97 protein-coding genes and 2 tRNA genes (1 of these 99 running past the window's edge) are annotated in these 113,613 nt (G+C 61.2%); 43 read left to right on the top strand and 56 right to left on the bottom strand.

Going from position 1 to position 113,613, the window contains the following annotated elements; genetic code table 11:
* The first annotated feature begins 29 nt into the window (after positions 1 to 29).
* From ACSSVC_RS24925 to ACSSVC_RS24890, 8 genes are all read left to right on the top strand, one after another.
* Positions 30 to 105: transfer RNA gene (locus tag ACSSVC_RS24925), tRNA-His, on the top strand.
* A gap of 57 nt (positions 106 to 162) precedes the next feature.
* Positions 163 to 247, top strand: a tRNA-Leu gene (locus ACSSVC_RS24920).
* A 417-nt stretch (positions 248 to 664) separates the two neighbouring features.
* Positions 665 to 1,975, top strand: coding sequence for a trigger factor (gene tig / locus ACSSVC_RS24915; protein ID WP_492611598.1), 1,311 nt, complete (start codon positions 665 to 667; stop codon positions 1,973 to 1,975).
* Between the two features lie 92 nt (positions 1,976 to 2,067).
* Entirely contained in the window at positions 2,068 to 2,703 is a 636-nt protein-coding gene (clpP, locus tag ACSSVC_RS24910) for an ATP-dependent Clp endopeptidase proteolytic subunit ClpP (protein WP_011062274.1), read from the top strand.
* Positions 2,704 to 2,815: 112 nt separating this feature from the next.
* Positions 2,816 to 4,099 (top strand): ATP-dependent Clp protease ATP-binding subunit ClpX, encoded by a 1,284-nt coding sequence (gene clpX / locus ACSSVC_RS24905; RefSeq protein ID WP_102864651.1) that lies wholly within the window; start codon positions 2,816 to 2,818, stop codon positions 4,097 to 4,099.
* 162 nt (positions 4,100 to 4,261) lie between these two features.
* Positions 4,262 to 6,658, top strand: coding sequence for an endopeptidase La (gene lon / locus ACSSVC_RS24900; protein WP_102864652.1), 2,397 nt, complete (start codon positions 4,262 to 4,264; stop codon positions 6,656 to 6,658).
* 148 nt (positions 6,659 to 6,806) lie between these two features.
* Positions 6,807 to 7,079, top strand: a complete 273-nt coding sequence (locus ACSSVC_RS24895) for an HU family DNA-binding protein (RefSeq protein WP_011062271.1) — start codon at positions 6,807 to 6,809, stop codon at positions 7,077 to 7,079.
* Positions 7,080 to 7,305: 226 nt separating this feature from the next.
* Positions 7,306 to 9,177 carry a SurA N-terminal domain-containing protein gene (locus ACSSVC_RS24890; protein WP_346635146.1) on the top strand — a complete coding sequence of 624 codons (1,872 nt, stop codon included), beginning with the start codon at positions 7,306 to 7,308 and terminating at the stop codon, positions 9,175 to 9,177.
* Positions 9,178 to 9,291: 114 nt separating this feature from the next.
* Here the strand turns inward: ACSSVC_RS24890 and ACSSVC_RS24885 are convergent, their stop codons facing one another.
* A complete protein-coding gene (locus tag ACSSVC_RS24885; RefSeq protein ID WP_492611597.1) occupies positions 9,292 to 10,497 on the bottom strand; it encodes an MFS transporter in 1,206 nt (401 codons plus the stop codon).
* Between the two features lie 124 nt (positions 10,498 to 10,621).
* Between ACSSVC_RS24885 and ACSSVC_RS24880 the strand changes: the two genes are divergently transcribed.
* Both ACSSVC_RS24880 and ACSSVC_RS24875 read left to right on the top strand, forming a co-directional pair.
* Positions 10,622 to 11,521 carry a LysR family transcriptional regulator gene (locus ACSSVC_RS24880; protein WP_346635144.1) on the top strand — a complete coding sequence of 300 codons (900 nt, stop codon included), beginning with the start codon at positions 10,622 to 10,624 and terminating at the stop codon, positions 11,519 to 11,521.
* 92 nt (positions 11,522 to 11,613) lie between these two features.
* The gene (locus tag ACSSVC_RS24875; protein WP_346635143.1) at positions 11,614 to 12,465 is read left to right on the top strand and encodes a DUF2242 domain-containing protein; all 852 of its coding nucleotides are present in this window, start codon (positions 11,614 to 11,616) and stop codon (positions 12,463 to 12,465) included.
* 347 nt (positions 12,466 to 12,812) lie between these two features.
* Here the strand turns inward: ACSSVC_RS24875 and ACSSVC_RS24870 are convergent, their stop codons facing one another.
* Both ACSSVC_RS24870 and ACSSVC_RS24865 read right to left on the bottom strand, forming a co-directional pair.
* Positions 12,813 to 13,853, bottom strand: a complete 1,041-nt coding sequence (locus ACSSVC_RS24870) for an AraC family transcriptional regulator (protein ID WP_404937331.1) — start codon at positions 13,851 to 13,853, stop codon at positions 12,813 to 12,815.
* A gap of 3 nt (positions 13,854 to 13,856) precedes the next feature.
* A complete protein-coding gene (locus ACSSVC_RS24865; RefSeq protein ID WP_492611596.1) occupies positions 13,857 to 14,987 on the bottom strand; it encodes a nitrilase-related carbon-nitrogen hydrolase in 1,131 nt (376 codons plus the stop codon).
* A gap of 209 nt (positions 14,988 to 15,196) precedes the next feature.
* Between ACSSVC_RS24865 and ACSSVC_RS24860 the strand changes: the two genes are divergently transcribed.
* Both ACSSVC_RS24860 and ACSSVC_RS24855 read left to right on the top strand, forming a co-directional pair.
* Entirely contained in the window at positions 15,197 to 17,236 is a 2,040-nt protein-coding gene (locus ACSSVC_RS24860; protein ID WP_446439756.1) for an oxidoreductase, read from the top strand.
* Between the two features lie 75 nt (positions 17,237 to 17,311).
* Positions 17,312 to 18,241, top strand: a complete 930-nt coding sequence (locus ACSSVC_RS24855) for a 1-aminocyclopropane-1-carboxylate deaminase/D-cysteine desulfhydrase (protein ID WP_346635139.1) — start codon at positions 17,312 to 17,314, stop codon at positions 18,239 to 18,241.
* On the opposite strand, the gene ACSSVC_RS24850 is transcribed toward ACSSVC_RS24855, so the two are convergent.
* From ACSSVC_RS24850 to ACSSVC_RS24840, 3 genes are all read right to left on the bottom strand, one after another.
* Positions 18,232 to 18,786, bottom strand: coding sequence for a cytochrome b (locus tag ACSSVC_RS24850; RefSeq protein WP_346635138.1), 555 nt, complete (start codon positions 18,784 to 18,786; stop codon positions 18,232 to 18,234). The genes ACSSVC_RS24855 and ACSSVC_RS24850 overlap by 10 nt on opposite strands.
* A gap of 197 nt (positions 18,787 to 18,983) precedes the next feature.
* Entirely contained in the window at positions 18,984 to 19,811 is an 828-nt protein-coding gene (gene phnX, locus ACSSVC_RS24845) for a phosphonoacetaldehyde hydrolase (RefSeq protein WP_492611595.1), read from the bottom strand.
* A gap of 103 nt (positions 19,812 to 19,914) precedes the next feature.
* Positions 19,915 to 21,024, bottom strand: coding sequence for a 2-aminoethylphosphonate--pyruvate transaminase (locus ACSSVC_RS24840; protein WP_346635136.1), 1,110 nt, complete (start codon positions 21,022 to 21,024; stop codon positions 19,915 to 19,917).
* Between the two features lie 110 nt (positions 21,025 to 21,134).
* Between ACSSVC_RS24840 and ACSSVC_RS24835 the strand changes: the two genes are divergently transcribed.
* Positions 21,135 to 21,992, top strand: coding sequence for a LysR substrate-binding domain-containing protein (locus tag ACSSVC_RS24835; protein ID WP_446439753.1), 858 nt, complete (start codon positions 21,135 to 21,137; stop codon positions 21,990 to 21,992).
* Positions 21,993 to 22,105: 113 nt separating this feature from the next.
* Here the strand turns inward: ACSSVC_RS24835 and ACSSVC_RS24830 are convergent, their stop codons facing one another.
* On the bottom strand, positions 22,106 to 22,993 hold the full coding sequence (locus ACSSVC_RS24830) for a LysR substrate-binding domain-containing protein (RefSeq protein WP_492611594.1): 888 nt from the start codon (positions 22,991 to 22,993) through the stop codon (positions 22,106 to 22,108).
* A 182-nt stretch (positions 22,994 to 23,175) separates the two neighbouring features.
* Here ACSSVC_RS24830 and ACSSVC_RS24825 point away from each other — a divergent pair, with 182 nt between their 5' ends.
* From ACSSVC_RS24825 to ACSSVC_RS24815, 3 genes are all read left to right on the top strand, one after another.
* Positions 23,176 to 24,600: an MFS transporter gene (locus tag ACSSVC_RS24825; protein WP_492611593.1), complete on the top strand. Its 1,425-nt coding sequence runs from the start codon at positions 23,176 to 23,178 to the stop codon at positions 24,598 to 24,600.
* 99 nt (positions 24,601 to 24,699) lie between these two features.
* Positions 24,700 to 26,091, top strand: coding sequence for an FAD-dependent oxidoreductase (locus ACSSVC_RS24820; RefSeq protein ID WP_492611592.1), 1,392 nt, complete (start codon positions 24,700 to 24,702; stop codon positions 26,089 to 26,091).
* A 118-nt stretch (positions 26,092 to 26,209) separates the two neighbouring features.
* Positions 26,210 to 26,914 carry a YebC/PmpR family DNA-binding transcriptional regulator gene (locus ACSSVC_RS24815; RefSeq protein ID WP_011062247.1) on the top strand — a complete coding sequence of 235 codons (705 nt, stop codon included), beginning with the start codon at positions 26,210 to 26,212 and terminating at the stop codon, positions 26,912 to 26,914.
* Positions 26,915 to 26,980: 66 nt separating this feature from the next.
* Here ACSSVC_RS24815 and ACSSVC_RS24810 read toward each other — a convergent pair whose 3' ends face one another.
* The 4 genes from ACSSVC_RS24810 to zapE form a co-directional block, all read right to left on the bottom strand.
* The gene (locus ACSSVC_RS24810; protein ID WP_404937324.1) at positions 26,981 to 28,294 is read right to left on the bottom strand and encodes a leucine-rich repeat-containing protein kinase family protein; all 1,314 of its coding nucleotides are present in this window, start codon (positions 28,292 to 28,294) and stop codon (positions 26,981 to 26,983) included.
* An 89-nt stretch (positions 28,295 to 28,383) separates the two neighbouring features.
* Complete coding sequence (locus ACSSVC_RS24805; RefSeq protein ID WP_207166242.1) at positions 28,384 to 28,752, bottom strand: hypothetical protein; 369 nt, start codon at positions 28,750 to 28,752, stop codon at positions 28,384 to 28,386.
* Positions 28,739 to 29,353 carry a hypothetical protein gene (locus ACSSVC_RS24800; RefSeq protein WP_346635130.1) on the bottom strand — a complete coding sequence of 205 codons (615 nt, stop codon included), beginning with the start codon at positions 29,351 to 29,353 and terminating at the stop codon, positions 28,739 to 28,741. The genes ACSSVC_RS24805 and ACSSVC_RS24800 overlap by 14 nt, the downstream gene beginning before the upstream one ends.
* The gene (gene zapE / locus ACSSVC_RS24795; protein WP_404937322.1) at positions 29,350 to 30,480 is read right to left on the bottom strand and encodes a cell division protein ZapE; all 1,131 of its coding nucleotides are present in this window, start codon (positions 30,478 to 30,480) and stop codon (positions 29,350 to 29,352) included. The genes ACSSVC_RS24800 and zapE overlap by 4 nt, the downstream gene beginning before the upstream one ends.
* 240 nt (positions 30,481 to 30,720) lie before the next feature.
* On the opposite strand from zapE, the gene ACSSVC_RS24790 reads away from it, so the two are divergent.
* The 7 genes from ACSSVC_RS24790 to ACSSVC_RS24760 all read left to right on the top strand — a co-directional run bounded on the left by ACSSVC_RS24790 (position 30,721) and on the right by ACSSVC_RS24760 (position 37,264).
* On the top strand, positions 30,721 to 31,221 hold the full coding sequence (locus ACSSVC_RS24790) for a Csu type fimbrial protein (RefSeq protein ID WP_346635128.1): 501 nt from the start codon (positions 30,721 to 30,723) through the stop codon (positions 31,219 to 31,221).
* Positions 31,222 to 31,325: 104 nt separating this feature from the next.
* Positions 31,326 to 31,865: a Csu type fimbrial protein gene (locus tag ACSSVC_RS24785; protein ID WP_346635127.1), complete on the top strand. Its 540-nt coding sequence runs from the start codon at positions 31,326 to 31,328 to the stop codon at positions 31,863 to 31,865.
* A gap of 20 nt (positions 31,866 to 31,885) precedes the next feature.
* Positions 31,886 to 32,422 carry a Csu type fimbrial protein gene (locus ACSSVC_RS24780; protein WP_346635126.1) on the top strand — a complete coding sequence of 179 codons (537 nt, stop codon included), beginning with the start codon at positions 31,886 to 31,888 and terminating at the stop codon, positions 32,420 to 32,422.
* Between the two features lie 4 nt (positions 32,423 to 32,426).
* Positions 32,427 to 32,927, top strand: coding sequence for a Csu type fimbrial protein (locus ACSSVC_RS24775; protein WP_346635125.1), 501 nt, complete (start codon positions 32,427 to 32,429; stop codon positions 32,925 to 32,927).
* 67 nt (positions 32,928 to 32,994) lie between these two features.
* Positions 32,995 to 33,765 carry a fimbrial biogenesis chaperone gene (locus ACSSVC_RS24770; RefSeq protein ID WP_404940062.1) on the top strand — a complete coding sequence of 257 codons (771 nt, stop codon included), beginning with the start codon at positions 32,995 to 32,997 and terminating at the stop codon, positions 33,763 to 33,765.
* Positions 33,766 to 33,884: 119 nt separating this feature from the next.
* The gene (locus tag ACSSVC_RS24765; RefSeq protein WP_492611591.1) at positions 33,885 to 36,242 is read left to right on the top strand and encodes a fimbria/pilus outer membrane usher protein; all 2,358 of its coding nucleotides are present in this window, start codon (positions 33,885 to 33,887) and stop codon (positions 36,240 to 36,242) included.
* 32 nt (positions 36,243 to 36,274) lie between these two features.
* Entirely contained in the window at positions 36,275 to 37,264 is a 990-nt protein-coding gene (locus tag ACSSVC_RS24760; protein WP_404937320.1) for a Csu type fimbrial protein, read from the top strand.
* Between the two features lie 4 nt (positions 37,265 to 37,268).
* Here the strand turns inward: ACSSVC_RS24760 and ACSSVC_RS24755 are convergent, their stop codons facing one another.
* Together ACSSVC_RS24755 and ACSSVC_RS24750 are read right to left on the bottom strand one after the other, a co-directional pair.
* The gene (locus ACSSVC_RS24755; RefSeq protein WP_446439748.1) at positions 37,269 to 37,994 is read right to left on the bottom strand and encodes an anti-sigma factor family protein; all 726 of its coding nucleotides are present in this window, start codon (positions 37,992 to 37,994) and stop codon (positions 37,269 to 37,271) included.
* Positions 37,991 to 38,497 carry an RNA polymerase sigma factor gene (locus tag ACSSVC_RS24750; RefSeq protein WP_404937319.1) on the bottom strand — a complete coding sequence of 169 codons (507 nt, stop codon included), beginning with the start codon at positions 38,495 to 38,497 and terminating at the stop codon, positions 37,991 to 37,993. Before ACSSVC_RS24750 ends, ACSSVC_RS24755 begins: the two co-directional genes overlap by 4 nt.
* Positions 38,498 to 38,664: 167 nt before the next feature.
* Here ACSSVC_RS24750 and ACSSVC_RS24745 point away from each other — a divergent pair, with 167 nt between their 5' ends.
* Together ACSSVC_RS24745 and ACSSVC_RS24740 are read left to right on the top strand one after the other, a co-directional pair.
* Positions 38,665 to 39,750: a catalase family peroxidase gene (locus tag ACSSVC_RS24745; protein WP_492611590.1), complete on the top strand. Its 1,086-nt coding sequence runs from the start codon at positions 38,665 to 38,667 to the stop codon at positions 39,748 to 39,750.
* A complete protein-coding gene (locus ACSSVC_RS24740) occupies positions 39,747 to 40,286 on the top strand; it encodes a cytochrome b (RefSeq protein WP_102881811.1) in 540 nt (179 codons plus the stop codon). The genes ACSSVC_RS24745 and ACSSVC_RS24740 overlap by 4 nt, the downstream gene beginning before the upstream one ends.
* Before the next feature lie 29 nt (positions 40,287 to 40,315).
* On the opposite strand, the gene ACSSVC_RS24735 is transcribed toward ACSSVC_RS24740, so the two are convergent.
* On the bottom strand, positions 40,316 to 41,536 hold the full coding sequence (locus ACSSVC_RS24735) for an MFS transporter (RefSeq protein ID WP_404937317.1): 1,221 nt from the start codon (positions 41,534 to 41,536) through the stop codon (positions 40,316 to 40,318).
* Positions 41,537 to 41,639: 103 nt separating this feature from the next.
* Between ACSSVC_RS24735 and ACSSVC_RS24730 the strand changes: the two genes are divergently transcribed.
* Positions 41,640 to 42,086, top strand: coding sequence for a winged helix-turn-helix transcriptional regulator (locus ACSSVC_RS24730; protein WP_446439746.1), 447 nt, complete (start codon positions 41,640 to 41,642; stop codon positions 42,084 to 42,086).
* Positions 42,087 to 42,132: 46 nt separating this feature from the next.
* Here the strand turns inward: ACSSVC_RS24730 and ACSSVC_RS24725 are convergent, their stop codons facing one another.
* Together ACSSVC_RS24725 and ACSSVC_RS24720 are read right to left on the bottom strand one after the other, a co-directional pair.
* Positions 42,133 to 43,287 carry a M14 family metallopeptidase gene (locus tag ACSSVC_RS24725; RefSeq protein ID WP_446439745.1) on the bottom strand — a complete coding sequence of 385 codons (1,155 nt, stop codon included), beginning with the start codon at positions 43,285 to 43,287 and terminating at the stop codon, positions 42,133 to 42,135.
* Between the two features lie 474 nt (positions 43,288 to 43,761).
* Positions 43,762 to 44,109: a DUF6124 family protein gene (locus tag ACSSVC_RS24720; protein WP_346635114.1), complete on the bottom strand. Its 348-nt coding sequence runs from the start codon at positions 44,107 to 44,109 to the stop codon at positions 43,762 to 43,764.
* 133 nt (positions 44,110 to 44,242) lie between these two features.
* On the opposite strand from ACSSVC_RS24720, the gene ACSSVC_RS24715 reads away from it, so the two are divergent.
* On the top strand, positions 44,243 to 44,908 hold the full coding sequence (locus ACSSVC_RS24715) for a LexA family protein (RefSeq protein ID WP_346635113.1): 666 nt from the start codon (positions 44,243 to 44,245) through the stop codon (positions 44,906 to 44,908).
* A 54-nt stretch (positions 44,909 to 44,962) separates the two neighbouring features.
* Here ACSSVC_RS24715 and ACSSVC_RS24710 read toward each other — a convergent pair whose 3' ends face one another.
* From ACSSVC_RS24710 to ACSSVC_RS24695, 4 genes are all read right to left on the bottom strand, one after another.
* Positions 44,963 to 46,909 (bottom strand): acetyl/propionyl/methylcrotonyl-CoA carboxylase subunit alpha, encoded by a 1,947-nt coding sequence (locus tag ACSSVC_RS24710; RefSeq protein WP_346635112.1) that lies wholly within the window; start codon positions 46,907 to 46,909, stop codon positions 44,963 to 44,965.
* On the bottom strand, positions 46,909 to 47,724 hold the full coding sequence (locus ACSSVC_RS24705) for a gamma-carboxygeranoyl-CoA hydratase (RefSeq protein WP_346635111.1): 816 nt from the start codon (positions 47,722 to 47,724) through the stop codon (positions 46,909 to 46,911). Before ACSSVC_RS24705 ends, ACSSVC_RS24710 begins: the two co-directional genes overlap by 1 nt.
* A gap of 17 nt (positions 47,725 to 47,741) precedes the next feature.
* The gene (locus ACSSVC_RS24700) at positions 47,742 to 49,346 is read right to left on the bottom strand and encodes a carboxyl transferase domain-containing protein (RefSeq protein WP_492611589.1); all 1,605 of its coding nucleotides are present in this window, start codon (positions 49,344 to 49,346) and stop codon (positions 47,742 to 47,744) included.
* A 106-nt stretch (positions 49,347 to 49,452) separates the two neighbouring features.
* Positions 49,453 to 50,616 (bottom strand): isovaleryl-CoA dehydrogenase, encoded by a 1,164-nt coding sequence (locus ACSSVC_RS24695; RefSeq protein WP_346635109.1) that lies wholly within the window; start codon positions 50,614 to 50,616, stop codon positions 49,453 to 49,455.
* A gap of 227 nt (positions 50,617 to 50,843) precedes the next feature.
* Here ACSSVC_RS24695 and ACSSVC_RS24690 point away from each other — a divergent pair, with 227 nt between their 5' ends.
* On the top strand, positions 50,844 to 52,547 hold the full coding sequence (locus ACSSVC_RS24690) for an AMP-binding protein (RefSeq protein WP_346635108.1): 1,704 nt from the start codon (positions 50,844 to 50,846) through the stop codon (positions 52,545 to 52,547).
* A 621-nt stretch (positions 52,548 to 53,168) separates the two neighbouring features.
* On the opposite strand, the gene ACSSVC_RS24685 is transcribed toward ACSSVC_RS24690, so the two are convergent.
* From ACSSVC_RS24685 to ACSSVC_RS24675, 3 genes are all read right to left on the bottom strand, one after another.
* A complete protein-coding gene (locus ACSSVC_RS24685) occupies positions 53,169 to 54,068 on the bottom strand; it encodes a hydroxymethylglutaryl-CoA lyase (RefSeq protein WP_346635107.1) in 900 nt (299 codons plus the stop codon).
* 62 nt (positions 54,069 to 54,130) lie between these two features.
* Positions 54,131 to 54,535: a MerR family transcriptional regulator gene (locus tag ACSSVC_RS24680; protein ID WP_102864696.1), complete on the bottom strand. Its 405-nt coding sequence runs from the start codon at positions 54,533 to 54,535 to the stop codon at positions 54,131 to 54,133.
* Between the two features lie 124 nt (positions 54,536 to 54,659).
* On the bottom strand, positions 54,660 to 55,595 hold the full coding sequence (locus tag ACSSVC_RS24675; protein ID WP_221811545.1) for a LysR family transcriptional regulator: 936 nt from the start codon (positions 55,593 to 55,595) through the stop codon (positions 54,660 to 54,662).
* Positions 55,596 to 55,775: 180 nt separating this feature from the next.
* Between ACSSVC_RS24675 and ACSSVC_RS24670 the strand changes: the two genes are divergently transcribed.
* A complete protein-coding gene (locus ACSSVC_RS24670; RefSeq protein ID WP_346635106.1) occupies positions 55,776 to 57,005 on the top strand; it encodes an acyl-CoA dehydrogenase in 1,230 nt (409 codons plus the stop codon).
* A gap of 55 nt (positions 57,006 to 57,060) precedes the next feature.
* Here the strand turns inward: ACSSVC_RS24670 and ACSSVC_RS24665 are convergent, their stop codons facing one another.
* Complete coding sequence (locus ACSSVC_RS24665; RefSeq protein WP_492611588.1) at positions 57,061 to 58,443, bottom strand: substrate-binding domain-containing protein; 1,383 nt, start codon at positions 58,441 to 58,443, stop codon at positions 57,061 to 57,063.
* A gap of 292 nt (positions 58,444 to 58,735) precedes the next feature.
* On the opposite strand from ACSSVC_RS24665, the gene ACSSVC_RS24660 reads away from it, so the two are divergent.
* A complete protein-coding gene (locus ACSSVC_RS24660; protein WP_404937313.1) occupies positions 58,736 to 59,068 on the top strand; it encodes a YegP family protein in 333 nt (110 codons plus the stop codon).
* Positions 59,069 to 59,116: 48 nt separating this feature from the next.
* Here the strand turns inward: ACSSVC_RS24660 and xthA are convergent, their stop codons facing one another.
* Positions 59,117 to 59,929 carry an exodeoxyribonuclease III gene (gene xthA / locus ACSSVC_RS24655; RefSeq protein ID WP_346635104.1) on the bottom strand — a complete coding sequence of 271 codons (813 nt, stop codon included), beginning with the start codon at positions 59,927 to 59,929 and terminating at the stop codon, positions 59,117 to 59,119.
* Between the two features lie 175 nt (positions 59,930 to 60,104).
* Between xthA and ACSSVC_RS24650 the strand changes: the two genes are divergently transcribed.
* The 7 genes from ACSSVC_RS24650 (at position 60,105) to ACSSVC_RS24620 (ending at position 71,181) form a co-directional block, all read left to right on the top strand.
* Entirely contained in the window at positions 60,105 to 60,755 is a 651-nt protein-coding gene (locus ACSSVC_RS24650) for a GNAT family N-acetyltransferase (protein WP_346635103.1), read from the top strand.
* Between the two features lie 65 nt (positions 60,756 to 60,820).
* On the top strand, positions 60,821 to 62,548 hold the full coding sequence (locus tag ACSSVC_RS24645) for an autotransporter assembly complex protein TamA (RefSeq protein WP_492611587.1): 1,728 nt from the start codon (positions 60,821 to 60,823) through the stop codon (positions 62,546 to 62,548).
* Positions 62,545 to 66,222: a translocation/assembly module TamB domain-containing protein gene (locus ACSSVC_RS24640; RefSeq protein ID WP_492611586.1), complete on the top strand. Its 3,678-nt coding sequence runs from the start codon at positions 62,545 to 62,547 to the stop codon at positions 66,220 to 66,222. The genes ACSSVC_RS24645 and ACSSVC_RS24640 overlap by 4 nt, the downstream gene beginning before the upstream one ends.
* A gap of 206 nt (positions 66,223 to 66,428) precedes the next feature.
* A complete protein-coding gene (locus ACSSVC_RS24635) occupies positions 66,429 to 66,902 on the top strand; it encodes a MarR family winged helix-turn-helix transcriptional regulator (RefSeq protein WP_346635100.1) in 474 nt (157 codons plus the stop codon).
* Positions 66,899 to 68,368, top strand: coding sequence for an efflux transporter outer membrane subunit (locus tag ACSSVC_RS24630; RefSeq protein WP_492611585.1), 1,470 nt, complete (start codon positions 66,899 to 66,901; stop codon positions 68,366 to 68,368). Before ACSSVC_RS24635 ends, ACSSVC_RS24630 begins: the two co-directional genes overlap by 4 nt.
* Positions 68,369 to 68,383: 15 nt before the next feature.
* Positions 68,384 to 69,583 (top strand): HlyD family secretion protein, encoded by a 1,200-nt coding sequence (locus ACSSVC_RS24625; RefSeq protein WP_492611584.1) that lies wholly within the window; start codon positions 68,384 to 68,386, stop codon positions 69,581 to 69,583.
* A 68-nt stretch (positions 69,584 to 69,651) separates the two neighbouring features.
* The gene (locus ACSSVC_RS24620; protein WP_346635097.1) at positions 69,652 to 71,181 is read left to right on the top strand and encodes a DHA2 family efflux MFS transporter permease subunit; all 1,530 of its coding nucleotides are present in this window, start codon (positions 69,652 to 69,654) and stop codon (positions 71,179 to 71,181) included.
* A 145-nt stretch (positions 71,182 to 71,326) separates the two neighbouring features.
* Here the strand turns inward: ACSSVC_RS24620 and lpxH are convergent, their stop codons facing one another.
* Both lpxH and ACSSVC_RS24610 read right to left on the bottom strand, forming a co-directional pair.
* Positions 71,327 to 72,079 carry a UDP-2,3-diacylglucosamine diphosphatase gene (gene lpxH / locus ACSSVC_RS24615; RefSeq protein ID WP_404937309.1) on the bottom strand — a complete coding sequence of 251 codons (753 nt, stop codon included), beginning with the start codon at positions 72,077 to 72,079 and terminating at the stop codon, positions 71,327 to 71,329.
* Positions 72,076 to 72,579: a peptidylprolyl isomerase gene (locus ACSSVC_RS24610; RefSeq protein ID WP_346635095.1), complete on the bottom strand. Its 504-nt coding sequence runs from the start codon at positions 72,577 to 72,579 to the stop codon at positions 72,076 to 72,078. The genes lpxH and ACSSVC_RS24610 overlap by 4 nt, the downstream gene beginning before the upstream one ends.
* A 270-nt stretch (positions 72,580 to 72,849) precedes the next feature.
* On the opposite strand from ACSSVC_RS24610, the gene ACSSVC_RS24605 reads away from it, so the two are divergent.
* Positions 72,850 to 74,550: a glutamine--tRNA ligase/YqeY domain fusion protein gene (locus ACSSVC_RS24605; RefSeq protein WP_346635094.1), complete on the top strand. Its 1,701-nt coding sequence runs from the start codon at positions 72,850 to 72,852 to the stop codon at positions 74,548 to 74,550.
* Positions 74,551 to 74,568: 18 nt separating this feature from the next.
* Positions 74,569 to 75,951 carry a cysteine--tRNA ligase gene (gene cysS / locus ACSSVC_RS24600; protein WP_492611583.1) on the top strand — a complete coding sequence of 461 codons (1,383 nt, stop codon included), beginning with the start codon at positions 74,569 to 74,571 and terminating at the stop codon, positions 75,949 to 75,951.
* Positions 75,952 to 76,023: 72 nt separating this feature from the next.
* Here the strand turns inward: cysS and ACSSVC_RS24595 are convergent, their stop codons facing one another.
* The 24 genes from ACSSVC_RS24595 to ACSSVC_RS24480 all read right to left on the bottom strand — a co-directional run bounded on the left by ACSSVC_RS24595 (position 76,024) and on the right by ACSSVC_RS24480 (position 103,058).
* Entirely contained in the window at positions 76,024 to 76,341 is a 318-nt protein-coding gene (locus tag ACSSVC_RS24595) for a helix-turn-helix domain-containing protein (protein WP_346635093.1), read from the bottom strand.
* Entirely contained in the window at positions 76,328 to 76,678 is a 351-nt protein-coding gene (locus ACSSVC_RS24590) for a toxin (protein WP_492611582.1), read from the bottom strand. The genes ACSSVC_RS24595 and ACSSVC_RS24590 overlap by 14 nt, the downstream gene beginning before the upstream one ends.
* 237 nt (positions 76,679 to 76,915) lie before the next feature.
* Positions 76,916 to 78,379: an NADH-quinone oxidoreductase subunit NuoN gene (nuoN, locus tag ACSSVC_RS24585; protein WP_015636299.1), complete on the bottom strand. Its 1,464-nt coding sequence runs from the start codon at positions 78,377 to 78,379 to the stop codon at positions 76,916 to 76,918.
* Positions 78,380 to 78,386: 7 nt separating this feature from the next.
* Positions 78,387 to 79,919, bottom strand: coding sequence for an NADH-quinone oxidoreductase subunit M (gene nuoM / locus ACSSVC_RS24580; protein ID WP_011062195.1), 1,533 nt, complete (start codon positions 79,917 to 79,919; stop codon positions 78,387 to 78,389).
* 39 nt (positions 79,920 to 79,958) lie between these two features.
* A complete protein-coding gene (nuoL, locus tag ACSSVC_RS24575; RefSeq protein WP_110652833.1) occupies positions 79,959 to 81,812 on the bottom strand; it encodes an NADH-quinone oxidoreductase subunit L in 1,854 nt (617 codons plus the stop codon).
* Positions 81,809 to 82,117 carry an NADH-quinone oxidoreductase subunit NuoK gene (nuoK, locus tag ACSSVC_RS24570; protein WP_077934490.1) on the bottom strand — a complete coding sequence of 103 codons (309 nt, stop codon included), beginning with the start codon at positions 82,115 to 82,117 and terminating at the stop codon, positions 81,809 to 81,811. The genes nuoL and nuoK overlap by 4 nt, the downstream gene beginning before the upstream one ends.
* A 4-nt stretch (positions 82,118 to 82,121) precedes the next feature.
* On the bottom strand, positions 82,122 to 82,622 hold the full coding sequence (gene nuoJ / locus ACSSVC_RS24565) for an NADH-quinone oxidoreductase subunit J (protein ID WP_011062192.1): 501 nt from the start codon (positions 82,620 to 82,622) through the stop codon (positions 82,122 to 82,124).
* A gap of 9 nt (positions 82,623 to 82,631) precedes the next feature.
* Entirely contained in the window at positions 82,632 to 83,180 is a 549-nt protein-coding gene (gene nuoI, locus ACSSVC_RS24560; protein ID WP_003223795.1) for an NADH-quinone oxidoreductase subunit NuoI, read from the bottom strand.
* 11 nt (positions 83,181 to 83,191) lie between these two features.
* Complete coding sequence (nuoH, locus tag ACSSVC_RS24555; protein ID WP_346635091.1) at positions 83,192 to 84,199, bottom strand: NADH-quinone oxidoreductase subunit NuoH; 1,008 nt, start codon at positions 84,197 to 84,199, stop codon at positions 83,192 to 83,194.
* Positions 84,196 to 86,910 (bottom strand): NADH-quinone oxidoreductase subunit NuoG, encoded by a 2,715-nt coding sequence (gene nuoG, locus ACSSVC_RS24550; protein ID WP_446439737.1) that lies wholly within the window; start codon positions 86,908 to 86,910, stop codon positions 84,196 to 84,198. The genes nuoH and nuoG overlap by 4 nt, the downstream gene beginning before the upstream one ends.
* 137 nt (positions 86,911 to 87,047) lie before the next feature.
* Entirely contained in the window at positions 87,048 to 88,403 is a 1,356-nt protein-coding gene (gene nuoF / locus ACSSVC_RS24545) for an NADH-quinone oxidoreductase subunit NuoF (RefSeq protein ID WP_253164795.1), read from the bottom strand.
* The gene (gene nuoE, locus ACSSVC_RS24540) at positions 88,400 to 88,897 is read right to left on the bottom strand and encodes an NADH-quinone oxidoreductase subunit NuoE (RefSeq protein ID WP_011062188.1); all 498 of its coding nucleotides are present in this window, start codon (positions 88,895 to 88,897) and stop codon (positions 88,400 to 88,402) included. Before nuoE ends, nuoF begins: the two co-directional genes overlap by 4 nt.
* Positions 88,898 to 88,899: 2 nt before the next feature.
* Positions 88,900 to 90,681 carry an NADH-quinone oxidoreductase subunit C/D gene (gene nuoC, locus ACSSVC_RS24535; RefSeq protein WP_346635089.1) on the bottom strand — a complete coding sequence of 594 codons (1,782 nt, stop codon included), beginning with the start codon at positions 90,679 to 90,681 and terminating at the stop codon, positions 88,900 to 88,902.
* Between the two features lie 70 nt (positions 90,682 to 90,751).
* Positions 90,752 to 91,426 (bottom strand): NuoB/complex I 20 kDa subunit family protein, encoded by a 675-nt coding sequence (locus ACSSVC_RS24530; RefSeq protein WP_011062186.1) that lies wholly within the window; start codon positions 91,424 to 91,426, stop codon positions 90,752 to 90,754.
* Between the two features lie 10 nt (positions 91,427 to 91,436).
* On the bottom strand, positions 91,437 to 91,850 hold the full coding sequence (locus ACSSVC_RS24525; protein WP_011062185.1) for an NADH-quinone oxidoreductase subunit A: 414 nt from the start codon (positions 91,848 to 91,850) through the stop codon (positions 91,437 to 91,439).
* Positions 91,851 to 92,469: 619 nt separating this feature from the next.
* Positions 92,470 to 93,795 carry an isocitrate lyase gene (gene aceA / locus ACSSVC_RS24520; RefSeq protein ID WP_025126589.1) on the bottom strand — a complete coding sequence of 442 codons (1,326 nt, stop codon included), beginning with the start codon at positions 93,793 to 93,795 and terminating at the stop codon, positions 92,470 to 92,472.
* Between the two features lie 514 nt (positions 93,796 to 94,309).
* Positions 94,310 to 95,065, bottom strand: coding sequence for a secretin N-terminal domain-containing protein (locus tag ACSSVC_RS24515; RefSeq protein ID WP_492611581.1), 756 nt, complete (start codon positions 95,063 to 95,065; stop codon positions 94,310 to 94,312).
* A gap of 176 nt (positions 95,066 to 95,241) precedes the next feature.
* Complete coding sequence (locus ACSSVC_RS24510) at positions 95,242 to 95,664, bottom strand: GNAT family N-acetyltransferase (RefSeq protein WP_016964775.1); 423 nt, start codon at positions 95,662 to 95,664, stop codon at positions 95,242 to 95,244.
* Positions 95,657 to 96,823, bottom strand: coding sequence for a ribosomal protein uL16 3-hydroxylase (locus ACSSVC_RS24505; protein WP_346635087.1), 1,167 nt, complete (start codon positions 96,821 to 96,823; stop codon positions 95,657 to 95,659). Before ACSSVC_RS24505 ends, ACSSVC_RS24510 begins: the two co-directional genes overlap by 8 nt.
* Before the next feature lie 83 nt (positions 96,824 to 96,906).
* Complete coding sequence (gene purB, locus ACSSVC_RS24500) at positions 96,907 to 98,277, bottom strand: adenylosuccinate lyase (RefSeq protein WP_110723301.1); 1,371 nt, start codon at positions 98,275 to 98,277, stop codon at positions 96,907 to 96,909.
* 119 nt (positions 98,278 to 98,396) lie between these two features.
* Positions 98,397 to 99,020: a high frequency lysogenization protein HflD gene (gene hflD / locus ACSSVC_RS24495; protein ID WP_011062179.1), complete on the bottom strand. Its 624-nt coding sequence runs from the start codon at positions 99,018 to 99,020 to the stop codon at positions 98,397 to 98,399.
* Positions 99,017 to 100,150 carry a tRNA 2-thiouridine(34) synthase MnmA gene (gene mnmA, locus ACSSVC_RS24490; protein WP_492611580.1) on the bottom strand — a complete coding sequence of 378 codons (1,134 nt, stop codon included), beginning with the start codon at positions 100,148 to 100,150 and terminating at the stop codon, positions 99,017 to 99,019. Before mnmA ends, hflD begins: the two co-directional genes overlap by 4 nt.
* 71 nt (positions 100,151 to 100,221) lie before the next feature.
* Entirely contained in the window at positions 100,222 to 100,668 is a 447-nt protein-coding gene (locus ACSSVC_RS24485) for an NUDIX hydrolase (RefSeq protein WP_346635086.1), read from the bottom strand.
* A gap of 164 nt (positions 100,669 to 100,832) precedes the next feature.
* Positions 100,833 to 103,058 (bottom strand): NADP-dependent isocitrate dehydrogenase, encoded by a 2,226-nt coding sequence (locus tag ACSSVC_RS24480; protein WP_346635085.1) that lies wholly within the window; start codon positions 103,056 to 103,058, stop codon positions 100,833 to 100,835.
* Between the two features lie 505 nt (positions 103,059 to 103,563).
* Between ACSSVC_RS24480 and icd the strand changes: the two genes are divergently transcribed.
* On the top strand, positions 103,564 to 104,820 hold the full coding sequence (gene icd / locus ACSSVC_RS24475; RefSeq protein ID WP_102864727.1) for an NADP-dependent isocitrate dehydrogenase: 1,257 nt from the start codon (positions 103,564 to 103,566) through the stop codon (positions 104,818 to 104,820).
* Positions 104,821 to 104,899: 79 nt separating this feature from the next.
* Here the strand turns inward: icd and cspD are convergent, their stop codons facing one another.
* Positions 104,900 to 105,157 (bottom strand): cold shock domain-containing protein CspD, encoded by a 258-nt coding sequence (gene cspD, locus ACSSVC_RS24470; RefSeq protein WP_102864728.1) that lies wholly within the window; start codon positions 105,155 to 105,157, stop codon positions 104,900 to 104,902.
* A gap of 224 nt (positions 105,158 to 105,381) precedes the next feature.
* On the opposite strand from cspD, the gene clpS reads away from it, so the two are divergent.
* Entirely contained in the window at positions 105,382 to 105,744 is a 363-nt protein-coding gene (gene clpS, locus ACSSVC_RS24465) for an ATP-dependent Clp protease adapter ClpS (RefSeq protein WP_011062173.1), read from the top strand.
* 29 nt (positions 105,745 to 105,773) lie between these two features.
* On the top strand, positions 105,774 to 108,044 hold the full coding sequence (gene clpA / locus ACSSVC_RS24460; RefSeq protein WP_346635084.1) for an ATP-dependent Clp protease ATP-binding subunit ClpA: 2,271 nt from the start codon (positions 105,774 to 105,776) through the stop codon (positions 108,042 to 108,044).
* Between the two features lie 126 nt (positions 108,045 to 108,170).
* Here the strand turns inward: clpA and infA are convergent, their stop codons facing one another.
* The 4 genes from infA to trxB form a co-directional block, all read right to left on the bottom strand.
* On the bottom strand, positions 108,171 to 108,389 hold the full coding sequence (gene infA / locus ACSSVC_RS24455; RefSeq protein ID WP_002553999.1) for a translation initiation factor IF-1: 219 nt from the start codon (positions 108,387 to 108,389) through the stop codon (positions 108,171 to 108,173).
* 100 nt (positions 108,390 to 108,489) lie between these two features.
* Positions 108,490 to 109,197, bottom strand: coding sequence for an arginyltransferase (locus ACSSVC_RS24450; RefSeq protein WP_346635083.1), 708 nt, complete (start codon positions 109,195 to 109,197; stop codon positions 108,490 to 108,492).
* 58 nt (positions 109,198 to 109,255) lie between these two features.
* Positions 109,256 to 109,936, bottom strand: coding sequence for a leucyl/phenylalanyl-tRNA--protein transferase (gene aat / locus ACSSVC_RS24445; RefSeq protein WP_404937305.1), 681 nt, complete (start codon positions 109,934 to 109,936; stop codon positions 109,256 to 109,258).
* Positions 109,937 to 110,008: 72 nt separating this feature from the next.
* Positions 110,009 to 110,959: a thioredoxin-disulfide reductase gene (gene trxB / locus ACSSVC_RS24440; protein WP_492611579.1), complete on the bottom strand. Its 951-nt coding sequence runs from the start codon at positions 110,957 to 110,959 to the stop codon at positions 110,009 to 110,011.
* Positions 110,960 to 111,254: 295 nt separating this feature from the next.
* On the opposite strand from trxB, the gene ACSSVC_RS24435 reads away from it, so the two are divergent.
* On the top strand, positions 111,255 to 113,613 hold the 5' portion of the coding sequence (locus ACSSVC_RS24435) for a DNA translocase FtsK (RefSeq protein WP_492611578.1). Its footprint extends 50 nt past the window's final position; 2,359 of the gene's 2,409 nt are visible here — the first part of the coding sequence; its start codon is at positions 111,255 to 111,257; its stop codon lies beyond the right edge, outside the window.

Raw genomic sequence — 113,613 nt, 5'->3', positions numbered from 1 at the left:
GGCAGCTTTGGCACAAGTAACGCAATATGGTGGGCGTAGCTCAGTTGGTAGAGCACAGGATTGTGACTCCTGTTGTCGTGGGTTCGATCCCCATCGTCCACCCCATATTCGAAGAAGGCGCCAGATTAATAGTCTGGCGCCTTTGCTTTAAAAGCTTGTTAAGCGGACGTGGTGGAATTGGTAGACACACTGGATTTAGGTTCCAGCGCCGCAAGGTGTAAGAGTTCGAGTCTCTTCGTCCGCACCAATAAAGTAGCTAGTTAATAGCAGATTACGGCGCAGCACCTGAAAAGGGCTGCGCCGTTTTCGTTTCTGGGTCCGGTATGTCCAGTGGTTCCGCAAATAATGGGGTGGCTGGGCTGGGCTGGGCAATGGTTGGCCTTTGGTCGCCGGGTGCTCGGATCTTGGCTATTGGTTGGTGTTTGTCAGGGGTGCTCTGAGCGACTCCTTCTATATATAGAAGGGTTGGTGTAGAGGCTCTGGTTGGATTCGTAGTATTTGCTCTCATGGCGAGGCTCAACCCTTTGTCCTCGCCTTCACATTGTCGGCTGTTTTTTACCCGTTTTCAGTAGGGTGACTTCTTGAGTTTGACCCACTAGAATGCATGCCCTTGATTCTGGGGTCGGAAAACGGCCGGCTAACGTCTGTGCAACGAGGAATATCCATGCAAGTTTCTGTTGAAAATACTTCTGCTCTTGAGCGCCGCATGAGCATCACCGTGCCGGCTGAGCGCATCGAGAGCCAGGTCAACAAGCGTCTGCAGCAGACTGCCCAAAAGGCCAAAATTGCGGGCTTCCGTCCTGGCAAGGTTCCAATGAGCGTGATTCGTCAGCGTTATGAGGCTGATGCGCGTCAAGAAGCAGTAGGTGATGTGATCCAGGCTTCCTTTTATGAGGCCGTTGTTGAGCAGAAGCTGAACCCGGCTGGCGCTCCTTCGGTCGAGCCTAAGGTGCTGGAGAAGGGCAAGGATCTGGAATACGTTGCCACTTTCGAAGTTTTCCCAGAGTTCACGGTTGCCGGTTTCGAAAACATCGCTGTTGAGCGTCTGAGCGCTGACGTGGCTGATGCTGATCTGGACAACATGCTGGAAATCCTGCGTAAGCAGAATGTTCGCTTCGAAGTTGCTGATCGCGCTGCGCAGAACGATGATCAACTGAACATCGACTTTGTAGGTAAGGTTGACGGTGAAGCTTTCGCAGGCGGTTCGGCTAAAGGTACCCAGTTGGTACTGGGCTCCGGTCGCATGATCCCTGGCTTCGAAGACGGTCTGGTCGGCGCCAAGGCCGGTGAAGAGCGTGTTCTGAACCTGACCTTCCCTGAGAACTATCAGAACCTGGATCTGGCCAACAAGGCTGCCGAGTTCACCGTGACTGTTAACAGCGTTTCCGAGCCTAAGCTGCCAGAGCTGACTGAAGAGTTCTTCGCTCAATTCGGTATCAAGGAAGCCGGTTTGGAAGGTTTCCGTGCCGAAGTTCGCAAGAACATGGAGCGCGAACTGCGCCAGGCCATCAAGTCCAAGGTGAAGAATCAGGTTATGGACGGTCTGCTGGCCTCCAACCCGATCGAAGTGCCGAAGGCACTGCTGGAAAACGAAGTTAACCGTCTGCGCGTTCAGGCTGTCCAGCAATTCGGTGGAAACATCAAGCCGGACCAACTGCCTGCCGAGCTGTTCGAAGAGCAAGCCAAGCGCCGCGTAGTGCTGGGCCTGATCGTTGCTGAAGTTGTTAAGCAATTCGATCTGAAGCCTGATGAAGACCGTGTTCGCGAGCTGATCCAGGAAATGGCTTCGGCTTACCAAGAGCCTGAGCAGGTCGTGTCCTGGTACTACAAGAACGAGCAGCAATTGAACGAAGTCCGTTCGGTTGTGCTGGAAGAACAAGTTGTGGATACTGTTCTGCAGAAAGCTAGCGTGACCGACAAATCGGTCTCTTACGAAGAAGCGGTCAAGCCGGTAGAAGCACCTCAAGCCGACTGATTTTCTTCTCGTTCGAAGCACACACCATAAGCCAGCCTTCGCGCTGGCTTATGCGTATTCAAGACGTGACTATTTGGGAGTGACTGCAGAGCATGTTCCGTAATTCGTATATTCAGCAGAACTCTGATATCCAGGCCGCAGGCGGTCTGGTCCCGATGGTTGTCGAGCAGTCTGCTCGTGGCGAGCGCGCCTACGACATCTACTCGCGCCTCCTCAAGGAGCGAGTGATCTTCCTGGTAGGTCCCGTAGAAGACTACATGGCCAACCTGATCTGTGCGCAACTGCTATTCCTTGAAGCGGAAAACCCGGACAAGGACATCCATCTCTATATCAACTCCCCGGGCGGCTCGGTGACGGCTGGCATGTCGATCTACGACACCATGCAGTTCATCAAGCCTAACGTTTCAACCACCTGTATTGGTCAGGCATGCAGCATGGGCGCGTTCTTGCTGACGGCCGGTGCCCCTGGCAAGCGTTTCTGCCTGCCAAACTCCCGAGTGATGATTCACCAGCCACTGGGCGGTTTCCAAGGCCAAGCGTCGGATATCGAAATCCATGCCAAGGAAATCCTCTTCATCCGTGAGCGTCTTAACACGCTGATGGCCAAGCATAGCGGGCGTACTCTGGAAGAAATTGAGCGCGATACCAATCGCGATAACTTCATGAGCGCCGAAGCAGCGCGTGAGTACGGGTTGATCGATGAAGTAATCAACCAGCGCCCCGCTTAAAATAAGCAGCTCAAAATAGGCTTGGTCAGTTGTTCTGATCAGTGGCGGGCTTGAAAAAGCCCGCAATAGCCTTCATCTTGTGTTGCAAGCCTATCGGATTTGGATCGAACGAATGACTGACACCCGCAACGGCGAGGACAACGGCAAACTGCTTTATTGCTCCTTCTGTGGCAAAAGCCAGCATGAAGTACGCAAATTGATTGCCGGCCCCTCGGTCTTTATCTGCGACGAGTGCGTCGACTTGTGCAATGACATCATCCGTGAGGAGGTGCAGGAAGCACAGGCCGAGAGCAGCGCGCATAAATTGCCTTCGCCTAAAGAAATCAGCGGCATCCTTGATCAATACGTGATTGGTCAGGAGCGTGCAAAAAAGGTTCTGGCGGTAGCGGTGTACAACCACTACAAGCGTCTGAACCAGCGTGACAAGAAGAGTGACGACGTCGAACTTGGCAAGAGCAACATCTTGCTGATCGGCCCTACAGGTTCGGGTAAGACGCTGTTGGCGGAAACCCTGGCTCGTCTGTTGAATGTACCGTTCACTATCGCCGACGCAACCACCCTGACCGAAGCCGGTTATGTGGGGGAGGACGTCGAGAACATCATTCAGAAGTTGCTGCAGAAGTGCGACTACGACGTAGAGAAAGCCCAGATGGGCATTGTCTATATCGATGAGATTGACAAGATCTCCCGTAAGTCTGACAACCCTTCGATCACCCGGGACGTTTCCGGGGAAGGTGTTCAGCAAGCCCTGTTGAAGCTAATTGAAGGCACGGTTGCCTCCGTTCCGCCGCAAGGTGGTCGCAAGCACCCGCAGCAGGAATTTCTGCAAGTCGATACTCGCAACATCCTGTTCATCTGTGGTGGCGCGTTCTCCGGGCTGGAAAAGGTTATTCAAAACCGCTCCACCCGTGGCGGCATTGGTTTCAATGCCGAGGTGCGCAGCAAGGAAGAGGGCAAGAAAGTTGGTGAGTCCCTGCGTGAAGTCGAACCTGATGACTTGGTCAAGTTTGGTCTGATCCCGGAATTCGTCGGCCGTCTGCCGGTTCTTGCAACCCTTGATGAGTTGGACGAAGCAGCGTTGATTCAGATCCTCACTGAACCGAAGAATGCCTTGACCAAGCAGTACGCCAAGTTGTTCGAGATGGAAGGTGTCGACCTGGAGTTCCGTACCGACGCCCTGAAGTCGGTCGCCAAACGCGCACTTGAACGCAAGACAGGCGCTCGTGGCCTGCGTTCGATTCTCGAAGGTGTTCTGCTCGACACTATGTATGAGATCCCCTCGCAATCCGAGGTGAGTAAAGTAGTGATCGACGAAAGCGTTATTGAAGGTAAGTCCCAGCCACTGTACATCTATGAAAACAGTGAGCCGACGGCCAAGGCGGCGCCAGACGCGTAAGCGTTGCGCTGTTGGATTGAAAGAAGGGGCCTTCGGGCCCCTTTGCTTTTAGCGTCTTAAAGTGCTGTCTTTAAGCTTGTTTTTTTTACAGGCAGCCCCCATCTTGGTTTCAAGCTTACTTCCATCTGTTTACGGCCGTACGGCCGCCGTAGAGGCGAAATCATGAAGACAACCATCGAATTGCCTCTCCTGCCATTGCGTGATGTTGTGGTTTATCCGCACATGGTTATCCCGCTGTTTGTGGGGCGCGAGAAGTCTATCGAAGCCCTTGAGGCAGCGATGACGGGCGACAAGCAGATTCTCTTGCTGGCACAGAGAAACCCTGCTGATGACGATCCCGGTGAAGATGCACTCTATCGCGTAGGTACCATTGCGACTGTCTTGCAGTTGCTCAAGCTGCCTGACGGCACCGTCAAGGTGTTGGTTGAAGGTGAACAGCGCGGTGCTGTAGAGCGCTTCAGCGAAGTTGATGGCCATTGCCGCGCAGAAGTCTCCCTGATTGATGAAGTGGATGCTCCTGATCGTGAGTCGGAAGTGTTCGTTCGTAGCTTGCTGTCCCAGTTCGAACAATATGTGCAACTGGGCAAGAAAGTTCCTGCCGAGGTGTTGTCCTCCCTCAACAGCATCGACGAGCCAAGCCGCCTGGTGGATACCATGGCCGCGCATATGGCGTTGAAGATCGAGCAGAAGCAGGAAATCCTCGAGATCATCGATTTGTCTGCTCGGGTCGAGCATGTCCTGGCATTGCTGGATGCCGAGATCGATCTGCTGCAGGTGGAAAAACGCATTCGTGGCCGCGTCAAAAAGCAAATGGAACGCAGCCAGCGCGAGTACTACCTGAATGAGCAGATGAAGGCCATTCAGAAAGAGCTGGGCGATGGTGACGAAGGTCACAATGAAATCGAAGAGCTGAAGAAGCGCATCGATGCCGCCGGCTTGCCAAAAGACGCCATGACCAAGGCTCAGGCCGAGCTCAACAAGCTCAAGCAGATGTCGCCGATGTCTGCCGAGGCGACTGTGGTTCGCTCCTATATCGATTGGCTGGTTCAGGTGCCTTGGAAGGCCCAGAGCAAGGTGCGTCTCGACCTGGCCCGCGCCGAAGATATTCTCGATGCCGACCACTATGGTCTGGAAGAGGTCAAAGAGCGGATTCTCGAATACCTCGCCGTACAAAAGCGCGTTAAGAAGATTCGTGGTCCGGTGTTGTGCCTCGTTGGTCCTCCTGGGGTGGGTAAGACCTCCCTTGCAGAGTCGATCGCCAACGCGACCAACCGTAAGTTTGTGCGTATGGCTCTGGGTGGCGTACGTGATGAAGCGGAAATCCGTGGGCATCGTCGGACTTACATCGGTTCGATGCCAGGAAGATTGATTCAAAAGATGACAAAGGTTGGCGTTCGCAACCCACTGTTCCTGCTCGATGAAATCGACAAGATGGGCAGTGATATGCGCGGTGATCCGGCGTCGGCGTTGCTGGAGGTCCTGGACCCTGAGCAGAACCACAACTTCAACGATCACTATCTGGAAGTCGATTACGACCTCTCTGATGTGATGTTCCTTTGCACCTCCAACTCGATGAATATTCCTCCAGCGTTGCTGGACCGGATGGAGGTGATTCGTCTGCCGGGCTACACCGAGGACGAGAAGATCAACATCGCGGTCAAGTACCTGTCGCCCAAGCAGATTCAGGCCAACGGGCTGAAGAAAGGCGAGCTGGAATTCGACCCTGATGCGATTCGCGACATCATCCGCTACTACACCCGCGAAGCCGGTGTACGGGGCCTGGAGCGTCAGATTGCAAAGGTTTGCCGCAAGGCGGTGAAAGAGCATGCGATGGAAAAGCGCTTCTCGGTGAAGGTCACTTCCGACCTGCTGGAGCACTTCCTGGGTGTGCGTAAATTCCGCTACGGTCTGGCTGAGCAGCAGGATCAGATCGGTCAGGTGACCGGTCTGGCCTGGACTCAGGTAGGTGGTGAGTTGCTGACGATCGAAGCCGCTGTGGTTCCAGGCAAGGGCCAGTTGATCAAGACCGGTTCCCTCGGAGATGTCATGGTCGAGTCGATCACTGCGGCGCTGACCGTGGTCCGCAGTCGTGCCAAGAGCTTGGGCATCCCCCTGGACTTCCACGAGAAGCGCGACACCCACATCCACATGCCTGAAGGGGCCACCCCTAAAGACGGTCCTAGCGCGGGCATAGGCATGTGCACGGCGTTGGTTTCAGCGCTGACCGGCATTCCGGTGCGGGCTGATGTGGCGATGACGGGGGAAATCACCTTGCGTGGTCAGGTATTGGCCATCGGCGGGCTGAAAGAGAAATTACTCGCAGCTCATCGGGGTGGAATCAAGACGGTGATCATTCCTGAAGAGAATGTTCGCGATTTGAAAGAAATTCCTGACAATATCAAGCAGGATCTGCAGATTAAACCAGTTAAATGGATTGACGAAGTCCTGCAAATTGCGCTGCAATACGCGCCGGAGCCCTTGCCGGATGTGGCTCCCGAGATAGTTGCAAAGGACGAAAAACGCGAGTCTGACTCTAAGGAAAGAATTAGCACGCATTAGTACGCATTAGCCTGGGGGGCTTCCTTGACAGCTTTTTAGAGCCCTTGTTATAAAGCGGCTCTTAAGTGTCTGTAGGCCATTCAGCACTCGTTTTTGCTTTCACCAAAAAACTTAGAATCATACTCATAGATATATAAGGGGACTTAGAGTGAACAAGTCGGAACTGATTGATGCTATCGCTGCATCTGCTGATCTCCCGAAAGCTGCTGCTGGCCGTGCGCTGGACGCAGTAATCGAATCCGTTACTGGCGCTCTGAAGGCCGGTGACTCTGTTGTTCTGGTTGGTTTCGGTACTTTCTCCGTAACTGATCGTCCAGCTCGTATCGGTCGTAACCCACAGACCGGTAAGACTCTGGAAATCGCTGCCGCTAAAAAGCCAGGTTTCAAAGCCGGTAAAGCACTGAAAGAAGCCGTAAACTAAGTTTCTTCAGGGTCTTTGCCCATCCGGGTCGGGGTCATGCCTGATCTGGCAGCGGGGCGCCAGTAGGCCGGTGCATCACCGGCCAACGCCGAGGGTCGCAGGTTCAGCTCTCGTCCGCTCCGCCAGTTACGAGAAGGCGCATCCTCGGATGCGCCTTTCTTCTATCCGGACTCTACCCACGCTCCACGGTTGCTTAAATTGAAGTACAGCCGTTTCTGGGGGACGCATGCTGCAGAATATCAGGGACAATTCACAAGGCTGGATTGCCAAAACCATCATCGGGGTCATCGTCGCACTGCTGGCGTTGACCGGTTTCGATGCCATTTTCAAGGCCACTACCCATAACCAGGACGCGGCCAAGGTCAACGGCGAGGAAATCACTCAGAACGAGTTGAGCCAGGCCGTCGACATGCAACGTCGTCAACTGATGCAACAGTTGGGCAAAGACTTCGATGCCTCCCTGCTGGATGAGAAGATGCTGCGCGAAGCCGCTCTGAAAGGGCTGATCGACCGCAAGCTGTTGCTGCAAGGTGCACAGGATTCCAAGTTTGCCTTCTCCGAAGGCGCGCTGGACCAGGTGATCCTGCAGACGCCGGAGTTCCAGGTTGAAGGCAAATTCAGCCCTGAGCGTTTCGATCAAGTGATTCGTCAGCTGGGCTACACCCGTCTGCAATTCCGTCAGATGCTGGCTCAGGAAATGCTGATCGGCCAAGTGCGTGCCGGTCTGGCGGGCAGTGGTTTCGTCACCGACGCTCAGGTACTGGCATTCGCCCGTCTGGAAAAACAGACCCGTGATTTCGCTTCGCTGAGCATCAAGGCCGATCCGGCAGCGGTCAAACTGACCGATGACGAGGTCAAGGCCTACTACGATCAGCACGCCAAGGAGTTCATGACTCCCGACCAAGTGGTGATTGATTACATCGAGCTGAAGAAGGCCGCCTTCTTTGATCAGGTCAGTGTCAAGGACGAGGACCTGCAAGCGCTGTATCAGAAAGAAATTGCCAACCTGTCCGAGCAGCGTCGTGCCGCGCACATCCTGATCGAAGTCAACGATAAGGTGAACGAGGCTCAGGCCAAGGCCAAGATCGAAGAGATCCAGGCCCGTCTGGCCAAGGGCGAAAGCTTCGAGGCACTGGCCAAGGAGTTCTCCCAGGATCCAGGCTCGGCCAATAACGGTGGTGACTTGGGCTATGCCGGTCCAGGTGTTTATGACCCAACCTTCGAGAAGGCGCTGTATGCGCTGAACAAGGATCAGGTCTCGGCACCGGTGCGTACTGACTTCGGATACCACCTGATCAAACTGTTGGGTATCGAAGCTCCGGAAGTACCGAGCTTTGCCAGTCTCAAGGACAAGCTGACCCGCGACCTGAAAACTCAGCAGGTCGAGCAGCGTTTTGTCGAGGCGACCAAGCAGTTGGAGGACTCGTCGTTCGAGGCCTCCGATCTGGCACAACCGGCTCAGGACCTGAAGCTGACTGTTCACACCTCCGCGCCATTTGGTCGTGAGGGTGGCGACGGCATCGCCGCCAACCGTGCAGTGGTGCAAGCCGCGTTCAGCACTGAAGTCCTCGACGAGGGTGCCAACAGCACCGCCATTGAACTGGACCCGGAAACTGTCGTGGTGCTGCGTGCCAAAGAGCACCGCAAGCCTGAGCAGCTGCCGCTGGAAAGCGTCGCCAGCGCCATTCGCACGCAATTGGCCAAGGAGCACGCCAGTGCTGCAGCCAAGACCAAGGCTGAAGAGTTGATTGCCAGCCTGCGTGATGGCAAGACCGCGCTGAACAAGCCGGTTGATGGCCAGAACTGGAAAGTCGCACAAGCTGTGACCCGTGGTCAGGACGGTATCGACCCGGCTGTTCTGCAGGCGTTGTTCCGCATGAACAAGCCGGAGTCCAAGGACAAGCCGACCTTCACCAGCGTGACCCTGCCTAACGGCAATCTGCTGGTGCTGCAGCTCAATGGCGTCAATGAAGCCGCTGCGCCGACCGAGGAAGAGAAGGCTCAATACCGTCGCTTCCTGGCCTCGCGTGTAGGGCAGCAAGACTTTGCCGCCTACCGCAAGCAGTTGGAGAACCAGGCGGACATCAAGCGTTACTAATGCCTGAACCGCAGTGTTGAAAAGACCCCGGCCGAAACGCCGGGGTCTTTTTTTTGCATTGCTGGTTGCATCGGCCCCTGGCCAGGGGGCGTCGGCAGCCTGGTGCGCAGGGCCTCAGTAGCTGGAAGGGAAACCCTGGCGCCTGGCACAGGACGCCACCAGCAAGGTCATCAGCAACAAGACCCCAACGACCCAGGGGAAGGTGGCCACGCCCGGTCCCTGCAGTAGCAGGGCGCCGGCCAGGCCACCTCCGGCGATGGCCAGGTTCCACAGAGTGACCAGCATCGATTGCGCCGTGTCGGCATGATCGCCGGCAGTCTTGGCCAGCGCGGTCTGTAGCAGGGTGGCCATGCCACCGAAAGACAATCCCCAGATCGCTGTCGCGGCGTAGGTTGCCACCGGCCACTGGCTGAGGAACCCCAACAGCAGCGCTGCCGCCATGAACAGCAGGCAGCTGAGCAGCACCAGTCGACGCAACCAGCGGTCAATCAGCAGACCGACGATCCAGATACTCAGCAGCGCTGCTAGGCCGAACACCAGCAAGATTTGTTCGATCTGTCCGGCAAGTCCTAGGGTCTGGAGAAAGGGGGCGATGTAGGTGTAGAGAATGTTGTGCCCCAGCACATAGGCAAAGGTCACGAACAGCACTGGCTTGATCCCTGGCAGGGCCAGGACTCGACGTGGCGACAAGCGTTTCTGCGCACGCAGACCGGGGAAGTCGGGCACCTGCGCAAGCACCCAGCCTATCAGGCCCAGGGTCAGCAGCGTCATGACCGCAAAGCTCATGCGCCAGCCCACCAGATTGCCCAGCCAGGTTCCGGCGGGCATTCCCACTGACAGAGCCACCGGCGCGCCGAGCATGGCCAGCGTGATTGCCCGGCCCTGCAAGTGGGGCGCCACCATGCGGCTGGCATATCCGGCCAGCAAGGCCCAGAGCAGGCCGGCAAAGACTCCGGCGAAGAAGCGTGCCACCAGGATCAGGTTGTAGTCACTGGAGAGGGCAGTAACGCTATTGACCACGGCAAAGCCGGCAATGGCGAGCAACAGTAAGGGGCGCCGCCGCCAACCCTGGGTGAGGATGATCAGCGGAATGGCGGCCAGTAGCGATCCCAGGGCATAGAAGGTCACTAGCTGGCCAATCAGTGCGGGGGAGACGCCAAGGTTGGCACTCATTTGTGGGAGTAGGCCGGCCGGCAGAGTCTCGGTCATCAGGGTAATGAAACCGGCACTGGCGAGAGCCAGCAGGCCGCCGACAGGCAGGCGTTCGCGGGTCTCGACGGGCGCTTGTAACAGTTCGCAGGTATTGGCGGAGTTGCTCATGGTCGGGCACCGTTGCGCAGGGGCAGAAATGAAGCTCACAGGGTAGGGCTCTGCGCATGGCGGAAAAATAGGCTAAGGTTCCGAACTTATCGGACATAGAAGTCCTTAATTGCAGGAGGACAGAATGGACTGGCTGGGCAGTATTCCGGTGTTCATGCAGGTGGCCGAGACGCGTAGCTTTACCGAAGCAGGGCGTCTATTGGGAGTGTCTTCCTCAGCCGTGGGCAAGAGCATCGCGCGGCTGGAGGAGCGTCTGGAGACACGCCTGTTCCACCGCACCACCCGCAGTATCAGCCTGACCGCGGAGGGGGCCGGGCTCCTCGAACGCTGCCGCCGGATAGCCACCGAAGCGGAGGCCGCAGAGTTTCAGCTGTGCGATTCCTCCAGTGCGCCCGTAGGCAAGTTGCGAATCAGTGCTCCCCAAGTTCACGGACTGTTGATGCCGGTGCTGGCGGAGTTCATGCAGCGCTATCCGCAGATCGAGCTGGACGTCGACCTTTCCGATCGCATGGTGGATGTGGTGGAGGAGGGGTTTGATCTGGTGGTGCGCACGGGCAATCCCAAGGACTCCCGGCTCCTGGCCCGACAATTGGGGCGCTTTCGCATGGTGCTGGTGGGCAGTCCCGAATATTTCCAGCAGCGGGGCTTGCCGCAATCTCCCCAGGAACTGCGCGAGCACGCCTGCCTGCGGCACACCTTTCACCACACCGGAAAACTTGAGCCGTGGCCGTTCAGGCCCCAGGCCCACGTGCCTGAACCGCTGCTGCCGACCCGTTTGACCAGCAGCTCCATCGAGGCCGTGGAACACGCCGCCCGCAGCGGCCTGGGTATCGCCTGTCTACCGGATTTCATGGTGCAGGCGGCGGTCCGCCGGGGAGCGTTGCAGACCGTGCTCGACGAGTACCTGGAACACAACGGCACGTTCTGGGTGCTGTGGCCATCGAGCCGGCACGCGGCGGCGAAGCTGCGGGTGTTGATCGAGCACTTGAGCGAGCGACTTTTTCCGGCAAACAGCGGTCAGTAAACTTGTGTGAAATTTAAGACACCAATTACCTGCGCGGTGCGGCGTTGATCTGTTGCACAATATGCGCCGGAGCGTTTTCCTCAGGATTTTCGATGTTTAGATCATTTCATCTGCGTGCCGCAGCCGCGGCGTTGCTGTTGTCTGCTGTTGCCGGCTGTTCGTCGCACAAGACCGCCATCTACGAGCATGAAAGCTTCGATGATTCCGGCACTTTTTCGCGCAATTACCCGGTAAGTGATGCCGCTTCCTGTGAGGCCGCACGGCGGGCTCTGCTGAGCCAGGGCTACATCATCACCAGCAACGACCCGAAGCTGGTCAGTGGCCACAAGAGCTTCCAGCAGACCGGTGAGACCCATCTGGAGATCAGCTTCAATGTGGTCTGTGCCCAGGACGGCAGCGGCGACCAGCGTTCGACGGTGTTTGCCAACGCCTTGCAGGACCGTTATGCACTGAAGAAGGTGAACAACTCGGCCAGCCTTGGCGTGGGTGTGCTGGGTTCGGTGTCGATGCCGATCGGTTCCACCGACGATTCCATGGTCAAGGTGGCCAGTGAGACGGTGTCGTCCGCCAAGTTCTATGAACGCTACTTTGCGCTGGTCGAGCTGTTTTTGCCCCAGGAAGTGAAGAAGGCCGCACATATAGAAGAGAAGCCCAAGGCTGATCTGGGCGTTCCCGAAAACAAGCCCGAGGCGCAACCCACTCCCGAATCCAAGCCACAGAGCGCTGTGATCGAGCCGAGTGCGGCGGCCGCGCCGCTGGTGCCCGCCAGCGAGCCTGAGCCGACGCTCTCCCAGCCATTGGCTCCACCGGCGGAGGCCGCGCCGATTGTGCCGGCTGCCAGCAGTGAGCTGGCGCCTGCCAATCAAGCCGTCACTCCACCCCCCGCCAGCAGTCTGCCGCCGCCGACCGAGCCGATTCCCGCTCTGCCGGGCAGCGGGCACTGATCGGTTCGAGGGCGCTCGGGTCGACTCTTTAAAGTCGGCCCGACATTTACGTCGCGCTAGCCTCGACTGCAATCGTTGCCGTTGTATGGGTATCCACCGTTTAAATTTCTCACGGGCTGTTACGTTTTAACGACATAAATCTTGACCGGGGGGGTAGTATTTTTTCTGTCATCCCGGCACTTTATGCTGGTCCCGATAGTCATTAGGCACAGGGTTATTCAATCAACGGAAAAGGAGTCCGCCATGGACGAATACCAAGAGGAACTGCTGGAGTATCAAGCTTTTGAGCTCGATCCCCTGGAACCAGCAGAAGACGCCACCGAGCTGTAACGCCAGTGGCGTTTTTTTTAGCCGAATTGTCGGTGGCTACGCCGGAATTCCCCCGGGGTCTGCCCGTTCCAACGCTTGAAAGCCCGCTGAAATGCCTCGGCTGAGGCAAAGCCCAACAGATAGGCAATCTCGCCGAATGCCAGTTCGGTATCGCGGATATAGGTCATGGCCAGGTCGCGGCGAGTGTCGTTGAGAATCGCCCGAAACTGCGTCCCTTCTTCCGCCAGCTTGCGCCGCAGGGTCCAGGTCGGCAGCTTCAGGCGCATCGCCACTTCTTCCAGGTCCGGCTCTCGGCCACCGTTGAGCAGGGGGCCCAGCAACTGAATGATGCGTTCGCGCAGGCTGCGGGTCCGGGTCAGTTGTTCCAGTTCTCTTTCACATAACTGCAGCAGATGCCGCCAGGTGCTTGGGCAATGCTCCGGGTTGCGTAGGGCCAGGTTGGCCTGGCTCAAGCGCAGCTGGTTCTGTTCAGCGCCGAACTGTATGGGCGTTGGGCCGAGCAGGGCATAGGCGTCGTGATAGTCCGGGCGCTCGAACTCGATGTCGATCTGCTCGGCATGAATGGCCTGGCCGCAAAGGCTCGACAGCTGTTGAAGCCAGCCAGACATGATCGAGTCCACTACGAAGCGGTTGTAGGCGTTGTAGGGACTGATGGAGTAAAAGCGCAACCAGGCACCGTTGGCGTCCTCGTGAAAGCTCGACTGGCCGCGATAGTTGGAGCCGTACAAGGCCTCGAAACGGGTCAGGCAGCGAGCTGCTTCGCGCACGGTGGGGGCTTGCGCGGCAGTCACCCCGGCGAGGCCCGCCTGGCTCAGGCGACTCAGACGGCCCATGCGCAGGCCCAGTGCCGGATCACCGGTCAACTGGATCGCCCCGTGGCCCAGGCGCATGTAGCGGGGGATCGACAATCGTGCCCCGGCTTCCCCCAGTCGGGCGGCATCCAGTGCGTATTGTTCCAGCAACGGTGCCGGATCCAGCCCATAGCTGCGCACTGCGTCCGCCAGGCTGTGGACGAACCCCACCGACAGGTCTCCCAGGCGCATCGTCGGCGTCTTCATCGACTACAACCAGATGTTCAGCAAGCGAGCACCCCGGGTGCCCTCGTCGGCAAAGGTCTGGCCATTGCTGTTGATGAAGCTCTGGCCGCTGCTGCGTTGATCCCAGAACTGACCCCGCAGGAACACGCTGACCCCGGCACTGGCCTGGCTGCTGGGGGGGCGGGCCGTGAGGGTCAGGCGATGCCAGGCCTCGCCTTCGCTGGCTTCGTCGGGCTTGAGGCTGACTTCACTGGGTGTGGCGATGCTCTTGTAGCCGCGCCAGGGTTTGTCCCAGCCGTCGCGGCCCATGACAAAGGCCGGAACGGCCACCAATTGAGTGCTCTGCTCATTGAGCTTGCGATAGTTCTCCGGGTACCAGCTGTCGCTGCCAATCAGTACGCCGAGCCGTCCGGCGGGGGTATCGATCACCTGTAGCGCTTTATCGGTATCGCCCTTTAGGTAGCCGCTTTCGGCATAGGTCGGGTAGATCTGCCGCTGGGGCTGGCCCATGGGCAGGCCATCGCTGCCGAACACCAGGCTGCTGTTGTACAGGGCGCCGCTACCGATCTGCAGGTTGCCCTGGCTGACACTGGGCTCCGGCAGAATGATGGTGCCGGCCACCAGGGTCACCTGGAACTCCTTGGCCAGGCCGCCGAACAGCCACTGATAGTCCCTGGCCATTTTCTTCGCCTTCATGCGCAAGTAGGCATCGTCCAGGCGGCTTTCGCCCCTGGCGCTGATCAACGCCTTGAGAAACGGCAGGGGGTTGCTCACGGCCAGCCAGTTCATCGCTTCTTTCAAGGAAGTGGCCTGGTACAGCTCGTTCTTTTCACCACTGACCATCAGCCAGGTGCCGATATGTTCCGGCAACACGACGATGGTCTTGGCGTTGACCAGGCCTTTGTCAGTGGCTTGCTGCAAGTAGGCCGCCAGTTTGCGATGCAGGCGTTCGATGTTCTGGTAGTCGGTAGGAAACAGTTCGGGCTGGATCGCCAACAGGTTGCCATGATCGGCTGGGACGCCTTGATCCACCGCAAGCTGGATGCGCAGGTCCGACAGGTAGTGCGCCCCTGGACGGTCGCGGGTCCAGATTGCGTAGCGGGTGGTGGCTGCAAGCAGGGCCAGGGCGAGGGTGATGTAGAGAAGTTTGCGCATGGGAAAACAGTCAGGGGCCGTGTGCAGGATTCGTCGACTAGGGTAGGGCCCGGGCCGACGCTTGCCAAGGGGCGCTGTGCGTTTGGATCAATAAGTTGTCAGTTACGGTCATTGAGCGCCGGGTACTGTGCTCTTAGTCTGTGGAGCACTACCGATGGAAGACGCAGAGCTTCCACATTTTCCGTGATTGCCCGATCTGGAGTGACACCATGGCTGCCGCACCTTACCCGCACTTGCTGGCCCCCCTCGACCTGGGGTTCACCACCCTGCGCAACCGCACCCTGATGGGGTCTATGCACACCGGTCTGGAAGAGAAGCCCGGCGGTTTCGAGCGCATGGCGGCGTATTTTGCCGAGCGTGCCCGTGGCGGTGTGGGCTTGATGGTCACCGGCGGCATTGGCCCCAACGATGAGGGCGGGGTGTATTCCGGCGCCGCCAAGCTGACCACCGAGGATGAGGCCCTCAAGCACCAGATCGTCACCCGTGCGGTGCACGAGGCGGGCGGCAAGATCTGCATGCAGATTCTCCACGCAGGGCGTTATGCCTATAGCCCCAAGCAGGTCGCCCCCAGCGCTATCCAGGCACCGATCAACCCGTTCAAGCCCAAGGAGCTGGACGAGGAGGGCATCGAGAAGCAGATCCGCGACTTTGTCACCTGCTCGACCCTGGCTCAGAAAGCCGAGTACGACGGCGTCGAAATCATGGGCTCGGAAGGTTATTTCATTAACCAGTTCCTGGCGGCCCACACCAACCACCGCACCGACCGCTGGGGCGGCAGCTACGAAAACCGCATGCGCCTGCCAGTGGAAATCGTTCGCCGGGTGCGTGAGGCGGTAGGTCCGAACTTCATCATCATCTTCCGCCTGTCGATGCTTGACCTGGTGGAAGGCGGCAGCACCTGGGAAGAAATCGTGCAACTGGCCCAGGCCATCGAACAGGCCGGCGCCACTATCATCAATACCGGCATCGGCTGGCACGAAGCGCGGATTCCCACCATCGCCACCAAGGTGCCTCGCGCCGCATTCAGCAAAGTCACGGCCAAGCTGCGGGGTTCGGTGAGCATTCCGCTGATCACGACCAACCGCATCAACACCCCGGAAATCGCCGAGCAGATTCTTGCCGAGGGTGATGCCGACATGGTTTCCATGGCTCGGCCGTTCCTCGCCGATCCGGACTTCGTCAATAAAGCCGCTGCCGGCCGCGCCGACGAGATCAACACCTGCATCGGCTGTAACCAGGCGTGCCTGGACCACACCTTTGGCGGCAAACTCACCAGCTGCCTGGTCAACCCCCGTGCCTGCCACGAGACCGAGCTCAACTACCTGCCGGTCACGCAGATCAAGAAGATTGCCGTAGTGGGAGCCGGCCCGGCGGGCCTGTCCGCTGCCACCGTGGCCGCCGAACGTGGCCATCAGGTGACCCTGTTCGACTCCGCCAGCGAGATCGGCGGCCAGTTCAACATCGCCAAGCGGGTGCCGGGCAAGGAAGAGTTCTTCGAGACCCTGCGTTACTTCAAGCGCAAGCTGCAGACCAGCCATGTCGAGCTGTGCCTGAACACTCGGGTGGATGTGCAGCAACTGGTGGCCGGCGGTTTTGACGAAATCATCCTGGCCACCGGTATCGCCCCGCGCTTGCCGGCGATTCCCGGGGTGGAGAATTCCAAGGTCCTGAGTTACCTGGACGTGCTGCTGGAGCGCAAGCCGGTGGGCAAGAGCGTGGCGGTGATCGGCGCTGGCGGCATTGGCTTCGACGTCTCCGAGTTCCTGGTGCACCAGGGCGTGGCTACCAGCCAGGACCGTGAAGCGTTCTGGAAGGAGTGGGGCATCGACACCCAGCTCGAAGCCCGTGGCGGCGTGGCGGGAATCAAAGCTGAACCCCATGCACCGGCCCGTCAGGTGTTCCTGTTGCAACGCAAGAAAACCAAGGTCGGCGACGGTCTGGGCAAGACCACCGGCTGGATTCACCGCACTGGGTTGAAGAACAAGCAGGTTCAGATGCTCAACAGCGTCGAATACCTGAAGATCGACGACGCCGGCCTGCACATCCGCATCGGCGAGGCAGGGGAACCCCAGGTGCTGCCGGTGGACAATATCGTCATCTGCGCCGGTCAGGACCCGCTGCGTGAGCTGCAGGACGGCCTGCTGGCGGCGGGACAGAATGTGCACTTGATCGGCGGTGCCGACGTGGCCGCAGAGCTCGACGCCAAGCGTGCCATCAACCAGGGCTCGCGCCTGGCGGCACAGCTGTAACGGCGTCAGCGGCACACGGCGAGCAAAGAGGCGCACTGGTAGACTGCGCCTCTTTGCATTGTGAACCTGACGCCGATGTCCTTTCCCGATTCCTTTGATTGGCTGCCCCAGGCCCCGCTGCAACGGCTGGACCTGGACTGGCTGTCCCGAGCCGGGGTCGAGGTGGCGGTGCTGCGCCTGGACCTGATCGATCCGCTGATCAGCGGCAACAAGTGGTTCAAGCTGACCGAACACCTGGCAACCGCACGCCAGCGCGGCGCCGCGGGCATCATCAGCCTTGGCGGTGCCCATTCCAATCATCTGCATGCCCTGGCCGCTGCCGGTCGGCGTTTTGCCTTCCCCACGGTCGGGCTGTTGCGCGGCCATCCACAAGACACCCCGACCGTGCTCGACCTGCAGCGTTTCGGTATGCAGGTGCACTGGCTGGGTTACGCCGGTTACCGGGAGCGCCATGCCCCCGGCTTCTGGGCGCCTTGGCAAGCGCAGTACCCCGAGCTGTATCCGGTGCCCGAGGGGGGCGGTGGCCTGGCGGGGGCGTCAGGCTGCCGGCCGTTGCTACAGCAGGTGCAGCAACAATTGCCGGCCTTGGGCTGGAGCGACTATCACGCTTGGTGGCTGGCCGCCGGTACCGGCACCACCTTGGCCGGGCTGGTGCTGGCGGAGGCTGGCGCGCACCCGGTGTATGGCGCACTGGCGGTGCCCGCGGATCACGGGGTGGCGCAGCAGGTCGCGGATATTTTGCAGGAAGCCGGGCTGAACAGTGGCCGTTATGAGCTGCTGGACAGCAGTCGTGGCGGTTTTGCCAAGGTCGATGCAGGACTGCGGGAGTTCATCCAACTGAGCGAGCGACACAGCGGCTTGCCATTGGAGCCCCTGTACACCGGCAAGGCCCTGCTGGCGTTGCAGGCGCAGGTCCTGGCCGGGCGTTTTGCCGCGGGTACACGGTTGATCTTCGTGCATACCGGCGGCTTGCAGGGCCGCCGTGGATTCGCCGATCAGGCCTGACCCGGTTTGCGCCACATGCGTTGCAGGGTGTTATCGCGCATCACGTAGTGGTGATAGAGCCCGGCCAGGGCATGCAGACCGATCAGCCAGTAGCCGAAGGTACCCAGCAGTTCGTGCCAGCCCTGGAGTTGCTTGGCCAGGCTTTTGTCCTCTGCCACCAACAGCGGCAGGTCGAAACCGTAGAACATCACTTGATGGCCCTTGGCGCTGGTGGTCAGCCAACCGAGGAGCGGCATGGCGATCATGAACAGGTAGAGCGCCCAGTGCATGAGCGTCGCCAGCAGCCTTTGCCACTGAGGCGGGTTGGGCACGATCTTCGGTGCTACGCCCTGGGTGCGCGCGAACAGGCGCAGCCAGACCAGCACGAACACTGTCAGGCCGAGCATGAAGTGGGCTTCGACAATCAGGGTGCGACCGCCGCTGCCCTTGGGAAAGATGCCGCGAAATTCGATACAGGCGTAAACCACCGCCAGCAGCACCAGCGTTAACCAGTGCAGGGTGATTGTCATGGTGCTGTAGCGAGACTCAGTGTTTTTCCAGGGCATACGGGCCATCCTCGGTCATCAGGTCTGAAGCCTCCGTTCTTGAATGACGGAGTGCTGTAACTGTAATCCGCTTTCCTCGGGTTTGCCTGAGCCGCCAGGGGCTTTTATCGCCCGTGCCAGGGCCCTGGTGGGCCAATGCTCGATAAAAAAACGGCGGAGCCAGTGGCACCGCCGTTTTTCTTCGGCCAGGGGCCTGATCAATGGCTCTGGGGCATGTCTCCCCGGGCCAGGCGCTGGTTGATGTCGGCGATCACCTGGGGCAGATCGGCAATGGTGTCGATCATGTAGTGCGGGCGCGAAGCTTCGAACAGTGTGTGGATGCGCTTGCGCTCGCTGGCCAGGGTGTCGCTGGCCAGAGCACGGAAACCGTCATAGGTCAGGCCCAGGGCGTTGCCCGAGCAGATCAGGGCCACGGTCCACATGCCGGCGCGCCGGCCTTCGAGAATCCCCGGCACGGTGTCGTCGATCTTCACACAGGCGGCGACATCGTCGATGCCCAGGGCGATCACATTGGCCAGGGCCTGGGCCGGCCAGGGGCGACCGTTGGGCACCTCGTCGGTGGCCACCACATGATCGGCGACGTAACCGTTGGTGGCGGCCAAGGCCACGACCTTGTCCATCACTTGCTTGGGGTAACCGGAGCAGGAGCCGATCTTGATGCCTTGCTCGCGCAGCTTGGCAATCACTTCCAGGGCACCGGGAATCAGTGCCGAGTGTTCGGCGATTTTCTCGATCTGCAACGGCATGAAGCGCTCGTAGATGGCTGTGACATCGGCGTCGGTGGGCGTACGGCCGAAGACTTTGCGGTAGCGCTCGGCCACCTCCGGCAGGTTGCACAGGGTGCGGATGTGGTCCCACTTGCCCATGCCCATTGGGCCGCGGGCTTCTTCGATGGACACCTGGACATCGAACTCGGCAAAGGCTTCGACAAAGATCTGCGTCGGAGCGAAGGAGCCGAAGTCCACCACGGTGCCGGCCCAGTCGAGGATCGCCGCTTGCAGCTGCGTAGGGTTGTTGTAGTTCATGGTTTCAATGCCTGTGTAAGAGCGAGCTTGCTCGCAAAAAAGGGTTCGGGGGTCGTGTCGCCTGTTTCGCGAGCAAGCTCGCTCCTACAGGCAGGGTGGGGCGTCAGAGGTTCAGGACTTCCATTTCCTGCAGCACTTCGGCGATGGCGGCGACAGCGGCCTGCATGCCGCGGCGGTCGACGTGGCCGATGCAGCCCACGCGGAAGGTTTCGACTTGGGTCAGCTTGCCGGGGTAGAGGATGAAGCCCCTGGCCTTGACCCGCTCGTAGAAGTCCTTGAACTGGTAACGCGGGTCCTGCGGGGCATGAAAGGTGACGATAATCGGCGCCTGGATCGCTTCCGGCAGGAAGCTGCGCAGGCCCAATTCCCCCATGCCTTCCAGCAGTGTCCGGCAGTTGTCGGCGTAGCGCGCATGGCGTGCCGGCAGGCCGCCTTCTTCGTTGTATTGCAGCAGGGCTTCATGCAGCGCGGCGACCACGTGGGTCGGTGGGGTGAAGCGCCACTGGCCGGTCTTGGCCATGTAGCTGTGCTGATCGTGCAAGTCCATGGCCAGGGAATGGGCGTTGCCCGCAGCCTGGGCCAGGGATTGCTTGCGGGCGAAGACAAAACCCATGCCGGGCACGCCTTCCAGGCATTTGCCGGAGGCGGCGATCAGCGCCTCGAAGGGGATTTCCCGGGCATCGATGGGCAGGGCGCCGAAGGAGCTCATGGCGTCGATGATCAGGCGCTTGCCGTGACGGGCGATGACCTGGGCGATGTCCGGCAGCGGGTTGAGGATGCCGGTGCTGGTCTCGCAGTGAATCAGGGCCACGTGACTGATGCGGTGGTCGGCCTGGAGCAGGCGCTCGACATCGGCAGCGGTGGTGGGTTGGTCCTCGGCGGTTTCAAAGGTGCTGAAGTCGCGGCCGAGCACTTCGCAGATTTTCGCCAGGCGCTTGCCGTAGGCACCGTTGATCAGTACCAGGACCTTGCCGTTGCGGGGCACCAGGGTGCCGATGGCGGCTTCCACGGCGAAGGTGCCGCTGCCTTGCAGGGGGACGCAGTGGTGGCTGTCGGCGCCGTTGACGATGGCCAGCAGTTGCCGGCACAGGCTGGCCGTCAGTTGGTTGAAGCGCTCATCCCATGAACCCCAGTCCACCAGCATCGCCTGGCGGGTGCGGGCGGACGTGGTCAGGGGCCCGGGGGTAAGCAGGATTGGCTCGGCGATGCTCATGCTGTGTCCTCGAAAATGATGGGATGAAGCTACGGGGACTAAATTGCAGTTTGCCTTGTCATCAATCAAATTGTTTGTTGTTATGCCAGCCATCAGTGAGGCCGATAGCTATGAACCTGTTCCAACTCCGCGCATTCGACGCCGTGGCCCGTGAAGGCAGCTTCACCCGGGCCGCCGGGCGGCTGTTTATCAGCCAGCCGGCGGTGACCGGGCATATCAAGGCCCTGGAAGAGCATTACCAGATCACCCTGCTGCGGCGCACCGCACGCCGGGTGGAGCTGACCGAGGAAGGCATCAAGCTGGCGGCCATCACCCGGGCCATGTTCGGCCTGGCGGAAGAGGCCCAGGCCATGCTCGAGGCCAACCGGCAATTGCTGACCGGGCGTCTGGAAGTGGCGGCGGACGGCCCGCACATGGTGATGCCGATGCTGGCCCGCCTGCGGGCGAAGTATCCGGGGGTGACGGTCAATCTGCGCCTGGGCAATGCCCAGGAAACCCTGGCGGCGCTGCTGTCGGAACACGCCGACGTGGCGGTGCTGACCGAAGTCGAGCCGCGCAAGGGCCTGCACCTGCAAAGCCTGGGGGAGTCGCGGATGTGTGCCCTGGTGCCCCAGGGGCATCCCTGGCTGGAGCTGCCTGAAGGCATTGCCATCGAACAACTGGATCAGGTGATCATGGTGCTGCGCGAACCCAGTTCCATCACCCGGCGCACCTTCGATGAGGCTTGCGTGCTCGCCAGGGTCCAGCCCCGGGTGCTGCTGGAGCTGGACAGCCGCGAGGCGGTGACCGAAGCGGTGGCGGCGCAGTTGGGCGTCGGGATCGTCAGTTCGGTGGAGGTGGGGCACGACCCGCGGGTGTGCACCGTGCCGATTCGTGGCGCTGGTCTGATCAACCGGCACATGATCGGTTGCATGGAACGGCGCCGTGACCTGCGCTTGATCCAGGCGTTTTTCGCCCTGGCTCCTTGACCACCCCGTAGGAGCAGGCTTGCCAGCGAAGAGGCCCGAGAGATTGCCTTCGCCGGTAAGTCGGCTCCTACGGTAGTGGTGCCTGGAGGTTGCTTTCGCCGGCAGGCCGGCTCCTACGGGGCGGTGGGGGAGGCCTGGCTTTCGCGTACCAGCTCAAGGAAGGTCGCGACGATCCGCCGTGAACTCTGTTCGCGCAGGCACACCAGGGTTTCGGTCAGACGCCGCTGGCAGTCGACGATCGGCAGGGCGCAGACCCTGGAGTCGGCGCCGAACTCCGCCGCCGAGACCACCCCCACACCAATCCCCACCACTACCGCCTCGCGCGCCGCTTCCCGGCCCTCCACCTGAATGGTCGGGCGAATCCGCAGGCCTGCCCGATTCATTTCCTCCTCCAGGGTCTGGCGGGTCACCGAGCCGACTTCCCGCAGGACCAGAGGCGTGTCATCCAGTTCGGCCAGGCGGATGGACTGGCGATCGGCCCAGGGATGATTGCGCGAGACAAAGGCCACCATCGGGTCGTTGCGCAGGGTCAAGGACAGCAGGCGCTCGTCGTCGACCTCGCGTCCCAGCAGGGCCAGGTCGGCCTGGTAGTTGAACAGACGTAGCAGGGATTCATCGGTGTTGCCGGTCTCGATCTTCACGTTGATCCCGGGGTACAGCTCGCAGAACCGGGCGATCTGCGGCAGCACATGCACCGGGGCATCCACCGCCAGTACCAGGCTGCCGGTCTGCAAGGCCTGGGAATCCTGCAGCAGTTCCTTGGCTTCGGCCTCCACCACGAACAGGCGCTGGGTGATGGCCAGCAGGCGCTCTCCCAGATCCGTGAGGCGTACTGAGCGCTTGTTGCGGTGGAACAGGATGACGCCGAAGCGCTCTTCGAGCTTGCGCACCTGATCGGAGATCGCCGGCTGGGTGAGGAACAGGCGTTCGGCGGCCTTGGTGAAGTTGCCGTGCACGGCCACCGCATGAAAGGCCTTCAACTGTGCGTGGGAAACCGACATGGGCAGATCCTCTTACAAGCTGAACTTATATTTGAAATACGATAAATCGATTTCATTTATTAGTTGGTAATTGCTTCCATCTTTCAAGGCCGGGTGACCCGTCAGTCGACCCGGCCCTGATGCCTGTGCGTGCACCTGCAAATCCCGAAACAGGGAAAGCAACAGGACTCATCTGACCAGCAGTGCCTGCCTCAAGGGCTCTGCTGCAGTGCTCAACAATAAAAAACACAGGCGTTTGCTCCTCATTCTGCCGGCACACTCACCCTGAGGTCAGAACCACAATGAACAAGCACAACGGCACCATCAAACGTTGGCGCGTGCAGATTTTCGCCATCACCTGGATCGCCTACGCGGCGTTCTACTTCACCCGCAAAGCCTTTTCCGTCGCCAAACTGGGGATCGCCGACGATCCCGACTTCACCCTCGACAAGATGGCCATGGCCAACCTCGACGCCATCTATCTGGCGGCCTACGCCGTGGGCCAGTTCACTTGGGGGATCTTCGCCGACCGTTTCGGCCCGCGGGTGGTCGTGCTGGGCGGCCTGCTGATCTCCGCGGCCGCGGCCCTGGTCATGGGCAGCTTCGCCACCTTGCCGGTGTTCGCCACCTGCATGCTGATCCAGGGGCTGGCGCAGTCCACCGGCTGGTCCGGGCTGTGCAAGAACATGGGCAGTTTCTTTCCGGCCCGCGAGCGTGGCCGGGTCCTGGGGCTGTGGAGTTCCTGCTACGCCTTCGGCGGCCTGGTGGCTTCGCCCTTTGCCGGCTGGTGGGCCTATACGCTGATCGGCACCTGGCACGCGGCGTTCATTTCCAGCGCGGTGGTGGTGGGCTTGACCGCGGTGCTGTTCTTCATCTTCCAGCGCAACACACCGCAGGACGTGGGGCTGCCGGCTGTGGAGCCGTTGCCCCGGCAGAGCGCCGAAGAAGACGCCGCCGAGCGGGGCATGAGCGTCTGGGAGCCGCTGCGGGAGATCCTGCGCAATCGCACGGTGCTGGTCCTCGGCCTGTCGTACTTCCTGCTCAAACCGGCGCGCTACGCGATTCTGCTGTGGGGACCGGTGATCGTTTATGAGCAGATGCCGTCGGTGGGCAAGGTGGGGGCGGCGATCGTGCCCACCACCTTCGAGCTGGCCGGGCTGCTGGGGCCGATCATGATCGGCCTGGCCTCGGACAAACTGTTCGGTGCCCGGCGCATGCCGGCCTGTGTCCTCAGCCTCTTGGCGCTGACAGTGTCCCTGGCGCTGTTCATGGGGGCGCTGCACACCGGCAGCGTGCTGCTGGTGATGCTGCTGCTGTTTTTCATGGGCCTGACCTTGTACGGACCTGACTCGATGATCAGCGGCGCGGCGGCCATTGATTTCGGTTCGGCCAAGGCCGGGGCCACGGCGGCAGGATTCGTCAATGGCTGCGGCTCGGTGGGAGCGGTACTGGGGGGCTTGTTGCCGGGCTATTTCGACACGGTGACGGTGTTCATCGTGTTTGCCGGCTGCGCTCTGGTCTCGGCGCTGTTGCTGATGCCGTTCTGGAACAGCCGGCCCCATGGGGTCGAGCCGGTGCGCGGGCTCGTTCCCAATGGACCTTTGTTGATAAAGCCATTGCGTTCCTGACTGTCCGGCCTCTTCGCCGGCCAGCCGGCTCCTACGCAGTGTTGTAGGCGCTGGTTGGCCGGCAAACCCACTCGCCGTTTTTTCCCTGGAGACTCACCCATGCGACCTTTCTGGCTGGAACAGGCCCTGCAACAGGAAACCCCGGATCCTTGTCCGCCACTGCAAGGCGATACCACCTGCGAGGTGGCCATTGTCGGCGGCGGCTACACCGGTTTGTGGACGGCCATCATGCTCAAGGAACAGAACCCCGGGCTGGATGTGCTGCTGATCGAGGCGGATATCTGCGGCGCCGGTGCCAGTGGGCGCAATGGCGGCTGTGCGCTGTCCTGGTCGGCCAAGTACTTCACCCTGGAGCGTCTGTTCGGCATCGAGGAGGCGGTGCGCCTGGTCAAGGAGTCGGAGCGCAGCATCCATGCCATCGGCGCCTTCTGCGAGCGCTATGGCGTGGATGCCCAGTACCGCCTCGACGGCACTTTGTACACCGCCACCAACCAGGCCCAGGTCGGTTCCACCGATGGAGTGATCGCGGCCCTGGAACGCCGGGGCATCAATTCCTTCGAGAAGCGCCCCTTGGCCGATGTGCAGCGCATGGCCGGTTCCAGCCAGCACCTGGAAGGCTGGTATTCGCCAGCCGCTGCCAGTGTACAGCCGGGGTTGCTGGTGCGAGGTTTGCGCCGGGTGGCCTTGCAATTGGGGGTCAGAATCCATGAGCACAGCGCCATGACCGGACTGGAAGAGGGGCGCCCGGCGTTGTTGCGCACACCTTTGGGACAGATTCGTGCCCAGCGCGTGGTGTTGGCGATGAACGCCTGGATGGCCCGGGCCTTCCCGCAGTTCGAACGCAGTGTGGCGATTGTGTCCAGTGACATGCTGATCACCGAGCCGCGTCCGCAGTTGCTACAGCAGATCGGCTTGACCAGCGGGGTGACGGTGCTGGATTCGCGGATCTTCGTGCACTACTACCACAACACTCCGGACGGCCGGATCATGCTCGGCAAGGGCGGCAACACCTTTGCCTACGGCGGGCGCATGTTGCCGGTGTTCGACCAACCGTCGCCCTATGCCGGGTTGCTGCACAAGAGCCTGGGGCAGTTCTTCCCGGCCTTTGCCGAGGTGCCGGTGGCCGGGACCTGGAACGGTCCGTCGGATCGCTCGGTCACCGGGTTGCCGTTCTTCGGCCAGATGAGCCGCGCCGGCAACCTCTTCTACGGGTTCGGCTATTCCGGCAGCGGTGTGGGCCCCTGTCACATGGGAGGGCAGATCCTCGCCTCCCTGGTCCAGGGCCTGGACAACCCCTGGACCCGCTCGCCCCTGGTCAACGGTCCCTTGGGTTACTTCCCCCCGGAACCGATCCGCTACCTGGGTTCGTTGATGGTGCGCAACGCCATTCGCCGCAAGGAGCGGGCCGAGGATCATGGGCGTCGGCCGCGGCATCTGGATGTGCGTCTGGCGCGGTTCGCCGCGGCCGCTGGCAAGGCCGACAAGGGCTGAAGCCTGGCGGGGTAGGACTGTCGCTGACTTTTTGGTCGATCAGGGCCCTGAGGACGTATAAACTTGCCCATCGCGTCGGCCAAATCCAACTCGACGCCATAGATCAAGAGAGTGAGTAATGGGCGCACAGTGGAAGGTTAAACACAAAGAAGCGGCAGCCAACGCCAAGGGCAAGATTTTCGGCAAGCTGGTGAAAGAGATCACCATTGCCGCACGTAACGGCGCTGACACCGCCACCAACGCCCACCTGCGGCTGGTGGTGGAGCAGGCGAAAAAGGCTTCGATGCCTCGCGAGACCCTTGAGCGTGCCATCAAGAAAGGCTCGGGTCAGCTGGGCGAGACCGTGCAGTACCACCGCGTGACCTACGAAGGTTTTGCCCCGCACCAGGTACCGCTGATCGTTGAATGCGTGACCGACAACATCAACCGCACCGTGGCGGAAATCCGCGTGGCGTTCCGCAAGGGCCAACTGGGCGCTTCGGGTTCGGTGTCCTGGGATTTCAACCACGTGGGCATGATCGAAGCTTCGCCGGACAGCCCGGACGCCGACCCGGAACTGGCGGCCATCGAGGCCGGTGCCCAGGATTTCGAGCCGGGCGAAGAGGGCGCGACCCTGTTCCTGACCGAGCCTGCGGACCTGGATGCAGTACAAAAGGCATTGCCCGAGCAAGGTTTCACTGTGTTGTCGGCCAAGCTGGGCTATCAGCCGAAGAACCCGGTGAGCGGCCTGAGCGATGAGCAGATGGCTGAAGTCGAGGCCTTCCTCGAAGGCCTGGACAACCATGACGACGTGCAGGACATGTTCGTCGGCCTGGCGGGCTAAGCGCGATTCGCCGGCCAGCCGGCTCCTGCATACCTCTGTAGGAGCCGACTCGCCGGCGAAGCTGTTTTAAAGCCCCGCCAATTCCTCGCAGACCTGAACAAAATCCGGTCGCGCCAGCACCTCCGGCTGGCAGCAGCGCTGCACCAGCGCCGCCAGTTTTTGCCGCTGCCCCGGGCTCAGCGAGCCATTCCCACGCTCCAGCAATTCTTCCAATAAGACACCGAAAGCACGTACTTCCAGGCGTTGCAGCGCCCGGCTCTGTAGGGTGTCGTCCTTGGCATGGAAGGACGCCGCGCCAAAATCCCCCAACAGGCAGTCGCCTTGTTCATTCCACAGGGTGTTGTGGCCGTAGAGGTCGCCGTGGGTAATGCCCTGGGCATGCAGGTGGGCGCCTACCGCAGCGATGCCGCGGGCGATCCGCAGCGTCACGTTGGCGCTGTAGTGCGCATGGTCCGGGTAGATATCCCGGGAGCAGGAGTCCAGGCTCGGCAGCGCCGCGAGGTTGCGGTAGCTGGGGTCGATCAGTTGCATCACCAGTCCGTTCTGGCCCTGGGGGTGATCGACAATGCGACCCTCGACCCGGATCAGGTTCGGGTGCAGCCCAGCACTGATACAGGCGTTCATTTCATGCAGCGGCGAGCCGTCGCTGGTCATCTCGCCCTTGTACAGCTTGACCGCCACCGCGCGGGCGGGTTCTCCCGTCGGCTGCCACCACGCCTGGTGAATCACCCCGGAGGCGCCTTCGCCCAGGCGTTGCTCCAGGCGCAGTTCGTGCCAGGGGATGGTGCGGGTGGACTCCAGGGCCTGGGCGTCGGCCTCGGATTCCAGCGGATTGCCGGCGTAGGCCAGCCAGGTCAGGCGTGGCAGGGCCAGGAGAAACGGCGGCAGTTCGCGCAGCCGGTTGGCGGCGACCCGTAGCAGCTCCAGGCGCTGGCACTGGCCCAGGCTCTGGGGCAGGGCGGTCAGGCGGTTGCCGGCCAGCATGAGCTTTTGCAGGAGCGGGCGCTTGCCCAGCTCTTCGGGCAGTTCACTGATGCGGTTGTCGGTGAGGATCAGCCAGCGCAACTGCGGCGGCAGGGCGGCGGCCGGGACCCGTTCGATGCGGTTGGCCTTGAAGCCGATCATGCTCAGTTGCGCGCAATGGCCGAGGCAGGCCGGTAGTTCACTGAACTGGTTGTCCGAGCAGAACAGGATGCGCAGGTGGGTGAGCCGGTGCAGGTCGTCGGGCAGGCTGCTCAGTGCATTGCCGCTGAGGTTGAGGATTTCCAGGGAGTCGGCCAGATCGAAGATCTCCCGGGGGAACTCGGTCAGCCCGCAGGACAGGTCCAGGCGCTTGATGCCGGCCAATTGGCCGGCCCGCAGTTGGGCAAGGGTATCCATGAACAGCGTCAGTACTCGAAAGAAGAAAAAGGCGGGCAGAATAAAGCAGTTCGGTGGTTTTGGCTGCCTGAGCGGCCATGGGATGAGTGCTATTGGGTTTCCAGCAACCTGAAGGTCAACGCGCCCGCTCCCTGTACGTAGTCGGCAATCAGGGTAAGGTCGGTCTTGCGGCCTTTGGACCACAGCTGGCAGGCCACTCTCATGACGGATGGCTCGGTGTCCAGCGGGTAAAGGTCCAGGGCGACCCGGCCGCTGCGGTCCGGCTGGAATGCCCGATCATAGGGCGCAAGGGCCAGGTCCACGGCCTGTTCTCCCGAGCTGTCCAGCTCTTCGAGGATTTCTGCATAAATCGCCGGGCTTACGCCAAATGCCGCCAATACCGTTGGCTGGGCATTTTCAATAGCGCGCAAGAGCGCCGCTGCCAGTCGATAAATCTCTTTGCGGTCAAATTCTTGCATCTTGCAGTGCTTCAGCTAACCGGCGAAATGCCGCGGGGTGCCTGGGGTTCCTGGCTTCAGCCAACATCGACTCCAGGCTGTGGTGCTCCAAGGTGTATTTTACCGATCCGGTGGCGGCTCTGCCCAGCGGGTTTTCCAGGTCGAAGTCGCTCTCCAGGGTTGCAAGCAAGTAGGCGCCCTGGCGGCTCCATTGGTTGAAACGCATGACGTGGCGGTCATCCAGAATCACCGCGCCTTCCTGCTTGTCATCCGAGAAATGGAAAGCCAACTGCGAAGGGGGCAGGTTTTGCTGGGCCGCAAGGCGTTTCCTGTACTTGAGCACGGACGTCAGGCGGGCCCCAGGGGCCAGGCTGAAGCCACTGCCGACCCGTTGCCGGTCAAGGAAGTAGCACTTGAACAGCACCTCCAGGGTTCGCTGGTGGTAGCGCGTCGTGCAGCTTTTTTCATACTGGTGAAAGTCCTGGGGCTCGCCGACCCGCTCATAGCCTTTGGCCGCCAGTTCGGCTGCCGAGAAACTCTCCAGGCCAAATAGCCGGGAGTGCTTGAGGGTTGAATCTTGCAGGTGCAGGCACACCAGCTCGCAAAAGCTGATCGAACTCATGTGGCTACTCGCTCAAGCGGGTGCTCGGGGCCGATTTCCTGTAACTGCCCGAGGCGGCTGCGGGTGCGGGCCAGGTCGATGGCGTGGCCGCCGAGGCACTCGTGCAGCGGGCGCTGGCCGATCAGCAGCAGGCGCTTGTCCTGATCGTAGAGCACGTCGATCAGGTTGATGAAGCGTTGTTGGGCGGCAATCGAGCACTCTCCCAGCTCCGGCAGTTCGTCGATGATCCAGGTGTCGAAGCGGCGACTCAGTTCCAGGTAGTCCATGACCGCCGTGGGCTGTTCGCACACATCGCTGAATTCGAAACGAATGCTGCGCTGCTGAATCTGCCGCACGGTCAACTGTCGGGCGCCCACTGTCAGTTGCGCCGCCGCGGCATGGCGCTCGGGCAGTTCCAGGGCGTGGCGCTGGGCCTGGGTACCGGGCCACACATAGTGACCCTGGGTGAAGAGCTGCTGATCGTGGGTGCGGGCCTGGCTCCGGTAGTCGTGGGGGCCTCCCACCTCCATCACCTGCATGCGCCCGTTGATCAGTTCGATCACCGGCTTGAAGCGGGCGTGGTACAGCGGGTTGGGCAGCAGGCCCTCGGGGGCGTAGTTGGAGGTCAACAACAGCGTGATGCCGCGTTTGAACAGGGCCTTGAACAGTCGGGTGATCAGCATCGCATCGCCAATGTCATGGACATGGAACTCATCGAAGCACAGCACCCGGCACTGGTTGAGCAGTTCATCCAGGGTGGCTTCCAGGGCGTCGGCTTGCTGCTGATGGCGGAACATGCCCTGGTGCAACTGGGCGAAGAAGTCGTGGAAGTGCAGGCGCTGTTTTTCGGCGATGGGCAAGGCGCGGAAGAAACCGTCCAGCAACCAGCTCTTGCCCCGGCCGACGGCGCCGTGCAGGTACAGGCTCTGGGCCTTGCCGGGGGATTGCGTCAGGTCATCGGCCTGCCGGGCCATGCAGTCGATCACCCGCAATTGGCTGTGGCTGAGGGTGTATCCCAGCTCCAGGGCCTTGTGGCGAAAGTAGTCATGGATCACGCCGGCGCCGCTGTTCGGGCGGCGCAAGGCTCGGGCGAACAGGCGTCGCCAGGATGATCGAGTCTGTGCAGGTGTTGGCGGTAAAGCGGCCAATGGTGGTTACCCCGATGATTCCAGGCCGCCTACCTTAAAAGCGGCGCGACAATTTAACCAATAGAAAACCCAACGACCAGTGATCTCGAAAAAGCATGGCGGCGGCGATGGACGGTCATTCACAACGGGCAGGCCGATTAATACGCTAACTGGCGGTTTCGCCCGCGGTTGCTAACCTGATTTCAGCGAATGCTCCTCATAAGGATTGAGGCCTTGAATGGATATAAGGGTTTGGCAGTCATGAGCGCGTTGCTCAGTGCGACGGCAGGGGCTGCGGATTTGCAGGTGCAGGTCCGGGTCGATGTGCAGCGCGGCTGCCAGTTGGTGGGTCAGCAGCGGGAGGCAGGTATCGAGCAACTCGGTACTTTGGACTTCGGCAGTACCGCGCGCCTGAATGATCCGGCCGGGCCTTTGGCTGCGGCACTGGTCAGTGGTCGTCAGCCACGCCTGGAGTGCAATCCCGATACCCCTTATCAGATGCGCATCGATGGCGGCCTGCACGGCGGTGTCGGCGAAGTGCGCTATCTGGCCAGCAACAACTCGTTGGGCAAGCCTATTCCCTATCGCCTCTACCAGGACCCGGCCCGGCGCATTGCGCTGCCAGTGAATGTTCCGGTCAGTGGCCGGGTGCCGAACTCCGGCACCGTGGATCTGCCCTTGTACGGACGTATTGAACCCCTGGCCGAGATTCCCCGGGCCGGGGGCTATTCCGATGTATTGAAGGTGACCCTGACCTGGTGAGGTCGGGGCCATGACAGCTGCCACGGGGGACCCGGGCAGAGCAGGGACAGCCGCTCATGGTGAACGGCTCACGTAGGAGTCCTGATGGAACCGGGATGGGTGCAATGAAAGGCAGGACCTGGACGATCGTCGCTCTGGGCTCGCTGTGTCTGCTGGCGGAGGATGCCCAGGCAGCGATTAGCGGGCAGATCCAGGCGCGTCTGGTGATCACTGCCAGCTGTCAGGTGAGCAGTGGCGGCAGCGCGCCCTCCACCAGCCCGATCAGCGACCTGGGCATGCTCGACTTCGGGCAACAGGGCCCGACCTGGGTCAACCCGATCAAGGCCAGCCTCACCGACAGCGCCGAAGGCCAGCTGCAGGTGGCCTGCAATCCCTCGGTCACCGGCTTCACCGTGACCATCAATGGCGGCCTCAACGGCGACGGTACGACCCGACGCTTGAGCAACGGACGCCAGACCATTCCCTATCGATTGTTTGTCGATGCATCGGGTAGCGACAGCTACAGCATCGGCCAGCAGCGCAATTTCGCAGTGAGCAGCGCCAGGCGGATTCCCATTCCGGTGTTCGGCTCTGTGGTCGCGAATACCCGCGCGGTTCCGGCAGGGGTCTACACCGACACCCTGACCATCACGCTGGATTGGTAAATCACGAGAGGACGCACATCATGCACGCGCTTGTATCCAGGATTGGCTGGCCCTTGTTGGGACTGGTCATGGTTTCCACGGCCAACGCTGCCACTACGGTCACCGGTCAGATCAGCTCGACCCTGATTCTCACCAGCAGTTGTCAGGTCAACGGGGTGGGCGGCAGCACCGGCCTGAACTTCGGCGCCTTGAACTTCGGCACCACCAACAGCCTGTTCACCACCGCCACTGGCCAGGTGCTGGGGGGCGGAGGCGGCGCGCTGTCGATCCTCTGCTCCTCGGGCACCACGCCCTCGCTGACCATTCAGGGCGGCGCCAATGACGGCAAGTCCACCGGCGGCACTCGGGCGCTGTTCGACGGGGTGGCCAACTATGTGCCCTACGACTTGTACACCGACTCCGGCCACTCGCAAATTGTGGCGATCAACGGGGTGATCAACCTGGCGCCGAGCACCGGCGTTGCACAGACGGTGAACCTCTATGGCCAGGCGGTGGGCAAGGCAGGGCTACCGGCCGGTACCTACACCGATACGGTGTCGGTGCAGCTGACCTTCTGATGTCATGGCCAGCCAAGGTTTTGCGCTGTTCGCCCTGATCTGCGCCAGTGCCTGGCCGGCGTGGATCGCGGCGGCCACCAGCCAGAGCTTCCAGGTCAGCGCCACCATCACCGCCGGGTGCCTGGTGGTGGGCGGTGTCAGCAACTACGGCAGCCTGGCGTTCGGCAGCCAGTCGGCGCTGTCCACCAGCACCGTGAAAGTGGCGTTGACCGGGGGCGTGCAATTGCAGTGCACGCCGGGGGTGGCCCTGAACATGACCGTGGACGGAGGCCAGTACAACAGCAGCGGGCGACATATGCAGCTCAATAGCGGCAGTGCCCGGGTGGCCTATCAGTTGTTTCGCGATGCGGCATACAGCCAGAGCCTGGGCATAGGCCAGAGCGTGGCCGTGGCTTACAGCGATGCCAATAACATCAGCCTGCCGATCTACGGGCAGGTGCAGTTGCCGGGCAATCAGCCTGGGGGGACGTACAGCGATGTGCTGCAAGTGCAGCTGTCGTGGTGATGGGGCGAGTCGACAACCAGTCGGCAGGCGGACAAGGAGTAGCAGTATGCATTTACCTTTGCGAGGCATGCGGGGGATTGGATATCTGATGGTGCTGGGGCTGTTGTCGGTTGCACCCAGGGTCCAGGCCGCCAGTTCGGTGCTGATCTGGCCAATCGACCCGGTTCTGGAGGCGGATCAGCAAGCCAGCGCACTGTGGTTGGAAAACCGCGGCACGGAAACCGCCAACCTGCAGATCCGGGTGTTCGCCTGGAGCCAGAGCGGTTTTGCCGACCAGTACCAGAACCAGCGCGACGTTATCGGCAGCCCGCCGGTGGCGAAGATCGAACCCGGTCAGAAGCAACTGGTGCGTCTGACCCGAACCCGTGAGGTGCCGCCGGGGCAGGAGCTGGCGTACCGGATCATCATCGACGAGATTCCTTCGGCCAAGCCCATCACCCCGGAAGAGGGGGCCAAGAGCGCGGCGGCGATTCGCTTCCAGATGCGTTACTCGGTGCCGTTGTTCGCCTATGGCGCCGGGCTCTGGAGCAAGGAAGACACTTCCCGCCCTCGCGATCCTAAGGGCGCCGGGGTGCCGGACCTCAGCTGGCGCAAAGTGGCGGTGGACGGCAAGACGTTTTTCGAGCTGCGTAACCAGGGGGCGGTGCATGCGCGCTTGACCGATGTGGCGTTCAAGCAGGGTGGGCAGACTCGGCCGCTGGCGCCGGGCTTGCTCGGTTACGTGCTGCCCGGGGCGGTCATGCGCTGGCCGGTGACGGACCCCCTGACGATGGATTCGACCCTGCAACTGCGGGTCAATGGGGCGCCGCAGGTGCAGAGTCTGGCGCCTGCGCACTGATCCAGAGGCGTCAGGCAGGCGCCTGCCAGGTGGCGGTCGGGAAGAGGTACGGACGGATGTGAGCGCGGTGGCGCATCCGCCTTGGGATGGAGATGTCCATAGATGGACTTGAACCCGCCATGAGCCAGGACGCGGCTCGTCGTTTGCGCTGCTGGAAAGGGCTGATGGCCGGCCTGTGCGGTTTGCTGTTGGCCCCTCTCTCCCAGGCTGGCGAGCTGCCGCCACCGCCCAGCAGCCTGGAGTCGCTGGCCGATGCACAGTTGTTTCTGGAGCTGGTGATCAATCAGATGAACACAGGGAAGGTGGTGGCGGTGGAGCAGCGTGCCGGACGATTGTTCATGCCGGTGCAGGCGCTGCGGGAAACCGGCATCAAGTTGCCGGAGGGGCTGGGCAGCGAAGTCGATCTGGACAGCCTGCCGGGCCTGCACAGCGATTACGACAGTCAGGGCCAGCGCCTGCTGATTGATGTACCGCCGGACTGGCTGCCGGAGCAGTTCATCGGCAGTCGCCAGGCCTATCCGCGGACGCCGGCCCTGAGCAGTTTTGGCGCGCTGCTCAACTACGATCTGTACCTCAATGACACCGACGACGGCGGCACCTACCTGGCGGCCTGGAATGAAGTGCGGCTGTTTGACACCTGGGGCACTTTGTCCAATACCGGGCAGTACCGGCGGACCTTGTCCGGCGTTGCCAGCGGCTCGTTGAACAATGGGTATCGGCGCTATGACACCACTTGGCGTTTTTCCGATGAAGAACGCCTGCTGACCTATGAGGCGGGTGACGTGGTGAGCAGCGCCTTGCCCTGGAGCAGTTCGGTGCGTCTGGGTGGGGTCCAGCTGTCTCGGGATTTTGCCGTGCGTCCGGATCTGGTGACCTATCCCTTGCCGCAGTTTGCCGGTGAAGCGGCGGTGCCCTCGTCCCTGGACCTGTTCATCAATGGCTACAAGTCCAGCAGCAGCGAGTTGCAGCCGGGGCCCTACACCCTGACCAACATTCCCTTTATCAACGGGGCCGGGGAGGCGGTGGTGGTGACCACGGACGCCCTGGGGCGACAAGTGTCGACCACGGTGCCGTTCTACGTCACCAGCAGCCTGCTGCAGAAGGGCCTGACGGACTTCTCGGTGGCCGCGGGGAACCTGCGCCGGGACTACACCCTGCGTGATTTTGGCTATGGCCCGGGTGTCACCTCCGGTAGCCTGCGCCATGGCCTGAGCGACAGCCTGACCCTGGAAGCGCATGCCGAAGCCTCGGACTCCCTGACACTGGGCGGGGTGGGCGGCAATATGCGCCTGGGCAACTTTGGCGTGCTCAACACGGCGCTCAGCCAGAGCCGTTTCGACGGCAGCGGCGGCCAGCAGTTCAGCTTTGGCTACCAGTACAACAACCAGCGCTTCAGCCTGGCGTACCAACGGATGCAACGTCGTGACCAGTATGCCGACCTGACGGTGGTCGACAGCCCTTACATCAGCCTCAGCCAGCGCAGCGAGCAACTGACCCTGAGCCTCAACCTGGACCGCTACGGTAGCCTGGGAGCCGGCTATTTCGATGTGCGTGCCGCCGACTCGAGCCGCACCCGGTTGTTGAACCTGACCTGGAGCAAGCCGTTGTGGCACAACAGCAGCTTCTACCTGTCGGCCAACCGGGAGATCGGCGACAGCCAGTGGGCGATGCAGGCGCAGCTGGTGATTCCCTTCGACTTGCACGGCAGCCTGAGCCTGAGCAACGAACGCAGCAAGACGGGGGAAAACCGCCAGCGGGTCAATTTCAGTCGCTCGGTGCCCCTGGAGGGCGGGGTTGGCTACAACCTGGGTTATGCCACGGGCAGCGGCGCCGACTATCGTCAGGCGGATGTCACCTGGCGCCTGCAGTCGGTGCGCCTGCAGGCCGGGGTCTATGGCTCCCGCGATGCCGAGACCCGCTGGGCCGATGCCAGTGGCTCGCTGGTGTGGATGGACCGTCAGGTGTTCGCCGCCAACCAGATTGACGATGCCTTCGTGGTGGTCAGCACCGATGGCTATCAGGACATTCCGGTGCGCTATGAAAACCAGTTGGTGGGGCAGACCGACAAGAACGGACACTTGCTGGTGCCGTGGAGCAGTGCCTATTACCGGGGCAAGTACGAGATCGATCCGTTGAACCTGCCGGCCAACGTCCAGACCCCGAATGTGGAGCAGCGAGTGGCGGTGCGTCGCGGCAGTGGCTATTTGCTGGAGTTCCCACTGACCCGGATCGTCGCCGCCAGCGTGGTGCTGGTGGACGCCCAGCAACGGGAACTGCCCCTGGGCAGCACCGTGACCCATCAGCAGAGTGGGGCTCGGGCGGTGGTCGGCTGGGATGGGCTGGTGTATCTGGAGAACCTTTCGCAACACAACAGCCTGCACGTCAGCCTGGCCGATGGCCAGAGCTGCCGTGCGCAGTTCGACATGGATCTGCAACAGCAGCAGGTGCCGTTGATCGGCCCGCTGGTCTGCCAGTAGTCGTGGCGTCACGAGGCAAGGGAGTGCTGAGGGTGGACAGCTTCAAGGGATGGCGACAGGCAATAGTGGGGTTGCTGGCGAGTCTGCTGGCGCTGCAGGCTCAGGCGCTGTGCAACGCCGTCAGCACCGCACCGGCGGGGTTCGGCACCGTCAGCTCGATCCTGGTGCGTACCACTTCGCAGCCGGCTTCCACCACCAATGCGGGCCTGAGTTGCACCGGCTCGCTGTTGAGCCTGCTGGCCAGCAACGACCACTTCTACGCCACCATCACTTCCAGCACCAGCGGCATGGTTGGCCCCACGGGCGATGTCATCGGCTACACCCTGTACGCCAACAACAGCACCAGCTATCCGATCACTCGGGGGGTGCAGTTCGACTTCGCCCGCAACTCGATCATCGATGTCCTGGGATTGCTGGGCAGTTCCACCGTGGCCAAGACCGTGCCTATCTACATGGGGACCATCACCGGCAGCAACGTAGCGGCAGGGGTCTACACCGAGAACCTGAGCATCTTCTGGAGCTGGAATTATTGCGCCGGGATCGGCGCCCTGGGGATCTGCCTGGGACGGGACATCGGCAGCGGCACTCAGGCCCTCACGGTGAACATGACGGTGTCCAACGATTGCGTGATCACCGCGCCGAACATCAGTTTCGGCAGCGCGCCGGTGGTCAGCGCATTCGCCACGGTCACCGGGCAGACCATCAACCTGTCCTGCACCAAGGGCAGCGCCTATACCGTGGGCTTGAGCGACGGCCAGCACCCCGTGAGCGCAGGAGGGCGACGGCAGATGATATCCGGCAGCAACTACCTGGCCTACGACATCTTCAAAAGTGCCGGCAACACCCGTTGGGGCAGCGTCGGCAGTGCCCGGCGCTCCAGCACCGATGCCGAAGTGAACCCGGGCAATGGCCTGGGTACCGGCAGCCAGATCTTCAACTACAACGCCAGGATCTACACCGACCAGAACACGCCGCCAGCGGGCACCTACATCGACAACGTGGTGCTGGACGTGGGGTTCTGAAGACCTACAGGGGAATTTCCGCCGGGCCGACCATGGCGTAGTTGTAGTTCCCGCCGGACCAGTACTGTGTCTGCAATGAGCCGTCACGGCGGCTGCCACGAGGCAGCAGGGTGTTCTGCGGTCCTGGCGGGCGGATGTAGAAGCTGACTTTGCGCCCCTCGCGATCCTGGTACAGGACCATTGCCGCAGGCCCTTGCTCGGTACTCAACAGGCGCCCGCTGACCGCTTTGAAGCCAGCGTCGTGCAGGTCCGGCAGTGGGCTGGCCTGGGTGAAGTAGCGATCCAGCCAGGCTTGCATGGCGTCGTTGTCCTGGACCTTGAAGTCCGCGGGCAGGATGCCTTGCTCGGCGAACAGGCGATACGCCTGGAGGGCATCGGTCATCGGCAGCACGGTGTTGCCGGCCAGGGTCAGTTCCCGGGCCTGCCAGCCGCTCAGACCGCCAACCCCGACCGCCACGAGCAGCGCCGCGGCACTGGCCAGGCGCCGCAAGCCCCGCTGCTTGTGGCGCGCACGGATCAGGGTCGGCTCCAGCGCCGGGTTGGTCGCTTGCAGCAGGGCTCCACCCAGGGCGGCCCGCAGGTGCTGGGCATCCTGCTGCCAGGCCTGGACCTGGGCCGCCGTTTGCGGATGGTTGGCCAGGTAGCTGTCCAGCACCCGGCGGTCCGCTTCGCTGAGTTGGTGATCGACGTAGGCGTGCAGGTCGCTGTCGCTGGGGGGCAGGCTGATCATTTGAGTATCCGTAGAGAGGGGCTGTTGATTTCGCCGTCGCTGAGTTGGCGCAGCGCCTGGCGGGCCCTGGACAGGCGAGACATCACGGTGCCGACGGGGACCTGGAGGATCTCTGCCACTTCCTTGTAGCTCAAGCCCTCCACCGAGACCCAGAGCAGCAGGGCGCGTTGCTCGGCGTTCAGGCGGTCGAAGGCTGCCAGGGTCGACTGGGCGACTACGGTGCGCTCCACCGAAGGCTGGGCGTCGTCACGTCCGGTAAAGAATTCGAGCATGCGTGCGTAGCGCCGGGAGCGTCGGTGGGCATCGAGAAACTGCCGGTAGAGGATGGCAAACAGCCAGGCTCGCAGATCGCCCTCGGGGCGTTTATGGGCCCGACTCGACAAGGCGCGCTCCAGGCAGGACTGCACCAGATCGTCGGCGCTGCTGGGCTGGCGTGTCAGGGACAGGGCAAAGCGCCTGAGGCGGGGGAGCAGCAGGCGTAGCTGTTCGTCGAAATCGTTCATGAAGTCCTGCAGGTGCTGGGCCAGTCACTAGGCTTGGGACTAGGAAGACGCGCCGTGCTGCAGGTTATTCCAGTCGCGGAAAAATAAATATCGGCGTCTGGAATAACCGGTACCGGGCTACGTCTGACTGATCCTGGTCCTTGTGGCCCCGCGTACTGGAGATGTCCATGGTTGCCCCATCCTCGCCACCCGATCGTCCGCCCTTGAGTGCTGTCAGCCTGACCTTGCGCCTGGGGGCCATTGCCTGGGTAGTGGCCGCCGCTGCTGCGGCGCTGGCCTACGTGCACGGCAATTTCGACCCGCAACGCCTGACTCCCAAGGCCCTGGTGGATGTGCTGGAGACCAATAACGGCGTGCATCCGGGCTTTCGCCGTAACCACGCCAAGGGCGTGTGTGTCACCGGTTACTTCCAGAGCAGTGGCGAGGCCCGGGCCTACTCCACGGCGCAGGTGTTCAGCGAGGCGCAAACGCCGGTGGTGGGGCGTTTTGCCCTGCCCAGCGGCAACCCCTATGCGCCGGACAGCAGCGTGCCGATCCGCAGCCTGGCGTTGCGTTTCCTCCAGGCCAACGGCCAGCAGTGGCGCACGGGAATGAACAGCATGCCGGTGTTTCCGGTGGGCACTCCCGAGGCGTTCTATCAACTGCAGCAGGCCAGTTCCCCCGATCCGTCCACGGGCAAGCCGGACCCGACCAAGGTGCCGGCGTTCTTTGCCGCCCACCCCGAGGCCGGGCCCTTCCTGCAATGGGTCAAGAGCGCCAAGCCTTCAACCAGCTACGCCAGTGAAAGCTACAACGGGATCAACGCGTTCTACCTGGTCAACGCCAGTGGCCAGCGCCAGGCGGTGCGTTGGGGCCTGGTGCCGCTAGTACAGGATGCCCAGGCCGTCGGCAGCGCCGCAGCGGGTGCCGACTACCTGGAGCAGGATCTGCTCCGGCGGCTGGCCGAAGGGCCTTTGCGCTGGCGCTTGCAGATCACCCTGGCGGCACCGGGAGATCCCACCAATGACGCCAGCAAGGCTTGGCCCGCAGAGCGTCCGGTGATCAATGCCGGGACCCTGGTGCTGCAAGGCACCCAGCCGCAGAGCAGTGGCCAGTGCCGGGACATCAATTACGACCCGCTGATCCTGCCCAATGGCATCCAGGCCTCCGATGATCCCTTGCTGGCCGCACGCTCTGCCGCCTACGCCAGTTCCTACCTGCGTCGCACCAGTGAAGTCAGTCAATTGCCCTCCGCCCAGGAACCGCGTCCATGAATAGCCAACCTCAACACTTCGCCCCGCTGGCGCGTCTGCTGCACTGGCTGATGGCGCTGATGATCATTGCCATGCTGTTTATCGGTGCCGGCATGGTGACCTCGGTGTCCGCCCGCCATGAGTGGCTGATCCACCTGCACAAGCCGCTGGGCATCGCCATTCTGCTGTTGGCGGCGGTGCGCCTGTTTGTGCGTTTTTCCACTCGGCAACCGCCGCTGCCGGCAGACTTGCCGGGCTGGCAGGTGCTGGCGGCCAAAGCCTCCCATGTGCTGCTCTATGCCCTGATGCTGGGCTTGCCGGTACTGGGCTGGGCCATGATTTCGGCGGCCGGGGACCCGGTGATGCTGAGCGGTTCGTTGCAGTTGCCGGCGATCCTGCCGGCCAATGCCCAGGTGTTCGCTCTCTTGCGCAAGGCCCATGGCTACCTGGCTTATCTGCTGTTCCTGACGGTGTTGCTGCATCTGGCGGCGGCACTGTTCCATGGCTGGGTCCGCCGAGACGGGGTATTGCAGAGCATGCTGCGGGGGCGTGGTTGAGTCCCCCTTAAGCGAGCCTGCTGTGTCGCTCAAGTGACACAGCGAGCCTCGGCCCGGGTTTTTACGGGGTTCAGGCTCCACAGCCAATAGACCAGTGCCAGGCTGTTGATAGCGGCTCCGAGCAGGCAGACCCCGCTCCAGCCGGCCCAGGCGTAGGTGGCGGTGGCGGCAATCGAGCCGCCGGCGCTGCCCAGGGAGTAGAACAGCATGTAACCGGCAGCCAAGCGGCTCTGGGCTTGCGGGCGCACGCTGTAGATCAGGCTCTGGCTGGTGACGTGAACGGCCTGCAGGCCCAGGTCGAAGGTGATCACCCCCAGTAACAGGGCCCACAAGGACGATTGGGTAAAGGCGATGGGCAGCCAGGACAGCAACATCAACGCCAGGGCCAGGCCGCTGGTCCACTGCGCCAGGCCGCGATCCGCCCAGTGCCCGGCTCGTGCTGCGCCCAGGGCGCCCGCGGCCCCGGCCAGGCCAAACAGACCGATTTCGGTGTGAGACAGCGACAGCGGCGGGGCGCTCAGAGGTAGCACCAATGGGGTCCACAAGACGGTGCCCGCGGCGAAGATCAACATGGCCAGCACTGCACGGTCGCGCAGCACTTTTTCTTCCCTGAACAGTTGCAGCAGCGAGCCGAGCAATTGCCCGTAGCGTTGCACTGCGGGTGGCTGTTCAACCCTCGGCAGCACTTTCCACAGGCTCAGGGCCACCAGCAGAGTCAAGCCGGCCGACAACAGATAGACCGAGCGCCAACCTGCCAGATCGGCCATGGTCCCGGCCACGGTGCGGGCCAACAGAATGCCCACCACGATGCCGCTGGTGACCATGCCTACCACCCGTCCACGCTGGGCTGTGGGCGTCAGATTCGCGGCATAGGCCACCAGAATCTGGGTCACCACTGCCAGCAGGCCGGTGCTGGCCATGCCCAACAGCAGCCAGGCGCTGCTGGGGGCCAGGGCCACCATTAGCAAGGCAAGCACTGAAAGCAGGGTCTGGGTGACGATCAGTCGCCGGCGGTTGAGCAGGTCGCCCAAGGGCACCAGCAACAGCAGCCCCAGGCCGTAGCCCACCTGGGTCAGGGTGATGACGATGCCCACCGTGGCCGGCGGCAGGTCGAAGGTCCGGGCCATGGCGTCCAGCAGCGGCTGGGCGTAGTAGACGTTGCCCACCGCCAGGCCACAGGCGATGGCGAACAGCAGCACCACCCGTGGTGAAAGAGTCGATGTGGCAGGAGGGGAAGGATCGTGTGACATGTCGGGCTCCGATTATGGTTTCGTTATGAAACCAGTTGTACGGTAAGGATCATGGTTTTATATTGCAACCACTTTCCTGTGACCCGAACGGAGAATGCCCAGCATGGTTAAACGCACCAGCCTGCAAGATGCCGAGTGCCCGGTGGCCCGTTCACTGGACGCTATAGGCGATTGGTGGTCGCTGCTGATTGTGCGGGATGCCTTCGACGGTATCCGTCGCTTTGGCGAGTTCCAGCGCAACCTCGGCATGGCCAAGAACATTCTTGCCACACGTTTGCGGACCTTGGTGGAGCATGGGGTATTTGAAGTGGTGCCGGCCTCTGATGGCAGTGCCTATCAGGAGTACGTGCTGACGCCAAAGGGCAAGGGGCTGTTTCCCCTGATCATCGGCTTGCGCCAATGGGGCGAGGCGTTTTTCTACGAAGAGGGTGAGGCGCATTCGCGCATGCTGGACCGGGAAACCGGGCAGCCGCTGCCTGCGTTGGAACTGCGTACGGCGGACGGGCGTTTGTTGGGCCCGGAGGATTGCCTGCGGGTACCGGCTTCGTGAGCAGGGGGACGACTGCGGGATCGGCTCCCGCAGTCGTTGCCTGGGCTCAGCGCAGGCTGTCCACCAGGTCGGCGAGGGTGCTCAGCACATCCTTGCCCAGTTGCATGGAGCGTTTTCCGGACCAGCCGGTTAGCGGATTGGGCGCGTCGTCGTGGTCCTTGAAGGGCATCTCCAGGGTCAATGCCAGGCAGTCGTACTTTTCCCCGACGGCGTTGCAGGCCAGGGTCATGTTGGCTTCTCCGGGGTTGTCCCGGGCGTAGCCATGGGTGGTCTGGAAGTCCCGGGTCTGGCGCTTCAAGTGGCTGCGGAAATGTTCTTCGAGTCCCGCCAGGCGTGGTGTGTAGCCCGGGTTGCCCTCGCAGCCGGCGGTGAACACGTGGGGAATCTCTTCATCGCCGTGCACATCAAGAAACAGGTCGACGCCGTACTTTTCCATCTGCTGCTGGACGAACAGCACTTCCGGGCTGAGCTCCTGGCTGGCGTTCTGCCAGGCGCGATTCAGGTCCTGGCCCTTGGCGTTGGTGCGCAGGTGGCCGTGGAACGCGCCGTCCGGGTTCATGTTGGGCACCAGGTACAGATCGGCCTTGGCCAGCAGCGAGTTGAGCTCTGGGTCATCGCGGTGCTGCAGGCGTTCGATCACGCCCTCCATGAACCATTCGGCCATGTGCTCGCCGGGATGCTGTTGGGCAATGATCCAGATCTTGCGCTGGCCTTCCTTGCCGTTGCCCTTGCGCAGGAGCTGGATGTCTCGGCCTTCGACGCTTTTGCCCACCGCCAGCAGTTCGGTGTCGGCCTTGCTCAGGGCCTGATCGATCAGCCAGTCGTGGCGCCCGCGGCTGTAGGGCTCGAAGTAGGCGAACCAGGCGTGAGTCTGGGTGGCTTCCAGATTGAAGCGCAGGGCGTCGCCTTCGAAGATCGTCGGCACGCGGAACCAGTTCACATGGTCATAGGAGGCGACGGCCTGGTAACCGGTCCAGGCTTTGTTGTAGGAGGACTGGCTGGCGTTGGTCAGGCGGAACCAATGTTCCTGGCCGACATGCAGGCCGCTGACCTTGAAGTGAAACCATTGGAAATGCGGACTCTGGGTATCCGGGCGGATGGCCAGCAGTGCCTGCAGCGGATTGCTGATGTCCAGCACGTTGATATTGCCGCTGTCGAAGTCGGCAGTAATTTGAAACGAAGTGTGATTGCCCACGGTCATGGTCGGTCCCTGTATAGGATTGTTATGACCGCTACTCTACACACTGAGGGGGGTAATAGAAGGGGGGGCGTCGTCCTTGACGCAGACGAAGCTTAGTGGCTATGCGATTGATTCTCAAGCGCTACTTTGTCTTTCCTGGCCTTTTACCACGGGTGTTCCCTTGCAAAAGGACATTCTTTTGCTATCATCGCCGCCATTATTTTTAGCAGCACCCACGTCTTCATTAGCCTGAAGCCAAGCCAGAAAACTGGCAAAAAAAAAGACCCGGCAAAAAGCCGGGTCAAAAACCGTGATTAGCCTGATGAGGAGATAATCCAAAGGTCCGACCTAAGGTCCTTTGGGCTATCGACTGATCTCGCGACCAGTTGCTTGCAATAATAATCATTATCATTTGCAAGTCAAATGTTTTTCCCCGCCCTTTGGAAAATATTTTTCCATTTCTCCTGTTTCCGCTGTTTATTCCTTGCCAGCGTCTCAGCTGGACTCAAAGCGCTGACTTTCCAGGGACTTGTCCACCAGGGCTTTGGCCAGGTCGATCATGTGCACCACGGAAAAAGCCAGGTCGCGATTGGCCCCCCGCAGATTGTCGGCCGCGTCATAGGCGGTGGCTGCTGCACAGCGCAGCAGATCGGATGCATGGATCATGGCTTCCTCGCTGCTGAGGTTGCGCCTGACCTCGAAGAACTTCTCTTCCTTGTCCGATGCGGTCAGCGCGGGCTTCAAGTAATAGTCCATCGCCCGTCGTGCTGCGTGGCTGCCCTTGAGTGAATTCAATGTGGTCTCTGTATCGAGCTCCGGCACGTCCTTGCTGCTTGCGTTCATAAAGTGTTCCGTCCTGTTTGAGAAAAGGAAAGAGGGGTATGAACTAGGTTAATACGTATTGTAATTGTGACGAGATTTCAAATACTACAAGTTGTGTGTTGAGGCGGGAAATACACAACGTATTGTTCAGTCCATGGACAAATGGATCGAGTTGGTCAAAGCCAACATGAAAGGCCGCAAGGTCACACAGGAAAAACTCGCCGAGCGTCTGGGCATGTCTCAGGGTGGTATCGGTCATTGGTTGAGCAAACGCCGTCAGCCAAAGATCGAAGACATGAACCGGGTGCTTGAAGAGATCGGCATGGGCTTTCTGGAAGTCGCCCTGGTGGTTCGCGAAAAGCCCATGCTGGGTGACGATGGCGAACCCCTGGTGAACGAGCCTTCACTGTTGCACAAGTACAATCCGTATTTCCGTTACCCGGTGAGCGATTGGCGGGTTGCAGGGGAAGTGCGTGAAGATGGTCAGTCAGCCTATGTGCCGGAGCGCTATGAGCTTTCCGATTATCAGGCTCAAGGCGCGGCGTTCTGGCTGGTGGTAGTGGGTGACGCAATGATCGCGCCCAGCGGCTTGAGCATCAGTCAGGACATGCTGATTCTGGTGGATCCGGCTATTACCGCCGAACCTGGAAAGTTGGTGGTCGTACAGTGTCCCGGTAATGCCGAGGCGATCTTTCGCAAGTGGGTGAAAGAGGGTAGTCAGCATTATCTGGTTCCCCTCAATCCCACCTATCCGAAGATGCTCTACAGCGATGAGTGCCGGGTTATTGGTGTAGTCGTACAAGCTACTGCGAAGTTTTAACTTGCTTGAAAGGCCCCTTCCTACAGCTAGGAAGGGGCTTTCTTATTAGTGGGTTTACTCCAACTCTACCAACGCACTGCCTTCACTAACCATTTCGCCTTCCTGGCAATACAGTGCCTTGATGACGCCTGCCTGGGGCGCACGGATGCTGTGTTCCATCTTCATCGCCTCCAGCACCACCAGTTGCGCACCGGCTTCGACGCTTTGCCCGGCGCTGACCAGCACCCGCACAATGCTGCCGTTCATGGGTGCAGTAAGCCCGCCTTGCTGGCTGTGACTGGCATCGGCTGCGGCAATCGGGTCGTACGCCGTGACGCTGTGCATCTCGCCCTGCCAGTGCAGGTAGAGGGTGTCGCCACGGCGGATGGCGCGATGTTCACGGCGCAGCCCCTGTTGCTCTACCCACAGGCGTTCACCTTGCAACTGGAAGGCCGGCGAGCGAGCGCCCAGGCTGATGGCCTGATCCTGTCCGGCACAGCTCAGGTGCAGGCTGGTCTGGGCCGGCAACGCGCTGCGCCAGCCATTGACTGCCGACCAGGGGGACTGCAGGTCGTCACTGCGCACCCGCTCTGGCTGGCTTTGTGTGAATGCCTGTGCAGCTGCCTGCCAGAAGTCCGCGCCGAGTTCGCTGGGCGCTGGCAGTAATTGCTCCTGATAGCGTGGGATAAATCCGGTATCCAGTTGCGCCTCGGCGAACGCCGGATGGGCAACGATGCGCCGCAGGAACGCCAGGTTGGTTTTCAGGCCACCGATGGCGAACTCGTCGAGCATGCTCAACAGGCGCAGACGAGCCTGCTCGCGGTTCTCGCCCCAGGCGATCAGCTTGCCCAGCATAGGATCGTAGAAGGGCGACACGCTATCACCTTCCTCGACCCCGCTGTCCACCCGACGGCCCGGGCCGGCGGCGGATTCGCGATACAACTCCAGGCGCCCGGTCGCGGGAAGGAAGTCGTTGCCCGGATCTTCGGCATACAAGCGCACTTCAATGGCGTGCCCCAGCAGCGGGACCTGTTCCTGGCTGATGGGCAGGGCTTCACCCTGGGCCACGCGTATTTGCCAGGCCACCAGATCGAGGCCGGTGATGGCTTCGGTAACCGGGTGTTCCACCTGCAGCCTTGTATTCATTTCCATGAAGAAGAATTCACCGCGAGCATCGAGGAGAAATTCCACGGTGCCGGCGCCGACGTAGCCGATGGCCTGGGCCGCGCGCACAGCGGCTTCGCCCATGGCCTTGCGCAACTCGGGGCTGAGGCCGGGAGCGGGGGCTTCCTCGACCACCTTCTGGTGACGCCGCTGGATCGAGCAGTCGCGCTCGTTGAGGTACAGGCAGTTGCCGTGCTGGTCGGCGAACACCTGGATCTCCACGTGACGGGGCTTGAGCAGGTATTTTTCCACCAGCATCCGCGAATCGCCAAAGGACGATTGGGCTTCACGCTGGGCCGAAGCCAGGGCTTCGGCCAACTGGCTGACCTCTTCGACCACTTTCATGCCCTTACCGCCGCCACCAGCGGTGGCTTTGAGCAGCACCGGGTAGCCGATGCGCTCGGCGGCACTGCGGAAGGTTTCCAGGTCCTGGGCTTCGCCGTGATAACCCGGCACCAGAGGAACGCCGGCGGTTTCCATCAGTGCCTTGGCCGCCGACTTGCTGCCCATGGCGTCAATGGCTGAGGCGGGCGGACCGAGAAAGATCAGGCCCGCCGCTTCGATGGCTCGGGCAAAACCGGCGTTTTCCGAGAGAAAGCCGTAACCGGGGTGGATGGCCTGGGCGCCGCTGGCCTTGGCCGCAGCGATCAGCTTGTCGATCTGCAAGTAGCTGTCGGCGGCCTTGCTACCCCCCAGGTCGACGCGGATATCTGCCTCGCGGCTGTGCCGGGCATTGCGGTCAGTGGCGCTGTGCACGGCCACGGTGGTCAGGCCCAAGGCCTTGGCGGTGCGCATCACGCGGCAAGCGATCTCGCCACGGTTGGCCACCAGCAAAGTGTCTAGAACAGGGGCGTTCATCAGCGGGACTCCTTGGTCGCGGTCTCGGACTGCCAACTGGGCGGGCGTTTTTCCAGGAAGGCCCGCAGGCCTTCCTGGCCTTCGGCGCTGACCCGAATCCGCGCGATAGCATTTTCGCAGTAGCGGCGCAGGGCCGTGGTGAGGGCGCCGTTGCCCACTTCTCGCAGCAGGTCCTTGCTGGCACGCATGGCCTGGGGGCTGTTGAGCAGCAGATTGTCGATCCATTGGGTCACTTGCTGTTCCAGCTCGGCAGCCGGGTAACTCTCCGCCAGCAAGCCGATTTCCCGTGCCCGTTGGCCACCAAAGCGTTCCGCGGTGAGGGCATAACGTCGGGCGGCGCGCTCGCCAATGGCCTGGACCACAAAGGGACTGATGACCGCCGGCGCCAGGCCGATGCGTACTTCCGACAAGCAGAACTGGGCGTCGTCGGTACCGATTGCCATGTCGCAGCAACTGATCAGGCCCAGGGCGCCACCGAATGCTGCACCTTGCACCACGGCCAGGGTCGGGATCTTCAGCTTGGCCAGGTTGTACATCAACTCCGCCAGTTCCCGGGCATCGTCGAGGTTGGTCTGGTAGTCGAGTTCGGCGGACTGCTGCATCCAGGCCAGGTCGGCGCCGGCGCTGAAATGCTTGCCGCGTCCGCGCAGCAGCAGGAAGCGCAGGCTCGGGTCGCCCTGCACCTGATCCAGGGCCAGGATCAGCTCGCGGATCATCTCGGCGTTGAAGGCGTTGTTCTTGGTTTCACGGCTGAGCCACAGGGTGGCGAAGCCACGAGGGTCATGCAGCAGTTCCAGGGTGTTGAAGTCGCTCATGTTCTTCTCGCGCAGGATTACATGCGGAACACGCCGAAGCGGCTCTGTTCGATGGGGGCATTGAGGGCCGCGGACAGGGCCAGGGCCAGGACGTCACGGGTCTGTGCCGGGTCGATGACGCCGTCGTCCCACAGCCGCGCACTGGAGTAGTAAGGGTGCCCCTGGTGCTCGTACTGATCGAGGATCGGCTGTTTGATCTCGGCTTCCTGGGCGGCGTCGAAAGGGTGTCCGCCGCGTTCCGCCTGCTCGCGCTTGACCTGTACCAGCACCCCGGCCGCCTGTTCGGCACCCATCACGCCAATCCGCGCGTTGGGCCACATCCACAGAAAGCGTGGATCGTAGGCGCGGCCGCACATGCCGTAGTTACCGGCGCCGAAGCTGCCGCCGATGATCACGGTAAATTTCGGCACCTTGGCGCAGGCCACCGCGGTGACCAGCTTGGCGCCGTGCTTGGCGATGCCGCCAGCCTCGTATTTCTGGCCCACCATGAAGCCGGTGATGTTCTGCAGGAACAGCAGGGGTATCCCACGCTGGCAGGCCAGTTCGATGAAGTGCGCGCCTTTTTGCGCGGCCTCGGCGAAGAGGATGCCGTTGTTGGCGAGGATGGCGATGGGGTAGCCATGCAGGTGGGCGAAGCCGCAGACCAGGGTGGTGCCGAACAGGGCCTTGAACTCATCGAACAACGAGCCGTCCACCAACCGGGCAATGACTTCGCGTACATCGAAGGGTTGCTTGGGATCGGCCGGCACCACGCCGTAAAGCTCTTCACGGGCATACAGCGGAGCGATCGGGGGGCGTTGCTGCAACTGGCCCTGTTTGTGCCAGTTGAGGTTGGCCACGCTGCGTCGGGCCAGGGCCAACGCATGTTCGTCGCTGTCGGCGTAGTGGTCGGCAACGCCGGAAATCTTGCAGTGCACGTCGGCACCGCCCAGCTCTTCAGCACTCACCACCTCGCCGGTAGCGGCTTTCACCAAGGGTGGGCCGGCGAGGAAGATGGTGGCCTGTTCACGGACCATGATGGCTTCGTCGGCCATGGCCGGCACGTAGGCGCCGCCGGCGGTGCAGGAACCCATGACCACGGCGATCTGCGGGATACCCTGAGCGCTCATGTTGGCCTGGTTGAAGAAGATCCGGCCGAAGTGCTCGCGGTCCGGGAATACTTCGTCCTGGCGGGGCAGGTTGGCGCCGCCGGAATCCACCAGGTAGATGCAGGGCAGGCGGTTCTGTTGGGCGATGGTCTGGGCCCGCAGGTGTTTTTTTACCGTCAGCGGGTAGTAGGAGCCGCCTTTCACCGTGGCGTCGTTGGCCACAATCATGCATTCGATGCCTTCTACCCGGCCGATGCCGGCAATCACGCCGGCGGCGGGCACGTCTTCGCCATAGACCTCGTAGGCGGCCAGGGGGCTGACTTCGAGAAATGGCGAGCCAGGGTCGAGCAGGCGGTTGATGCGTTCTCGAGGCAGCAGTTTGCCCCGGGACGTGTGGCGTTCCTGGGCCTTGGCGCCGCCGCCTTGCTGGATCTGGGCGAGCAGGGTGTGCAAGGCGTCGACCTGGGCCAGCATGCTGGCAGCGTTCTGCGCGAATTCGGGTGATTTAGGGTTGAGCTGAGACTTCAGAATCATCGGTGCTCCCAGCGCAGCTCGAAGCCATAAGCTTCAAGCTGCAAGAGTAAGTCGGTGTTACGGCAGTTGTGGCTTGCCGCTTGTAGCTCGCAACTTGCGGCTGTTCTTACTTGGTTTCGTTGAACAGTTCGCGACCGATCAGCATGCGGCGGATCTCGCTGGTGCCGGCGCCGATTTCGTAGAGTTTGGCGTCACGCAGCAGGCGGCCCGCGGGGAATTCGTTGATGTAGCCGTTGCCTCCCAGAATCTGGATCGCATCCAGGGCCATCTGGGTCGCGCGCTCGGCGCTGTAGAGAATCACCCCGGCGGCGTCCTTGCGGGTGGTTTCGCCACGCTCACAGGCCTGGGCCACGGCATACAGGTAGGCGCGACTGGCGTTGAGCTGGGTGTACATGTCGGCGATCTTGCCCTGGATCAGCTGGAACTCGCCGATGCTTTGGCCGAACTGCTTGCGGTCGTGGATGTAGGGCACGACCAGGTCCATGCAGGCCTGCATGATCCCGGTCGGGCCGCCGGAGAGCACCACGCGCTCGTAGTCCAGGCCGCTCATCAGCACTCTGACTCCGCCGTTGAGCACGCCAAGGATGTTTTCTTCCGGGACTTCGACGTCATCAAAGAACAGCTCACAGGTGTTGGAGCCGCGCATGCCCAGCTTGTCGAACTTGTTGCTGCGGCTGAAGCCTTTCCAGTCACGCTCGACGATGAATGCGGTAATGCCGTGGGGGCCCTTTTCCAGGTCGGTCTTGGCGTAGATCACATAGGTGTTGGCGTCGGGGCCGTTGGTGATCCAGGTCTTGCTGCCGTTGAGTACGAAGTGGTCACCGCGCTTGTCGGCGCGCAGCTTCATCGACACCACATCGGAACCGGCATTGGGTTCGCTCATGGCCAGGGCGCCAATGTGTTCACCGCTGATCAGCTTGGGCAGGTATTTGCTCTTCTGTTCATGGTTGCCGTTGCGGTTGATCTGGTTCACGCAGAGGTTGGAATGGGCACCATAGGACAGGGCCACCGAGGCCGATCCGCGGCTGATCTCTTCCATGGCCACCACGTGGGCCAGGTAACCCAGCCCGGCGCCGCCGTATTCTTCCGCTACGGTAATGCCCAGGAGGCCCATGTCGCCGAACTTGCGCCACATGTCGGCGGGGAACAGGTTGTCGACATCGATCTGTGCCGCCCGAGGTGCCAGCTCCGCCCTGACGAAGGCCTGGACCTGTTGGCGCAGCATGTCGATGGTTTCACCGAGGGCGAAGTTCAGGGTCGGGTAACTCATGGCGGGGCACCTTCAAACTTGTTTTTATTGAGGGAATAGGCGGTAGAGAACGGGCTGTCGGGCTCTCACCTTTACGTTAACGTAAACCTGCGACCGAAGGCTGTCAATCGCCCTTTACGTAAACGTCAACTTGCGCCAGAGTAGCAGGGCTTTCGATTGGAGCCAGGCTCTTTCGCACCATCGGCCAGGCTCCTGAACACCCACTAATAAAGACAATAGGGGTCGTCATGGAACACTCGGGTTTCCAGCCGGATCGCAGTTACACCCGTGGTATGCAAGACAAGCCATTGCTGGCGCTGACCATCGGCCAGGCCTTCGACAACACCGTCGCTGCCTATCCCCAGGGTGAAGCCCTGGTGGTGCGTCATCAGCAGTTGCGCTACAGCTGGCAGCAACTGCGTGAGGCCGTCGACCTGCATGCCAGGGCGCTGCTGGCCCTGGGTCTCAAGACGGGTGATCGTCTGGGGATCTGGGCCCCCAACTGCGCCCAGTGGTGCATCGCCCAATTCGCCAGTGCCAAGATCGGCGCGATTCTGGTGAACATCAATCCGGCCTATCGCAGTTCCGAGCTGGAATATGTGCTCAAGCAATCCGGCTGTCAGTGGCTGATCTGTGCCGGGGCGTTCAAGACTTCCGACTATCACGGCATGCTGCAGGGGCTGATCCCCGAATTGGCGGAGCAATCCATCGGTCAACTGCATTGCGAGCGCCTGCCCGAGTTGCGTGGGGTGATCAGTCTGGATGCTCAGCCCCCATCCGGTTTTCTGCCCTGGTCGCAACTGACGGCCCTTGCCGCTGGAGCTACCGCCGAGCAATTGCAGGTGCGCCAGGACAGCCTGGATTTCGATCAGCCGGTGAATATCCAGTACACCTCCGGCACCACCGGTTTCCCCAAGGGCGCGACCCTGAGTCACTACAACATCCTCAATAACGGTTACATGGTGGGGGAGAGCCTGGGCCTCACCGCGGCAGATCGGCTGGTGATCCCGGTGCCGCTGTATCACTGCTTCGGCATGGTCATGGGCAACCTGGGCTGCATCACCCACGGCACCACCATGATCTACCCCAACGATGCCTTCGACCCGTTGCTGACGCTGAGCGCCGTGGCCGAGGAGCGGGCTAGCGGCTTGTATGGGGTACCCACCATGTTCATCGCCATGCTCGACCAGCCAAGGCGCGGCGAGTTTGATCTGTCGAGCCTGCGCACCGGGATCATGGCCGGTGCCACGTGTCCGATCGAGGTGATGCGCCGGGTCATCAGCGAGATGCACATGAGCGAGGTGCAGATCGCCTACGGGATGACGGAGACCAGTCCGGTATCGTTGCAGACCGGTCCTGCCGACGATCTGGAGTTGCGCGTCACCACAGTGGGTCGGACCCAGCCGCATCTGGAGAGCAAGATCATCGACGAGGCCGGCAATCTGGTGCCCCGGGGCACCATCGGTGAACTCTGCACCCGGGGTTACAGCGTCATGCTCGGTTACTGGAACAACCCCCAGGGCACCAGCGAATCCATCGATCAGGCCGGCTGGATGCACACCGGTGACCTGGCCACCATGAACGAGCAGGGGTACGTGTGCATCGCCGGGCGCAACAAGGACATGATCATCCGCGGTGGCGAGAATATTTACCCGCGGGAGCTGGAAGAGTTCTTCTTCACTCATCCAGCGGTGGCCGATGTGCAGGTGATCGGCATTCCCTGTGCCAGGTACGGCGAGGAGATTGTCGCCTGGATCAAGTTCCACCCTGGGCAATGCGCCAATGAACTGGAACTGCAAGCCTGGTGCAAGGAGCGCATCGCCCACTTCAAGACGCCGCGCTACTTCAAGTTCGTCGAGGAGTTTCCGATGACGGTGACCGGCAAGATCCAGAAATTCCGCATGCGCGAAATCAGCATTGAGGAGCTGCGCGAGCAGGTGGGCAGAGTGTGAGCATTGCTGGAGCGTGCATCGGGACGGGTGCACGCTTTATGGGCGAGAAGGGCAGGCCAAAGCCGAATCGCAGAAAGCACAAAGGGGAGCCGAAGCTCCCCTTTAATTTGTCGTTGCGTGCTCTTTTTTTATTATTGAGGGGCGGTCTATTGTTGTTTTTGGCAACCGTGGCCCTTTACTGCTGTTTTTGGCGATCCCCATCCGGGATCAAGAGCAAACGTATTTTTTTGAGCGCTGATCTAACGTGTCGCCAGAGCGATCCAACCAGTTCGGGAGCTACCTCAGGGTAGTTTTATTGTTCTCTGACCGGTTGCGGGTGGCTCTTGCAAGCCCTCCTGCACATTACATCCTCTCCAAAAAAATCTGTTAGCTGCGTCTCTGCCGTGTTGTTTTTGTTATGTCAGAGTCGTTACGTCTTATTCTTATTAGGTTTGCTGCTTTTTATTCTTGTTATGCCATAGAGATAGCAGAAGCCGTGCCAACTTTTTAAAATCCTTTAAATTCAACGACTTAATGTTTTTGTAGGACAATCTGTATCGCAAGAAAATCGACAAACTGTTTCCGTGTTACTCGTTCCCGCCGCCGTTTAGAGCGGCCGGTAACACCCGGCCGCACATTGGCTCACCCGGCGTTACGTGCCTTGGCCACACGAGAACCGCTGGGGCGTCCCAGTACCGTGCAGATCTGCCGGCCAGCGTCGATCAGGCGATCCATGTCGATACCGGTGTGAATGCCCAGGCCGTTGAGCAGGTACAGCACATCCTCGGTGGCGACGTTACCGCTGGCGCCCTTGGCATAGGGGCAGCCGCCGAGGCCGGCGATCGAACTGTCGAACACCGCGATGCCCTCCAGCAGGCTGGCGTAGACGTTGGCCAAGGCTTGGCCATAGGTGTCGTGGAAGTGGCCGGCGAGCTTCTCCCGTGGCACCTGGGCGCCCACCACTTCGAACATTCTGCGGGTGGCGCCGGCGGTGCCAGTGCCGATGGTGTCGCCCAGGGACACTTCGTAGCAGCCCATGGCGTACAGCTCACGGGCCACCAGGGCCACTTGCTCCGGGGCTACCTCACCTTCGTAAGGGCAGCCCAGCACACAGGACACATACCCGCGCACACTGACGCCGTTCTGTTTGGCGGCTTCCATGATCGGCACGAAGCGCTGCAGGCTTTCGCTGATGGAACAGTTGATGTTGCGTTGGGAGAAGGACTCCGATGCGGCGGCGAACACTGCGACTTCCTTGACCCCCGCTGCCAGCGCGTCCTCGAAGCCCCGCAGGTTCGGCGCCAGCGCGCCATAGACCACCCCCGGCTTGCACTGAATGCGGGCGAAGACCTCGGCCGAGCCGGCCATCTGCGGCACCCACTTGGGCGAGACGAAACTGCCGACTTCTATATAGCCCAGGCCTGCCGCCGTCAGGGCATCGACCAACTGCACCTTGTCTTCGACGCTGATGGGCTGGGCTTCGTTCTGCAGACCGTCGCGGGGGCCGACTTCGATCAGGCGTACATGGCTGGGGAGTGACATTCAGGTTCACCTTCTATGAGGGATGGCGGATGCCGGCGCGAGCGGCGCAGGTGTCCCAAGGATTATTGTGCGGTGCTTTTCTGGTTCTGGATGGTTTGTTCCAGTGCCTGGGTGCAGCGCTCTTCGGCGGTGTCCAGTTCCAGCTTCATCTGTTCAATGTCGAGCAACTGCTGTTCGAGCTGCTCGCGCCGCTCGCCGATTTTCGCCAGCATGCTGTGCAACTGCTTCAGGTTGCCGCTGCTGGGGTCGTAGAGCTCGATGAGTTCACGGCATTCGGCCAGGGAAAAGCCGATGCGCTTGCCCCGCAGGATCAGCTTCAGGCTGACCTTGTCCCGGGGAGAGTAGATGCGTTCCTGACCGCGACGCTCAGGGGCCAGCAGGCCCTGTTCTTCATAGAAGCGTATGGCCCGGGTGGTGATGTCGAGCTCGCGGGCGAGGTCGGAGATGCTGTAGGTCTGGCTGCTCATGGAGGCGCTCAAGGTGGGACTTGGCGCTAAGCTAAAGGCAGGTTTACGTATACGTCAAGCAATCCGAGTCGATCCCGTTCGCCGGCAAGCCGGCTCCTACAGAGAGGGCTTGCCGGCGAAGGGGTCAGGCTGTTTGCTGGTCGAGCTTCTTTTCGTAGGCGGTAACCTGTTGGCACAGCTCGATCATCTGCTCGCGCATCCAACGGTTGGCCGGGTCCTGGTCGGTGCTTTCGTGCCAATAGAGGTGGGTTTCCACCGGTGGCACATCATTGACTGGCAGATTGAAGGCATGCAGTTCATGGCGTCGGGCAAAACGTTCCGGCACCGTCATGACCATGTCGGTCTGTTGCAGGACTTGCGAGGCCATCAGGTAGTGCTGGGAGCGCAGGGCAATCTTGCGCTGGATGCCCATCTTGCCCAGCGCCAGGTCGACATGGCCCAGGCCGCTGCGGCGGCTGGAAATATGGATGTGGGTCAGGGACAGGTAGTCGTCCAGGGTAAACTTTTCCTTGCCCGCCAGGGGATGGCCCTTGCGCATGGCACACACGTAACGGTCTTCCATGAGCTTGACGTGGCGCACCTGGGGGTCGGTGTTGAGGGGGGCATCCACGGCAAAGTCCAGACGCCCGGCCGCCAGTTCCTTGGTGGTCTCCCGACGCTTGGAGAGGAAACTCTCGATGATCACCGCTGGCGCCAGGCGGCGCAGGCGCTGGAACAGTGGCGGCAGGATTACCGCCTCGGTCAGGTCGGTCATGCTGATGCGATAGGTCTTGACCGCTTGCAGGGGGTTGAAGATGCGGCTTTCCTGCACCGAAACCCGTAGCAGCGACAGCGCGTTGCGCACCGGGCCGATGATGTTTTGCGCCATGGGCGTGGGCACCATGCCCTGGGCGGTCCTGACGAACAGCGGATCGTTGAAGGTCTCGCGCAGACGCGCCAGCGCGTTGGACACGGCCGGTTGGGTGATGCCGACGATCTGCCCGGCGCGGGTCAGGTTGGCTTCGGTGTAGATCGCGTCGAAAACGATGAAGAGGTTGAGGTCGACCTTGCTCAGATTCATGGCGCTGCACTCTTATTGTTAGGGCCTGTGAGGGAGGCTCGGAAGCCTTTCGGATCAGCCGATCATATATCGGTGATGAATGTTAATACACGCCGAGAATAGGCTAGGTAAATTTTCGTAGCTGATCTAGCATCGATTTCAGTCCCCAAACACCCGTTCTTCACAAAGGTAGAACTGCCCATGGAATTCGCCTATTCCCCCAAGGTTCAGGAACTGCGTGAGCGCGTCACCGCGTTCATGGATGCCTATGTTTATCCGGCTGAAGCGGTGTTCGAGCGTCAGGTTGCCGAAGGCGATCGCTGGCAGCCGACCGCCATCATGGAAGAGCTGAAACTCAAGGCCAAGGCTGAAGGGCTGTGGAATTTGTTTCTGCCTGAGTCGGAACTGGGTGCCGGCCTGACCAATCTTGAATATGCGCCATTGGCGGAGATCATGGGCCGTTCGCTGCTGGGCCCCGAGCCGTTCAACTGCTCGGCGCCGGATACCGGCAACATGGAAGTACTGGTGCGTTATGCCAGCGAAGAACAGAAGCAGCGCTGGCTGGAGCCGCTGCTGCGGGGCGAGATCCGCTCCGCATTCGCCATGACCGAGCCGGATGTGGCTTCGTCCGACGCCACCAATATGGCGGCCCGCGCGGTACGCGATGGCGACCAGTGGGTCATCAACGGCAAGAAGTGGTGGACCTCGGGCGCCTGTGACCCGCGTTGCAAGATCCTGATCTTCATGGGCCTGAGCAACCCGGATGCGCCGCGTCACCAGCAGCACTCGATGATCCTGGTGCCGGTGGATACCCCAGGGGTGAAAATCGTTCGTCCACTGCCGGTGTTCGGCTACGACGATGCGCCTCATGGTCACGCCGAAGTGCTGTTCGACAACGTTCGAGTGCCTTATGAGAACGTGCTGCTGGGAGAGGGACGTGGTTTCGAGATTGCCCAGGGCCGTCTTGGCCCGGGCCGCATTCACCACTGCATGCGCTCCATTGGCATGGCCGAGCGAGCCCTGGAATTGATGTGCAAGCGCGCGGTGAATCGCACCGCGTTCGGCAAGCCGCTGGCTCGCCTGGGTGGCAACATCGACAAGATCGCCGACTCGCGGATGGAGATCGACATGGCTCGGCTGCTGACCCTCAAGGCGGCCTACATGATGGACACCGTGGGTAACAAGGTGGCCAAGAGCGAAATTGCCCAGATCAAGGTGGTGGCGCCGAACGTGGCCCTGCGGGTGATCGATCGGGCGATCCAGATTCACGGTGGGGCCGGGGTATCCAATGACTTCCCTCTGGCCTACATGTACGCTATGCAGCGCACCTTGCGCCTGGCGGACGGCCCGGATGAAGTGCACCGCGCGGCCATCGGCAAGTACGAAATCGGCAAGTATGTGCCGAAGGAAATGCTGCGCAGCGGCCATTGATGGTCATGCAGCCGGCCTGCCGGGCGACGCCTGTGGCAGGCCGATTGCTGTGTATTCAGTACACCCAGACTTCCACGCGCCGGTTTTTGATCCGGCCCTCGTCGGCGTTGTTGGCTGCCACTGGCAGTTCAGCGCCGAAACCGCGGATCTCGCGAAACACCACCCCGCTTTTTACCAGTTCCCTGCGCACGGTCATGGCCCGCAGCTTGGACAGTAGCGCAGCGCGTGCCGGGTCGCTCTTGGCATCACCGAATCCGGCCAGAGTGACTTGCCGGTTCATCTTGCCGTGTTGGCGCAGGTAATCCAGGACGCGATTCAGGTCCTGGCGTGCCTTGTTGTCCAGATTGGCGCTGCCTTCTTCAAAGCGAAAGTTCACCGTCAGGCGTTGGGCCTCTCGGCTCAACGCCTGATAGGCCTTGGGCATCTGCGCGCTGGGTGCCACCTTCATGGCCTGTACGGTCTGGGCGATAAAGCCGTTGGCGGCGACGATGGCCTGGCCCTTGGTGCTCTGAGCAAAACTGACCAGAGCGTCGGCCCAGGGGTTCTGCCCATTGGGCGGCAGGTACAGGTACAGGCGCCGCGACAGTGGGTAGTCTTCGGTGGCGATCAGGCTGTTGAGGGGCGGCATGGGCTGGGAGTCGCCGTCGATAATCGCCACGGCCTTGGCCTGGCGTACGTAGGGCAGGCCGATGAAACCGATGCCTTGAGGGTCTCGGCTCACCGCGTCGGACAGCTGCTCGCTGGACTCGAAACGCTTGGCGGCGGGGTTCAGTGTCTTGCCGCGACGGCTGAGTACCAGCTCCTTGAAGGTGTCGTAGGTGCCGGACTGGTCATCCCGGGCATACAGGTGGATCGGTCCGCCCGTGCTCCCCAGTTCTTCCCAGGTCTTGATCTCGCCGCTGAACAGGCGGGCCAGTTGTTCGGTGCTTAGCTGGCTCAGCGGGTTGTGTGGATGAAGGATGATTGCCAGTCCGTCGATGGCGATGACCTGTTCAGCGCCGGGACTTTTCAGGTCTCCCAGGTTTTCCAGCTCCACCAGTTCGCTGTCCCTGATCGGTCGGGAGGCGGCTGCAATATCGGCCTGGGCGTTTTTCAGCGCGGCAAAGCCGGTGCTCGAACCGTGGGCGGCGACATCGACTCTGACTGTCCGACCTTGGGCGCTCTGTCCCAGAACGCGTTTCTCATTGTCCTTGTCGCCGGCCTCGATCCTGACGTCGCGCAGACCCTGCTGTTCGAGCAAACCCTTGACCAGCGCCGGGCCAAGTTGGGCACCGATGGTGTTGGAGCCCTGGATGTGCAACACAGCGGTATTTTCAGGTGCCAGGGGCAAGGCGGCGAACACCGACCAAGGCAGGGCATAGCAAACGAAGCCGATCAGAAACAGGCTGATGGTCCGGCACCAGATATCTCGTTCGCTGACGGTGGAAGCGCGGGGCATGGCGGCACTGGCCTTCTATTGAGAAAGAGGAGAGTGCTGGTGAGATTAAGTCAGGGAGGTGACAGGGATGTGACGGGTGGCACTTTCTGACCACAAATGGCGAAAGTCCTACGTCGTAAATAGCTGTTTTCTCTAGATTTTTTGAGACTTGTCCTAGAGACCAGTCTTCGAAGGCTGCGTAGAGTGGGCAACTTTGTCTGGCGGGGATTGGGGCGACTGCCAACGCGTCATCCCCCCGCGGATGCCTCGGCAGTGTTGTGCTGCTATTTCGTAGTAAGCAAAGGAGTTACAAATGAGTGCCTGGTTCGAGCTGAAGCAGTATGGCAGTGGTGCATGCAGATTCTTGCTGAAGACAAAGGAGGCGCAGACCATGCTTCAAAGCGACCGATTCCCTTGCCGGGACAGTGCCGAGGCAGCTCTCGGCCTGTTCCGCGCACACTGCTCTTCTCCCGAGCGTTACGTCAAGAAAATTTCATCGGGCGGTAAACCTTTTTTCAAGCTCAAGTCTGGCAAGGAAGTGATTCTGGTCAGTCACTTGTACGATTCGGAAGCCACCCTTGAAAACGCGATCAGCGCCATTGCAGCAGCCGGCACCACTGAGCGGGTTGAAGTGGTCCATCTGTAAGCAGTAGAAAAAAGCCCATCTAGTGATGGGCTTTTTTGTACCTGTCGATCAGCTCAACTCGAGCCAGATTGGCGCATGGTCAGAAGGCTTTTCCATGCCCCGCAGCTCATAGTCGACACCAGCGTCCTTGACCCGGGGCAGCAGCCCTTGGGATGCCATGATCAGATCAATGCGCAGGCCGCGCTTGGGTTCGTCCTCGAAGCCGCGGCTGCGGTAGTCGAACCAGCTGAAGCGATCGTTCACCTCGGGGTTCAGGTGACGGAAGCTGTCCACCAGGCCCCAGTTCTTCAGGCGTGCCATCCACTCGCGCTCTTCCGGCAGGAAGCTGCACTTGCCGGTCTTGAGCCAGCGCTTGGCATTTTCGGCGCCGATGCCGATGTCGCAGTCTTGCGGGGAAATATTCACATCGCCCATGACCACCAGGGGCTGGTCGTTGCTGAAGCGGCTTTCCAGCAGGTGCTGCAGGTCGTTGTAGAAGCGTTCCTTGGCCGGGAACTTGGTGGGATGGTCGCGGCTTTCACCCTGGGGGAAGTAGCCGTTCATGATGGTCACCGGCGTGCCGTTGGCATCGGCGAAGGTGCCCCAGATAAAACGCCGCTGGGCGTCCTCGTCATCGCCTTCAAAGCCTTTATGCAGGGCCAGTGGCGCCTGGCGCGAGAGCAGGGCGACACCGTAATGGCCCTTCTGGCCGTGGTAATGCACGTGGTAGCCCAGGGCCTGGATGTCGGCGAGGGGAAACTGCTCGTCGGCGACCTTGGTTTCCTGCAGGCCGATCACGTCCGGCTGGTGTTTGTCGATCAGCGCCGCCAACTGATGGGGGCGGGCGCGCAGCCCGTTGATATTGAACGAGACGATCTTCATGGTCGGCGGTCCTGGCAAAACAGCGATGCTAGCTGACTACGCCCGGGTCGACCAGCATGGCAGCCCCGCGAATGCGCTGCTAATGTCCTTGAGCGTGGGAACGATCAGCGCCGCGCCAGGTTCGTAATAACAAGAGCGCGGCCATTCGAGCCGGGTCCAGGGGAGAGTGACCGACATGCCTGATACCTCCAACGCCATCGCCGATATCCATATGCTCGACAGCGGCTATTCCCGCGAAGCGCGGTCGCTGCTGTACCAGGCCTATCGCCATGAACCGACGTTCGGTTTCATTTTCGAATCCGAGCGCGCCGGTTATGAACAGCGGGTGCGGGCGACGGTGCGCGAGCTGGTAAAGCAACATTTTCTGCAAGACCTGCCGGCCATCGGCCTGCTCGTCAATGACCGCTTGATTGGCATTGCCCTGATCGCCCCGCCGCAACGCCGCCTGGGCATTACCGAAAGCTGGGCCTGGCGGCTGCGCATGGTCCTGAGCACGGGGTTCCGGTGTACGCGGCGGTATCTGGAGTACCACGAAGCGGTGCAGGCTTGCCTACCCGGCGATGCGGTTCATGTGCTGCCGCTGTTGGGGGTGCACCCGCAATTTCAGGGGCAGCATTTCGGCGAACAGTTACTGCAGGCGGTTCACAATTGGTGTGCAGTGGATGAACATTCCCAGGGCGTGGTCCTGGATACGGGCAATCCGCGCTATCTGGAGTTCTATAAACGTCAGGGTTATGAGGAGATCGGGGAGATCGCGGTAGGGCCGGTCCGTGAGCACGTTTTCTTTCATGCGAACCCGCAGCTCTTACAAAGAGCAACAGCCTGATATAGAACTTTCCTAGCACTTGAGCGCTCTATCGCCCCCCCAAGCTCGTGATAGCATCCGCGCCTATGAAGTTTTCAGGAAGATTTACCAGCGGCTTTTTGCTGTTGTTCACAAGCTGTGCGGCGCTGGCGCAGAGCGAATTGGATGTCAGGGTAAAGCCCGCCAACGACGAGCTGAAGGCCAATGTGGAGGGTTACATTGGCGGTGTCGGTGATCGCGATGAAGAAGCCCTGCTGCGGTTCAGCCGGGGCGCCGAGGAGCAGGCGAAGAAAGCCGCCCAGGCGTTGGGCTACTACCAGCCCCATATCGAAAGCGAAGTGCGTGGCGGCGAGAAACCCCGCCTGTTGTTGCGTATCGACCCCGGCGAGCCGGTGCATCTGCGCAATGTGACGATCCGGGTCGAAGGCCCGGCGGCTTCCCTCAAGTCCTTCCGCACCCCCGACAGTGACCAGCTCAAGCCTGGCGCTGTGCTCAATCATGGCCGTTATGAAGATGCCAAGCGCCTGATCCAGAACCAGGCCTCGCGCTATGGTTTTTTCAGCGGGCGTTTTACCCGCCAGCAATTGTCGGTAGATCCCCTGGCCGGGGTGGCGGACATCGAACTGGTTTATGAAAGCGGTCCGCGTTACGCACTGGGCAAGGTCAGTTTCACCGGGGACTCGTTGTTTGACGAAGACCTGTTGCGGCGCATGGTGCCCTTCAAGAACGGCGCCCCCTACGACTCCGAGTTGATTGCCGAACTCAATCAGGCGCTGCAGTCCAGTGGCTATTTCGAGGGTGTTCGGGTAGATGCGGCGCCCACTGCTGCCGAGCATGAGGTGATTCCGGTAGCGGTCCTGCTGGAAACCCGCAAGCCCCGGACCATGGGGCTTGGCCTGGGTTACTCCACCGACGTCGGCCCCCGGGTCAAGGCCAACTGGACCCGGCACTGGGTCAATCCCCAGGGCCACAGTTATGGCTGGGAGGCGGAAGTCTCGGCGCCGCGGCAGAACGTCGGTCTGTGGTACGACATTCCTCTGGACCCGCCCCTGACCGACAAGCTGCGCTTTGCCGGTGGTTATCAGAACGAAGAAATCTCCGGCACCGATACCCTGAGTAAGTTGCTCACAGTGGGCCCCGAGTGGCACAGCAAGCTGCCCAGCGGCTGGCAGCGCGTGGTCTCGCTGAAGTATCAGCGTGAGGAGTATCGCCTTGGGGACGACTCGGGCCTGAGTAATCTGCTGATGCCTGGCCTGACCTATTCCTACCTGCGCAGCGACAATCGCATCGATCCGCACAACGGTTATCGCATTCAATTCGATACCAAGCTGGCCAAGGAAGGCGTGGGTTCCGACACCAACCTGTTGTACGGAACGGTCCTGCTCAAAGGCCTGACCACAGCCTGGGACAATCATCGCTTTCTCGGTCGTGTGCAGTTTGGAGGCAGCGCCACCAACGGTTACAAATCCATTCCGCCGTCCTTGCGCTTCTTCGCCGGTGGCGACCAGAGCGTGCGTGGCTACGACTACCAGACCCTGTCCCCGAAGAACTCCGACGGCGATCGTATCGGGGGTCGTTACATGGTGGCGGGCAGTGTCGAGTATCAGTATTCCATCGCCGAGAAATGGCGGATCGCGACCTTTGTCGATCAGGGCAACTCGTTCAACAAACTAGAACTGCCGAACCTCAAGACCGGGGTCGGTGTAGGGCTGCGCTGGGTTTCGCCGGTAGGACCGATCCGGGTCGACCTGGCCCACGCAATGAATGATGACGGTGGTATTCGCTTGCACTTTTCCATGGGGCCAGAGCTTTGAAGCGCGCTTTGAAGATAACGCTGCTGGCGATTCTTGCGCTGGTGATCCTCACCCTCCTGGCCCTGACCACGGTTCTGGGGACTCAGGCCGGCAGCCGCTGGGCCCTGGGCCTGGTGCCGGGACTGACCTTGGACAATTTCCAGGGGCATCTGGGCGGCCAGTGGAGCACAGACCATCTGCTCTGGCAGCAGGACGGCAGCCGGGTTGAGCTCGAATCGGTGAAATTTGCCTGGTCTCCTGCCTGCCTGTTGCGCATGACCCTGTGCATCGAGCAGTTGGAGGCCGATCAGGTCAGCCTTCAGTTCGCTCCCGGCAACGATGCCGAAGAAAGCACGGGGCCCATCAGCCTGCCGGAACTGCGTCTGCCCGTGGCCATCGAGCTTGGACAGGTACGGGTTGGCCGTCTGTTGTTCAACGGCAGTGAAGAACTCAAGGGGCTGCAACTGGCGGCGCACTGGACCGCTCAGGGCTTGCAGATCGACTCGGTGCACCTGCAGCGCGATGACCTGAGCCTCGACCTGTCCGGCCTGTTGCAACCCAGTGGCGACTGGCCTCTGACGGCTCAGGGTACCCTCGGTTTGCCCGCTCCTGGCGGTGGCCCCTGGGCCCTGGCTATGAAGATCGAAGGCGATCTGCTCAAGACCTTGAAACTCAAGGTCGACAGCAGTGGTTATCTGCAAGGGCAGTTGAGCGGTGAGCTGCAACCCCTGGTGGAGAACCTGCCGGCGCAGGTGCGAATCATTGCCGATGGCTTCAAGGCCAGCGCCGACTTGCCGGATACCCTGCAACTGGACCAGTTGGAATTGACCGGCAAGGGGGACTTGAAAAACGGCTACCAGCTCAACGGCAAGGCCAGTCTGCCGGCGGAGCAAGGGCCGGTGGCTCTGCGGTTGCAAGGCAAGGTCGACGCCAAGGGCGCGCAGATCGCCACGCTGGACCTGCGGGCCAACGACAAGCAAAGCCTCAATCTCAGCGGTCAGCTTGATTGGAGCCAAGGCTTTTCGGCCGAGGCGAAGCTTGCCTGGCTGGATTTCCCCTGGCATCGCCTTTACCCATTGATCGAAGAACCGGCCGTGGCGTTGCGCAGCTTCAATGCAGAAGTGGCGTATCGGGATGGCAATTACCTGGGCAACTTCAAGGGTGATCTGGATGGCCCGGCAGGCGCCTTCAGCCTGAGCAGTCCATTCAGCGGCGACTTGAGCAAGATCTTCCTGCCGCAGTTTCAGCTCACGGCCGGACAAGGCAAGGCCCAGGGGCACCTGAACCTGCAATTTGCCGACGGTGTGGCCTGGGATACGGCCCTGGAGTTGTCGGCCATCAACCCGGCCTATTGGCTGGCCGAGTTGCCCGGCACCTTGGCCGGCCCTTTGCGCAGCCAGGGTGAAATGAAGAATGAACAGCTCAAGGTCACGGCCGACCTCGACCTCAAGGGGCGCCTGCGGGGGCAGCCAACCGTGCTGCTGGCCAAGGCCGACGGGGCAGGGGAGCAGTGGAACCTGAGTGCCCTGGATATCCGCCTGGGGGACAACCGCATCAACGGCTCCGGCAGCCTGCAGCAGAAAATCGCCGGCCAACTGGACATCAAGCTGCCGCGCCTGGGCCAGCTCTGGCCGCAGTTGCGCGGGCAACTCAATGGCCGGGTAGACCTGGCAGGCACGCTCAAGGCGCCACAGGGCAAGGTGGACCTCTCGGGGCAGCAACTGGCCTTTGCCGACAACCGTCTGCAAAGCCTCAAGCTGGAAGCCACTCTCGACAGCGCACAACAGGCTCAGGTGGAACTCAAGGGCAGTGGGATTCAGGCGGGAGACACCCAGCTTGGCACCCTGACCCTGGCCGGCCAGGGCGATATCAAGAAACAGAAACTGCAATTGGACCTGCAAGGCCCGCTGTTGAAACTGGCCCTGGGGCTGGACGGCGCGCTGGATCAGGGCAATTGGCGGGGACGCCTGGCCAGTGGCGATGTACAGACCGGCGGCCAGGACTGGAAACTGCAGAGCCCGGCGAAGCTGGAGCGGCTGGCCAATGGCACCCTCAACTTTGGCGCCCATTGCTGGACCAGCGGTGATGCCAGTCTGTGCGGCGAAGACCAGCGATTGATGCCTGATCCGAAGCTGCGTTATCACCTCAAGCGTTTCCCCATCGACAGCCTGGCTCAATGGCTGCCCAAGGACTTCGCCTGGAAGGGCATTCTCAATGCCGAGGTGCAGTTGGACCTGCCGGCCAGTGGTCCCAAAGGCCAGATCCTGCTGGATGCCAGTGGTGGCACCTTGCGGGTCAAGGACAAGGGGCAGTGGCTGGACTTCCCCTATCAGGCGTTGAAGCTCGACACCCGCCTCAACCCGCGACGCATCGATACTCAGCTGCAGTTCGACGGCGGCAAGCTGGGAGAACTGATGGTTCAGGCACAGATCAATCCGTTGCCCAAGAGCAAACCGTTGTCCGGGGAGTTCCGCCTCAGTGGTCTTGATCTGTCCGTGGCGCGGCCGTTTGTGCCCATGGTGGAGAAACTCAGCGGCAATCTGAACGGCAGTGGTCGCTTGTCTGGTGGGCTGCTAGCGCCCCAGGTCAACGGCAATCTGCAACTCAGTGGCGGTCAGGTCTCCGGTTCCGAGCTGCCCATCAGCCTTGAAGACTTGCAGTTGAGCGCGCAGATCATGGGCGAGAGCGTGCAACTCAACGGCGGCTGGAAAAGCGGCAAGGCCGGGCAGGGCAGCCTCAACGGCAATATCGCCTGGGGGCGTGCCCTGGCGGTGGACCTGAGCCTCAAGGGCACGCAGTTACCCGTCACTGTCGAGCCCTATGCGGCGCTGGAAATGGCTCCGGACCTGAAGATCTCACTGCAGGACGACAAACTGGCAATCGACGGCAAAGTGCTGATCCCCAAGGGGCAGATCACCGTACGTGAACTGCCGCCGTCGACGGTCAAGGTTTCCGATGACACGGTCATCGTCGGCCAGCAGACCGACGAGGGTAAGAAGCCTATGGCCATGGCGATGAACATCGATGTGGAAGTGGGCCAGGACAAGCTCAGCTTTGCCGGGTTCGGCCTCACCGCCAACCTGCAGGGGCATGTGCACATTGGCGACAACATGGATACCCGTGGCGAGCTGTGGCTCAACGACGGTCGTTACCGAGCCTATGGCCAGCGCCTGACGGTGCGTCGCGCACGGTTGCTGTTTGCCGGCCCCATCGACCAGCCGTACCTGGATATCGAAGCGGTGCGCCAGACCGACGACGTGATTGCCGGCATCCGCTTGAGTGGCAGCGCCGAGCAACCGGCGACGCAGATCTTCTCCGAGCCGGCCATGAGCCAGGAACAGGCCTTGTCCTATCTGGTGCTGGGGCGGCCGCTGAGCTCCACCGGTGAAGACAACAACATGCTGGCCCAGGCCGCCCTGGGCCTGGGGTTGATGGGCAGTTCCGAGCTTACCGGCGGCATTGCCAAGAACCTGGGCATCCAGGACTTCCAGCTCGATACCCAAGGCAGCGGCAACAGCACCAGCGTGGTGGCCAGCGGCAATATCTCCGAGAAGCTCAGCCTGCGTTATGGCGTCGGGGTCTTCGAACCTGCCAGCACCATTGCCTTGCGCTACAAACTGAGCAAGAAGGTCTACCTGGAAGCGGCCAGCGGTTTTGCCAGCTCCCTGGACATCTTCTACAAGCGCGACTTCTAAGGCTCGCCGTCAGAGGAGGGGCAGCCCCCCTTCTTGTCCACGCCACCTCTCTCCAACAGAACAAGGCACCCGCCGGTTTCGAACCGGCGGCGCTGCACCGTTTATCAAGCAAATAAAGAGCAAGCTAATTATTGCGTTGACATTGGCTGCCTAGGCAGTAACATCTCGACACACACTCTCTGCCTAGGCAGCTAATTGGTGGTCAGATGAAGCATTTCGAACCCGACGATTTTCACAATTGCCATCTCGGCCTGCTGCTGGGGCGTGCCGCCTTGCTCAAGGACCGGATCATTGACACCCATATGGAACCCCACGGCATCACCGCCGCGCAGTTCAAGGTGCTGATCATCATGGCCCAGTTCGGTGTCGATACGCCAGCCGAGTTGTGTCGCCACCTGTCCCTGGACAGCGGTTCCATGACCCGCATGCTCGATCGCCTGGAGCAGAAGGATTTTCTCGCTCGCAAGCGTTCGGAAGGTGATCGCCGCCAAGTGCAGCTGGTGCTGACCGAAGAGGGGCAGAAGCTCGCCGATCGGCTGCCCTACATCGGCGCCAATGCGATGAACGAGCTTGCCGGTGCCATCTCTCCCGAGGAGTTGCGCACCCTGGAACAGATTCTCAAGAAAATTTTGCTGGCAGCCGGTGATCCGATCACCGTCCTGCGCATTGGTGATAAATGAGCAGTAAATCCTTGCGTACTCGCCTCAGCCTGGTGCTGTTGGCCATGAGTCTGGCCGGTTGTGCCAATTACAGCGGCCTGGATACCTCCGGCGTAAGCCTTGAGGCAAAAAGCCTCGCAGCTGGCCAGTCTCTCAACGGCGTGACCTTGTCGCCGGCCGCCTGGCCGCAAAGCGACTGGTGGAAAAGCCTGGGCGATACCCAGCTTGACGGTCTGATCCAGGAAGCCCTGCGGGACAGCCCGGACATGCAGATCGCCAGTGCCCGTGCCCATCAGGCCAGTGCTGCGGCCTATGCCGCGGATGCCGAGCGGATGCCAACCCTGGATGCCAGCGCCGGTATCAGCCGATCGCGCCTGGCCCGTGACCAGGACCCGCTGGGGCAGGGCGGGGCCTATTCCACGGTGCGCAATGTTGGCGCCAGCTTCAATTACAACTTCGATCTCTGGGGCGGCCAGCGCGCGGCCTGGGAAGCGGCGCTGGGGCAGGCCCGAGCCGCTGAAGTCGATCGCCAGGCAGCAAGCCTGACCCTGGCCGCCGATGTGGCGCGTGCCTACAGCGACCTGGGGCGTGCGCATATCGTTTACGACCTGGCTAACGAGGACCTCAAGCGTACCCGGCAGATGCTCGACCTGAGCCGCCGTCGCCTGGACTCCGGGATCGACAGTCAGTACCAGTACCAGCAGACCGAAAGTCTGGAGGCCAGCTCCCAGGCCAGCCTGATCGACGCCGAGAAGCAATTGCAGAGCGCGAAGATCGCCCTGGCCGTGTTGCTGGGCAAAGGTCCGGATCGGGCCGATGACATCTCCCGGCCCAAGGTCCTGCAAGCCAGCGCCGTAGCCCTGCCTTCGACGCTGCCTGCTGAACTGCTGGGACGCCGGCCGGATCTGGTGGCGGCTCGCTGGCGAGTGGAAGCGGCGAGCAAGAACATCGATGCCAGCAAGACCCGTTTCTATCCCAACCTCAACCTCAGTGCGCGAGCGGGCACCGAGGCGTTGCTGGGCGATGCGCTGTTCGGTTCCGCCAGTCGCTTCTTCAGTATTGCGCCGACCGTTTCGCTGCCGATTTTCGACGGTGGGCGACTGCGGGCCGACCTGGACGCTCGGGATGCCGACTACGACCTGGCAGTCGCGCAATACAACAAGACCCTGGTGTCCGCCCTGGGGGATGTCAGCGACAGCATCTCTCAACTGCGGGATATCGGACGGCAGATCGTCGCCCAGCAGCACGCCACCGACATCGCTCAGGATTCCTACAACACCGTGGTCCAGCGTTTCGGTTCCGGGATCGGCAACTACCTGGACGTGCTGAGCATCGAGCAGCAATTGCTGCAGGCCCAGCGCCAGCTGGCCACGCTGAATGCTCAGCAGATCGACCTGTCGATTCAATTGATGCAGGCGTTGGGGGGCGGCTTCGGCGCCCAGAACCTGGCTTCGGCCAACCCAGCCCCAGCCCCTCAGACCAAATAATTCGAGGTATTTGTCATGGTCACTGCCGACACTCAAACAACCGAAAACACCCCGGACGCCAGCAACTCCCGCAAGCGCAAAGTCATGCTCCTGGGGCTGACGGCCATCGTCATCCTCGGCGGCCTGGGCGTGTTCGCCTGGCACGAACTCTATGGACGCTGGAATGAAAGCACCGACGATGCCTATGTCAACGGCAACGTCGTGGAGATCACCCCGCTGGTCACCGGCACCGTGGTCAGCATCGGCGCTGATGATGGCGACCTGGTGCATGAAGGCCAGGTGCTGATCAACTTCGACCCCAACGATGCCCAGGTCGGCCTGCAGAGTGCCGAGGCCAATCTGGCCCGCACCGTGCGCCAGGTACGCGGCTTGTACAGCAACGTCGATGGCATGCGGGCCCAGGTGGCGGCGCAGAAGGCCGAAGTGCAGAAAGCCCAGGACAACTTCAATCGCCGCAAGAACCTCGCGGCCAGTGGTGCGATCTCCCAGGAAGAACTGTCCCACGCTCGCGATGACCTGACCTCGGCGCAAAATGCCCTGGCCAATGCCCAGCAGCAGCTCAATACCACCAATGCTCTGGTAGACGACACCGTAGTCTCCAATCACCCGGATGTGCAGGCTTCCGCTGCGCAGTTGCGCCAGGCCTACCTGACCAACGCCCGTAGCACGCTGATCGCGCCGGTGACCGGTTATGTGGCCAAGCGCACCGTGCAACTGGGCCAGCGGGTCCAGCCGGGTACTGCACTGATGGCGGTGATTCCCCTGGACCAGCTGTGGATCGACGCCAACTTTAAGGAAACCCAGCTGCGGGACATGCGCATTGGCCAGCCGGTGGATATCGAGGCCGACATCTATGGCAGCGATGTGAAATACAGCGGCACCATTGATAGCCTCGGCGCCGGTACCGGTAGCGCCTTTGCCCTGTTGCCGGCGCAGAACGCTACCGGCAACTGGATCAAGATCGTGCAGCGCGTACCGGTGCGTATCCACGTCAACGCCGATGAGCTGGCCAAGCACCCACTGCGGGTCGGCCTGTCGACCCTGGTGAACGTCAACCTGCGAGATCAGAGCGGTCCGGTACTGGCCCAGCAACCACCGCAAAAGGCTTCTTTGAGCACCAACGTCTATGACCGTCAGTTGGGTGAGGCCGACGCCCTGATCGCCCGCCTGATCCACGACAACAGCGCGACCATCGGCAAGACTGCCCAGCGCTGATTCGCCAATCCGTCAACCCTGGTTTCGTCTAGAGGCCAGGGTGCCAGCCCAGTTCCAAAGGATTCGCGATGAGCAATAATGCGTCTTTCACGCCTCCCAGCCTGCTGCTGAGTACCATCGGGCTGTCCCTGGCGACCTTCATGCAGGTGCTCGATACCACCATCGCCAACGTGGCGTTGCCGACCATCTCCGGCAACCTCGGGGTGAGTTCGGAACAGGGCACCTGGGTCATTACCTCGTTCGCCGTGAGCAACGCCATTGCCTTGCCGCTGACCGGCTGGCTGAGCCGGCGTTTCGGTGAAGTGAAGCTGTTTATCTGGGCCACGCTGCTGTTCGTGGTGGCCTCGTTTCTCTGCGGCATTTCCACCTCCATGCCGGAATTGGTGGGCTTTCGGGTGCTGCAAGGGGTGGTAGCAGGTCCCCTGTATCCCATGACCCAAACCCTGCTGATTGCCGTCTACCCGCCCGCGAAGAGGGGCATGGCCCTGGCGCTGCTGGCCATGGTCACGGTGGTGGCGCCGATTGCCGGGCCGATACTCGGTGGCTGGATCACCGACAGCTACAGCTGGCCGTGGATCTTCTTTATCAACGTGCCGATCGGCCTGTTTGCCGCCTGGGTGGTGCAGCAGCAAATGAAAGCGCGGCCGGTGGTGACCAGTCGTCAGCCGATGGACTATATCGGCCTGCTGAGCCTGATTGTCGGGGTTGGTGCCTTGCAGATCGTCCTCGACAAGGGCAACGACCTGGACTGGTTCGAGTCCAACTTCATCATCGTCGGCACGCTGATCTCGGTGATTGCCCTGGCGGTGTTCGTGATCTGGGAAATGACCGATCGTCATCCGGTGGTCAACCTGCGGCTGTTCGCCCATCGCAACTTCCGCATCGGCACCATTGTGCTGGTGGGCGGCTACGCCGGGTTCTTCGGGATCAACCTGATCCTGCCGCAATGGTTGCAGACCCAGATGGGCTATACCGCCACCTGGGCCGGTCTGGCCGTGGCACCGATTGGCATCCTGCCGGTGCTGATGTCGCCCTTTGTCGGCAAGTACGCCCACAAGTTCGACCTGCGCCTACTGGCTGGCCTGGCATTCCTGGCCATTGGCCTGAGCTGCTTCATGCGTGCCGGTTTCACCAATGAGGTGGACTTCCAGCACATCGCCCTGGTGCAGTTGTTCATGGGGATTGGCGTGGCGCTGTTCTTCATGCCGACCCTGAGCATCCTGATGTCCGATCTGCCGCCGCACCAGATCGCCGACGGCGCTGGCCTGGCGACCTTTCTGCGGACCCTGGGAGGCAGCTTTGCCGCGTCGCTGACAACCTGGATCTGGATACGTCGGGCGGATCAGCACCATGCCTACATGAGCGAAAGCATGAGCACCTTCGATCCGGTCACCCGGGATGCACTGAACAACCTCGGCGGTGCCAGCACCAAGGCCTACGCGCAGTTGGATCAAGTGCTCACCAGCCAGGCGTACATGCTCTCGACGGTGGACTATTTCACCTTGCTGGGCTGGGTGTTCATGGGCCTGATTCTGCTGGTCTGGCTGGCCAAGCCGCCGTTCGCCGCCAAGGCCGGCCCGGCGTCGGCGGGGCATTGATGCCCAGCTACCTTGTAGGGGCTGGCTTGCCAGCGAAGGCGTCCCCAAGGCTAATGCAAGGCCCAGGGCCCTCTTCGTCGGCAAGCCGACTCCTACGGTTGAGGAATCGTTGTAGGAGCTGGCTTGCCAGCGAAAGACGCGAAATTCAAGACGAACCGGGTAGCGCCAACTGAGCCGGTACGAAATCGAATGCCGCCAACTGAAAGCCTTGCTCATCGACCTGCAACGCCCAACCTTGACGGTCCCAATCCCCCAGCACGATGCGTTTGGCGGCTTGCTCGCCAATCTGCAACTTGTGAATCGCCGGGCGGTGGGTATGGCCGTGTACCAGGGTGTGCACGCCATGTTCCTGCATCACCCGCGGCACTTCGTCCGGGGTCACATCGACGATGTCGTTGGCTTTCATGCGGGTCTGGGCACGGCTTTCATTGCGCAGCTTGCGTGCCAGTTTGCGCCGGGTGCGCAAGGGCAGGTGCCGCAGAATCCACAGGCTCAACGGGTTGCGCAGGTAACGGCGCATGCGCATGTAGGCTTCGTCGCGGGTGCACAGGCTGTCGCCGTGCATCAGCAATACCGGTTCACCATAGAAGTCGACGACGCTGGGGTCCTTGAGCAGGGTGGCGCCCGCCGCCTTGCAGAAGGCCTGGCCGAGCATGAAGTCGCGATTGCCGTGCATCAGGAAGATCTGCGTGCCGCTGTCGCTGAGCTCGCGCAGTGCCTGGCAAATGGAAAGCTGGTAGGGGGTCATGGCATCGTCGCCGATCCATACCTCGAAGAAGTCCCCGAGTATGTACAGCGCCTCGGCGGCGCGAGCGCGCCCACCGAGTAAATCCAGAAACGCCCGGGTAATGTCCGGGCGTTCCTCTTCCAGATGCAAATCTGAAATCAGCAGTATCACTCAACGATCTCGGCTTTCTCGATGATCACGTCTTCTGCGGGTACATCCTGGTGGCCGGATTTCATGGTGGTGGCCACGCCCTTGATCTTGTCGACCACTTCAGTGCCGGCGATCACTTTACCGAATACGGCATAGCCCCAGCCTTGAACGGTCTTGCCGCTGTGGTTGAGGAAGCTGTTGTCAGCGACGTTGATGAAGAACTGCGCGGAGGCCGAATGCGGCTCCATGGTACGGGCCATGGCGACGGTGTACTTGTCGTTGGAAAGGCCGTTGTCCGCTTCGTTCTGGATGCTTGGACGCTTGTCTTTCTTTTCTTTCATGCCAGGTTCGAAGCCGCCGCCCTGGATCATGAAGTTACCGATGACGCGGTGAAATACGGTGTTCTCGTAGTGACCGGCTTTCACGTATTCGACGAAGTTGGCCACGGTCAACGGGGCTTTCTCGGCGTTCAGTTCCAGCACGATCTCGCCGTGGTTGGTGGTCAGTTTGACTTGGGTCATGGTCGGTACTCTGTATAAGGAGAAGCGTTTTCAAGAAAATCCTGGGTGGCGGGGCACGCATGGGGTCCGCACCGATTTGGCCATCCTGCAGCCAAGGAGCGCAGTTTAGCGTGACCGCCACGAATTTCGAGGCTGTTTTTTCACTTGGGTGCCATTAATAGCCGCAGTTTTAAAGCTGCGCTCTGTCAGGCACTTGACAGCATCGGCTATGATATCCGTTTTGATTTATCAGGCCGCACCTGGCCGCGCACTTGTACGTTCAAGGATCCTATGAGCAAGCCCACTGTCGACCCTACCTCGAATTCCAAGACTGGACCGGCCGTACCGGTCAACTTCCTGCGCCCGATCATCCAGGCGGACCTGGACTCGGGTAAGCACACACAGATCGTGACCCGCTTCCCTCCGGAGCCCAACGGTTACCTGCACATCGGTCACGCCAAGTCGATCTGCGTGAACTTCGGTCTGGCCCAGGAGTTCGGGGGTGTCACCCACCTGCGCTTCGACGACACCAACCCGGCCAAGGAAGACCAGGAGTACATCGACGCCATCGAAAGCGACGTCAAGTGGCTGGGTTTCGAATGGTCCGGTGAAGTGCGCTATGCCTCGCAATATTTCGACCAGTTGCACGACTGGGCCGTGGAACTGATCAAGGCAGGCAAAGCCTACGTCTGCGACCTGACCCCCGAGCAGGCCAAGGAATACCGCGGCAGCCTCACCGAGCCGGGCAAGAACAGCCCGTTCCGCGAGCGTTCGGTAGAAGAGAACCTGGACTGGTTCGCCCGCATGCGTGCCGGCGAATTCCCGGACGGTGCACGGGTACTGCGGGCCAAGATCGACATGGCCTCGCCGAACATGAACCTGCGCGACCCGATCATGTACCGCATCCGCCACGCCCATCACCACCAGACCGGTGACAAGTGGTGCATCTACCCCAACTACGACTTCACCCACGGTCAGTCGGATGCCATCGAAGGCATCACCCACTCGATCTGCACCCTGGAGTTCGAAAGCCACCGTCCGCTGTACGAGTGGTTCCTCGAGCACCTGCCAGTACCGGCCAACCCGCGCCAGTACGAGTTCAGCCGCCTGAACCTGAACTACACCATCACCAGCAAACGCAAGCTCAAGCAACTGGTGGATGAGAAGCACGTGAATGGTTGGGACGACCCGCGCATGTCGACCCTGTCGGGCTTCCGCCGCCGCGGCTACACCCCGGCATCGATCCGCAATTTCTGCGAGATGGTTGGCACCAACCGCTCCGACGGCGTGGTCGACTACGGCATGCTGGAATTCAGCATCCGCCAGGACCTCGACGCGAATGCCCCGCGCGCCATGTGCGTGCTGCGTCCGTTGAAAGTCGTGATCACCAACTATCCGGAAGACCAGGTCGAGAACCTCGAACTGCCGCGTCATCCGCAGAAAGAAGAACTTGGCGTGCGCAAGCTGCCATTCGCCCGTGAAATCTACATCGACCGTGACGACTTCATGGAAGAGCCGCCAAAAGGCTACAAGCGCCTGGAGCCGAACGGCGAAGTGCGCCTGCGCGGCAGCTACGTGATCCGTGCCGACGAAGCGATCAAGGATGCTGAGGGCAATATCGTCGAGCTGCGTTGCTCCTACGATCCGGACACCCTGGGCAAGAACCCTGAAGGCCGCAAGGTCAAGGGCGTGGTCCACTGGGTGCCGGCTGCGGCTAGCGTCGAGTGCGAAGTGCGTCTGTACGATCGTCTGTTCCGCTCTCCGAACCCGGAGAAGGCCGAAGACAGCGCGAGTTTCCTGGACAACATCAACCCTGACTCCCTGCAAGTGCTCACTGGTTGTCGTGCTGAACCCTCGCTGGGCAACGCACAGCCGGAAGACCGTTTCCAGTTCGAGCGCGAAGGCTACTTCTGCGCGGATATCAAGGACTCGAAACCAGGTGCTCCGGTATTCAACCGTACCGTGACCCTGCGCGACTCCTGGGGTCAGTGATTCAGTCAAGGAACTAACGTGCTAACGATCTACAACACGCTCACCAAGAGCAAAGAAGTCTTCAAGCCTCTGGATGGCAACAAGGTGCGCATGTACGTGTGCGGCATGACCGTGTACGACTACTGCCACCTGGGCCATGGCCGCAGCATGGTGGCCTTCGACCTGATTACCCGCTGGCTGCGTTTCAGCGGGTATGACCTGACGTATGTGCGCAACATCACCGACATCGAAGACAAGATCATCAACCGGGCCAAGGAGAACGGTGAGCCGTTCAATGTCCTGACCGAACGCATGATCACGGCGATGCACGAGGATGAAGCACGCCTCAACATCCTCAAGCCGGACATGGAGCCGCGTGCCACGGATCATATTCCGGGCATGCTGAAGATGATCCAGACCCTGATCGACAAGGGTTACGCTTATGCCCCGGGCAATGGCGACGTGTACTACCGCGTCGGCAAATTCATGGGCTACGGCAAGCTGTCGCGCAAGAAGATCGAAGACCTGCGCATCGGCGCGCGGATCGAAGTCGACGAGTCGAAGCAGGACCCACTGGACTTCGTTCTGTGGAAAGGCACCAAGCCGGGCGAGCCAAGCTGGCCATCGCCTTGGGGTGACGGTCGTCCGGGCTGGCACATCGAATGCTCGGTGATGTCCACCTGCTGCCTGGGCGAGACCTTCGACATTCATGGCGGCGGCAGCGACCTGGAGTTCCCGCACCACGAGAACGAGATTGCCCAGAGCGAGGCCGCCACCGGCAAGCCCTACGCCAACGCCTGGATGCACTGCGGCATGATCCGCATCAATGGCGAGAAGATGTCCAAGTCCTTGAACAACTTCTTCACCATTCGCGATGTGCTCGACAAGTACCATCCGGAAGTGGTGCGTTACCTGCTGGTGGCCAGCCACTACCGCAGCGCCATCAACTATTCGGAAGACAACCTCAAGGACGCCAAGGGCGCACTGGAGCGTTTCTATCACGCGCTCAAGGGCCTGCCGAAAGTGGCGCCGGCCGGTGGCGAAGCCTTTGTCGAACGTTTCACCCAGGTGATGAACGACGACTTCGGTACTCCGGAAGCCTGTGCCGTACTGTTCGAGATGGTGCGCGAGATCAACCGCCTGCGTGAGAGCGATATCGATGCGGCGGCCGGTCTGGCGGCGCGCCTGAAAGAGCTGGCCAGCGTACTGGGTGTGCTGCAACTGGAAGCCGACGACTTCCTGCAAGCCGGTGCCGAAGGCCGGGTCGATGCGGCCGAAGTCGAGGCGCTGATCCAGGCTCGCCTGGCGGCCCGTGCCAACAAGGACTGGGCCGAGTCCGACCGGATCCGTGACCAGATCACCGCCATGGGCGTGATTCTGGAAGACGGCAAGGGCGGCACTAGCTGGCGCTTGGCTGACTAGGCCTAGGTTCGCAGCAACAAGAAACCCGCCTGGTGCGGGTTTTTTGTTGCCCATTGCAAAGCCCAGGCTTGCTCAGGCCAGCGAGGCCAGGCGCTCTACGGTATCCGGGTAGCGTTCCACTAGGCGTATCAGGGTTGTGGCCTGGGCATTGGGGGTGGCGCGGCCCTGTTCCCAGTTTTCCAGGGTGCGGGTGTTGGTGCGCAGGTACATGGCGAATACCGAGCGCGAGAGGTTGAGTTGCTGGCGGATGTTCATCACCTCGGCGGCGGTGATGGGCGGCAGCTTGTCGAGCTTCACTTTATGGCTGCGCAGGGTGATCTTGCCCTGACGTTCCTGGGTGAGGGCATCGACGCCTTCTAGCAGTTCGGAAAAGATGTCACGTTTGGTCATGTCTTCTGGCCTCGATTTCACGTTCCAGCAGTTGTTTGAGCTGTTGTCGCTGCTGCGGTAGCAGGTCGTCCATCTGCTCCTTGTCGAACAAGGTAAAGAGCCAGAACTGCGCTCCCCTGGACCACCAGTAATAAATCACCCTCAGCCCGCCACGCTTGCCGTTGTTGCGTCGCTCATCGACGAAACGCATCTTGCGCAAGCCGCCAGTGCCCTGAATCAGAACACCCGCGTGCGGGTGGCGCAGCAACTCGATCTGCAGTTCGCAGAACAACTCGTCGTCAAGGAAGTCCTTTCGGTATCGTGCAAATGCCGGTAGTTCAATAAACAGAGCATTCATTTCATACGCTTCCTGCGTATAGACTGGATGACGCTGCAGCTTTGGTCAAGGCCCGCTGAGCGCCGCGTTTGATCTGGCAACAGTCTATGCCCGCGGCAGTGGGCTGAATGTCGGACCGGGCCGACGTGACAGGAAGGGCGATTCCGAGTTTCGCTGGGAAGAGGGGAGGGCAGGGGCCTGAAATGCAAAACGGCACCCGAAGGTGCCGTTCTGTTTGTTGCGTTGAAACCTAAGTGATCAACCCGCCAGGCCGGAGTGCTGGACCAGGGTCAGCAGCGGCTGTGGGTATACGCCGAGGAAGAACGCCAGGACCGCGATGGCCAGCAGCATGACGCCACCGGCTTTCTGTTCCCAGTGCAGTTGGGCATCGACGCGACGCAGGTTCGGCTCGATCAAGTACAGGGTGACCATCACTCGCAGGTAGTAGAAGACGCCGATGGCGCTGCCCATTACCAGGGAACCGACCAGCCACCATTGGTGCGCTTCGACACCGGTAGCGATGATGTAGAACTTGCCGATGAAGCCCGCGGTCAGCGGAATACCGGCCAGCGACAGCATCATCACAGTGAGCACGGCGGTCAGGTACGGACGGCGCCAGAACAGGCCGCGGTACTCGTACAGGGCGTCGGCATCACGGCCTTTGTACGGCGAGGACATCAGGGTGATCACGCCGAAGGCGCCGAGGCTGGTGATCACGTAGGTGACCAGGTACACGCCGATGGCTTCCATGGCCAGACCCTTGCTCGCCACCAGGGCGATCAGCAGGTAACCGAAGTGGGCGATGGACGAGTAACCCAGCAGACGCTTGAGGTTGCTCTGGGTCAGCGCCAACAGGTTACCCACCAGGATCGAGGCGATGGCGATCACGGTCAGCACGTTGCTCAGGACACCGCTGCTGGCCACTGGAGACAGCTGGAACAGACGCACCAGTACGGCGAACACTGCCACCTTGCTGGCGGTGGCCAGGAAGGCGGCGACCGGCGCCGGGGCGCCTTCGTAGACGTCCGGAGTCCACAGGTGGAATGGTACCAGCGACAGTTTGAAGGCCAGGCCGATCAGCATCATGCCCAGGCCCAGTTGCGCCAGCGGGCTTGGCAGCCCAGTGGCGGCCAGGGCCTGACCGATGCCGCTGAAGCTCAGGCTACCGGCTTCTGCGTAGAGCAAGGCCATGCCGAACAACAGGAAGCCCGAACCGGCGGCCGACAGCACCATGTACTTGATGCCGGCTTCCAGGGAGCGCTTGTTGAAGAAGGCATAGGCCACCAGGCCGTAGACCGGTACCGAAAGCAGCTCCAGGCCGATGAACAGGCCGGCCAGGTTCTGCGCGCTGACCAGTACCAGACCACCGGCGGCGGCCAGCAGGATCAGCAGGTACAGCTCTTCTCGGTTGCCCGGGTAACCGCTGCTGCCGTCGCCCAGGTAGGCGTGGGCCAGGGTGACGCAGGCCAGGGTGGCCACCAGGATCAGGGCCATGTAGAGGCAGGCGAACTGGTCGATCTGCAACAGCGGGGTGACCGCCAGGGGTGCCACTTTCAGCACCGGGAAGATCGACAGCAATGCCAGGTTCAGACCGGCCACCGACAGCAGGAAGGTCTGGGCGTGGTTGCGCCGCCAGGCGATCGCCAACATCACCACCACAAGGGTGGCGCTGGTGATCAGCAGCGGCGCCAGGGCTATAAAGTGTTGAATCGTAAAGTCCATAGCGCTCTTACCGGGCCGAAGCGAGTTGAGTGAAGGCGGTGCTGAGCCATTGCTGCACACCATGCATGGTGGCGGCAGAGGTATCGAGGAACGGTTGCGGGTACACGCCGATGTAGATCAGCAGGACCGCCAGTCCCAGCACCATGATCAGTTCGCGAGCATCCATACCGTGCAGTACCGCGTCCGACTTGGACGGGCCGAAGTAGGCACGGTGGATCATGATCAGCGAGTAGACCGAGCCGAACACCAGGCCGGAAGTCGCGATCGCGGTGATCCATGGCGCACTGACGAAGGTGCCGATCAGGATCAGGAACTCGCCGACGAAGTTACCGGTGCCCGGCAGGCCCAGAGAAGCTGCTGCAAAGAACAGGCTGATGGCCGGCAGGTAGGCGATACGCGACCACAGGCCGCCCATTTCACGCATGTCGCGGGTATGGGTGCGCTCGTACAACTGGCCGCTGAGGATAAACAGCGCGGCTGCCGAAACACCGTGGGCCAGCATCTGGATCACCGCGCCCTGCAGGGCCTGCTGGCTGCCGGAGTAGATACCGATCAGCACGAAGCCCATGTGGGAAACGCTGGAGAAGGCGATCAGGCGCTTGATGTCGGTCTGGGCGAATGCCAGGAAGGCACCGTAGAAAATCCCGATCAGGCCCAGGGTCATGGCGATCGGTGCGAACTCGGCCGAGGCGTTGGGGAACAACGGCAGGGCAAAGCGCAGCAGGCCATAGGCCGCGGTCTTCAGCAGGATGCCCGCCAGGTCCACGGAACCGGCGGTCGGTGCCTGGGCGTGAGCGTCAGGCAGCCAGGAGTGGAACGGCACCACCGGCAGCTTCACCGCAAAGGCGATGAAGAAGCCGAGCATCAGGATGTACTCCGTGGCGGTGGACATCTTGGTCTTGAGCAACTGGGCGTAATCGAAAGTGATGACCCCGGTGTTGTTGAAGTTGACCAGCACCAGACCCAGGATCGCCACCAGCATGATCAGGCCGGAAGCCTGAGTGAAGATGAAGAACTTGGTCGCCGCGTAAATCCGGGTTTTCTTGCCGTCTGCCGAGCTGTGACCCCAGAGCGCGATGAGGAAGTACATCGGCACCAGCATCATTTCCCAGAAGAAGAAGAACATGAACAGGTCCAGCGCCAGGAACACGCCGACCACACCGCCCAGGATCCACATCAGGTTCAGGTGGAAGAAGCCCACGTGACGCTGGATCTCTTTCCAGGAGCAGAGTACCGAGAGGATACCCAGCAGGCCGGTCAGCAGGATCATCAACAGCGACAGGCCGTCCAGCGCCAGGTGCACGTTGATGCCGAAGCGCTCGATCCAGACATGCTTGAACTCGATGGCCCAAGTTGGATCGGCGCCAGGCGCCGGAGCAAATGAATAGTTACCGTGGGCCCACAGCCAGAGGCCGAGAGCGAGTTCCAGGGTCATGGTCAACAGCGCAATCCAGCGGGGGAGGGTGGCGCCGAAGCGCTCACCCAGCCAGCACAGCAGGCCGCCGATGAAGGGGATCAGGATTAGCCAAGGCAGAATCATGACGGGCTCAATTCCTTTCGCAAGTTCGCAAGGTTCATATCAGACCGCTACCAGCACAATGGCGCCGATGACCAGCACGGCACCGGCTGCCATCGAGGCGGCGTACCAACGCAGTTGACCGGTCTCGGTACGGCTCAGGGAGTTGTGACCCCCTTTGGCCATACGCGGGATCAAACCGATAGTCTGATCGAGCGGGTCCTTGCGCAGTACATGGCTGATGGCCAGGTATGGCTTGACGAACAGTTTGTCGTAGATCCAGTCGAAGCCCCAGGCGGCGAACCACCAGGCCGAGAGCAGACGCCCGATGCCGCTGTTGGCGATGGCGGTCACAACGCGACGCTTGCCAAGGAACAACAGGGCGGCCAGCAGGATACCGGCCAGGGCGATGGCGCCCGAGGCGATTTCCAGGCTGTGCTTGGCTTCGCCACCGGCATGACCGGCGCTCAGCGGCAGTACACCATGCAGGGGCGGAGTGATCATCGCGCCGATCCCGGTGGACAGCACGATCAGCACCACCAGCGGCAGCCAGTGGGAGATCCCGTGGCCGGCGTGGGCTTCGGTCTTGGCTTCACCGTGGAAGGTGATGAAGATCAGGCGGAAGGTGTACAGCGAGGTCATGAACGCACCCACCAGGCCGGCGTACAGCAGGCCGTGGTTGCCGCTGGCGAAGGCTTCCCAGAGGATCTCGTCCTTGGAATAGAAGCCCGCGGTTACCAGAGGCAGGGCTGCCAGGGCTGCGCCACCAACGATGAAGCTGGCGTAGGCCAGAGGCAGTTTCTTCCACAGGCCGCCCATCTTGAAGATGTTCTGCTCGTGGTGGCAGGCAACGATCACCGCACCGGAAGCAAGGAACAGCAGGGCCTTGAAGAAGGCGTGGGTCATCAGGTGGAAGATCGCGCCGTCCCAGGCGCCAACGCCCAGGGCCAGGAACATGTAGCCGATCTGGCTCATGGTCGAGTAGGCGAGGATCCGCTTGATGTCGGTTTGCACCAGCGCGGCGAAGCCGGCCAGAACCAGAGTCACGCCGCCGACCAGGCCTACCAGGTGCAGGACTTCCGGCGCCAGGGTGAACAGGCCGTGGGTACGGGCGATCAGGTAGACACCAGCGGTCACCATGGTCGCGGCGTGGATCAGTGCCGAAACCGGGGTCGGACCGGCCATCGCGTCCGCCAGCCAGGTCTGCAGCGGCAGTTGCGCGGATTTACCCACGGCGCCGCCCAGCAGCATCAGGGTCGCCAGGGTGATCCAGAAGTCGCCGGCCTGGAACTTCTGCGGTGCCAGCACCAGCAGTTCCTGGACGTTCAGCGTGCCCACCTGTTGGAACAGGATGAACAGGCCGATGGCCATGAATACGTCGCCGATACGGGTGACGATAAAGGCCTTGAGTGCGGCGTTACCGTTGTTGCGGTTGCTGTAGTAGAAACCGATCAACAGATAGCTGCACAGGCCCACGCCTTCCCAACCGAAGTACAGGAACAACAGGTTATCGCCCAGCACCAGGAACAGCATGCTGGCGATAAACAGGTTGGTGTAGGCGAAGAAGCGCGAGTAGCCGGCTTCACCACGCATGTACCAGGACGCGAACAAGTGGATCAGGAAGCCCACGCCCACTACTACACCGAGCATGGTCACGGACAGACCATCCAGGTACAGGGCGAAGTTCGGTGCGAAACCGTCCACCGACATCCACTGCCACAGCACCTGGGTGTAGTGACCACCCTCGGGCGGCGCGACGTTGAATTGCCAGATCACGTAGGCGGCCACGATGGCCGACAGGCCAATGGAGCCGACGCCGATCAGGGCCGAGAGGTTTTCCGAGAGGCGTCCCCGGGAGAACGACAGCAGCAGGAAACCGATCAGGGGGAATACGAAAGTCAGAAAGAGAAGGTTCATCCGCGCATCTCGCTGGCTGCATCGATATCGAGAGTGTGGAAGCGGCGGTACAGCTGCAGCAGGATCGCCAGGCCAATACTGGCCTCGGCGGCTGCCAGGCTGATCACCAGGATGAACATCACTTGTCCATCCGGTTGCGCCCAGCGGGCGCCCGCAACGATGAAGGCCAGTGCAGAGGCGTTCATCATCACTTCCAGGCTCATCAATACGAAGAGGATGTTACGGCGGACCATCAGGCCGACCAGACCGAGGCAGAACAGGATGCCGGCAACCGCCAGACCGTGCTCGAGAGGGATAACAGGCATGGTATTACTCCTTCGCCTCGTTGCGGCCCAAGTGGAACGCCGTGACGGCTGCGGCAAGCAGCAGCATCGAGGCGAGTTCGACCACCAGCAGGTAAGGACCGAACAGGCTGATGCCCACGGCCTTGGCGCTGACGGTGGTTTGACCGATACCGGCACCGCTCTGGTGGCTGAACAATACGTACAGCAGTTCAGCCAGCAGCAGCGCGGCGAGAATCACCGGGCCGATCCAGATGCCGGGCGTGAGCCAGATACGCTCTTGCTGAGCCGCGGCCGGGCCGAGGTTGAGCATCATCACCACGAACACGAACAGCACCATGATGGCGCCAGCATAGGCGATCACTTCCAGGGCGCCGGCGAACGGCGCGCCGAGGCTGAAGAAGGTCATGGCCACGGCGATCAACGAAATGATCAGGTAGAGCAGGGCGTGCACAGGGTTGGTGTTGGTGACCACGCGTAGCGTGGAAACAACGGCAACACCTGATGCGAAATAGAAAGCGAATTCCATCGTTCTTCCTTAAGGCAGCAAGCTCTTCACGTTGATCGGCTCGGCTTCATTCTGCGCGGAGCCTTTTGGCTTACCGGCAATGGCCATACCTGCAACACGATAGAAGTTGTAGTCAGGGTTCTTTCCGGGACCGGAGATCAGCAGATCCTCTTTCTCGTAAACCAGGTCCTGACGTTTGAACTCGGCCATTTCGAAATCCGGTGTCAGCTGGATTGCGGTGGTCGGGCAGGCTTCCTCGCAAAGACCGCAGAAAATGCAGCGCGAGAAGTTGATACGGAAGAAGTCCGGGTACCAGCGACCGTCTTCGGTTTCAGCTTTCTGCAGCGAGATGCAACCCACAGGGCAGGCCACGGCGCACAGGTTGCAGGCAACGCAACGTTCTTCGCCGTCGGGGTCGCGAGTCAGGACAATACGGCCACGGTAGCGTGGCGGCAGGTACACCGGCTCTTCGGGGTATTGCAGGGTGTCGCGTTTGCGAAAGCCGTGACCGAACACCATCACCAGGCTGCGCAACTGGGTACCAGTACCCTTAACGATGTCGCCAATATATTTGAACATGGGTCAAATCCTCACTGAACCGCGCCCGCTGGCGTGTTCAACAACACAAGCGCTGCGGTTACCAGCAAATTGATCAGGGTCAGCGGCAGGCAGAATTTCCAGCTGAAGTCCATCACCTGGTCATAGCGCGGGCGCGGGATAGAGGCGCGCAGCAGGATGAACAGCATGATGAAGAACGCGGTCTTCAGGGCGAACCAGACGAAGGACAGTTGCGGCAGGATGCCGAACGGACCGTGCCAGCCACCGAAGAACAGGGTGACCAGCAGTGCCGAGATCAGGATGATGCCGATGTACTCGCCAACGAAGAACATGCCCCATTTCATACCGGCGTATTCAATGTGGTAACCGTCGGCCAGTTCCTGTTCCGCTTCCGGCTGGTCGAAGGGGTGACGGTGAGTCACGGCCACGCCAGCGATGAAGAACGTACAGAAGCCGAAGAACTGCGGAATGATGAACCACAGGTTCTGCGCCTGGTACTCGACGATGTCGCGCATGTTGAACGAACCGACCTGAGCCACGATGCCCATCAGCGCCAGGCCCATGAACACTTCGTAGGACACGGTCTGGGCCGAGGCACGCAAGCTGCCCAGCAGGGCGAACTTGTTGTTACTCGACCAGCCGGCGAACAGCACCGCGTAGACCGAAAGACCGGCCATGGCGAAGAAGAACAGCAGGCCGATGTTCAGGTCCGCGACGCCCCAGGTCGGGGTGATCGGGATGATCGCAAAGGCGATCAGCAAGGCGCTCATGGCGACCACCGGTGCCAGGGTGAAGATCACCTTGTCGGCAAACGGTGGAGTCCAGTCTTCCTTGAAGAACATCTTCAGCATGTCGGCGGCGATCTGGAACATACCGAACGGGCCAACGCGGTTCGGACCGTAACGGTCCTGCCACCAGCCCAGCAGGCGACGTTCGACGAAGCTCAACAGCGCACCGGCGACCACCACGGCCAGCAGGATCACGATGGCTTTGACGACCGTCAGGATCACGTCGATCACTTCAGGGGTAAACCAACTCATTGCGCCGCCTCCTGCAGACCGTCAACGGATTTGCCAAAGAACGCCGGAGGAATCCCCGCCAGGCCGGCAGGCAGGCCCACCAGGCCAGCACCCAGCTCTTCGTTGATGCGCAGTGGCAGACGCAGGGTCTGGCCGGCTACGTTCACCGTGAGCAAGGCACCGTCGTTGACACCCAGGCGATCGGCTTCGGACTTGGCCAGGGCCACGTAGGCCGCCGGAATGCGTTCCTGCACTGGAGCGGCTTTCGAAGAGTTCTCTTCGCTGCCGAACAGATGGTAGAACGGCACCGCTTGCCAAGTGCCCTGAGCCGGGGAGAAGGCCCGCGGCACGCTGGCGAACCAGTTGAGGCGGTCGCCCTGGCTTTCGATCAGGCGGGTACCCGGGTCGCCGGCACGCAGGTGGCCGCCGACTTCGTCCTGGAACTTGTTCCAGGCTTGCGGCGAGTTCCAGCCCGGCGACCAGGCGAACGGCACTTGCGAGCGCGGTTCGGCGGAGCCCGAGTAACCTTCCATGGAGTAGGCGAAGGCAGTATCCGGGTCTTGCGAAGTACGCGGTTCGTGCACGCTCTGGTTGGCGCGCATGGCGGTACGGCCACTGTAGCGCAGCGGTTCGCGAGCCAGTTTCAGGCCCTTGATGCGGAACGCGGCGGATGGCGCGGCGTCAACGATGCCGGCCAGTTGCGGGGTGCTCGCGGCGCAGGCAGCGGTCACGTGGTCCAGCTGGGTCCAGTCCACCGGCTGGTTCAGCAAGGTACTGCGCAGGGCATGCAGCCAGCGCCAGCCTTCGTGAACCATGATGCTGGCGTCCAGGTAGGTCGGATCGAAGACCTGGAAGAAGCGCTGGGCGCGGCCTTCCTGGCTGATCAGGGTGCCGTCGCCTTCGGCGAAGCTGGCCGCCGACAGCACTAGGTGTGCATGCTCGAGGGTTGCAGTCTGTTGATGATCGGCAACGATCACCACCTTCGCTGCATTAAGCGCGGCATCCACCTTGGCTGCGTCGGTGCGGGTGTACAGGTCGTTTTCCAGCACCACGATGGCGTCGGCCTTACCGTCGATCACCGCCTGCAGGGCCGCGTCCACGGATTCGCCACCGAGCATGGCCAGGCCGAGGCTGTTGGCCTCTGGCACGATCAGGCTGATGGAGCCGGCTTTCTCGCGCAGCTTCAAGGCTTTGGCAATGTTCGCCGCTGCTTCGATCAGTGCCTTGGAACCCAGGGAGGTACCGGCAATGATCAGTGGCCGCTTGGCCGCCAGCAGAGCATCGGCGATGCGTTTGGCCAGTTCCAGGGCTTCGCTGTCCAGGCCTTCTACGGCCGGGGCACTGGCGTCGATGGCGTGGGCCACGGCGAAACCGATGCGCGCCAGGTCGTCCGGAGCGGCGTGTACACACTCCTCGGCCACGTCGTCGAGCTTGGTTTCAGCGAGGCTGGCAATGAACAGCGGGTTCAGCGCGTGCTGGCCGATGTTCTTCACCGCAGCGTCGAGCCAAGGCTGGACGCGCATGGCATCGGCCATTTCCTCGGCCTTGCCCTTGACTGACTGGCGCAGGGCCAGGGCCATGCGTGCGGCGGTCTGGGTCAGGTCTTCGCCGAGGACAAAGATGGCATCGTGGTCTTCGATGTCGCGCAGGTTCGGAACCGGCAGCGGGCTGTCGTTCAGAACCTGCAGAACCAGGCGGATGCGCTCCAGTTCAGAAGCTTCGATACCGCTGTAGAAGTGCTCGGCACCTACCAGCTCACGCAGGGCGTAGTTGCTTTCCAGGCTGGCGCGAGGCGAGCCGATACCGACGATGTTGCGACCGCGCAGCAGGTCGGCGGCCTGGTCCAGAGCCTGGTCCAGGGTCAGCTTGGTGCCGTCGGCCAGGCGTGGCTGGCGTGGACGGTCCTTGCGGTTGACGTAGCCATAACCGAAACGGCCACGGTCGCAGAGGAAGTACTGGTTCACCGAACCGTTGTAGCGGTTCTCGATGCGCCGCAGCTCGCCGTAGCGCTCGCCCGGGGAGATGTTGCAACCGCTGGAGCAGCCATGGCAGATGCTCGGCGAGAACTGCATGTCCCACTTGCGGTTGTAGCGCTCGGAGTGAGTCTTGTCGGTGAACACACCGGTCGGGCAGACCTCGGTGAGGTTGCCGGAGAACTCGCTTTCCAGGGTGCCGTCTTCAACGCGACCGAAGTACACGTTGTCGTGGGCGCCGTAGACGCCCAGGTCGGTACCGCCGGCGTAGTCCTTGTAGAAGCGTACGCAGCGATAGCAGGCGATGCAGCGGTTCATCTCGTGGGAAATGAACGGGCCGAGGTCCTGGTTCTGGTGGGTGCGCTTGGTGAAGCGGTAACGGCGCTCGTTGTGGCCGGTCATCACCGTCATGTCTTGCAGGTGGCAGTGACCGCCTTCCTCACAGACCGGGCAGTCGTGGGGGTGGTTGGTCATCAGCCACTCGACAACACTGGCGCGGAAGGCCTTGGATTCTTCATCGTCGATGGAGATCCAGGTGTTGTCGGTGGCTGGGGTCATGCAGGACATGACGATACGACCACGGGTGTCGTTCTCGTCGGTGTACTGCTTGACCGCGCACTGGCGACAGGCACCGACGCTACCGAGAGCGGGGTGCCAGCAGAAATAAGGGATGTCGAGGCCTAGTGACAGACAAGCCTGTAACAGGTTGTCCGCCCCATCGACTTCGAGCGCTTTGCCGTCTACGTGGATAGTGGCCATGGTTCAAAGTTCTTCGTTGGCCCGGTGTCAGCGGGCGTGGCTAATGGAATCTTGTTATGCGTGCGAATCAACACAGCCGTTCACGGCGTCATCGCACGTCGAGCGCAGGGCACGGACCCTGCACCCTCATCTAAGCGTTACGCGCCGACTACGATCGGTCGGGCCAGAGGCGGGACGGCGGCGCTGGTAGGCGCGATGCCGGCTTCGAACTCTGGACGGAAATACTTGATGGCACTGCCCAAAGGCTCCACGGCACCCGGTGCGTGAGCACAGAAGGTCTTGCCTGGGCCGAGGAAACCCACCAGACCCAGCAGGGTCTCGATGTCGCCTTGCTGGCCTTGGCCATTCTCCAGGGCCATCAGCAGCTTGACGCTCCATGGCAGGCCATCGCGGCAAGGGGTGCAGAAGCCGCAGGATTCACGGGCGAAGAACTGCTCCATGTTGCGCAGCAGCGACACCATGTTGATGCTGTCGTCCACCGCCATGGCCAGGCCGGTACCCATACGGGTGCCCACTTTGGCGATGCCGCCGGCATACATTTGCGCATCCAGATGTTCTGGCAACAGGAAGCCGGTACCGGCGCCGCCTGGCTGCCAGCACTTGAGCTTGAAGCCGTCGCGCATGCCGCCGGCGTAGTCTTCGAACAGCTCGCGTGCGGTCACGCCGAAGGGCAGCTCCCACAGGCCAGGGTTCTTCACTTTGCCGGAGAAGCCCATCAGCTTGGTGCCGTGGTCTTCGCTGCCTTCGCGGGCCAGAGATTTGTACCACTCCACGCCGTCGCCGATGATCGCCGGCACGTTGCACAGGGTCTCGACGTTGTTCACGCACGTCGGCTTGCCCCATACGCCCACGGCGGCAGGGAAGGGCGGCTTGGAGCGTGGGTTGGCGCGACGGCCTTCCAGGGAGTTGATCAGTGCGGTTTCTTCACCGCAGATGTAACGCCCGGCGCCGGTGTGGACGAACAGCTCGAAATCGAAGCCGCTGCCCAGGATGTTCTTGCCCAGCAGGCCCGCGGCCTTGGCTTCTTCCACGGCACGCCGCAGGTGCTTGGCGGCGGTGGTGTACTCGCCGCGCAGGAAGATGTAGCCGCGGTAGGTTTTCAGTGCGCGGGCACTGATCAGCATGCCTTCGATCAGCAGATGGGGCAGTTGCTCCATCAGCATGCGGTCTTTCCAGGTGTTGGGTTCCATTTCGTCCGCGTTGCACAGCAAGTAGCGGATGTTCATGGATTCGTCTTTGGGCATCAGGCCCCACTTCACGCCGGTGGGGAAGCCCGCACCGCCGCGACCCTTGAGGCCGGCATCCTTGACGGTCTGGACGATGTCGTCCTGGGACAGGTCGGCGAAGGCCTTGCGGGCCGCCGCGTAGCCGTTCTTGGCCTGGTACTCGTCGAGCCATACGGGCTCGCCGTCGTCACGCAGGCGCCAGGTCAGGGGGTGGGTTTCTGCGGTGCGCGCAATGCGGTTCGCAGGGCCGAAAGAGGTCAGGGTCATACGTAGCCCTCCAACAGTTTGGCCACGCCAGCAGGCTGCACGTCGCCGAAAGTGTCGTCGTCGATCATCAGCGCCGGGGCCTTGTCGCAGTTGCCCAGGCAGCACACTGGCAGCAGGGTGAAGCGGCCGTCGGCGGTGGTCTGGCCGAGGCCAATGCCCAGCTCGCTCTGGATCTGGCTGACCACGGACTCGTGGCCGCCGATGTAGCAGACCATGCTGTCGCAGACGCGAATGATGTGGCGGCCCACTGGCTGACGGAAGATCTGGCTGTAGAACGTCGCCACACCTTCAACGTCGCTGGCGGGGATGCCAAGGATCTCGCCGATGGCGTAGACCGCGCCGTCCGGCACCCAGCCACGTTCCTTCTGGACGATCTTCAGGGCTTCGATCGACGCCGCGCGCGGGTCTTCGTAGTGATGCATCTCGTGCTCGATGGCCGAGCGCTCGGTTTCGCTCAGGGCGAAACGGTCTGTCTGGATAAGCGTGCTGTTCATGCTTAGCGGTCCACGTCGGCCATAACGAAGTCGATACTACCCAGGTACGCGATCAAGTCCGCGACCATGCTGCCGCGGATCACCGAAGGGATCTGCTGCAGGTGCGGGAAGCTTGGGGTGCGAATCCGGGTGCGGTAGCTCATGGTGCCGCCATCGCTCGTCAGGTAATAACTGTTGATGCCCTTGGTCGCTTCGATCATCTGGAAGGATTCGTTGGCCGGCATCACCGGGCCCCACGAAACCTGCAGGAAGTGCGTGATCAAGGTTTCGATATGCTGCAGGGTGCGCTCTTTCGGCGGCGGCGTGGTCAGCGGGTGATCCGCCTTGTACGGGCCTTCCGGCATGTTGCGCAGGCACTGGTCGATGATCTTGATGCTCTGGCGCATCTCTTCGACGCGAACCATGCAGCGGTCATAGGCGTCGCCGTTGGCAGCCAGCGGCACTTCGAACTCGAAGTTCTCGTAGCCGGAGTACGGACGAGCCTTGCGCAGGTCGAAATCGCAACCGGTGGAACGCAGGCCGGCACCGGTGACGCCCCACTCCAGGGCTTCCTTGGTGTTGTAGGCGGCAACGCCGATGGTCCGACCCTTGAGGATGCTGTTCTGCAGGGCAGCCTTGGTGTACTCGTCGAGGCGCTTGGGCAGCCATTCGACGAAGTCCTTGACCAGTTTTTCCCAGCCGCGGGGCAGGTCGTGGGCGACGCCGCCGATGCGGTACCAGGCCGGGTGCAGACGGAAGCCGGTGATGGCTTCGATCACGGTGTAGGCACGCTGACGGTCGGTGAAGGTGAAGAACACTGGGGTCATTGCACCGACGTCCTGGATGTAGGTACCCAGGAACAGCAGGTGGCTGGTGATGCGGAAGAACTCGGCCATCATGATGCGGATGACGTCGACCTTCTCCGGTACCTTGATGCCGGCCAGCTTCTCGACCGACAGCACGTACGGCAGGTTGTTCATCACCCCGCCGAGGTAATCGATACGGTCGGTGTAAGGGATGAAGCTGTGCCAGGACTGACGCTCGGCCATTTTCTCGGCACCACGGTGGTGGTAGCCGATGTCCGGTACACAGTCGACGATCTCTTCACCGTCCAGCTGCAGGATGATGCGGAAGGCACCGTGGGCCGAAGGGTGGTTCGGGCCCAGGTTGAGGAACATATAGTCCTCATTGGCACCGGAACGCTTCATGCCCCAGTCTTCCGGACGGAAGCGCGCGGCTTCCTCTTCCAGCTGCTGCTTGGCCAGGGTCAGGCTGAACGGGTCGAACTCGGTGGCGCGGGCCGGGAAGTCCTTGCGCAGCGGGTGACCTTCCCAGGTCGGCGGCATCATGATCCGCGAAAGGTGAGGGTGGCCGGCAAAGTCGATGCCGAACATGTCCCAGACTTCACGTTCGTACCAGTTGGCGTTGGGCCAGATACCGGTCACGGTCGGCAGGCTGAGGTCGCCTTCGGACAGGGCCACCTTGATCATCACGTCGCTGTTACGTTCGATCGACAGCAAGTGGTAGAACACGCTGAAATCGGCACCCGGCAGGCCTTGGCGCTTGGTGCGCAGGCGCTCGTCTACGCCATGCAGGTCATAGAGCATGACGTACGGCTTGGGCAGGTTGCGCAGGAAGGTCAGGACTTCAACGAGTTTGGAGCGAGTAACCCACAGCACCGGCATGCCGGTGCGGGTGGCCTGGGCGGTGAACGCCTCAGGGCCAAAACGGTTATTGAGTTCGACGACCACATCCTGGTCGTCAGCCTTATAAGGCGGGATGTACAGAGCACTGCCTGTAGTCATGGTTTTTTATCGCTTTCGGTCAACGTAAAGAGTGAAACCAGTGTCGTTTCTTCGTGAGAACAGATCTGGATCAGACTTCGTCAGGGCTGCGCAGGTTGGTGACCTGAATACGCTGTTCGCGGCGCTGCTCCTTTTGCGACGGCATTTCGGCGCGGTACACGCCTTGATCACCGACGACCCAGGAAAGTGGGCGACGCTCCTGGCCAATGGACTCTTGCAAGAGCATCAAGCCTTGCAGGAATGCCTCAGGGCGGGGCGGGCAGCCAGGTACGTAGACGTCCACGGGCAGGAACTTGTCCACCCCCTGAACTACGGAGTAGATGTCGTACATGCCGCCGGAGTTGGCGCACGAACCCATGGAGATAACCCATTTTGGCTCGAGCATTTGCTCATAGAGACGCTGGATGATCGGCGCCATCTTGATGAAGCAGGTGCCGGCAATAACCATGAAATCTGCCTGACGCGGCGATGCCCGGATAACCTCGGCGCCAAAGCGCGCGATGTCGTGGGGCGCCGTGAAGGCAGTGGTCATTTCCACGTAGCAGCAGGACAGACCGAAGTTGTACGGCCACAGGGAGTTCTTACGCCCCCAGTTGACCGCGCCGCTCAGCACGTCTTCCAGCTTGCCCATGAAGATGTTTTTGTGGACCTGATCCTCTAACGGATCGGAAACGGTTTCCCGTTCGCCGATCGGGTACTGATCGTTAGGAGCATCGGGGTCGATCCTGGTGAGATTGTATTGCATCGCCAAAGCCTCATTGTTTTAGCTTCGCCTGCCGCTTACGACGACCTTCCGGAGCCCAGTCAAGAGCCCCCACTCGCCAAAGGTAGACAAGACCTGCCAACAGAATTGCTATGAAAACGAGAGCTTCGACGAATCCGGTCCAGCCGCTTTCGCGGACGGACACAGACCAGGCAAAGAGAAATAGGGCTTCGATATCGAAGATCACGAAGAGCATCGCGACCAGATAGAATTTGGCTGAGAGCCGCAAGCGGGCGCCACCGGTAGGTAGCATGCCGGACTCGAACGGTTCGTTTTTGCTGCGGCCCCAGGCTTTTGACCCGAGGAGGCTGGAGACGCCGAGCATGAAGGCGCAAAGGCCGACAACACCCAGAAGGAAAATGGCAAAGCCCCAGTTGTGGGCCATGAGTCCTGTCGCTTCGGGCATGCTGGTAATCCTTAACAGAGAGCAAGAGTCTCTGAGCTTGATAAAGAAATAAAGCAGTGACGATATGTCGCAGCGCAATCAATCGCGCTGATTTTATGGCTAAACACCGGGCAAGTAAAATTTCTAAAGCGAAATTGTTTATCGTAATAAGGACATAGCTCACCCCTGTAGCCCCGTAAGCCGCGGCCTGTGGGCATTAGGGGAGGTTTTGTTAATTATGTTTTGTTGCTGCTGCAACGAAAGTTACAGCGTCTAAATGATAATCACTATTGTTTGGAGGTTGTTTTAATCTGCTTTCCTTCGGGGAGTGGGAAAGTTGCTTGTTATATCCCTGTTACTGCAAGTAGCAGGGGCGCACCTTTTAACCTGTTTCGCTACGGGTAACACCGCTCTGGATCAATTTTTTGTCGGCTTTTGCGCAGCAGTCGGCTTGACGCTGAATTTTCCGGCCAGTGGGAGGGTGGGTGTTGCGGGGAGCCCGCTTCGCCGGCAAGCCGGCTCCTACGGGTGGGTGTGCAAAAAAAACGCCCCGAACCAGGTCGGGGCGTCAGCTTTACAGCAATGCAGTTGTTTTTAGCGGGTCTGCATTGGCCGCTCGATCAAGGCACGAGGCCTGGAATCAGTGGAACTGCTCTTCTTCGGTGGAGCCGGTCAGAGCGGTTACCGAGGACGAACCACCCTGGATCACGGTGGTCATGTCGTCGAAGTAGCCGGTGCCCACTTCCTGCTGGTGAGCCACGAAGGTGTAGCCTTTGGCGGCGTCAGCGAATTCCTGCTCTTGCAGTTTCACGTAGGCGGTCATGTCGTTGCGGGCGTAGTCGTGCGCCAGGTTGAACATGCTGTGCCACATGTTGTGGATGCCGGCCAGGGTGATGAACTGGTGCTTGTAACCCATGGCGGACAGTTCGCGCTGGAACTTGGCGATGGTTGCGTCGTCCAGGTTCTTCTTCCAGTTGAAGGAAGGCGAGCAGTTGTACGACAGGATCTGGTCCGGGTATTCCTTCTTGATCGCTTCGGCGAAACGACGGGCTTCGTCCAGGTCCGGCTTGGCGGTTTCGCACCAGATCAGGTCGGCGTACGGAGCGTAAGCCAGGCCGCGGGCGATCGCTTGATCCAGGCCGGCTTTTACTTTGTAGAAGCCTTCCTGGGTGCGGGTGCCAGTCACGAACGGCTGGTCGTACGGGTCGCAGTCCGAAGTCAGCAGGTCAGCAGCGTTGGCGTCGGTACGGGCCAGGATGATGGTCGGTACGCCGGCAACGTCGGCCGCCAGACGGGCAGCGGTCAGCTTCTGTACGGCTTCCTGAGTCGGAACCAGTACCTTGCCGCCCATGTGGCCGCACTTCTTCACGGAAGCCAGCTGGTCTTCGAAGTGAACGCCAGCGGCGCCTGCTTCGATCATGCTCTTCATCAGCTCGTAAGCGTTCAGCACGCCGCCGAAACCGGCTTCAGCGTCAGCCACGATCGGTGCGAAGTAGTCGATGTAGCCGTCGTCGCCCGGGTTCTTGCCGGCTTTCCACTGGATCTGGTCGGCACGACGGAACGAGTTGTTGATGCGCTTGACCACGGTCGGAACCGAGTCCACCGGGTACAGCGACTGGTCGGGGTACATGGATTCGGCGGAGTTGTTGTCCGCAGCCACTTGCCAGCCGGACAGGTAGATCGCCTGGATCCCCGCTTTGACTTGTTGTACAGCCTGGCCGCCGGTCAGGGCGCCCATGCAGTTGACGAAATCTTTCTCAGGACGGAAGGACGGCTTGGCGCCTTGGGTGACCAGGTTCCAGAGCTTCTCGGCGCCCATGCGTGCCAGGGTGTGCTCGGGTTGGACCGAGCCACGCAGACGGACCACGTCGGCAGCGGAGTAAGTGCGAGTCACGCCTTTCCAGCGCGGGTTTTCAGCCCAGTCTTTTTCAAGGGCTGCAATTTGCTGTTCGCGTGTCAGTGCCATGGAGATAAACCTCGTCGCGTCTTGTGTAAAAAGTCGTTCTTGGTTGGAGAATTCCGGCTCCGCCGATCACGCAGCATAACGTTGCGTGGAAGGCTGCTCGCTGACCAGGAAGCTTAGGTGGTCAAGTCGGGTCTGGCGGGGATGGCGACGGGTGAACGATGGGCTCGAGGGGAAAGTGAGCAGGTGAAGGCGAGCTGCGGTGCGCATGCGGGCGTCGTGGGCCTTGGTGCGTTCCATCAGTGTGTTGCCGATCGACCTAATTACGCTTCCGTCCCTCGGGACAACTTCGTTCCAGTCGCAATCTCGTCAAACACACCTTGTGGGCAGTACAGACACGAATCGGCTCAGGTGGGTAGGTTAGAGCGGCGATCCGAAGGCCCTTGCCAGGGCCCCTGATTAGCGGGAGCGAGGCCATCATGCCCGCGGTTTTTGGGCTCGTCAAATGTTTTGTAGTGCTTTTTTTATGGCACTACATCTTTGGTCTAATACGACTAATCAGTCAGTTTTTGGTGCTTTAGTCCAAGGCGTCGACCTTGACTCGCAAGGTCATGTCATCCCGCCCTTGAGTCGAGTAGCTGCGGCCCGGGGCCTGTTTGTCGGCCTGGGTCTGGCGATTGACCCCGGCCAGGGTGATCCACTCGCCGAGGCGCCCGCTGACAGTTGTGTCGGTACTTTGCACGTTCACTACATCGGGACGTTCCTGGCTCATGCGGTCACGGTTGGTGCTGATGCTCAGGTGCACGGTCTCGCCGGTCACGCTGGCCGTCACGTAAAAGCCCTGGGTGACGTTGCGGTATTGAGTCTGGTTTTGCAGGCGACCGTAGGGATCGGTCTGGGTGGTGGTCAGGGGGACGCTCTGGCCTACCTGGATCAGCGCCGGCACGCCTTCGCTGGCCTGGACCTGTTGGATGCCGCCATCGCGGCTCTCGGTGCTGCGATTGATAATTCGGGTCTGAGGCGCGCCGTTGACCGAATAGCCCTGATTGTCCTGGAAGTTGTTTTCATTGGTGTCGACGGTGATCAGCAGGCGCTTGGCCGCCGTATCCAATTGCGCAATGAAAGCCCGCAGTTCGGCGATCTTGCTCGGTTCGGCATTGACGATCAGTTGGTTGCCATAGGCGCTGACCTTGCCGTCCTTGCCAAGAAAGTTCTGCGCCACCGGCAGCAGGTCGGCGCTGGTGCGGTTGTTGAGGGGCACGATCTCGGTGGCGGCCATGACCGAGCAGCTGAAGGTCAGCAGCAGCGTCGTGAGCAAGGTGCGTAGGGACATATCCGTTATCTCCGGGAGTAGCTGGCGTAAAGCCTTGAGTTTGACACTTTGTCGGCTTTGGGTGGGGCAAGTTGAATCCTAGACGGCAAAACGCCCCGGCATCCTGGTCTTGCGCCTGGTGGGTGCAAGGGGATGGCGGGGCGTTCGTTCTGGCCATTGCCGCTAGGGCTGGTCGGTCAGGCGCCGCGAACCATGTCGACGTGGGGGATTCCCGCTTCGAGGAATTCCTCGCTGACAATCGAGAAGCCCAGGCGCTCGTAGAACGGCGTGGCCTGGACCTGGGCGCTGAGCATCTGTTGCTTCAGGCCGCGTTTCTCGGCTTCGTCGATCACTGCGCGCATCAGCGCATCGCCGACCTTGAGGCCGCGCCAGTCCTTGAGCACCGAGACCCGGCCGACATGGCCGTCCGGCAGCAAGCGTGCGGTTCCGATAGGGAAATCACCCTCGAAGGCCAGGAAGTGCACGGCGCTGTCGTCGTCGGCGTCCCACTCCAGCTCGGGTGGAACGGATTGTTCGGCAATGAACACTGCTTCACGAATGCGCCGGATCTCGGCGTTATCCTTTTGCCAGTCTGCGACACGTACGTGAATCTTATTCATCGGCAAACCCCAGGCTCCCTTGCTTGACCAGTTCACACAGCAGGCCGCGCCCATCTTCATCCGCCAGCCAGGGGCCGAGGTTGTCGATATGCAGGGCGTCAGCGGCGCAAATCATTTTCAGCAGCTCGCGCAGTTTACCGGGAAGCAGGCGACTTTGGCCGCTGGCGAACAGAAGCAGGTCTTCATCCACTTCCGACCAGGCCAGGCGCGCGCTTGGATTGCGGATCAGGATAGCGCCCTGTTCCAGGCTGCCCAGCAGGTCGTCCTCTTCCAGTTCCGGGCCGACCACCAGTTCCGGGTAGCGTGGCTCGGTCATGAATTGGCCGAACCAGGTCAGCAGCAGGCGCTCGTCGCTCATGTGCTCGGCCAGCAGGCCCTTGAGGCGATCGAGGGCGTCCTGCTGGATCTGGTGCGGGTCGCTGGCCGGCTGCACGTCGGCATCGGTGTAGCGATCTTCGTCCGGCAGGAACTGGCCGAGGAAGTCGGTGAAGTGGGTCAGCACTTCGGCGGCGCTTGGAGCGCGGAAGCCCACCGAGTAGGTCATGCAGTCATTCACCGCGACGCCGTAGTGAGCCAGGCGCGGTGGCAGGTAGAGCATGTCACCCGGCTCCAGGACCCAGCTTTCGGTCTCTTCGAATTCGGCGAGGATGCGCAGGTCCGCGTGCTGCAGCAGCGGGCTTTCGGAGTCGCACATCTGGCCGATCTTCCAGTTGCGCTTACCGTGGCCCTGCAGCAGGAACACGTCGTAGTTGTCGAAGTGCGGACCGACATTACCGCCAGGTGCGGCGAAGCTGATCATCACATCGTCGATGCGCCAGCTCGGCAGGAAGCGGAAGTGTTCCAGCAACTCGGCGACTTCCGGTACGAACTGGTCCACGGCCTGGACCAGCAGGGTCCAGTCGCGTTCCGGCAGCTTGCTGAACTCGTCTTCGGCGAAGGGGCCGCGACGCAGCTCCCAGGGGCGCTCGCCGTTCTCGATCACCAGGCGCGATTCGACTTCTTCTTCCAGGGCCAGGCCGGCCAGTTCGTCGGGTTCGATCGGGCTTTCGAAGTCAGGCAGGGCCTGACGGATCAGCAGGGGCTTCTTCTGCCAGTAGTCACGCAGAAATTCCCGTGCAGTGATGCCGCCCAGAAGTTGAAGTGGAATATCAGGATTCATGTGTAACCTATTGAAAAAGTGTACTTTTCTAGCAGGAATAAAAACGCCCGGCGCGGCCGGGCGTCAAAAGGTCGAGCAATCGGTCAGATACGCTTGGCCTGGGCCACGGCATTGCCGATGTAGCTGGCCGGGGTGAGCTTCTTCAGCTCGGCCTTGGCCGCGGCAGGCATGTCCAGCCCGTCGATGAAAGTCTGCAGCGCTTCAGGGCTGATGCCCTTGCCGCGGGTCAGTTCCTTGAGTTTTTCGTAAGGGTTTTCGATGTTGTAGCGACGCATCACGGTCTGGATCGGCTCGGCCAGGACTTCCCAGCAAGCGTCCAGGTCTTCAGCGATCTTCTGGGCGTTGAGCTCCAGTTTGCTGATGCCCTTGAGGCTGGCTTCGTAGGCAATCACGCTGTGAGCAAAGCCCACGCCCAGGTTGCGCAGTACGGTGGAGTCGGTCAGGTCGCGCTGCCAGCGGGAGATCGGCAGCTTGCTCGCCAGATGCTGGAACAGGGCGTTGGCGATCCCCAGGTTGCCTTCGGAGTTTTCGAAGTCGATCGGGTTGACCTTGTGCGGCATGGTCGAGGAACCGATTTCGCCGGCAATGGTGCGCTGCTTGAAGTAGCCCAGGGAGATGTAGCCCCAGATATCGCGATCGAAGTCGATCAGGATGGTGTTGAAGCGGGCGATGGCGTCGAACAGCTCGGCGATGTAGTCGTGCGGCTCGATCTGCGTGGTGTAGGGGTTGAAGGCCAGGCCCAGTTCGTCTTCGATGAAGGCGCGGGCGTTGGCTTCCCAGTCGATGTCCGGGTAGGCCGACAGGTGGGCGTTGTAGTTGCCCACGGCGCCGTTGATCTTGCCCAGCAGCGGCACGGCAGCGACCTGAGCGATCTGACGCTCCAGGCGGTACACGACGTTGGCCAGTTCTTTGCCCAGGGTGGTCGGGGAGGCCGGCTGACCGTGAGTACGCGAGAGCATCGGCACTTCGGCGAAACGGATCGCCAGTTCACGGATGGCGTTGGCGGTCTGGCGCATCAGCGGCAGCATTACTTCATCACGGCCTTCGCGCAGCATCAGGGCGTGGGACAGGTTGTTGATGTCCTCGCTGGTGCAGGCGAAGTGGATGAATTCACTGACGTTGGCCAGCTCAGGCAGCTTGGCGGCTTGTTCCTTGAGCAGGTACTCGATGGCCTTGACGTCGTGGTTGGTGGTGCGCTCGATCTCTTTGACGCGCTCGGCGTGCTCCAGGGAGAAGTTCTCTGCCAGGGCATTGAGGACAGCGTTGGCTTCGGCGGAGAACGCCGGCACTTCGCTGATGGCGCTATGGGCGGCCAGGCGTTGGAGCCAGCGCACTTCAACGAGGACGCGAGCACGGATCAGGCCGTATTCGCTGAAAATGGGGCGCAGGGCCTGGGTTTTGCCGGCGTAGCGGCCGTCAACAGGGGAAACCGCAGTGAGCGAAGAGAGCTGCATGGGGTGTTCTCGGACAGTCGGGCAACGAAATGGGGCGCGTATCATACATGAAAATATCCGCAGGTCCGTTGCCAACTGACCAGCGTCTTACGCGCAGCTCTTGAAAAATCAGGCGCAGCTCAGCTGCTGCGCATCAACGGATACAGCTCTTTAAGCAATTTGCGCCGGCTGATCACCAGTTGCCAGCGATGGCCGCCCAACTGGCGCCATAGGCGCGCCGAACGAATGCCGGCCAGCAGCAGGGCGCGGATCTTCGAGGCGTTGCTCGGTTGCTGCAGGTTGCGCATGTCGCCGTGGACTTGGATACGCTGGCGCAGGGTGCTCAGGGTGTCCTGATACAGCCCGCCGCACGCGGCAATGACGTTTTCGTGGGCCGGGCCGAAGTGTTCGACCTGGGACTGGATCTGCGGCAGGCGCTTGCCAATGGTTTCCAGCAGGTCGTCGCGCTTGGCCAGCTGACGCTCCAGGCCGAGCATCGAGAGCGCGTAGCGCAAGGGCTCGCGTTGCAGGGTGCTGGGGTCGCGCTCCAGGGCGCCGATCAGGGCGCGGTAGCCCTCGCGCAGGTTGATGTCGTCGCCGCCGTAGACTTCCAGGGTGTCTTTCGGGTCGCGAATCAGCAGGCTACCGAGCATGCAGCTCAATGCAGCTTCACTGACCTGGCCGGTCTTGGCGATGCGGTCCACCAGCACCGCTGCGAGGAATACACCACCCAGCGCCGTCAATTGCTCCTGAATCGGGCTCATGGACGGACGTCCTTGCTGCTCCAGGGTTCGGCCACTTCGATGACGCCGCCACCAAGGCAGATTTCACCGTCGTAGAACACCACGGACTGGCCGGGTGTCACGGCGCGCTGTGGATCGTCGAAGGTGGCGCGGTAGCCGTTGGCGGTCTTTTCCAGGGTGCAGGGCTGGTCGCTCTGGCGGTAGCGCACCTTGGCGGTCAGGCGTCGTGGCTGGCTCAGGTCGATGGGGTTGACCCAATAGATGTCGGAGGCCAGCAGGGCGCGGGAGAACAACCAGGGATGATCGTTGCCCTGGCCAACGATCAGTTCGTTGTGCTCCAGGTCCTTGATCAGCACGTACCACGGCTCTTCGCCGGCATCTTTCAGGCCGCCGATGCCCAGGCCCTGGCGCTGGCCGATGGTGTGGTACATCAGGCCGTGATGGCGGCCGATGACTTCACCTTCGGTAGTCTTGATCTCGCCGGGCTGGGCTGGCAGGTATTGTTTGAGGAAGTCGCTGAAGCGCCGCTCACCGATAAAGCAGATGCCGGTGGAGTCTTTCTTCTTGGCGGTAGCCAGGTCGTGTTTCTCGGCGATGGCGCGCACTTCGGGTTTTTCCAGCTCGCCCACCGGGAACAGGGTCTTGGCGATCTGCTCGCCGCCAACGGCATGGAGGAAGTAGCTCTGGTCCTTGTTTGGGTCCAGGCCCTTGAGCAGTTCGGTGCGGCCGTCGGTGTCGCGACGACGCACATAGTGCCCGGTGGCAATCAAGTCGGCGCCGAGCATCATGGCGTAGTCGAGGAACGCCTTGAACTTGATTTCGCGGTTGCAGAGGATGTCCGGGTTCGGCGTGCGGCCGGCCTTGTATTCGGCCAGGAAGTGCTCGAACACGTTGTCCCAGTACTCGGCGGCAAAGTTGGCGGTGTGCAGCTTGATGCCAAGCTTGTCGCACACGGCCTGGGCGTCCGCCAGGTCGTCCATGGCGGTGCAGTACTCGGTTCCGTCGTCTTCCTCCCAGTTCTTCATGAACAGGCCTTCCACCTGGTATCCCTGCTCCATCAGCAGGAGGGCGGAAACGGAAGAATCCACGCCGCCGGACATGCCGACAATGACGCGCTTCTTTTGGGTGTCAGAAGGGGCTGGATCACGCATAGGAATTCAATGGGTGTCTTGAAAAAGGACGCGATTCTAACAGGCTGAGGCCTGCAAGGCTAAAACTGCGGTTAAAGCATTGGTCGGATCAGCGCCAGGCTGTGCAGTTGGCCGTCCAGGTAATCGTCCAGGCACTGCAGGATCAGCTCGCTGCGCCAGTTGGCCCGTTGTTCCAGCAGTTGCTCGCGGGTCAGCCAGCGGGGGCCGATGATGCCGTCGTCCAGTTGATAGTCCGGATGATGGCGCAGCGGCTTGGCGGCAAAGCACACGCGCTGGTAGGTCACGCCGTTGCTGGGGGCGGTATAGAGGTAGATGCCGACCACGCCGGTTAGCTCCACGTCCCAGCCGGTTTCTTCCAGGGTTTCGCGGATGGCCGCCTGGAGCAGGCTTTCATTGGCATCCAGATGCCCGGCAGGCTGATTGAGCACGGCCTGTTCGCCCGAGTACTCCTCGACGAACAGGAAGCGCCCCTGATCTTCGACGATGGTGGCGACGGTGATGTGAGGTTGCCATTCCATAAAGCCTCTCCTTTTATAAGGGGTAAGCATTGTAGGAGCCGGCTTGCCGGCGAAGCGAGCACCGCCTGTTTGGCGTGGGTGCATTTCGCCGGCCAGCCGGCTCCTGCGCAATCCATAAGCACAAACCCCGGCACATGGCCGGGGTTTGTGTAGGGCGGTCCTGCTTACACCAGCGCAGCGATGGCTGCGTTGAGGGTGGCGCTCGGGCGCATGGCCTTGCTCACCAGCTCAGGGTTGGCGCTGTAGTAGCCGCCGATGTCCACGGGCTTGCCCTGTACCGCGTTGAGCTCGGCGACGATGGTCGCTTCGTTCTCTGTCAGGGTCTTGGCCAGGGTGCTGAACTGCGCTTGCAGGGCGGCGTCCTCGGTCTGGGCGGCCAGGGCTTGGGCCCAGTACAGCGCCAGGTAGAAGTGGCTACCGCGGTTGTCGATGTTGCCGACTTTGCGCGATGGCGACTTGTTGTTGTCGAGGAACTGGCCGGTAGCCTGGTCCAGGGTCTTGGCCAGTACCAGGGCTTTCGGATTGTTGTAGGTGTTGCCCAGGTGCTCCAGGGAGGCGGCCAGGGCCAGGAACTCACCCAGGGAATCCCAGCGCAAGAAGTTCTCTTCCAGCAGTTGCTGCACGTGCTTCGGAGCCGAACCGCCGGCGCCGGTTTCGAACAGGCCGCCACCGTTCATCAGCGGCACGATCGACAGCATCTTGGCGCTGGTGCCCAGCTCCATGATCGGGAACAGGTCGGTCAGGTAGTCGCGCAGTACGTTGCCGGTCACCGAGATGGTGTCCTTGCCGTCGCGGGTGCGGGCCAGGGTGAACTTCATGGCGTCGACCGGAGACATGATGCGGATGTCCAGGTCGCTGGTGTCGTGATCCTTCAGGTAGGCCTGAACTTTCTCGATCATCACGCCGTCGTGGGCGCGCATCGGGTCCAGCCAGAAGATGGCCGGGGTGCTGCTGGCGCGGGCACGGTTGACCGCCAGCTTGACCCAGTCCTGGATCGGCGCGTCTTTGGTCTGGCACATGCGGAAGATGTCGCCGGCTTCGACTTTCTGCTCCAGCAGCAGGCTGCCTTTGCCGTCAGTGACGCGAACCACGCCGTCAGCCTTGATTTCGAAAGTCTTGTCGTGGGAGCCGTACTCTTCGGCTTTTTTCGCCATCAGGCCAACGTTCGGCACGCTGCCCATGGTGGTCGGATCGAATGCGCCATTGGCTTTGCAGTCTTCGATCACCGCCTGGTAGATGGTGGCGTAGCAACGGTCCGGGATCACTGCCTTGGTGTCGTGCAGCTGGCCGTCGGTGCCCCACATCTTGCCGGAGTCACGGATCATGGCCGGCATCGAAGCGTCGACGATCACGTCGCTCGGCACGTGCAGGTTGGTGATGCCTTTGTCGGAGTTGACCATGGCCAGGGCAGGGCGGGCTGCGTAGACGGCCTGGATGTCGGCTTCGATCGCAGCTTGCTGGTCGGCTGGCAGGGCCTTGATGCGGGCGTACAGGTCGCCGATGCCGTTATTCAGGTTGAAGCCGATTTCTTGCAGCACGGCGGCGTGCTTGCTCAGGGCGTCCTGATAGAACTCGGCAACGATCTGGCCGAACATGATCGGGTCGGAGACTTTCATCATGGTGGCTTTGAGGTGCACCGACAGCAGTACGCCTTGCTTCTTGGCGTCTTCGATTTCGGCGGCGATGAAGGCACGCAGGGCCTTTTTGCTCATGACTGCGCAATCGAGGATCTCACCGGCTTGCACGGTGGTCTTTTCCTTCAGGACGGTGGCAGTGCCGTCTTGAGCGATCAGCTCGATTTTAACGCTGTCTGCGCCTTCGATCAGGGCAGCTTTTTCGCTGCCGTAGAAGTCGCCGTTGCTCATGTGGGCAACGTGGGACTTGGAGTCCTTGGCCCAGGCGCCCATCTTGTGCGGGTGCTTGCGCGCGTAGTTCTTCACCGACAGCGGGGCGCGGCGGTCGGAGTTGCCTTCACGCAGGACCGGGTTCACGGCGCTGCCCTTGACCTTGTCGTAACGGGCCTTGGCGTCTTTGTCGGCGTCGCTGGTGACGGTCTCGGGATAGTCCGGCAGGGCATAGCCCAGGGCCTGCAGCTCTTTGATCGCGGCTTGCAGTTGCGGTACCGAGGCGCTGATGTTCGGCAGCTTGATGATGTTGGCTTCCGGGGTGACCGCCAGTTCGCCCAGTTCGGCGAGGTGGTCCGGTACCGCTTTGGCACCCAACTGCTCAGGGAAGCTGGCGAGGATGCGGCCGGCCAGGGAGATGTCGCGGGTTTCCACGGCGATATCAGCCGAAGCGGTGAAGGCTTCTACGATAGGCAGCAGGGAATAGGTGGCGAGGGCCGGGGCTTCGTCGGTGAAGGTGTAGATGATCTTCGAGCGGGTGGGCATATTCGGATTAACTCTCTTCTTTGCTAAAGCGTGCGCAGAAACTCGAGGTGCGCCGGGTAAGCGCTTTCGTTCAAAGGTCATCCATGAGCCGAATGTCGAGGTTTCTTCGCGGTGATGTTGGGTGCATCAGTCGAGCGTCAAGCGGGTGGGCTGCGGTAACAACCCGGCTTTGGGCGGCCATTCTCGGCTTGTTTTATTCGGTAGCAGAGCGTTCGGCCGTCGTGACTCTGTGGTCAGCGGCGGCATTATACATAGGTAGCTAGCAAAACGCCGATGCTTCATAGGTGCCCGTTCTCGTCCATTGGTCTAAAGGTCGCAGGCGGGGTGCAGGCGTAGAGTCGTTCGAGGTGCTCGATTTTGGCACTTTTCCCTTTGCTTTCAGGCTTGTAGGCCGCGAACTGTGCAGCTTTCACGGCATATGGGTGGAACATGAGGTTCCCGTCCAGATTCAACTGGGTTACGCTCGAACGCAGCCAGATGTTCAATCCACACAACGGAGTTCAGCATGGGATACAAGAAGATTCAGGTTCCAGCAGTCGGCGACAAAATCACCGTCAACGCAGACCATTCTCTCAATGTTCCTAACAACCCGATTATTCCTTTCATCGAAGGCGACGGTATTGGTGTTGATATCAGCCCGGTCATGATCAAGGTTGTCGATGCTGCGGTTAAGAAGGCTTACGGCGGCGAACGCAAGATTTCCTGGATGGAAGTGTATGCCGGGGAAAAAGCGACTCAAGTGTACGACCAGGATACCTGGCTGCCTCAGGAAACCCTGGACGCGGTGAAGGACTACGTGGTTTCCATCAAGGGCCCGCTGACCACACCGGTCGGTGGTGGCATCCGTTCCCTGAACGTGGCCCTGCGTCAACAGCTGGACCTGTATGTATGCCTGCGCCCGGTGCGTTGGTTCGAAGGCGTGCCCAGCCCGGTGAAAAAGCCTGGCGATGTGGACATGACCATCTTCCGTGAAAACTCCGAAGACATTTACGCCGGTATCGAGTGGAAGGCCGGTACGGCAGAGGCCACCAAGGTCATCAAGTTCCTTAAAGAAGAAATGGGCGTCACCAAGATCCGTTTCGACGAAAACTGCGGCATCGGCGTCAAGCCGGTTTCCCTGCAGGGCACCAAGCGTCTGGCGCGCAAGGCGCTGCAATATGTAGTGGATAACGACCGCGACTCGCTGACCATCGTCCACAAAGGCAACATCATGAAGTTCACCGAAGGTGCCTTCAAAGAGTGGGCCTACGAAGTGGCGGCTGAAGAGTTCGGCGCAACCTTGCTGGACGGCGGCCCTTGGATGCAGTTCAAGAACCCGAAAACCGGCAAGAACGTCATCGTCAAGGATGCTATCGCTGACGCCATGCTCCAGCAGATCCTGCTGCGCCCGGCCGAGTATGATGTGATCGCGACCCTCAACCTCAATGGTGACTATCTGTCCGACGCCCTGGCGGCGGAAGTCGGTGGTATCGGTATCGCTCCGGGGGCCAACCTGTCCGACACCGTGGCCATGTTCGAAGCGACCCACGGTACCGCGCCCAAGTACGCCGGCAAGGACCAGGTCAACCCAGGCTCGCTGATTCTCTCTGCGGAGATGATGCTGCGCCACATGGGCTGGACCGAAGCGGCCGACCTGATCATCAAGGGCACCAATGGCGCCATCTCGGCCAAGACCGTGACCTATGACTTCGAGCGTCTGATGGAAGGGGCGACCCTGCTGTCTTCGTCGGCATTCGGTGATGCGCTGATCTCGCACATGTAAGCGAATCCGGGCTGAAAGCAAACCGGCCGACTCAATCCCTTGAGTCGGCCGGTTTTTTTATGACTGGATGTTGTATCAATCAGCTCAGGGCGCTTTCAGTCTGGACCTCGGCGGTGACGATTTCGCCGGGCACCTTCAAGGCGCTGATTTTGATCGCATGCAGCCCCTTGGGGCCTTGGATGATCTCGAAGCTCACAGCCTGTCCGGCTTTCAAGGTCTTGTAGCCATCCATATCGATGGCCGAGTAATGGGCAAAGAGATCGTCAGTCTTGCCCTCCTCATTAATAAAGCCATAACCCTTGGCATTGTTGAACCACTTGACCTTACCGCTAGCCATACTCATATCCCTCTGCAACAGACTCCATCACTGGAGTATCATCCAGTTCATCCGCCGCCAAACTTGGTAAAAAGGTTGACGCCGCGGACGTTTATTACCCAATGTGGGCCCTATTGGTTGTAACACCGTTTTGCCGATAGTCAAGGTGACCCGGCGGTCGGAGTTGAATTCCATCCAGGGCGCCCCCACCACTGTATTTGCACAACTGACGAACCTTTCTTTCCATGCATGCAATCAGCCAGATTCGACTAACATTCAATCAGGATCGCCCGGACTTGCACGACGACGATTCCGCTGGCTTGGCTGTACAGGAAGCTAAGCCTGCGTTACAGGCGCCGCCGATGTACAAGGTGGTTTTGTTCAACGATGACTACACCCCGATGGATTTCGTCGTCGAAGTGCTCGAGATGTTTTTTAACCTGAATCGCGAGCTGGCGACCAAGGTCATGCTGGCCGTCCATACCGAGGGACGAGCAGTGTGTGGATTGTTTACCCGCGACATCGCCGAGACCAAGGCCATGCAGGTCAACCAGTACGCCCGGGAAAGCCAGCATCCGCTACTCTGTGAAATCGAGAAGGACGGTTAACGCCGACCACTTGGGTATGAGGTGAAGCTATGTTAAACCGCGAGCTCGAAGTCACCCTCAATCTCGCCTTCAAGGAGGCCCGTTCGAAGCGTCATGAATTCATGACCGTCGAGCACCTTCTGTTGGCTCTTTTGGATAATGAGGCCGCCGCCACCGTTTTACGTGCCTGCGGAGCAAACCTCGACAAACTCAAGCACGACCTGCAGGAGTTCATCGACTCCACCACGCCGCTGATTCCTGTGCATGACGAGGATCGCGAGACTCAGCCAACCCTGGGTTTCCAGCGTGTGCTGCAACGTGCTGTCTTTCACGTACAGAGCTCGGGCAAGCGTGAAGTCACTGGCGCCAATGTGCTGGTGGCAATCTTCAGTGAGCAAGAGAGTCAGGCAGTGTTCCTGCTGAAACAGCAGAGCGTTGCCCGTATCGATGTGGTCAATTACATCGCCCATGGCATTTCCAAGGTGCCTGGGCATGGTGATCATTCTGAAGGTGAACAGGATATGCAGGACGAAGAGGGTGGTGAGTCGTCTTCTTCGGGCAATCCTCTGGATGCCTATGCCAGCAACCTCAATGAACTGGCCCGTCAAGGGCGGATTGATCCGTTGGTGGGTCGCGAGCAGGAGGTAGAGCGCGTTGCGCAGATCCTCGCTCGTCGTCGCAAGAACAATCCGTTATTGGTAGGTGAGGCGGGTGTGGGCAAAACCGCCATTGCCGAAGGCTTGGCCAAACGTATTGTCGACAATCAGGTTCCAGATCTGTTGGCCAATAGCGTTGTCTACTCCCTGGATCTGGGGGCGTTGCTGGCGGGTACCAAATACCGTGGCGACTTCGAGAAGCGCTTCAAGGCGTTGCTGGGAGAGTTGAAGAAGCGTCCTCAGGCAATTCTGTTCATCGACGAGATTCATACCATCATCGGTGCCGGTGCGGCTTCCGGTGGGGTAATGGATGCCTCGAACCTGCTCAAGCCGCTCCTGTCCTCGGGTGATATCCGTTGCATCGGTTCAACCACCTTCCAGGAATTTCGTGGCATCTTCGAGAAAGACCGGGCCCTGGCTCGGCGCTTCCAGAAGGTCGATGTGTCCGAACCCTCGGTCGAGGACACCATTGGTATCCTGCGCGGTCTCAAAGGTCGTTTCGAGCAGCATCACAGCATCGAATACAGCGATGAAGCCCTGCGCGCCGCAGCGGAACTGGCCTCGCGCTACATCAATGACCGGCATATGCCGGACAAGGCCATCGACGTCATCGACGAGGCGGGTGCCTACCAGCGTCTGCAGCCGGCCGAGAAGCGCGTGAAGCGCATCGAAGTGGCTCAGGTTGAGGACATCGTGGCGAAAATTGCCCGTATTCCGCCTAAGCATGTCACCAGCTCCGACAAAGAGCTGCTGCGCAACCTTGAGCGCGATCTCAAGTTGACGGTGTTTGGCCAGGATGCGGCGATTGATTCGCTGTCTACCGCCATCAAGTTGTCCCGTGCGGGCCTGAAGTCTCCGGACAAGCCTGTGGGTTCGTTCCTGTTCGCCGGTCCTACCGGTGTCGGCAAGACCGAAGCGGCACGGCAGTTGGCCAAGGCCATGGGGATCGAGTTGGTGCGCTTCGACATGTCTGAGTACATGGAGCGGCACACCGTATCGCGCTTGATTGGTGCGCCTCCCGGCTATGTCGGTTTCGACCAGGGTGGCTTGCTGACCGAGGCGATCACCAAACAGCCGCATTGCGTATTGCTGCTCGATGAAATCGAGAAGGCGCATCCGGAAGTCTTCAACCTGCTGCTGCAGGTGATGGATCACGGCACTCTGACCGACAACAACGGGCGCAAGGCGGACTTCCGCAATGTAATCGTCATCATGACCACCAACGCCGGTGCTGAAACCGCGGCGCGAGCCTCTATCGGTTTCACTCATCAGGATCACTCTTCCGATGCCATGGAAGTAATCAAGAAGAGCTTCACGCCGGAGTTCCGCAACCGTCTGGACACCATTATCCAGTTCGGTCGTCTGAGTCATGAAGTGATCAAGAGCGTGGTGGACAAGTTCCTTACCGAGCTTCAAGCGCAGTTGGAAGACAAGCGCGTGCAGCTAGAAGTGACCGATGCCGCTCGCAGCTGGCTGGCTGCCGGTGGTTACGACGTGACAATGGGTGCACGCCCAATGGCGCGTTTGATCCAGGACAAGATCAAGCGTCCCCTGGCCGAGGAGATCCTGTTTGGCGAATTGTCCGACCATGGCGGTGTGGTACACATCGACATCAAGGATGGCGAGTTGACCTTTGATTTCGAGACCACGGCGGAAATGGCTTGATGGCCGCGTAACGCAGTAGTACCGCCAAAGGCACCGGAGGGTGCCTTTGTGCTATCTGGGGTTTGAACAGTTTTTTGCAGACGAACAAAAACGCCCGGCATAACCGGGCGTCTTGTATTGACTTGCTTAGCGAGCGCGGTAAGTGATGCGCCCTTTGCTCAAGTCATAGGGCGTCAGCTCGACGCGCACTTTGTCACCGGTAAGAATACGAATGTAGTTCTTGCGCATCTTGCCGGAAATATGCGCGGTTACGACGTGCCCATTTTCCAACTCCACACGAAACATGGTGTTGGGCAGGGTGTCGACGACAGTGCCTTCCATTTCGAAGCTGTCTTCTTTCGACATGCAGTAAAGCCCTCGGTGTCCAATGAATGGCCCGGTGCAACTGCGCCAGGCAAAAGCGGCGTGCATTGTGCCCGAAAAGTGGGGTTTAAGCCAAGACCTTCTAGTTGAGGATCACCCATCTCTGGTTAACCAGCAGCTCTATGGGGCGATATTGGGTCTTGTAGCTCATTTTTTTGCAGTTCTTGATCCAGTAGCCGAGGTACACCGCGTCCAGCCCCAGGCGCAGGGTTTCGCCGATTTGCCAGAGGATCGCGTAGCGCCCCAGGCTGCGACGCTCTTCATCGGGTTCATAGAAGGTGTAGACCGCTGAGAGCCCGTTGGGCAACAGGTCGGTAACGGCTACCGCCAGCAGGCGCCCCTCCAGGCGGAACTCATAGAAGCGGGAAAACGGCAGGTCGCGCACCAGGAAGGTCGAGAACTGGTCGCGGCTGGGGGGGAACATGTCGCCGTCGGCGTGGCGTTGCTCGATGTAGCGTTGGTAGAGGTCGAAGTACTCTTCGCTAAAGCCAGGTTTGGCCGCTTGTACGCTCAGGTCGCTGTTGCGTTTGAGAATGCGTTTTTGCTGACGATTGGGCAGGAACTGCGCCACTGGAATGCGCGCCGGGACGCAAGCGTTGCAGTTTTGGCAGTGGGGCCGATACAGGTGATCGCCGCTGCGACGAAATCCCATTTCCGACAGATCTGCGTAGACATGCACGTCCATGGGCTGGCTGGGATCGAGGAACAAGGTAGTGGCCTGTTCGTCGGGCAGGTAGCTGCAAGAATGGGGTTGAGTGGCATAAAACTTCAGGCGCGCCAACTCGGTCATGAGTCAACCCTCGGAATAAGCTTTGAAATTAAGTGTAAGCCACTGCCGTCAAACCCGCCTAGGAAACCCATATGGCGCGGCTCGGCTGATCCAGGTGACGCGTGAGGTAGCCGGCAAACTCTGGTCGGGAAATGGAGCGCGCACCCAGGCTGTGCAGATGCTCGGTAGGCATCTGGCAGTCGATCAATACAAATCCCCATTCCTTCAGATGCTGTACCAGGGTGGCGAATCCGAATTTCGAGGCGTTGTCGGCGCGGCTGAACATCGACTCGCCAAAAAACAGTTGGCCCATGGCCAGGCCGTACAGCCCTCCCACCAGCGTGCCTTGATCCCAGACTTCCACCGAGTGGGCATAGCCGCGCTGATGCAATTGCAAATAGGCCTGTTGCATCGCCTCGCTGATCCAGGTGCCGTCGGCATAAGCCCGAGGTGCTGCGCAAGCGCTGATGACCGCAGCGAAGTCCTGGTCGAACGTCACTTGATAGCGCTGTTTGCGCAACAGCTTGCCCAGGCTGCGGGAGACATGCAGTTCGTCCGGCAGCAGCACGGTGCGTGGATCGGGAGACCACCAGAGGATCGGTTGCCCCTCGGAAAACCACGGGAAGCAGCCGTGGCGATAAGCCTGAATCAAGCGATCGGCGGACAGATCACCGCCCGCAGCCAGCAGCCCGTTGGGCTCGCGCATGGCCTTTTCCAATGGGGGGAAATCAAGTTTGTTGCGTTGTAACCAGGTCAGCATGGCATCCAGACTTACGGCAGGGGAGGGCGGTGGCAGGCCAATGATGGCCCGCCACAAGCGTAGGGCGAGGGCTTAGTTGTCGTCGAGGAATTTTTCCGCATCCAGGGCTGCCATGCAGCCGGCGCCGGCGGACGTAATGGCCTGGCGGTAGACATGATCGGCCACATCGCCAGCAGCGAATACTCCCGGAATGCCGGTGGCGGTGGCATTGCCTTCGCTGCCACCCTTGATCAGCAGGTAGCCGTCGCGCATCTCCAGTTGCCCCTGGAACAGGTCTGTATTGGGTTTGTGGCCGATGGCGATAAACACCCCAGCCAGTGCCAGATCCCTGGTTTCTCCGCTGTGGCTGTCCTTGAGGCGGGCGCCGGTCACGCCGCTGGCATCCCCCAGTACTTCGTCCAGATGCTGGTTCCAGTGCAGGCGGATATTGCCGTTGGCGGCCTTGTCGAACAGTTTGTCCTGGAGGATTTTCTCTGCGCGGAGCTTGTCGCGGCGGTGCACCAGGTGCACTTCCTTGGCGATGTTCGACAGGTACAGTGCCTCCTCCACGGCTGTGTTGCCGCCGCCCACCACGGCTACCACCTGATTGCGATAGAAGAAACCATCGCAGGTGGCGCAGGCTGAAACGCCTTTGCCGGCAAATGCCTCCTCCGATGGCAGGCCCAGGTATTGGGCCGATGCGCCGGTGGCAATGATCAGCGCGTCGCAACTGTAGGTGCCGCTGTCGCCGATAAGGATAAACGGCCGCTGCTGCAACTGAGCGGTATGGATGTGGTCATAGACGATCTGGGTGTCGAAACGCTCGGCGTGTTTTTGCATGCGCTCCATCAGTGCCGGGCCGGTCAGGCCTTCGACGTCACCGGGCCAGTTGTCGACATCGGTGGTGGTGGTCAGTTGGCCGCCAGCTTGCAGGCCGGTGATCACGGTCGGTTTGAGGTTGGCACGAGCGGCATAAACGGCGGCGCTGTAACCGGCAGGGCCGGAGCCCAGAATGATCAGGCGTGAATGCTTCGCTTGGTTCATAAAAACACCTCATAAGCCTTTGTCACAAAAGAGAATGCATGCTCCAATTGAACAGTGCGTATTACGCAATTGGCTATGCTTAACAGACTGTTCTGACGTGGCATGGTGTGAACAAACCCGTACAATACGACGATGTACCAAGCTTATTCAGAATTGCACCGTTTCAGAAGCAAGGGGCAGAGTGTTAAAAGTAGCCCCAGTTACGCCGGTCAACTTTATTTACCTGCTCGGATTGAGCAGTATCTTGTAGTCAATCACCCGTTGGACGCGCTTATGGCGCAGGAAAAGACGCGTTTTGAAGAAATCCACCGCAGCACCTAAACCTGTTGTTCCGCTCTGGCGTCAGCAATTGCACTACCGGCTCAAGGAAGGTGCATTGATCGCCATTGGAGCCCTGTGCCTGTTCTTGATGATGGCACTTCTGACCTACGGTAAAGATGATCCGGGTTGGAGCCATAACAGCAAGATCGAAGATGTGCAGAACTTCGGCGGTCCTGCTGGCTCTTACAGCGCCGATATCCTGTTTATGGTGTTGGGTTACTTCGCTTATATCTTCCCGTTGCTGTTGGCGATCAAGACCTACCAGATCTTCCGTCAGCGGCATGAACCCTGGCAGTGGAGCGGCTGGCTGTTTTCCTGGCGGCTGATCGGTCTGGTGTTCCTGGTGTTGTCCGGCGCGGCGCTGGCGCATATCCATTTCCATGCCGCCACGGGCCTGCCGGCCGGTGCCGGTGGCGCTTTGGGCGAGAGCCTGGGCGACCTGGCCAAGAATGCGCTGAACGTCCAGGGCAGCACCCTGATGTTCATTGCCCTGTTCCTGTTCGGCCTGACGGTGTTCACCGACCTGTCGTGGTTCAAGGTGATGGACGTCACTGGCAAGATCACGCTCGACCTGTTCGAACTGTTCCAGGGCGCTGCCAATCGTTGGTGGGACGCTCGCGTCGAGCGTAAACAGCTGGTGGCGCAACTGCGCGAAGTGGATGCCCGGGTCGATGAGGTGGTGTCCCCGAGCATCGCCGACAAGCGCGAGCAGGCCAAGGTCAAGGAGCGTCTTATCGAGCGCGAGCAGGCCTTGAGCAAGCATATGTCCGAGCGCGAGAAGCAGGTGCCGCCGGTGATCACTCCAGTGGTCACCAAGGCGCCTGAGCCGAGCAAGCGCGTGCAGAAAGAGAAGCAAGTACAGCTGTTCGTCGACAGTGCGGTGGAAGGCACCTTGCCGCCGATCTCGATCCTCGATCCCGCGGAAAAGAAACAGCTCAATTACTCCCCCGAATCCCTGGCGGCTGTCGGCCACCTGCTGGAGATCAAGCTCAAGGAGTTCGGCGTCGAAGTGGCGGTGGATTCCATCCATCCCGGCCCGGTGATTACCCGTTACGAAATCCAGCCGGCGGCCGGGGTGAAAGTCAGCCGTATCGCCAACCTGGCCAAGGACCTGGCGCGCTCCCTGGCGGTGACCAGTGTGCGCGTGGTGGAAGTGATTCCCGGCAAGACCACCGTGGGCATCGAAATTCCCAATGAAGACCGGCAGATCGTGCGCTTCTCCGAAGTGCTCTCGACCCCGGAATACGACAACTTCAAATCCCCGGTCACCCTGGCCCTGGGCCACGATATCGGCGGCAAACCGATCATCACCGACCTGGCGAAAATGCCTCACCTGCTGGTGGCCGGTACCACCGGTTCCGGTAAGTCGGTGGGGGTCAACGCAATGATTCTGTCGATCCTGTTCAAGTCCGGCCCGGAAGACGCCAAGCTGATCATGATCGACCCGAAGATGCTCGAACTGTCGATCTACGAAGGCATTCCGCATCTGCTGTGCCCAGTGGTCACCGACATGAAGGACGCGGCCAACGCTCTGCGCTGGAGCGTGGCGGAGATGGAGCGGCGCTACAAGCTCATGGCCAAGATGGGCGTGCGCAACCTCTCGGGCTTCAACGCCAAGGTCAAGGAAGCCATTGAAGCCGGTACGCCGCTGGCGGACCCGCTGTACAACCGCGAAAGCATCCACGACGAAGCGCCGCTGCTGACCAAGCTGCCGACCATCGTGGTGGTAGTGGACGAATTTGCCGACATGATGATGATCGTCGGCAAGAAGGTTGAAGAACTGATCGCCCGTATCGCCCAGAAGGCCCGTGCTGCTGGTATCCACCTGATCCTCGCGACCCAGCGGCCGTCGGTGGACGTGATCACCGGCCTGATCAAGGCCAACATTCCGACTCGCATGGCGTTCCAGGTGTCGAGCAAGATCGACTCGCGGACCATCATCGATCAGGGCGGCGCCGAACAGCTGCTGGGCCACGGTGACATGCTCTACATGCCACCGGGCACCAGCCTGCCGATTCGTGTCCACGGTGCCTTCGTCTCCGACGATGAAGTGCACCGCGTGGTGGAGGCCTGGAAGCTGCGGGGCGCGCCGGAATACAACGACGACATCCTCAACGGTGTCGAAGAGGCGGGCAGTGGTTTCGAAGGTAGCAGCGGCGGTGGCGACGGCGATGACCCGGAAGCCGACGCGCTCTACGACGAAGCCGTGCAGTTCGTCCTGGAAAGCCGCCGGGCCTCGATCTCGGCGGTACAGCGCAAGCTGAAGATTGGCTACAACCGCGCCGCCCGGATGATCGAGGCCATGGAAATGGCCGGCGTGGTGACGGCGATGA

This window comes from Pseudomonas sp. E1BtOHC1 (genome assembly GCF_058744285.1).
This window is presented reverse-complemented; position numbering and strand designations above follow the sequence as displayed.

Excerpts from the sequence above, each read along its gene's own strand:
- tig (WP_492611598.1), top strand. The coding sequence starts at position 665 with ATGCAAGTTTCTGTTGAAAATACTTCTGCTCTTGAGCGCCGCATGAGC.
- clpP (WP_011062274.1), top strand. The coding sequence starts at position 2,068 with ATGTTCCGTAATTCGTATATTCAGCAGAACTCTGATATCCAGGCCGCA.
- clpX (WP_102864651.1), top strand. The coding sequence starts at position 2,816 with ATGACTGACACCCGCAACGGCGAGGACAACGGCAAACTGCTTTATTGC.
- lon (WP_102864652.1), top strand. The coding sequence starts at position 4,262 with ATGAAGACAACCATCGAATTGCCTCTCCTGCCATTGCGTGATGTTGTG.
- ACSSVC_RS24890 (WP_346635146.1), top strand. The coding sequence starts at position 7,306 with ATGCTGCAGAATATCAGGGACAATTCACAAGGCTGGATTGCCAAAACC.
- ACSSVC_RS24885 (WP_492611597.1), bottom strand. The coding sequence starts at position 10,497 with ATGAGCAACTCCGCCAATACCTGCGAACTGTTACAAGCGCCCGTCGAG.
- ACSSVC_RS24880 (WP_346635144.1), top strand. The coding sequence starts at position 10,622 with ATGGACTGGCTGGGCAGTATTCCGGTGTTCATGCAGGTGGCCGAGACG.
- ACSSVC_RS24875 (WP_346635143.1), top strand. The coding sequence starts at position 11,614 with ATGTTTAGATCATTTCATCTGCGTGCCGCAGCCGCGGCGTTGCTGTTG.
- ACSSVC_RS24870 (WP_404937331.1), bottom strand. The coding sequence starts at position 13,853 with ATGAAGACGCCGACGATGCGCCTGGGAGACCTGTCGGTGGGGTTCGTC.
- ACSSVC_RS24865 (WP_492611596.1), bottom strand. The coding sequence starts at position 14,987 with ATGCGCAAACTTCTCTACATCACCCTCGCCCTGGCCCTGCTTGCAGCC.
- ACSSVC_RS24860 (WP_446439756.1), top strand. The coding sequence starts at position 15,197 with ATGGCTGCCGCACCTTACCCGCACTTGCTGGCCCCCCTCGACCTGGGG.
- ACSSVC_RS24855 (WP_346635139.1), top strand. The coding sequence starts at position 17,312 with ATGTCCTTTCCCGATTCCTTTGATTGGCTGCCCCAGGCCCCGCTGCAA.
- ACSSVC_RS24850 (WP_346635138.1), bottom strand. The coding sequence starts at position 18,786 with ATGCCCTGGAAAAACACTGAGTCTCGCTACAGCACCATGACAATCACC.
- phnX (WP_492611595.1), bottom strand. The coding sequence starts at position 19,811 with ATGAACTACAACAACCCTACGCAGCTGCAAGCGGCGATCCTCGACTGG.
- ACSSVC_RS24840 (WP_346635136.1), bottom strand. The coding sequence starts at position 21,024 with ATGAGCATCGCCGAGCCAATCCTGCTTACCCCCGGGCCCCTGACCACG.
- ACSSVC_RS24835 (WP_446439753.1), top strand. The coding sequence starts at position 21,135 with ATGAACCTGTTCCAACTCCGCGCATTCGACGCCGTGGCCCGTGAAGGC.
- ACSSVC_RS24830 (WP_492611594.1), bottom strand. The coding sequence starts at position 22,993 with ATGTCGGTTTCCCACGCACAGTTGAAGGCCTTTCATGCGGTGGCCGTG.
- ACSSVC_RS24820 (WP_492611592.1), top strand. The coding sequence starts at position 24,700 with ATGCGACCTTTCTGGCTGGAACAGGCCCTGCAACAGGAAACCCCGGAT.
- ACSSVC_RS24815 (WP_011062247.1), top strand. The coding sequence starts at position 26,210 with ATGGGCGCACAGTGGAAGGTTAAACACAAAGAAGCGGCAGCCAACGCC.
- ACSSVC_RS24810 (WP_404937324.1), bottom strand. The coding sequence starts at position 28,294 with ATGGATACCCTTGCCCAACTGCGGGCCGGCCAATTGGCCGGCATCAAG.
- ACSSVC_RS24805 (WP_207166242.1), bottom strand. The coding sequence starts at position 28,752 with ATGCAAGAATTTGACCGCAAAGAGATTTATCGACTGGCAGCGGCGCTC.
- ACSSVC_RS24800 (WP_346635130.1), bottom strand. The coding sequence starts at position 29,353 with ATGAGTTCGATCAGCTTTTGCGAGCTGGTGTGCCTGCACCTGCAAGAT.
- ACSSVC_RS24790 (WP_346635128.1), top strand. The coding sequence starts at position 30,721 with ATGAGCGCGTTGCTCAGTGCGACGGCAGGGGCTGCGGATTTGCAGGTG.
- ACSSVC_RS24785 (WP_346635127.1), top strand. The coding sequence starts at position 31,326 with ATGAAAGGCAGGACCTGGACGATCGTCGCTCTGGGCTCGCTGTGTCTG.
- ACSSVC_RS24780 (WP_346635126.1), top strand. The coding sequence starts at position 31,886 with ATGCACGCGCTTGTATCCAGGATTGGCTGGCCCTTGTTGGGACTGGTC.
- ACSSVC_RS24775 (WP_346635125.1), top strand. The coding sequence starts at position 32,427 with ATGGCCAGCCAAGGTTTTGCGCTGTTCGCCCTGATCTGCGCCAGTGCC.
- ACSSVC_RS24770 (WP_404940062.1), top strand. The coding sequence starts at position 32,995 with ATGCGGGGGATTGGATATCTGATGGTGCTGGGGCTGTTGTCGGTTGCA.
- ACSSVC_RS24765 (WP_492611591.1), top strand. The coding sequence starts at position 33,885 with ATGAGCCAGGACGCGGCTCGTCGTTTGCGCTGCTGGAAAGGGCTGATG.
- ACSSVC_RS24755 (WP_446439748.1), bottom strand. The coding sequence starts at position 37,994 with ATGATCAGCCTGCCCCCCAGCGACAGCGACCTGCACGCCTACGTCGAT.
- ACSSVC_RS24750 (WP_404937319.1), bottom strand. The coding sequence starts at position 38,497 with ATGAACGATTTCGACGAACAGCTACGCCTGCTGCTCCCCCGCCTCAGG.
- ACSSVC_RS24745 (WP_492611590.1), top strand. The coding sequence starts at position 38,665 with ATGGTTGCCCCATCCTCGCCACCCGATCGTCCGCCCTTGAGTGCTGTC.
- ACSSVC_RS24740 (WP_102881811.1), top strand. The coding sequence starts at position 39,747 with ATGAATAGCCAACCTCAACACTTCGCCCCGCTGGCGCGTCTGCTGCAC.
- ACSSVC_RS24735 (WP_404937317.1), bottom strand. The coding sequence starts at position 41,536 with ATGTCACACGATCCTTCCCCTCCTGCCACATCGACTCTTTCACCACGG.
- ACSSVC_RS24730 (WP_446439746.1), top strand. The coding sequence starts at position 41,640 with ATGGTTAAACGCACCAGCCTGCAAGATGCCGAGTGCCCGGTGGCCCGT.
- ACSSVC_RS24725 (WP_446439745.1), bottom strand. The coding sequence starts at position 43,287 with ATGACCGTGGGCAATCACACTTCGTTTCAAATTACTGCCGACTTCGAC.
- ACSSVC_RS24720 (WP_346635114.1), bottom strand. The coding sequence starts at position 44,109 with ATGAACGCAAGCAGCAAGGACGTGCCGGAGCTCGATACAGAGACCACA.
- ACSSVC_RS24715 (WP_346635113.1), top strand. The coding sequence starts at position 44,243 with ATGGACAAATGGATCGAGTTGGTCAAAGCCAACATGAAAGGCCGCAAG.
- ACSSVC_RS24710 (WP_346635112.1), bottom strand. The coding sequence starts at position 46,909 with ATGAACGCCCCTGTTCTAGACACTTTGCTGGTGGCCAACCGTGGCGAG.
- ACSSVC_RS24705 (WP_346635111.1), bottom strand. The coding sequence starts at position 47,724 with ATGAGCGACTTCAACACCCTGGAACTGCTGCATGACCCTCGTGGCTTC.
- ACSSVC_RS24700 (WP_492611589.1), bottom strand. The coding sequence starts at position 49,346 with ATGATTCTGAAGTCTCAGCTCAACCCTAAATCACCCGAATTCGCGCAG.
- ACSSVC_RS24695 (WP_346635109.1), bottom strand. The coding sequence starts at position 50,616 with ATGAGTTACCCGACCCTGAACTTCGCCCTCGGTGAAACCATCGACATG.
- ACSSVC_RS24690 (WP_346635108.1), top strand. The coding sequence starts at position 50,844 with ATGGAACACTCGGGTTTCCAGCCGGATCGCAGTTACACCCGTGGTATG.
- ACSSVC_RS24685 (WP_346635107.1), bottom strand. The coding sequence starts at position 54,068 with ATGTCACTCCCCAGCCATGTACGCCTGATCGAAGTCGGCCCCCGCGAC.
- ACSSVC_RS24680 (WP_102864696.1), bottom strand. The coding sequence starts at position 54,535 with ATGAGCAGCCAGACCTACAGCATCTCCGACCTCGCCCGCGAGCTCGAC.
- ACSSVC_RS24675 (WP_221811545.1), bottom strand. The coding sequence starts at position 55,595 with ATGAATCTGAGCAAGGTCGACCTCAACCTCTTCATCGTTTTCGACGCG.
- ACSSVC_RS24670 (WP_346635106.1), top strand. The coding sequence starts at position 55,776 with ATGGAATTCGCCTATTCCCCCAAGGTTCAGGAACTGCGTGAGCGCGTC.
- ACSSVC_RS24665 (WP_492611588.1), bottom strand. The coding sequence starts at position 58,443 with ATGCCCCGCGCTTCCACCGTCAGCGAACGAGATATCTGGTGCCGGACC.
- ACSSVC_RS24660 (WP_404937313.1), top strand. The coding sequence starts at position 58,736 with ATGAGTGCCTGGTTCGAGCTGAAGCAGTATGGCAGTGGTGCATGCAGA.
- xthA (WP_346635104.1), bottom strand. The coding sequence starts at position 59,929 with ATGAAGATCGTCTCGTTCAATATCAACGGGCTGCGCGCCCGCCCCCAT.
- ACSSVC_RS24650 (WP_346635103.1), top strand. The coding sequence starts at position 60,105 with ATGCCTGATACCTCCAACGCCATCGCCGATATCCATATGCTCGACAGC.
- ACSSVC_RS24645 (WP_492611587.1), top strand. The coding sequence starts at position 60,821 with ATGAAGTTTTCAGGAAGATTTACCAGCGGCTTTTTGCTGTTGTTCACA.
- ACSSVC_RS24635 (WP_346635100.1), top strand. The coding sequence starts at position 66,429 with ATGAAGCATTTCGAACCCGACGATTTTCACAATTGCCATCTCGGCCTG.
- ACSSVC_RS24630 (WP_492611585.1), top strand. The coding sequence starts at position 66,899 with ATGAGCAGTAAATCCTTGCGTACTCGCCTCAGCCTGGTGCTGTTGGCC.
- ACSSVC_RS24625 (WP_492611584.1), top strand. The coding sequence starts at position 68,384 with ATGGTCACTGCCGACACTCAAACAACCGAAAACACCCCGGACGCCAGC.
- ACSSVC_RS24620 (WP_346635097.1), top strand. The coding sequence starts at position 69,652 with ATGAGCAATAATGCGTCTTTCACGCCTCCCAGCCTGCTGCTGAGTACC.
- ACSSVC_RS24610 (WP_346635095.1), bottom strand. The coding sequence starts at position 72,579 with ATGACCCAAGTCAAACTGACCACCAACCACGGCGAGATCGTGCTGGAA.
- ACSSVC_RS24605 (WP_346635094.1), top strand. The coding sequence starts at position 72,850 with ATGAGCAAGCCCACTGTCGACCCTACCTCGAATTCCAAGACTGGACCG.
- ACSSVC_RS24595 (WP_346635093.1), bottom strand. The coding sequence starts at position 76,341 with ATGACCAAACGTGACATCTTTTCCGAACTGCTAGAAGGCGTCGATGCC.
- ACSSVC_RS24590 (WP_492611582.1), bottom strand. The coding sequence starts at position 76,678 with ATGAATGCTCTGTTTATTGAACTACCGGCATTTGCACGATACCGAAAG.
- nuoN (WP_015636299.1), bottom strand. The coding sequence starts at position 78,379 with ATGGACTTTACGATTCAACACTTTATAGCCCTGGCGCCGCTGCTGATC.
- nuoM (WP_011062195.1), bottom strand. The coding sequence starts at position 79,919 with ATGATTCTGCCTTGGCTAATCCTGATCCCCTTCATCGGCGGCCTGCTG.
- nuoL (WP_110652833.1), bottom strand. The coding sequence starts at position 81,812 with ATGAACCTTCTCTTTCTGACTTTCGTATTCCCCCTGATCGGTTTCCTG.
- nuoK (WP_077934490.1), bottom strand. The coding sequence starts at position 82,117 with ATGCCTGTTATCCCTCTCGAGCACGGTCTGGCGGTTGCCGGCATCCTG.
- nuoJ (WP_011062192.1), bottom strand. The coding sequence starts at position 82,622 with ATGGAATTCGCTTTCTATTTCGCATCAGGTGTTGCCGTTGTTTCCACG.
- nuoI (WP_003223795.1), bottom strand. The coding sequence starts at position 83,180 with ATGTTCAAATATATTGGCGACATCGTTAAGGGTACTGGTACCCAGTTG.
- nuoH (WP_346635091.1), bottom strand. The coding sequence starts at position 84,199 with ATGAGTTGGTTTACCCCTGAAGTGATCGACGTGATCCTGACGGTCGTC.
- nuoG (WP_446439737.1), bottom strand. The coding sequence starts at position 86,910 with ATGGCCACTATCCACGTAGACGGCAAAGCGCTCGAAGTCGATGGGGCG.
- nuoF (WP_253164795.1), bottom strand. The coding sequence starts at position 88,403 with ATGACCCTGACCTCTTTCGGCCCTGCGAACCGCATTGCGCGCACCGCA.
- nuoE (WP_011062188.1), bottom strand. The coding sequence starts at position 88,897 with ATGAACAGCACGCTTATCCAGACAGACCGTTTCGCCCTGAGCGAAACC.
- nuoC (WP_346635089.1), bottom strand. The coding sequence starts at position 90,681 with ATGACTACAGGCAGTGCTCTGTACATCCCGCCTTATAAGGCTGACGAC.
- ACSSVC_RS24530 (WP_011062186.1), bottom strand. The coding sequence starts at position 91,426 with ATGCAATACAATCTCACCAGGATCGACCCCGATGCTCCTAACGATCAG.
- ACSSVC_RS24525 (WP_011062185.1), bottom strand. The coding sequence starts at position 91,850 with ATGCCCGAAGCGACAGGACTCATGGCCCACAACTGGGGCTTTGCCATT.
- aceA (WP_025126589.1), bottom strand. The coding sequence starts at position 93,795 with ATGGCACTGACACGCGAACAGCAAATTGCAGCCCTTGAAAAAGACTGG.
- ACSSVC_RS24515 (WP_492611581.1), bottom strand. The coding sequence starts at position 95,065 with ATGTCCCTACGCACCTTGCTCACGACGCTGCTGCTGACCTTCAGCTGC.
- ACSSVC_RS24510 (WP_016964775.1), bottom strand. The coding sequence starts at position 95,664 with ATGAATAAGATTCACGTACGTGTCGCAGACTGGCAAAAGGATAACGCC.
- ACSSVC_RS24505 (WP_346635087.1), bottom strand. The coding sequence starts at position 96,823 with ATGAATCCTGATATTCCACTTCAACTTCTGGGCGGCATCACTGCACGG.
- purB (WP_110723301.1), bottom strand. The coding sequence starts at position 98,277 with ATGCAGCTCTCTTCGCTCACTGCGGTTTCCCCTGTTGACGGCCGCTAC.
- hflD (WP_011062179.1), bottom strand. The coding sequence starts at position 99,020 with ATGAGCCCGATTCAGGAGCAATTGACGGCGCTGGGTGGTGTATTCCTC.
- mnmA (WP_492611580.1), bottom strand. The coding sequence starts at position 100,150 with ATGCGTGATCCAGCCCCTTCTGACACCCAAAAGAAGCGCGTCATTGTC.
- ACSSVC_RS24485 (WP_346635086.1), bottom strand. The coding sequence starts at position 100,668 with ATGGAATGGCAACCTCACATCACCGTCGCCACCATCGTCGAAGATCAG.
- ACSSVC_RS24480 (WP_346635085.1), bottom strand. The coding sequence starts at position 103,058 with ATGCCCACCCGCTCGAAGATCATCTACACCTTCACCGACGAAGCCCCG.
- icd (WP_102864727.1), top strand. The coding sequence starts at position 103,564 with ATGGGATACAAGAAGATTCAGGTTCCAGCAGTCGGCGACAAAATCACC.
- cspD (WP_102864728.1), bottom strand. The coding sequence starts at position 105,157 with ATGGCTAGCGGTAAGGTCAAGTGGTTCAACAATGCCAAGGGTTATGGC.
- clpS (WP_011062173.1), top strand. The coding sequence starts at position 105,382 with ATGCATGCAATCAGCCAGATTCGACTAACATTCAATCAGGATCGCCCG.
- clpA (WP_346635084.1), top strand. The coding sequence starts at position 105,774 with ATGTTAAACCGCGAGCTCGAAGTCACCCTCAATCTCGCCTTCAAGGAG.
- infA (WP_002553999.1), bottom strand. The coding sequence starts at position 108,389 with ATGTCGAAAGAAGACAGCTTCGAAATGGAAGGCACTGTCGTCGACACC.
- ACSSVC_RS24450 (WP_346635083.1), bottom strand. The coding sequence starts at position 109,197 with ATGACCGAGTTGGCGCGCCTGAAGTTTTATGCCACTCAACCCCATTCT.
- aat (WP_404937305.1), bottom strand. The coding sequence starts at position 109,936 with ATGCTGACCTGGTTACAACGCAACAAACTTGATTTCCCCCCATTGGAA.
- trxB (WP_492611579.1), bottom strand. The coding sequence starts at position 110,959 with ATGAACCAAGCGAAGCATTCACGCCTGATCATTCTGGGCTCCGGCCCT.